Annotated in this window: 105 protein-coding genes, 2 tRNA genes, 1 riboswitch and 1 other annotated feature (2 of these 109 running past the window's edge); of the genes, 60 read left to right on the top strand and 47 right to left on the bottom strand. The window is 40.4% G+C overall.

Annotated elements, in window-relative coordinates; genetic code table 11:
• Both H6G79_RS07235 and H6G79_RS07230 read right to left on the bottom strand, forming a co-directional pair.
• Positions 1 to 548: the 5' portion of an HD domain-containing protein gene (locus tag H6G79_RS07235; RefSeq protein ID WP_190588272.1), read on the bottom strand. 37 nt of this gene lie to the left of the window's left edge; only the first 548 of its 585 coding nucleotides appear in the window; its start codon is at positions 546 to 548; the stop codon falls past the left edge of the window.
• A 104-nt stretch (positions 549 to 652) separates the two neighbouring features.
• Entirely contained in the window at positions 653 to 1858 is a 1206-nt protein-coding gene (locus H6G79_RS07230; RefSeq protein WP_190588273.1) for a choice-of-anchor A family protein, read from the bottom strand.
• A 1196-nt stretch (positions 1859 to 3054) separates the two neighbouring features.
• Here H6G79_RS07230 and H6G79_RS07225 point away from each other — a divergent pair.
• The 6 genes from H6G79_RS07225 to H6G79_RS07200 all read left to right on the top strand — a co-directional run bounded on the left by H6G79_RS07225 (position 3055) and on the right by H6G79_RS07200 (position 9120).
• Positions 3055 to 3255, top strand: a complete 201-nt coding sequence (locus H6G79_RS07225) for a hypothetical protein (RefSeq protein WP_190588274.1) — start codon at positions 3055 to 3057, stop codon at positions 3253 to 3255.
• Positions 3256 to 3729: 474 nt separating this feature from the next.
• On the top strand, positions 3730 to 4449 hold the full coding sequence (locus tag H6G79_RS07220; RefSeq protein ID WP_190588275.1) for a hypothetical protein: 720 nt from the start codon (positions 3730 to 3732) through the stop codon (positions 4447 to 4449).
• 348 nt (positions 4450 to 4797) lie between these two features.
• Positions 4798 to 5178 (top strand): 50S ribosomal protein L7/L12, encoded by a 381-nt coding sequence (gene rplL / locus H6G79_RS07215; RefSeq protein WP_190588276.1) that lies wholly within the window; start codon positions 4798 to 4800, stop codon positions 5176 to 5178.
• Between the two features lie 194 nt (positions 5179 to 5372).
• A complete protein-coding gene (locus H6G79_RS07210) occupies positions 5373 to 6806 on the top strand; it encodes a vWA domain-containing protein (RefSeq protein WP_190588277.1) in 1434 nt (477 codons plus the stop codon).
• A gap of 327 nt (positions 6807 to 7133) precedes the next feature.
• Positions 7134 to 7189: a sequence feature (23S ribosomal RNA rRNA prediction is too short), on the top strand.
• Positions 7190 to 7448: 259 nt separating this feature from the next.
• Positions 7449 to 8279 carry a hypothetical protein gene (locus H6G79_RS07205; RefSeq protein WP_190588278.1) on the top strand — a complete coding sequence of 277 codons (831 nt, stop codon included), beginning with the start codon at positions 7449 to 7451 and terminating at the stop codon, positions 8277 to 8279.
• Positions 8280 to 8481: 202 nt separating this feature from the next.
• Positions 8482 to 9120, top strand: coding sequence for a ThiF family adenylyltransferase (locus H6G79_RS07200; RefSeq protein ID WP_190588279.1), 639 nt, complete (start codon positions 8482 to 8484; stop codon positions 9118 to 9120).
• Positions 9121 to 9352: 232 nt separating this feature from the next.
• Here the strand turns inward: H6G79_RS07200 and H6G79_RS07195 are convergent, their stop codons facing one another.
• Complete coding sequence (locus H6G79_RS07195) at positions 9353 to 11056, bottom strand: iron uptake porin (protein ID WP_190588280.1); 1704 nt, start codon at positions 11054 to 11056, stop codon at positions 9353 to 9355.
• Between the two features lie 322 nt (positions 11057 to 11378).
• Between H6G79_RS07195 and H6G79_RS07190 the strand changes: the two genes are divergently transcribed.
• Together H6G79_RS07190 and H6G79_RS07185 are read left to right on the top strand one after the other, a co-directional pair.
• A complete protein-coding gene (locus H6G79_RS07190) occupies positions 11379 to 12374 on the top strand; it encodes a metal ABC transporter substrate-binding protein (RefSeq protein ID WP_190588281.1) in 996 nt (331 codons plus the stop codon).
• Between the two features lie 41 nt (positions 12375 to 12415).
• The gene (locus tag H6G79_RS07185) at positions 12416 to 13204 is read left to right on the top strand and encodes a metal ABC transporter ATP-binding protein (protein ID WP_190588282.1); all 789 of its coding nucleotides are present in this window, start codon (positions 12416 to 12418) and stop codon (positions 13202 to 13204) included.
• A 179-nt stretch (positions 13205 to 13383) separates the two neighbouring features.
• Here the strand turns inward: H6G79_RS07185 and H6G79_RS07180 are convergent, their stop codons facing one another.
• From H6G79_RS07180 to H6G79_RS07140, 9 genes are all read right to left on the bottom strand, one after another.
• Complete coding sequence (locus tag H6G79_RS07180; protein WP_199331466.1) at positions 13384 to 13647, bottom strand: helix-turn-helix transcriptional regulator; 264 nt, start codon at positions 13645 to 13647, stop codon at positions 13384 to 13386.
• Positions 13648 to 13882: 235 nt separating this feature from the next.
• Positions 13883 to 14638 (bottom strand): cobalt-precorrin-6A reductase, encoded by a 756-nt coding sequence (locus H6G79_RS07175; protein ID WP_190588335.1) that lies wholly within the window; start codon positions 14636 to 14638, stop codon positions 13883 to 13885.
• 23 nt (positions 14639 to 14661) lie between these two features.
• A complete protein-coding gene (locus H6G79_RS07170) occupies positions 14662 to 15081 on the bottom strand; it encodes a DUF1636 domain-containing protein (RefSeq protein WP_190588283.1) in 420 nt (139 codons plus the stop codon).
• Positions 15082 to 15102: 21 nt separating this feature from the next.
• A riboswitch (cobalamin riboswitch) is annotated at positions 15103 to 15262 on the bottom strand.
• 99 nt (positions 15263 to 15361) lie between these two features.
• The gene (locus H6G79_RS07165) at positions 15362 to 15793 is read right to left on the bottom strand and encodes a hypothetical protein (RefSeq protein WP_190588284.1); all 432 of its coding nucleotides are present in this window, start codon (positions 15791 to 15793) and stop codon (positions 15362 to 15364) included.
• Between the two features lie 300 nt (positions 15794 to 16093).
• Positions 16094 to 16870 carry an MBL fold metallo-hydrolase gene (locus tag H6G79_RS07160; RefSeq protein WP_190588285.1) on the bottom strand — a complete coding sequence of 259 codons (777 nt, stop codon included), beginning with the start codon at positions 16868 to 16870 and terminating at the stop codon, positions 16094 to 16096.
• A 176-nt stretch (positions 16871 to 17046) separates the two neighbouring features.
• Complete coding sequence (locus H6G79_RS07155; RefSeq protein WP_190588286.1) at positions 17047 to 20151, bottom strand: plasmid replication protein, CyRepA1 family; 3105 nt, start codon at positions 20149 to 20151, stop codon at positions 17047 to 17049.
• 1536 nt (positions 20152 to 21687) lie between these two features.
• Entirely contained in the window at positions 21688 to 22740 is a 1053-nt protein-coding gene (locus H6G79_RS07150) for a reverse transcriptase family protein (RefSeq protein ID WP_190588287.1), read from the bottom strand.
• A gap of 438 nt (positions 22741 to 23178) precedes the next feature.
• Positions 23179 to 23253: transfer RNA gene (locus H6G79_RS07145), tRNA-Lys, on the bottom strand.
• 2 nt (positions 23254 to 23255) lie between these two features.
• A tRNA-Tyr gene (locus H6G79_RS07140) sits at positions 23256 to 23325 on the bottom strand.
• A 411-nt stretch (positions 23326 to 23736) separates the two neighbouring features.
• Here H6G79_RS07140 and H6G79_RS07135 point away from each other — a divergent pair.
• Positions 23737 to 24681 (top strand): hypothetical protein, encoded by a 945-nt coding sequence (locus H6G79_RS07135; protein ID WP_190588288.1) that lies wholly within the window; start codon positions 23737 to 23739, stop codon positions 24679 to 24681.
• Positions 24682 to 25103: 422 nt separating this feature from the next.
• On the opposite strand, the gene thiO is transcribed toward H6G79_RS07135, so the two are convergent.
• Both thiO and H6G79_RS07125 read right to left on the bottom strand, forming a co-directional pair.
• The gene (thiO, locus tag H6G79_RS07130; RefSeq protein WP_190588289.1) at positions 25104 to 27080 is read right to left on the bottom strand and encodes a glycine oxidase ThiO; all 1977 of its coding nucleotides are present in this window, start codon (positions 27078 to 27080) and stop codon (positions 25104 to 25106) included.
• Between the two features lie 206 nt (positions 27081 to 27286).
• Positions 27287 to 27754 (bottom strand): hypothetical protein, encoded by a 468-nt coding sequence (locus H6G79_RS07125; protein WP_190588290.1) that lies wholly within the window; start codon positions 27752 to 27754, stop codon positions 27287 to 27289.
• Positions 27755 to 28213: 459 nt separating this feature from the next.
• Here H6G79_RS07125 and cimA point away from each other — a divergent pair, with 459 nt between their 5' ends.
• Together cimA and H6G79_RS07115 are read left to right on the top strand one after the other, a co-directional pair.
• Complete coding sequence (cimA, locus tag H6G79_RS07120; RefSeq protein ID WP_190588291.1) at positions 28214 to 29848, top strand: citramalate synthase; 1635 nt, start codon at positions 28214 to 28216, stop codon at positions 29846 to 29848.
• Positions 29849 to 30088: 240 nt separating this feature from the next.
• Positions 30089 to 31213, top strand: a complete 1125-nt coding sequence (locus H6G79_RS07115; protein ID WP_190588292.1) for a site-2 protease family protein — start codon at positions 30089 to 30091, stop codon at positions 31211 to 31213.
• 237 nt (positions 31214 to 31450) lie between these two features.
• On the opposite strand, the gene H6G79_RS07110 is transcribed toward H6G79_RS07115, so the two are convergent.
• Positions 31451 to 32227: a Uma2 family endonuclease gene (locus H6G79_RS07110; protein WP_190588293.1), complete on the bottom strand. Its 777-nt coding sequence runs from the start codon at positions 32225 to 32227 to the stop codon at positions 31451 to 31453.
• Between the two features lie 155 nt (positions 32228 to 32382).
• Between H6G79_RS07110 and H6G79_RS07105 the strand changes: the two genes are divergently transcribed.
• Positions 32383 to 33699 carry a Tudor-knot domain-containing protein gene (locus H6G79_RS07105; RefSeq protein WP_190588294.1) on the top strand — a complete coding sequence of 439 codons (1317 nt, stop codon included), beginning with the start codon at positions 32383 to 32385 and terminating at the stop codon, positions 33697 to 33699.
• An 86-nt stretch (positions 33700 to 33785) separates the two neighbouring features.
• Here H6G79_RS07105 and H6G79_RS07100 read toward each other — a convergent pair whose 3' ends face one another.
• Both H6G79_RS07100 and H6G79_RS07095 read right to left on the bottom strand, forming a co-directional pair.
• A complete protein-coding gene (locus H6G79_RS07100; RefSeq protein ID WP_190588295.1) occupies positions 33786 to 34940 on the bottom strand; it encodes a cupin domain-containing protein in 1155 nt (384 codons plus the stop codon).
• 226 nt (positions 34941 to 35166) lie between these two features.
• Positions 35167 to 35508, bottom strand: a complete 342-nt coding sequence (locus H6G79_RS07095) for a hypothetical protein (RefSeq protein WP_190588296.1) — start codon at positions 35506 to 35508, stop codon at positions 35167 to 35169.
• 522 nt (positions 35509 to 36030) lie between these two features.
• On the opposite strand from H6G79_RS07095, the gene H6G79_RS07090 reads away from it, so the two are divergent.
• The 4 genes from H6G79_RS07090 to H6G79_RS07075 all read left to right on the top strand — a co-directional run bounded on the left by H6G79_RS07090 (position 36031) and on the right by H6G79_RS07075 (position 40414).
• Entirely contained in the window at positions 36031 to 36636 is a 606-nt protein-coding gene (locus H6G79_RS07090) for a VWA domain-containing protein (protein WP_190588297.1), read from the top strand.
• Between the two features lie 94 nt (positions 36637 to 36730).
• The gene (locus H6G79_RS07085) at positions 36731 to 37336 is read left to right on the top strand and encodes a VWA domain-containing protein (protein ID WP_190588298.1); all 606 of its coding nucleotides are present in this window, start codon (positions 36731 to 36733) and stop codon (positions 37334 to 37336) included.
• Between the two features lie 100 nt (positions 37337 to 37436).
• Entirely contained in the window at positions 37437 to 37838 is a 402-nt protein-coding gene (locus tag H6G79_RS07080; RefSeq protein WP_190588299.1) for a salt stress protein, Slr1339 family, read from the top strand.
• Positions 37839 to 38086: 248 nt separating this feature from the next.
• Positions 38087 to 40414 carry a DHH family phosphoesterase gene (locus H6G79_RS07075; protein WP_313933888.1) on the top strand — a complete coding sequence of 776 codons (2328 nt, stop codon included), beginning with the start codon at positions 38087 to 38089 and terminating at the stop codon, positions 40412 to 40414.
• A 117-nt stretch (positions 40415 to 40531) separates the two neighbouring features.
• Here H6G79_RS07075 and psb30 read toward each other — a convergent pair whose 3' ends face one another.
• Positions 40532 to 40666, bottom strand: coding sequence for a photosystem II reaction center protein Ycf12/Psb30 (gene psb30, locus H6G79_RS07070; protein WP_062296431.1), 135 nt, complete (start codon positions 40664 to 40666; stop codon positions 40532 to 40534).
• Between the two features lie 130 nt (positions 40667 to 40796).
• Between psb30 and H6G79_RS07065 the strand changes: the two genes are divergently transcribed.
• The 7 genes from H6G79_RS07065 to H6G79_RS07035 all read left to right on the top strand — a co-directional run bounded on the left by H6G79_RS07065 (position 40797) and on the right by H6G79_RS07035 (position 46971).
• Positions 40797 to 41147, top strand: coding sequence for a YkgJ family cysteine cluster protein (locus H6G79_RS07065; protein ID WP_190590420.1), 351 nt, complete (start codon positions 40797 to 40799; stop codon positions 41145 to 41147).
• Between the two features lie 239 nt (positions 41148 to 41386).
• Entirely contained in the window at positions 41387 to 42364 is a 978-nt protein-coding gene (locus tag H6G79_RS07060; RefSeq protein ID WP_190590421.1) for a cysteine synthase A, read from the top strand.
• A 110-nt stretch (positions 42365 to 42474) separates the two neighbouring features.
• Positions 42475 to 42810 carry a ferredoxin gene (locus tag H6G79_RS07055; protein ID WP_190590422.1) on the top strand — a complete coding sequence of 112 codons (336 nt, stop codon included), beginning with the start codon at positions 42475 to 42477 and terminating at the stop codon, positions 42808 to 42810.
• Positions 42811 to 43277: 467 nt separating this feature from the next.
• Positions 43278 to 44063 carry a DUF5331 domain-containing protein gene (locus tag H6G79_RS07050; protein WP_190590423.1) on the top strand — a complete coding sequence of 262 codons (786 nt, stop codon included), beginning with the start codon at positions 43278 to 43280 and terminating at the stop codon, positions 44061 to 44063.
• Positions 44064 to 44599: 536 nt separating this feature from the next.
• On the top strand, positions 44600 to 44854 hold the full coding sequence (locus tag H6G79_RS07045) for an RRXRR domain-containing protein (protein ID WP_190590424.1): 255 nt from the start codon (positions 44600 to 44602) through the stop codon (positions 44852 to 44854).
• A gap of 125 nt (positions 44855 to 44979) precedes the next feature.
• Entirely contained in the window at positions 44980 to 46101 is a 1122-nt protein-coding gene (locus H6G79_RS07040; RefSeq protein ID WP_190590425.1) for a sulfonate ABC transporter substrate-binding protein, read from the top strand.
• Between the two features lie 48 nt (positions 46102 to 46149).
• Positions 46150 to 46971, top strand: coding sequence for an NADPH-dependent oxidoreductase (locus H6G79_RS07035; protein ID WP_190590426.1), 822 nt, complete (start codon positions 46150 to 46152; stop codon positions 46969 to 46971).
• A 729-nt stretch (positions 46972 to 47700) separates the two neighbouring features.
• Here the strand turns inward: H6G79_RS07035 and H6G79_RS07030 are convergent.
• The 4 genes from H6G79_RS07030 to btpA form a co-directional block, all read right to left on the bottom strand.
• Positions 47701 to 47961 carry a hypothetical protein gene (locus H6G79_RS07030; RefSeq protein ID WP_242048219.1) on the bottom strand — a complete coding sequence of 87 codons (261 nt, stop codon included), beginning with the start codon at positions 47959 to 47961 and terminating at the stop codon, positions 47701 to 47703.
• 636 nt (positions 47962 to 48597) lie between these two features.
• The gene (locus H6G79_RS07025; protein ID WP_190590427.1) at positions 48598 to 50802 is read right to left on the bottom strand and encodes a CHASE2 domain-containing protein; all 2205 of its coding nucleotides are present in this window, start codon (positions 50800 to 50802) and stop codon (positions 48598 to 48600) included.
• 434 nt (positions 50803 to 51236) lie between these two features.
• A complete protein-coding gene (locus H6G79_RS07020) occupies positions 51237 to 52220 on the bottom strand; it encodes a vitamin K epoxide reductase family protein (RefSeq protein WP_190590569.1) in 984 nt (327 codons plus the stop codon).
• Positions 52221 to 52337: 117 nt separating this feature from the next.
• Positions 52338 to 53186: a photosystem I biogenesis protein BtpA gene (btpA, locus tag H6G79_RS07015; RefSeq protein ID WP_190590428.1), complete on the bottom strand. Its 849-nt coding sequence runs from the start codon at positions 53184 to 53186 to the stop codon at positions 52338 to 52340.
• 649 nt (positions 53187 to 53835) lie between these two features.
• Between btpA and rimO the strand changes: the two genes are divergently transcribed.
• The 4 genes from rimO to H6G79_RS06995 all read left to right on the top strand — a co-directional run bounded on the left by rimO (position 53836) and on the right by H6G79_RS06995 (position 58123).
• Positions 53836 to 55161, top strand: coding sequence for a 30S ribosomal protein S12 methylthiotransferase RimO (gene rimO / locus H6G79_RS07010; RefSeq protein ID WP_190590429.1), 1326 nt, complete (start codon positions 53836 to 53838; stop codon positions 55159 to 55161).
• A 54-nt stretch (positions 55162 to 55215) separates the two neighbouring features.
• Positions 55216 to 56742, top strand: a complete 1527-nt coding sequence (locus H6G79_RS07005; RefSeq protein WP_190590430.1) for a DEAD/DEAH box helicase — start codon at positions 55216 to 55218, stop codon at positions 56740 to 56742.
• A 127-nt stretch (positions 56743 to 56869) separates the two neighbouring features.
• The gene (locus H6G79_RS07000; protein WP_190590431.1) at positions 56870 to 57430 is read left to right on the top strand and encodes a Uma2 family endonuclease; all 561 of its coding nucleotides are present in this window, start codon (positions 56870 to 56872) and stop codon (positions 57428 to 57430) included.
• A gap of 81 nt (positions 57431 to 57511) precedes the next feature.
• Complete coding sequence (locus H6G79_RS06995; RefSeq protein WP_190590432.1) at positions 57512 to 58123, top strand: Uma2 family endonuclease; 612 nt, start codon at positions 57512 to 57514, stop codon at positions 58121 to 58123.
• Here H6G79_RS06995 and H6G79_RS06990 read toward each other — a convergent pair.
• The 5 genes from H6G79_RS06990 to H6G79_RS06970 all read right to left on the bottom strand — a co-directional run bounded on the left by H6G79_RS06990 (position 58120) and on the right by H6G79_RS06970 (position 62855).
• Positions 58120 to 59094: an aldo/keto reductase gene (locus H6G79_RS06990; RefSeq protein ID WP_190590433.1), complete on the bottom strand. Its 975-nt coding sequence runs from the start codon at positions 59092 to 59094 to the stop codon at positions 58120 to 58122. The genes H6G79_RS06995 and H6G79_RS06990 overlap by 4 nt on opposite strands.
• A 108-nt stretch (positions 59095 to 59202) precedes the next feature.
• Positions 59203 to 59631: a type II toxin-antitoxin system VapC family toxin gene (locus H6G79_RS06985; protein ID WP_190590434.1), complete on the bottom strand. Its 429-nt coding sequence runs from the start codon at positions 59629 to 59631 to the stop codon at positions 59203 to 59205.
• Positions 59632 to 59667: 36 nt separating this feature from the next.
• The gene (locus H6G79_RS06980; RefSeq protein WP_190590435.1) at positions 59668 to 60009 is read right to left on the bottom strand and encodes a hypothetical protein; all 342 of its coding nucleotides are present in this window, start codon (positions 60007 to 60009) and stop codon (positions 59668 to 59670) included.
• A gap of 123 nt (positions 60010 to 60132) precedes the next feature.
• Positions 60133 to 61938, bottom strand: a complete 1806-nt coding sequence (locus H6G79_RS06975; protein ID WP_190590436.1) for a PmeII family type II restriction endonuclease — start codon at positions 61936 to 61938, stop codon at positions 60133 to 60135.
• Between the two features lie 734 nt (positions 61939 to 62672).
• Entirely contained in the window at positions 62673 to 62855 is a 183-nt protein-coding gene (locus tag H6G79_RS06970) for a hypothetical protein (RefSeq protein WP_190590437.1), read from the bottom strand.
• 188 nt (positions 62856 to 63043) lie between these two features.
• Here H6G79_RS06970 and H6G79_RS06965 point away from each other — a divergent pair, with 188 nt between their 5' ends.
• From H6G79_RS06965 to H6G79_RS06940, 6 genes are all read left to right on the top strand, one after another.
• Entirely contained in the window at positions 63044 to 63316 is a 273-nt protein-coding gene (locus tag H6G79_RS06965; RefSeq protein WP_190590438.1) for a hypothetical protein, read from the top strand.
• Between the two features lie 32 nt (positions 63317 to 63348).
• The gene (locus tag H6G79_RS06960) at positions 63349 to 63681 is read left to right on the top strand and encodes a clan AA aspartic protease (RefSeq protein WP_199333979.1); all 333 of its coding nucleotides are present in this window, start codon (positions 63349 to 63351) and stop codon (positions 63679 to 63681) included.
• Between the two features lie 126 nt (positions 63682 to 63807).
• Positions 63808 to 65244, top strand: coding sequence for a BCD family MFS transporter (locus tag H6G79_RS06955; protein ID WP_190590440.1), 1437 nt, complete (start codon positions 63808 to 63810; stop codon positions 65242 to 65244).
• A gap of 119 nt (positions 65245 to 65363) precedes the next feature.
• Positions 65364 to 66170, top strand: a complete 807-nt coding sequence (locus H6G79_RS06950) for an inositol monophosphatase family protein (protein ID WP_190590441.1) — start codon at positions 65364 to 65366, stop codon at positions 66168 to 66170.
• Positions 66171 to 66437: 267 nt separating this feature from the next.
• Positions 66438 to 67037: a hypothetical protein gene (locus H6G79_RS06945; protein ID WP_190590442.1), complete on the top strand. Its 600-nt coding sequence runs from the start codon at positions 66438 to 66440 to the stop codon at positions 67035 to 67037.
• 147 nt (positions 67038 to 67184) lie between these two features.
• Positions 67185 to 68144 carry an alcohol dehydrogenase catalytic domain-containing protein gene (locus tag H6G79_RS06940; RefSeq protein WP_190590443.1) on the top strand — a complete coding sequence of 320 codons (960 nt, stop codon included), beginning with the start codon at positions 67185 to 67187 and terminating at the stop codon, positions 68142 to 68144.
• Between the two features lie 66 nt (positions 68145 to 68210).
• On the opposite strand, the gene H6G79_RS06935 is transcribed toward H6G79_RS06940, so the two are convergent.
• The 7 genes from H6G79_RS06935 to H6G79_RS06905 form a co-directional block, all read right to left on the bottom strand.
• Positions 68211 to 68498, bottom strand: a complete 288-nt coding sequence (locus H6G79_RS06935; protein WP_190590444.1) for a hypothetical protein — start codon at positions 68496 to 68498, stop codon at positions 68211 to 68213.
• 133 nt (positions 68499 to 68631) lie between these two features.
• Positions 68632 to 69420 carry an SDR family oxidoreductase gene (locus H6G79_RS06930; protein WP_190590445.1) on the bottom strand — a complete coding sequence of 263 codons (789 nt, stop codon included), beginning with the start codon at positions 69418 to 69420 and terminating at the stop codon, positions 68632 to 68634.
• Between the two features lie 82 nt (positions 69421 to 69502).
• Entirely contained in the window at positions 69503 to 70264 is a 762-nt protein-coding gene (locus tag H6G79_RS06925; RefSeq protein WP_190590446.1) for an enoyl-CoA hydratase/isomerase family protein, read from the bottom strand.
• A 98-nt stretch (positions 70265 to 70362) separates the two neighbouring features.
• On the bottom strand, positions 70363 to 70956 hold the full coding sequence (locus tag H6G79_RS06920; RefSeq protein ID WP_242048218.1) for a Crp/Fnr family transcriptional regulator: 594 nt from the start codon (positions 70954 to 70956) through the stop codon (positions 70363 to 70365).
• Between the two features lie 116 nt (positions 70957 to 71072).
• Positions 71073 to 72122, bottom strand: a complete 1050-nt coding sequence (gene chlG / locus H6G79_RS06915) for a chlorophyll synthase ChlG (RefSeq protein WP_190590448.1) — start codon at positions 72120 to 72122, stop codon at positions 71073 to 71075.
• Positions 72123 to 72283: 161 nt separating this feature from the next.
• Complete coding sequence (locus H6G79_RS06910; protein ID WP_190590449.1) at positions 72284 to 73384, bottom strand: ArsA family ATPase; 1101 nt, start codon at positions 73382 to 73384, stop codon at positions 72284 to 72286.
• Positions 73385 to 73471: 87 nt separating this feature from the next.
• The gene (locus H6G79_RS06905) at positions 73472 to 73663 is read right to left on the bottom strand and encodes a DUF2862 domain-containing protein (RefSeq protein WP_190590450.1); all 192 of its coding nucleotides are present in this window, start codon (positions 73661 to 73663) and stop codon (positions 73472 to 73474) included.
• Between the two features lie 116 nt (positions 73664 to 73779).
• On the opposite strand from H6G79_RS06905, the gene H6G79_RS06900 reads away from it, so the two are divergent.
• From H6G79_RS06900 to H6G79_RS06830, 15 genes are all read left to right on the top strand, one after another.
• Complete coding sequence (locus tag H6G79_RS06900) at positions 73780 to 74700, top strand: Uma2 family endonuclease (protein WP_190590451.1); 921 nt, start codon at positions 73780 to 73782, stop codon at positions 74698 to 74700.
• Positions 74645 to 75421, top strand: coding sequence for a Uma2 family endonuclease (locus tag H6G79_RS06895; protein WP_190590452.1), 777 nt, complete (start codon positions 74645 to 74647; stop codon positions 75419 to 75421). Before H6G79_RS06900 ends, H6G79_RS06895 begins: the two co-directional genes overlap by 56 nt.
• Positions 75422 to 75600: 179 nt before the next feature.
• On the top strand, positions 75601 to 76407 hold the full coding sequence (locus H6G79_RS06890) for an ABC transporter permease (protein WP_190590453.1): 807 nt from the start codon (positions 75601 to 75603) through the stop codon (positions 76405 to 76407).
• A 4-nt stretch (positions 76408 to 76411) separates the two neighbouring features.
• Positions 76412 to 77158 (top strand): ABC transporter ATP-binding protein, encoded by a 747-nt coding sequence (locus H6G79_RS06885; RefSeq protein WP_190590454.1) that lies wholly within the window; start codon positions 76412 to 76414, stop codon positions 77156 to 77158.
• A gap of 106 nt (positions 77159 to 77264) precedes the next feature.
• Complete coding sequence (locus H6G79_RS06880; protein WP_190590455.1) at positions 77265 to 80588, top strand: glycosyltransferase; 3324 nt, start codon at positions 77265 to 77267, stop codon at positions 80586 to 80588.
• A gap of 147 nt (positions 80589 to 80735) precedes the next feature.
• The gene (locus H6G79_RS06875; protein ID WP_190590456.1) at positions 80736 to 83294 is read left to right on the top strand and encodes a hypothetical protein; all 2559 of its coding nucleotides are present in this window, start codon (positions 80736 to 80738) and stop codon (positions 83292 to 83294) included.
• Between the two features lie 85 nt (positions 83295 to 83379).
• Positions 83380 to 84687, top strand: coding sequence for a glycosyltransferase (locus H6G79_RS06870; protein ID WP_190590457.1), 1308 nt, complete (start codon positions 83380 to 83382; stop codon positions 84685 to 84687).
• Between the two features lie 5 nt (positions 84688 to 84692).
• A complete protein-coding gene (locus H6G79_RS06865) occupies positions 84693 to 85760 on the top strand; it encodes an NAD-dependent epimerase/dehydratase family protein (protein WP_190590458.1) in 1068 nt (355 codons plus the stop codon).
• Between the two features lie 35 nt (positions 85761 to 85795).
• On the top strand, positions 85796 to 86863 hold the full coding sequence (locus H6G79_RS06860; RefSeq protein WP_190590459.1) for an NAD-dependent epimerase/dehydratase family protein: 1068 nt from the start codon (positions 85796 to 85798) through the stop codon (positions 86861 to 86863).
• A gap of 49 nt (positions 86864 to 86912) precedes the next feature.
• On the top strand, positions 86913 to 87458 hold the full coding sequence (rfbC, locus tag H6G79_RS06855) for a dTDP-4-dehydrorhamnose 3,5-epimerase (protein ID WP_190590460.1): 546 nt from the start codon (positions 86913 to 86915) through the stop codon (positions 87456 to 87458).
• 195 nt (positions 87459 to 87653) lie between these two features.
• Entirely contained in the window at positions 87654 to 88580 is a 927-nt protein-coding gene (locus H6G79_RS06850) for a glycosyltransferase family 2 protein (RefSeq protein ID WP_190590461.1), read from the top strand.
• A 61-nt stretch (positions 88581 to 88641) separates the two neighbouring features.
• Positions 88642 to 89526, top strand: coding sequence for a dTDP-4-dehydrorhamnose reductase (gene rfbD / locus H6G79_RS06845; RefSeq protein ID WP_190590462.1), 885 nt, complete (start codon positions 88642 to 88644; stop codon positions 89524 to 89526).
• 5 nt (positions 89527 to 89531) lie between these two features.
• Complete coding sequence (locus tag H6G79_RS06840) at positions 89532 to 90608, top strand: glucose-1-phosphate thymidylyltransferase (protein ID WP_190590463.1); 1077 nt, start codon at positions 89532 to 89534, stop codon at positions 90606 to 90608.
• Positions 90605 to 91456, top strand: coding sequence for a glycosyltransferase (locus H6G79_RS06835; RefSeq protein WP_190590464.1), 852 nt, complete (start codon positions 90605 to 90607; stop codon positions 91454 to 91456). Before H6G79_RS06840 ends, H6G79_RS06835 begins: the two co-directional genes overlap by 4 nt.
• A gap of 39 nt (positions 91457 to 91495) precedes the next feature.
• Positions 91496 to 92590 carry a glycosyltransferase family 1 protein gene (locus H6G79_RS06830; protein ID WP_190590465.1) on the top strand — a complete coding sequence of 365 codons (1095 nt, stop codon included), beginning with the start codon at positions 91496 to 91498 and terminating at the stop codon, positions 92588 to 92590.
• Positions 92591 to 92624: 34 nt separating this feature from the next.
• Here the strand turns inward: H6G79_RS06830 and H6G79_RS06825 are convergent, their stop codons facing one another.
• Complete coding sequence (locus H6G79_RS06825) at positions 92625 to 92837, bottom strand: helix-turn-helix domain-containing protein (protein ID WP_062293164.1); 213 nt, start codon at positions 92835 to 92837, stop codon at positions 92625 to 92627.
• A gap of 158 nt (positions 92838 to 92995) precedes the next feature.
• On the opposite strand from H6G79_RS06825, the gene H6G79_RS06820 reads away from it, so the two are divergent.
• The gene (locus H6G79_RS06820; protein WP_190590466.1) at positions 92996 to 93481 is read left to right on the top strand and encodes a hypothetical protein; all 486 of its coding nucleotides are present in this window, start codon (positions 92996 to 92998) and stop codon (positions 93479 to 93481) included.
• 255 nt (positions 93482 to 93736) lie between these two features.
• Here the strand turns inward: H6G79_RS06820 and H6G79_RS06815 are convergent, their stop codons facing one another.
• Both H6G79_RS06815 and H6G79_RS06810 read right to left on the bottom strand, forming a co-directional pair.
• Positions 93737 to 94639 carry a S1 RNA-binding domain-containing protein gene (locus tag H6G79_RS06815; protein WP_190590467.1) on the bottom strand — a complete coding sequence of 301 codons (903 nt, stop codon included), beginning with the start codon at positions 94637 to 94639 and terminating at the stop codon, positions 93737 to 93739.
• A 104-nt stretch (positions 94640 to 94743) separates the two neighbouring features.
• Positions 94744 to 95487, bottom strand: a complete 744-nt coding sequence (locus H6G79_RS06810; RefSeq protein WP_190590468.1) for a dienelactone hydrolase family protein — start codon at positions 95485 to 95487, stop codon at positions 94744 to 94746.
• A gap of 48 nt (positions 95488 to 95535) precedes the next feature.
• Here H6G79_RS06810 and H6G79_RS06805 point away from each other — a divergent pair, with 48 nt between their 5' ends.
• Positions 95536 to 95850, top strand: coding sequence for a hypothetical protein (locus H6G79_RS06805; protein WP_313933887.1), 315 nt, complete (start codon positions 95536 to 95538; stop codon positions 95848 to 95850).
• A 6-nt stretch (positions 95851 to 95856) separates the two neighbouring features.
• On the opposite strand, the gene H6G79_RS06800 is transcribed toward H6G79_RS06805, so the two are convergent.
• From H6G79_RS06800 to H6G79_RS06780, 5 genes are all read right to left on the bottom strand, one after another.
• Positions 95857 to 96054, bottom strand: coding sequence for a hypothetical protein (locus H6G79_RS06800; protein ID WP_190590469.1), 198 nt, complete (start codon positions 96052 to 96054; stop codon positions 95857 to 95859).
• A gap of 331 nt (positions 96055 to 96385) precedes the next feature.
• Positions 96386 to 96589, bottom strand: a complete 204-nt coding sequence (locus tag H6G79_RS06795) for a hypothetical protein (protein ID WP_062293148.1) — start codon at positions 96587 to 96589, stop codon at positions 96386 to 96388.
• Between the two features lie 10 nt (positions 96590 to 96599).
• On the bottom strand, positions 96600 to 97163 hold the full coding sequence (gene def / locus H6G79_RS06790; RefSeq protein WP_190590470.1) for a peptide deformylase: 564 nt from the start codon (positions 97161 to 97163) through the stop codon (positions 96600 to 96602).
• 119 nt (positions 97164 to 97282) lie between these two features.
• A complete protein-coding gene (brnA, locus tag H6G79_RS06785; RefSeq protein ID WP_190590471.1) occupies positions 97283 to 97510 on the bottom strand; it encodes a type II toxin-antitoxin system BrnA family antitoxin in 228 nt (75 codons plus the stop codon).
• Positions 97491 to 97760 (bottom strand): BrnT family toxin, encoded by a 270-nt coding sequence (locus tag H6G79_RS06780; protein WP_190590472.1) that lies wholly within the window; start codon positions 97758 to 97760, stop codon positions 97491 to 97493. The genes brnA and H6G79_RS06780 overlap by 20 nt, the downstream gene beginning before the upstream one ends.
• 206 nt (positions 97761 to 97966) lie before the next feature.
• On the opposite strand from H6G79_RS06780, the gene H6G79_RS06775 reads away from it, so the two are divergent.
• The 4 genes from H6G79_RS06775 (at position 97967) to H6G79_RS06760 (ending at position 102400) form a co-directional block, all read left to right on the top strand.
• A complete protein-coding gene (locus H6G79_RS06775) occupies positions 97967 to 99478 on the top strand; it encodes an AAA family ATPase (protein ID WP_190590473.1) in 1512 nt (503 codons plus the stop codon).
• Between the two features lie 178 nt (positions 99479 to 99656).
• Positions 99657 to 100133 (top strand): SH3 domain-containing protein, encoded by a 477-nt coding sequence (locus H6G79_RS06770; protein WP_190590570.1) that lies wholly within the window; start codon positions 99657 to 99659, stop codon positions 100131 to 100133.
• A 504-nt stretch (positions 100134 to 100637) separates the two neighbouring features.
• Positions 100638 to 102149 (top strand): peptidoglycan-binding protein, encoded by a 1512-nt coding sequence (locus H6G79_RS06765; RefSeq protein WP_190590474.1) that lies wholly within the window; start codon positions 100638 to 100640, stop codon positions 102147 to 102149.
• Positions 102150 to 102199: 50 nt separating this feature from the next.
• On the top strand, positions 102200 to 102400 hold the full coding sequence (locus H6G79_RS06760; protein ID WP_190590475.1) for a hypothetical protein: 201 nt from the start codon (positions 102200 to 102202) through the stop codon (positions 102398 to 102400).
• 47 nt (positions 102401 to 102447) lie between these two features.
• Here the strand turns inward: H6G79_RS06760 and H6G79_RS06755 are convergent, their stop codons facing one another.
• The 3 genes from H6G79_RS06755 to H6G79_RS06745 all read right to left on the bottom strand — a co-directional run bounded on the left by H6G79_RS06755 (position 102448) and on the right by H6G79_RS06745 (position 106534).
• Positions 102448 to 104223, bottom strand: coding sequence for a ribonuclease J (locus tag H6G79_RS06755; protein ID WP_190590476.1), 1776 nt, complete (start codon positions 104221 to 104223; stop codon positions 102448 to 102450).
• A 242-nt stretch (positions 104224 to 104465) separates the two neighbouring features.
• Entirely contained in the window at positions 104466 to 105350 is an 885-nt protein-coding gene (dapA, locus tag H6G79_RS06750; RefSeq protein WP_190590477.1) for a 4-hydroxy-tetrahydrodipicolinate synthase, read from the bottom strand.
• Between the two features lie 140 nt (positions 105351 to 105490).
• Positions 105491 to 106534: an aspartate-semialdehyde dehydrogenase gene (locus H6G79_RS06745; protein WP_190590478.1), complete on the bottom strand. Its 1044-nt coding sequence runs from the start codon at positions 106532 to 106534 to the stop codon at positions 105491 to 105493.
• Between the two features lie 782 nt (positions 106535 to 107316).
• Here H6G79_RS06745 and tig point away from each other — a divergent pair.
• The 5 genes from tig (at position 107317) to H6G79_RS06720 (ending at position 112850) form a co-directional block, all read left to right on the top strand.
• The gene (tig, locus tag H6G79_RS06740; protein WP_190590479.1) at positions 107317 to 108741 is read left to right on the top strand and encodes a trigger factor; all 1425 of its coding nucleotides are present in this window, start codon (positions 107317 to 107319) and stop codon (positions 108739 to 108741) included.
• Positions 108742 to 109123: 382 nt separating this feature from the next.
• On the top strand, positions 109124 to 109822 hold the full coding sequence (gene clpP / locus H6G79_RS06735) for an ATP-dependent Clp endopeptidase proteolytic subunit ClpP (protein ID WP_190590480.1): 699 nt from the start codon (positions 109124 to 109126) through the stop codon (positions 109820 to 109822).
• 9 nt (positions 109823 to 109831) lie between these two features.
• Positions 109832 to 111172 carry an ATP-dependent protease ATP-binding subunit ClpX gene (gene clpX / locus H6G79_RS06730; protein WP_190590481.1) on the top strand — a complete coding sequence of 447 codons (1341 nt, stop codon included), beginning with the start codon at positions 109832 to 109834 and terminating at the stop codon, positions 111170 to 111172.
• 128 nt (positions 111173 to 111300) lie between these two features.
• Positions 111301 to 112209, top strand: a complete 909-nt coding sequence (locus H6G79_RS06725) for an alpha/beta fold hydrolase (RefSeq protein WP_190590482.1) — start codon at positions 111301 to 111303, stop codon at positions 112207 to 112209.
• A gap of 17 nt (positions 112210 to 112226) precedes the next feature.
• Positions 112227 to 112850 carry a Uma2 family endonuclease gene (locus H6G79_RS06720; RefSeq protein ID WP_190590483.1) on the top strand — a complete coding sequence of 208 codons (624 nt, stop codon included), beginning with the start codon at positions 112227 to 112229 and terminating at the stop codon, positions 112848 to 112850.
• Between the two features lie 101 nt (positions 112851 to 112951).
• On the opposite strand, the gene H6G79_RS06715 is transcribed toward H6G79_RS06720, so the two are convergent.
• Positions 112952 to 113530: an ATP-binding protein gene (locus H6G79_RS06715; protein ID WP_199333980.1), complete on the bottom strand. Its 579-nt coding sequence runs from the start codon at positions 113528 to 113530 to the stop codon at positions 112952 to 112954.
• Positions 113531 to 113671: 141 nt separating this feature from the next.
• Here H6G79_RS06715 and H6G79_RS06710 point away from each other — a divergent pair, with 141 nt between their 5' ends.
• Positions 113672 to 114520 (top strand): DUF4351 domain-containing protein, encoded by an 849-nt coding sequence (locus tag H6G79_RS06710; RefSeq protein WP_190590484.1) that lies wholly within the window; start codon positions 113672 to 113674, stop codon positions 114518 to 114520.
• 9 nt (positions 114521 to 114529) lie between these two features.
• Here H6G79_RS06710 and H6G79_RS06705 read toward each other — a convergent pair whose 3' ends face one another.
• Positions 114530 to 115343, bottom strand: the 3' portion of a protein-coding gene (locus H6G79_RS06705; RefSeq protein WP_190590485.1) for a GntR family transcriptional regulator. Its footprint extends 170 nt past the window's final position; only the last 814 of its 984 coding nucleotides appear in the window; its start codon lies beyond the right edge, outside the window — the gene reads right to left on this strand; its stop codon occupies positions 114530 to 114532.

The following is a 115343-nucleotide window of genomic DNA, read 5'->3' as shown; positions in this document are numbered from 1 at the left end:
TTGTAGTCTTCAATTTTATTAGCTAATCTTGCAGCCAAAAACGGACTCGCATCTTTCAGAGTTTCATAAATCTGTATAGCCTCTTCTCTATATTTCGTAATTTTTTCTTGACTCCAGTAATGTGGCGGTGCTTGGAGGTTGCTGATTCTATCTGCTAACTTAACCATCCAAATTTCTGGCGTTTGTTGTTTTATCCGCCTTAAACTATCTGCCATTTGCAGATGTTTCGCCAAACTTTTATCTTTGGTTAATGCAAGCACACCTTTGGCAACTGCTTCACCGAACTCGGTTTTTATTTGTTCAAAAGTTATACCAGTATCTTCGATGGTGTCATGTAAAACTGCACATTGAATTGCCAAATCAGCGTTAGCTACTTTTTCTACGTTTAAAGCAGCAATTAATTCCATACTGACAAAACTCAAGTGCATGATATAAGGCAATTCAGAACCGGGAATAGTTTGGTTATGATGTGCGATCGCAGCAAATTTATAAGCTTTAATATAACTCTCTTGTGACCAGTTTTTTGGATTAATTTGATTTTGATTCATGGCAAAAATTATAAATCAAATATTTAATAACTTAGAATCTAAGATCCCCGACTTCTCAAAGAAGTCGGGGATCTTATCGCTCAGACATAATTGCAGGTTATTGACTAAATTTTCTCACCAGTTATAGCTGATTTAGTGGATAATTTATTCCGGCGAGAAAAGCCAAATAAACCAACTACAAAAAGTAAGCCCATAACTGTACTTGGTTCTGGTACGGTAGTTGAAACAGGTGGTTCAGGGTTAGTTGGAGTTTCAGGTGTTTCAGGAGTCGGTTCAGTTGGAGTTTCAGGTGTTTCAGGAGTTGGGTTAGTTGGAGTTTCAGGTGTTTCGGGTGTGGGATTAGTTGGAGTTTCAGGTGTTTCAGGAGTTGGGTTAGTTGGGGTTTCGGGTGTTTCGGGTGTGGGATTAGTTGGGGTTTCGGGTGTGGGGTTAGTTGGAGTTTCAGGCTGTGGTTTGGGTATGTTAGGTAAGTTCCCAGCAAACTTAGTATTGTGAAATTCACCACTACCGGATAACGAAGAAGCTACTAAAGTTCCTTCTACATTCCCGTTATTAAATAGGACATTAGCTTTAGTTGCAAGTACACTACCATAGAACGAGAAACCAGTAGTTTTTACTTGAGTAGCATCAACAAAGTTAAACAAAATATTTTGCTTATTTAGTCCATTAAGGTTAAGTCCAAAGTTACTAATATTGACGCTATTACCTAAAATATTAAAAATTACTGTAGAGTTACTGCCTACTCCAGCAATATTCAAATAAGTGCTGTTAGAAAACTGTGAACCATCAATAGTGAAAATATTTAAATCACTATTGTTACCCTGGAGATGAATTCCACCCCATTTATACTCTGTATTACCTGTAGAACTTAACCCGCCTAAAGATTCAGAAAGATAAGTTAATTCTTGGCGTGCTGTCTCAAAATTAAGCGGTGTACCTGAACTAACACCACAGTTCGGAGAACAGTTGAAATTCACAGAAGTTTTAACACTACCACCGACAACAGCATTACCACCAAAAACTTGACCACCGTTGTAAGTTAAATCTCCACCTACTATCAGTCTAGTATCTGTGCCATTAGAATTAGCTAAACGGTCAGCAATACCAAAATTGGTGAAGGTCGCATTACCGCCAACCGCTACACGACCTTCAGAGTCGGAACTTTGATTCATGTCTCCAAACACGAATACGTTATAGTCTTGCGCGATTCCCAAATTAACAGCCATAGCTGGTTGTATTAAACTCGCTAAGGTAACTGTAGCTAGAGATAAAGGAATCACAGCAAATTTTGTTTTGTGTTTTATCGACATTGTTAGTATGACTAAATAACTGTCTTACTAATGTAGTTTCTATTCAATTAATGTTAGATAAATGCAGCATGAAATTATAGAGAAAATATCATCTCATAAAACCAGTTAAATAACCGTGTTTTCCACAGTATTCAATACAGATGATATTTTTTCATAGTATTTATACGGTGAAATCTGTCCCGGAATGTTCACAAAATCATTTCAATATATAGCCCAAAAAGATGTCCGACTTCTTGAAGAGAATAAGGGGCAGGGTGCTGGGTGTAAGGGGGAATAATCTTCCTTCTGCTGGTCGCCGAGCGAAATCGAGGGAGCATCCCACTTTTTTTAATACGTCATTGCGAGCGCAACGAAGTGGAGTGAAGCAATCGCAAAATCCCTCACTAACAACGAGTCCATGCGATTGCTTCGTCGTGCCTCCTCTCTGCGAGACGCTACGCGAACGCAATGACAGGATTATTATTTTGCTGAGTAATAAAAACTGGGATGCACCCGAAGTCGAGGTGTTACTCTCTACCTTTTTTAACTATCCTCTTGACATTATCTGAAATACATACTACAAATGTAATATAAGGGTGACAGCCCACTCAAAAGGCAAAGATTAATCCTTGCAGAACCTTGATAACTCGATAAACACAGCTATTTTCGGCATTACCCACTTTTGGGGCCGCGATTGGCGTTCGACTGCTCCGAAACCAACAAACGGACGGTTGCAGGATTTGGGTTCAATTCCCGACGGCTCCACTAATTAAATAAGGTAAAAGGAAAAAGTTAAAAGGCAAAAGAAAAGCATAATCTCTATTAATTTTTACAAGCTTGGGTCTGTAGCTCTAACGGTAGAGTTCCCGGATTCCACTTGTGTCCTAACCGAAAAAGCTTACATACTAGCTCAATAGTAGAGCGATCGCTTGGAAACGATAAGTTGCAGGTGCGATTCCTGCGTGTGTTACCACGGCTTTTTCAACTTGCATGAGGAGTGAGTGCAACTCTCACAGGGAGGGTATCGGTTCAATTCCGATCAGATCCACTCAGGACTTACGCACAAAGGTTCTCTATTAAGAATGGGTGTAATGGTTTAAGGGTATAGGGGTGTAAGAGTTGTTTACACCTATACCCTTCTCGAAAACCTTGGTTTTTGTTTTCTTACGTAAGTCCGACCACTAATAACAATTTGTAATTTAAAAGAGGTGATGCCAATGGTTCATATTCGATTTGAAGGACGTTCTGTTGATGTTGCAGAAAAACAACTAGGAATTTTTGCAGGGATGAATGATGTAACAGTCAAAGAACAGGTAGCGCGACATTTAGATGTCAAGAGCGATCGCCTTTCTGCTTACATAGTAGATCGTCGCCCTAGTGGAGACTTGATTGTGCGTCCTGAAGCTGTCTACGGTTGAAGACCCTAATTTTCCGTGTCCTGACACATCAAGCATACATACACATTGATAACGGCTCTAAGGTAGTAAAATTCGAGCGATCGATCTAGCGAAGCATGATTTCTAAGTCTCTCGCAGATTTAGCGTGCGTGTCCACTGCCAATATTTGGTAAGAACGGCCGTAGTTGTAACAAGCTTTTTGAACTCGCACGGAATTATTTAAACTTTATTCCGCACCCTAACTTGTAAAGCCTACACACTATCCAGTAATGGATATACAGGTTCGATTCCTGTCGCTCCCGCTAATGGGAGCGTAGCCAAAATGGTAAAGGCAATTGTTAAAACTGCTTTGCTAACTTGTGCGGAATTCCAATAATTGAAATTGTATTTAACTAAAACATTAATTCAATCATAGAGAGGTGAGTTCCATGATGTCCTATAACTTATGTAGCCACAAAACCCCATCAGTAAAACTATCTTTAAAGAACATAAGTTATGAGCGAACATCGTTTGAGCGAAGTTGTGATTGAACGTCCTCGTCATGGTAAAAGAATTAGTCTAAAAAAGCAGACAGGCTATAAAAAGCAACTGTATAAACTCACTCAAGAAGCAACTGAATATGGGTTATTCAATCCCTACATAATTAAAACCAACTGCAGACATAGAACAAAGCATTCTTCAGATCAGCTTGGCCCTTTGCGTCGGTTTTTGCGCTCTCATGTTGGACAACCGTGGGATGATGTTTATAGCAAACTCTGTCAACGTTTAAAGACTAACACAATGACAGGACAACACGTTATTGGTCACTTGTGGGATGTCGTTGAACGCCACGTAGAAATCATTGATGGTGTCTTGTATGGGAAGTCTTATCGGTGGTATGGAATTAAATTAGATGGGATTGACCGCAATTGCTTCTATGTTCATCCAGAAACTGGGATTCTTTGTGTAGCAAGGCGAGTAGCTCGTAGATGGAATTACCCAAGCAATAATGATGTTATTAGCATTGATGATTATCATCAATACCAAAAAATAAAAGATATATGGTATCTCGTTACTTTTGAAGATTCTCCCCCTGACCCAAAAGATGATACAGAGGATATTTTTAAAGGTGTACTGAATAGGTATTATTTAGCCGGTGGCGTTTACGCTGTGAAAAAACAACAGTGTAATAAAAAACAACTCCGATGGATTTTAAAACAACTTTCTCAAACTTAAAATTTTTCACTTCGTGTCCTAACCGTAAAAGCCTACATACTAGCCGAATTGGAATAGGCACTTGACTTAAAAGCAAGAGTTTACGGGTTAAACCCCCGTGTATGAATCAACAGCTTTTTCGACTTACATGAAGTGATTTCATGTCCGGTAAATTACTTGTGATAAGTCATTGCGAGTGTAACGAAGTGGAACGCCGCAATCGCAAGGACTCTGCGATTACTTCACTTCGCTATCGCTACGTACCCTACGGGAAGGCTTACGCCTACGTAATGACAAGCATTTAGTCGGACTTGATATGATTTTATTCATCACAAATTATGAGTTAAATGCAACTCATTGGAGGTTGCTATGTCTGTGAAAACTTTAGAAATTTTAGAACAACTCAAGTCTCTCACTGCCAACGAAACTACTCAATTAGTCAAGCAGATTGAAGCAACCTTCAATGTTGATAGTTCCACACCGAAATTAGTTCGGATTGGTAAACGAGATGAAGATGAAATTCAACCGCAAATTCAGACCGAATTTGATGTTTTATTGGTATCGGTTCCGGCGGAAAAAAAGATTACCTTACTCAAGATCATCCGTACGCTAACTGGAATGGGACTCAAAGAAGCCAAAGACTTTGTAGATTCCCTTCCTCAAGTGATGCAGTCGGGATTGGATCAAGAAGCGGCTGAAACTTTCAAACAGCAGCTAGAGGAAACTGGTGCTGTTGTTTCTCTCAAATAACATAATATCGGCAGTTGTTGCCGCGCCCCGATCGCAGAAGCTTACATAACTCTGAATCAGTTACAAAAATGCTTCTAAAACTTGCGCGGTGACAATATCACCCCGCGTGCAACATCTGCCTCCTGCAATTTTGTGATTTTAGATTGCAATCCAAAATCTAAAATCCAAAATCTAAAATTTTTTGAGGAGGTATTATGAATACTACAGAACGCGATTTGCGTTTAGAAATGCTCAACAGTTTGCTGACAACGCCTCACCGCAAACTTGAGCAAGTTGCAGAAATTCATAAGTTAATTGTTGAACTCGACCCCATATTTTACGGACATTTGGCAGTTTGGTATCAACGTTATGGTGATGTCCGCGACCACAAGGAAGTGTTTGTGGCTCATTTGCTAACTAGCAATTTGACTGAACACAGAGATGCTGGATTTATCATGCTGCAAGAGTTTCCACCTTATCAGGTGGCTCGTGTAGTCGATTTTATGAAGCAGCAGCAAAATAAAATGCCACGTTCGGCACGGACTGCGGTGCGACGTTACCTCAAAACCAGAGAAAGCAATCCGGTTTTATTCGATCGCGCGGCGCTGCGAGGACGTAAAGCAATGAAGCGTTTGTATGCGTCTCTGCACATCAAACCAAACGAACGCGCAAATGCGATTTTATTCCGCGACACTCCACCAGAAGGTTCTTTAGCAAATGTGTTGAAGCAACTGGCTAAGGCAAACAGTACCGCAGAACAAGCAAGGTTGATTGTGGAATTTAAGATTCCCTATACTATTGCGATCGGTGCAATCAAACAACTTACACCAGTTGTCTTGGTAGCCTTAATCAACAGCATGACTCCCCAAGAAGTGATCAATAACCTCAAGTCACTTCAGGCGCGGGGTGCAATGGATCATCCAGAAGTTAAAAAGCTGATTGATTTTAAGCTGGAAGAAGCATCTAAAAGTGGTCGTGTGGCTGCATTCAAAGCCCAGATTGCCGCAGACAACGCAGACTTAGATGCAGATACCGTTGCGCGACTAGAAAAAGTCACTAACGAGCAGGTGAAACGACGCGGGACAATTGCGCGTCCAACCGCTTTGTTGATTGACAAATCTGGTTCAATGGATAATGCGATCGCTCTTGGTAAGCAACTTGCGGCGCTGATCTCTGGTATCACCCAAGCAGAATTGTTTGTCTACGCCTTCGATACCATTCCCTACCCTATCACCGCTAAAGGCAAAGAGTTAACAGATTGGGAGCGTGCCTTCCAGCACATCAATGCAGGTGGTGGTACGAGTATCGGTTGTGCATTGGAAGCAATGCGGAAGAAAAAGCAGGTAGTTGACCAGATTATTCTGGTGACAGATGAAGGTGAAAATGCTACACCTTACTTCAGTGAAGCCTATAAGACTTACTGTCGTGAGTTTGCAGTGATGCCTAATGTTGTAATTGTTCGTCTTGGTACTTATTACAACTGGGTAGAAACTCAACTCAAGCAGCAGCAAGCACCTGTAGAAACTTTCACCTTCGCGGGTGACTACTACAGCTTACCTAATCTTGTTCCACTGCTAACACGTCCCTCTCGCCTAGACTTGCTAATGGAAATTCTAGATATGCCATTGCCTGTGCGTGAGGATAAGTAGAATCGAAAATGGGTGCGTTATGTTTATACGTGACGCACCTAATAACCTCAAGCAATTTTTTTTAACGTAGACGCGCAAGCGGCTTCCCGAAGGGTACCGCAAAGAGCGCATAGACGCGATAGCGGCTTCCCGCAGGGTAGGGCGCAAAGAGAAAGAAGAGATTACTAACTTAACCGTATTGATTTAAATGCAATCTATAGTACTTTTTGTAGGATGATGTAATATGAATCCTGCGTGACCCGACTCTTGGAGCCTACATACTAGTACGAGAGGAAAAGTAACACTGTCAAATGCAGTGGGCGTTTGTGAACGGGGAGTGCGAAGAACCTGGGAAGTTGGCTTGAAAGTAGCCATCTTTTAAAGAGTGTGTAATAACTCACCAGTGGAGTCCCTCTAGTAACTGAGAAAACGCAATGCTCCACAAACTTGCACGCGGGATTATATGAGAATCTGGTTTGATTTCCGAATGTACTCGTGTAAACAGGGAGTAGGGAATGGGGAGTAGGGAGTAGGAAAGAAATCTTGTCTGAATGTACTTATTTTCCCACATCAAATATTAGTCCTATATTCCAATTTTAAAATTGTTCTTTAGCAACTAGATCCCCGACTTCTTTTGAGAAGTCGGGGATCTGAAACCTACTTATGACTAACATTCGTAAGCTAATTAACCAAATTGCTAATGCAGAAGCCGAGTTATTTACTAGTGAATTTCTCGCGCCTTGTGTAAAAGGTGGACGAGTTCGCACAAAGGTGGCGGGGATGGTTTACACCTTCACACCAAAGCCGAGTAAATTTGAAGGTTGGGGTATTTTTCAGCCTGTGGATACAAAGACAGCAAAGGTTATTGAAGAAGCCGACTTACCCCAAATTGGAGAATATCTGCAACATTTTCCTCAAATCAGGCTGCGGTTAGCATATCAATTACAGGGAAAAACTTGGTTAGCATATCCGGTGAATGAAGTAGATGTGCGTCAACGATCGCAAGTAGTAAAACCGATCGCAGTACATTTAGTAACTGAGGCTGGAGTATTTGAGCAAATTATCGCTCGTTGGAATGGACAATCGTGCTGGTTTGAGGATATCGATCGCCGTACAGATCCGATAATTGTGGAAACTCTGCAATCTGCTGTGAAGCGACTGATTCCTGTGGAGGAATTGCAGTTTAAAGATTTGACTCCAGAAATTCGCATTGTATATGAATTAGCAACGAAGCGGATTGAGGGTTTTGATCAAACCAAACAAGATGAAAAGCGATTGAAAAAAGCTTTGCAGATGGGTGGTGGTGATTTAAACCAATTTCACGATCGCGGTGATTACTGGACAGTCGATTGGACAACTGCGGATGGTGTGCGTCACAGTAGTGCGATCGCTAAAACTGATTTGACGGTGATTAGTTCTGGTATTTGTCTGAGTGGACGCGATCGCGATTTTGATTTGCAATCCTTAGTTGCTGTAATGGAACAACAATCATAAGTAAAAAGTAAAAAGTAAAAAGTAAAAAGAGAATAATTTTAGTGATTAATATTTATAGCGGTAGTCAGATATTTTAGGACAGTTTGAAAGCTTGAATGCAAGGTATAGTAAGACTTTTACTCCTGCCTTCTGCCTTCTGCTATATTTTTACTTCTTACTTTTGCCTTTTTATTTTTCACTTTTAACTTGGAGCAAAGCAATAATGAGCATATTTTTTCACGAACAGCTTTATCGCAGCAATGCTGTTATGGCAAAGTTGAAAAATTATCCTGTAACAATTTGCGGTGCAGGTGCATTAGGCGCTAACATTGCAGAAAACTTGGCGCGGTCTGGTTTTGATAAACTGACGGTGATTGATCGCGATCGCATTGAAGAACGCAACCTTTCGACTCAGCCTTACTACCGTGCTGATGTCGGTGCATTCAAAGCGAAAATTTTGGCTAATAATTTATACCGCGCAATTGGAACTAAAGTTGATGCCAAAACTAAAGAATTGACATCAGAAAACACATCTCAATTACTCAAAGATAGTCAGCTAATTGTTGATGTTTTTGACAATAGTGTGTCACGTCAAGCTGTGAAAGATTATGCTGATCAATTGCAGATTCCTTGTATTCATGCTGGTTTAGCTGCTGATTATGCAGAAATCATTTGGAATGACGTTTATCGCGTCCCTTCTGATGTGAATGATGATGTCTGTGACTATCCACTGGCGCGAAACTTGGTAATGTTAACTGTGGCTGTAACTTGTGAGGCGATCGTTTCATTGATTGCTACAGAAAAGCAGCATAATTTCACAATCACCCTCAAAGATTTGCATGTGCAGTCTTTATGTTTGTGAACTCATAAAAAAAGGGAAAGTGATAACTTTCCCTGAGCTATGAAGTATCTACTAAACTCCCAGATTTAGTAGTAATAGCTTGTAGCTGACTTATTAGCCTTCTATTATTATTAAGTCTTCCATCATCAAATAAATCAGACTAAAGTCACCATTGATTGCATGACTTTAGTCACATTAAATAATCAAGAAGAAGCAAAATTAATATTTGCGTCTTTTGCTAAAGTTTGACGATTTAGAAAGTGAAAGTGGTTCGGATTGTGCCAATCACAATATCATCGTTGTCATTATTATGGTCTGGTGCAGTTAACCAGATGACTCCAGGCGTAATGCTGATATTATCGCTGAGTTTGTATTGATAGAAGCCTTCAATATGCAGTGAAGTATCAGGATCTGTACCAACAGCGTTTCTCAACCCAGTACTAGCACCTGTGACTTTTGGTTCCATCCCTACAATAATGCCACCAACACTGCCTTCTTTACCCAAATCTGGGAAGGCGAGGGTAACAGCATAGTTCCAAATGTCTAGTTCACCGCGAGGAATAGTACTACCATTTACATCAACTGCGGCTAAGGTACGGGTGTTGGTATAGCCAACCCAACCACCAATCACAAATTTGGGACTAAGTTGGAAGGATGCTTGAAAACCGTAGGAATTACTGGAAATTGGCAAATCTCCACCAGCAAATTGACTCAAAGAAGTTGGCAAAGAAGGATTATCTGCCAAAGCAGTACGCAAGTTAGCGCGGTTACTACCTGCACCTAAGTCTGCATTATAGGAATTAACGTAGGTAAAGCCGAGAGTCAAACCTTTAGTCGGTTGGACTGTTAACTGTCCGATCGCACCATACGCGCCGTTAAATAAACCATTTCCAGAGGTAGGATCATCAGGGCTACCAGCTAAATAACCTAAACTTAATTCTATTTGGTCATTAAATTGGTGTCTCAGACCAATTCCCGCACCATCAACGGGATAATATATCGGGTTGCGTGTACCAAATACAGACAATGCCCCAAAGTCACCATCACCGTCAAAAAATGGATTGACTGTGTTAGTAAAGTCATCAGCCGCACCAGCGTTAGCTTCTAGAATGACAGTGGTTTTGTCGCCTAGAGGGAAGCTATACAACAGTGCGTCTATTTCCACACTATTATTGTTTCCCGAACTGAAGGTGTCATTGTTTGTAAAGCGTAAATCCCCTTCTGGTGTCAAGGTGGAAGCCGACAAAGCATTTAAGTTAGTGGCTTGTAGGCGGGTTCTTAATAAGTCTTTACCAGTAAAGCTGGTGTTGAAATCCAACCGGATTCGATCGCCAAAAGAAGTTCCTCTATCCAGGTTCTCACCGTTGGCGCGATCGCCTGCAAAAAAGCTGGTTGGTGCAAAAATCGCAGTCCCACTGAGTTTGGTTGTGGTGGAAAACTGATTTGCTTCTAACTCAGAGGTGCGTGCTTCTAAAGCATCTACGCGACCCCTTAATGTCGCTAATTCTGCGGCAAATTCTTCTTGGAGTTTCTGTAATTTGGCTAAATCTTCTTTGGTGACTAAATCAGCCGTGGCGGTAGCTAGTAGTTCGTTAACTCTATCCAAACAAGCATTTAAACCTGCCGCAAACTCATAGCGTGTAAGTGCGCGATTACCACGATAAGTACTATTTGGATAACCTGCAATACAACCATAACGCTCTACCAATGATTGCAATGCTTGAAATGCCCAATCTGTAGGTTGTACATCCGACAATTGCGACACAGATGTAACTTGTGCCATTGTCTGTTCTTGATGGGAATTCTCAAGTGGCTTTTCAGAACTCGTAACAACTAATGGCTGATTTTTATCTTCTGATGTAGTTGATATTTCTTCGGCAAAAGTAGCATTATTGATTGATATAACGCTGCTGCTAACTGCTGAAATCAGCAGTAAATAAGACAATGGTTTCTGCATTTTCCCTCACACTTCTTTACCGTCTGTAGCACTTATAACTGTGCTATTTTCATCACACTTTTAAAAAGTATTCTCAAAATATTATCAGTACTGAGTAACTCTTTTAATAAATAAAGTCAATAAATATTTAATCTTTGACAGGATGTCACCAGTCGAGGTAGTAATAACCACGATTTACAAAAATCTGCTGTGTTGGCAGACACAAAAATATCCTGGGATAGATTGCATGAGAATGATAATTATTATAATATAGATTTCAAAATAAGTATCATTGTCAGTAGTGATAACCAGTAAACAAATCTCCTGTTGTGGGAGAAAGCCAATGACTAAGACTCGTAAAAGACAAGCTAGAGGTATTTTGCCGTTAATTTCCTTACTCACATTGCTAGTGAGTATTAGCGGCTGTAACCAAGCAAATACCAATCAAACCAATAGTGTTGAGAGTTCACCACAAGCACAAGCAACTTCTCAAACATCATCTAAAACCAAGGTTGTCACAACATTTTTACCGATTTACTTGTTGACTAAGGCGGTGGCTGGTGATGCGGCTGATGTGCAAATTTTAGTGCCTCCTGGTACAGAGGTGCATGAGTATCAAGCAACACCAGATAACGTGAAAGCGATCGCCACAGCTAATATATTAGTTAAAAATGGTTTGGGCTTAGAAGAATTTCTGGAAAATACAGTTAAAAATGCTCAAAATCCTCAATTAGTTGAAATTGATGCGAGTAAAGGTATTAAAGCTTTAAATGAAATTTCTCCGGTAGAAACTACCACATCAGGAGAAAAAGACCATGACCACGACCATGCAGAGGGAAATCCTCATGTTTGGTTAGATCCGGTTTTAGCAAAGCAGCAGGTAATGAATATTCGAGATGGATTAATTGCTGCTGATGCTAAAAATAAAGATGTTTATACAGCTAATGCGGCGGCTTATATTCAGGAATTAGACAAGTTAAATAATGAATTTCAGCAAGCTTTACAAAAAAAGCCTAACTGTACTTTTATCACTTTTCATGATGCTTATCCATATTTAGCGCAACGCTATAACCTCAAACAAGTTGCTGTAGTGGAAATTCCTGAAGATCAATTATCACCTACCGATGTCCAAAAAGTAGTGAATACAGTCAAAAAATACAAAGTTAAAGCTTTGTTTAGCGAACCAGGTGTAGATAATAAATTGCTGAAAAGTCTGTCGCAAGATTTAAAATTACAGTTACAAACTCTAAATTCTTTAGAAACAGGTGAAAAAGACCCGCAATACTATTTCAAAGCAATGAGATTAAATTTGCAAACTTTAGAATCAGCATGTCAGTAAGCTAAATATCTTATTTTATAGTTATTTTCAAAATTTAATTTATGAACTTACCTCTTTTAAAAGTAGATGGCTTAACTGTATATCAAGGCAGTTATTTAGCGATTCGAGATGTTTCTTTTGAATTATTCCCAGGAACAGATACGGCGATAGTTGGGCCAAATGGTGCGGGTAAAAGCACTTTGGTAAAAGCCATTTTAGACTTAATACCACGAAATGCTGGCAGTGTAGAAATTTTTGGTTCTCCTATTACTAAACTAGGAAATTTGCGTCACTGGTTGGGATACATGCCACAAAATTTCATTTTTGATCGCAGTTTTCCTATTTCTGTGAGTGAATTAATTGCTTTGGGATGGCAGAAAGAAAGTCAACAGCCAAAAGCCAAAACACAACATACTTTATTTTCTCGATTATGGAAACAAAACCGCGACAAAACAGCAGCAGTGACAGCAGCTTTACGACGCACTGGAGTTTATCATCTGCGGAATCAACCCATCGGAACTCTTAGCGGTGGTCAGCTAAAGCGAGTATTACTAGCTTATTGTTTAGTTATGCCGCGAAAACTGTTGGTGTTAGATGAAGCTTTTGCTGGGGTTGATATGCAAGGTGCAGCCGATTTTTATGTTTTACTCAATGAGTTGAAACAAGAAGAAGGCTGGACGATTTTACAAGTTTCCCATGACATTGATATGGTAAGTCGTCATTGCGATCGCGTGCTTTGTCTCAATCAAACCGTCGTTTGTACTGGTCAACCAGAATTTGCTTTATCACCTGAAAATTTGTTAGCAACTTATGGCCCTGGTTTTACCCGTTATCACCATAATCATAATTAAATAGAAGGCAGGAGGCTGTGGTTCGGCTACTTCGGCTGCGCTCAGTACAAGTCCGCTCACCAACCGGATGCAGAAGGCAGGAGGTTTTAGAGAGACATTATTACCTCCGCAACTCTTGGTTTTTAAGCCTCTAATATTTATTTATGGGTATTCATTCTGTCTTCTGACTTCTGCCTTCTTCATTCAGGTTCATCAAGGTGTTCAGCTACTACCTGATAAAGATGGAGAATATGATTATCGTGGAGACGATAAAATACATTGCGGCCTTGTTTGCGATAGTTAACTAACCGCATGACACGTAAATTTCTGAGTTGATGTGAAACAGCAGATTCACTCATATCTAATAATGTGGCTAAATCGCTCACACATAATTCTTTTTGCGCCAAAAAAGAAAGAATTCTTAACCGATTAGGATCACCTAAAAAGCTAAAAAATTCGGCCATACGTTGGGCTTTTTCAATATGGAGAAATTCTGCGGTAGTTGCGGGTGCAATATCACTATCTATAGTTGATATAGGAGTATTTTGAATCATTTGTTTACTTAAAAAGTATATATAGTAGATGATATGTTATGGGATTTATTAGATCCCCGACTTCTTCAAGAAGTCGGGGATCTCGCAGTCCAACAACAAAATATTGATGATATTGACTAGAATTTTTAGCCTTAACTGAAATATTTTACCCTATACTCTGACTTTCTAATTTACCTAATAACCAAGTCACTGCACCATCAACATCTGCAACTTTTTCTCCCATTGGAACTGAGGGACGCTTGACCATAACAACTTGTACGCCTAGTTCTCGCGCGGCAATAATTTTAGCGTAAGTTGCATCACCACCACTATTTTTACTCACAATGGTATCAATGTTGTGCTGAACTATAATTTTCCGTTCATTTTCTAGGATAAAAGGGCCGCGATCGCACAATATTATTCCTGGTGGTACTAAAGTATCTTTTCCAGGCGGGTCAATCATCCGCATCAGAAACCATATATCTTGAAGATGGGCAAAGGTGCTAAGTTCTTGTCTGCCTACTGTTAAGAATACTCGTTTGGCTTGGTTTGGCAAAATATCGGCGGCGGCTGCATTACTTTCTACTTCAATCCAGCGATCGCCTGTTGTTTTCTCCCACGCGGGACGGATTAACATTAATCTGTGTATCCCGACTTCATTGGCTGCCGCCGCCGCATTGTCAGATATTTGATTGGCAAAGGGATGGGTAGCATCAATTAACACATCAACTTTCATTTGACGCAGATATTCTACCAGTCCATCCACGCCACCAAAACCACCAATTCGCACATTTCCAGAGGGACGTGAGGGTTCACGGGTGCGACCGGCTAAAGATGCGATCGCTTCAATCCCGTCAATAGTTGCAACTCTCGCACCCAGTTCCGCCGCTTCTGTGGTTCCACCCAAAATTAAAACACGTATATACTCAGTACTCAGCACTTTACTTACAACGGTGGAATTTTCGCTAATATACCTCGTTTCAATGGTTCTGGTCGTTCTGACCAAGGCAATACACCGTTAGTTTTAGCGTAGTATTGACTAGCACATTCCAAAACAGCCGCCGCACTGCTATCAACATCTAAATCACCAAACAGATAAGTTAACTTACCTTTAGCGGCAAAAGCAACAACACAAGAACGGTTACAAGCACTCATACATTCAACCGCTTGAATCGGAAATTCCTCGCGCAAATCCCAATCTTGCGCCAATTGCTGAATTTGGTGCAGGAGTTTTTGACCACCACTTTCACCTACACGCTTACCATCTTGCCAAACACTGGCACAGGTCTGGCAAACAAATAAAGTATGAGTATGGGCAGAAATCGTCTCAGAATCACTTGTAATAGTAGTATGGGCAGCAGTCATCCGTACCTCGCAGATGTGATGGACTTAATTTTATAATTCGGCGGGCATTCTGACTGGGAAAGTGGCTTGTAAAGCTTCTAACTTTCCTTCACAGTTGCGGGACAGTGCCGGATTTTCACCGAACTTTCCCCCTTTCCTTTGGTGGCTGACCCCCACCAAAACCGAATATTCTAACTATCATAAACTGAGTTGAAAGTGCTTAGTAAAAATACTAGCCTTTAACTCCTAGTCTCTCTTTCTTCAAAGCTTGTGGAATTTACTTTATCTTGGCTATGCAAATTTAATTAGCAAAAGTTTTTTCTAGGTACGCTAATTGTACATTAACCTCGCTGAGATAGCTGGGATTGTATAAAAACTGATTGGGGATTTTTTTGGCTTTAACGGCAGCTTTTACCACATCTTCTGCCTTAACATTACCGCTCTGGTGTTGAAATATCAAAGTCTTACCACCGGGAATACCCTGTGATACTAAATTACCTTGATAAGCAAGGTAAACTAGATTCAGTGGTTGCATAACATGAGAATTAGCAACATTACTGGGCGACATATAAGAGTTAACAGATGTGGTGATTACTCGCCCATGTGTTGTAGTATTAGCAACATTACCATTGTGTGAGATTTTTTCACCATTCGCTTGAGCAGATGAAATTCCAACAGACAAAATTAAAGAAGCGATGGTAAGAAAAGAAGTTGTGATCGTTGAGATTTTCATAAGCTTATACCTCGGTTCTGTGTAATAGTTGGGATAAAAATTAACTAGTATTAATATTTGTTCTATAACTTAAGACTTGTTTTGCTGAATTCACCTGAATGGTTGAATTATGGCTTGGTTAAGGGAGTGGATACTTGTAAAGAGTAACTACAGTCACAGTAGTCTGATTCCAGAAAAGACGGATAAAAATTTAGCAAGTTTACAGATTAGATAAGCGTCTTTCTGTGAAATGTTTTTAGACTGGTTGGAGAAAATTAGCGATCGCTCTATTTATATTTTACGCGATCGCTTACACTAAAGCTAACAAGTTAAGACGCGATTTTGTAAGTTTAATTCCAAGCGATCGCCGGGTTTAGGTTCTAACACCTGGGTGGTAAGATTGTTGTTCTGGAAAGAAGTCCGCAAATCTTCAGCAGTCCCCACAGCCTTTAAAAAATTCACCATCAACCCTTCATAGGTTGTATCTGCCTTTGCTGCTGTAGGTAGGATAAATTGTGGTTGCAGCCATTTAGCTACTTCCAAAGCACTATTTGTTCCACGAATAATTGCGCCGACTAACGGTAATGTCAAATCAACCGTTGGCGTAATTAGCACATCCACTGGTGCAAATTGTTTTAACTGTGGCGAGTGATAGCCATGCGGCTCATAGTAAAGTGTGAAATCAGTAGCTAATTCTTTTAACAAATAACTGTTTTCGATCAAAGTCGGGCCAATAGGGGAACCAGGTAAAGCCCGAATTTCTAGTTGATCATTAAAAGTAAAAGTTTCACCATGCCCCAGACAAGTGACACAAGTGTAACCCAAATCTTGAACCACTTTGGTTGCATTCGGCGAAGCCACAACCGGAATTTTATGGTCAAGTTGCTTTAATGTCGGCACATGTGCATGGTCTGGCAAACCTTGAGACAACAATATTAAATCAATCTGCTCTGAAATTAAGCGTTCTTGTGTGAGAGAACCTTTAAACAGCCAATCTAAGCCAAAACTTAATTCACCAACCAGCCAAGGGTCAACTAGTATCCGTTGACCACTCATTTCAATTAACCAACTATTGTTGTCTAACCAAGTTAAGTACATAACCAAACCGAAGTAACACCTGCTTTTATTATTACGGATGGTTTTGGTTATTGCATATCAGTCCTTAGTCAAAGCTAAAGACTGATGAAACTCCTCAGTATGCTTGACTCCTTAGAGGTTATTGATCAAGTAAAAATAAAATTCCTGTAGTAATTATCAATTCAAAAGAATGTAATTCATCTGGTGGATAAACCAGCTAATACAGACTGCTGCTTAACAGGCTCAAACTTCCAATTAGAAAAATCCTTGATTTCCAATTGTACACCTTTAAAATTAGCTAACATCAACTCATCTCGTTTGTACCAAGCGGTAAATATTTTATCTCTGCCATCATAAAAAGTTACTGGGTCTATTTGATAACCTTCATTAACAGTTTTTAACTTTAATCCCAATAGCTTGAGTAACTTGCTGAGTATTTTGATTTGAGAAGTAACGGCTTCTTCCCTAACTAAGTTAATGCTTAAAACCCGTTTGATATGTTGACTGTGCTGATAAACAACATCTTGCAACCAAAGTAAATCAGGGTCATTTTCAATAAAAGTTCTAGCTGGGTCGATAAACTCTAGCATTCCTAAAGCTTTCATCGCTTCAACTTTGACAGTGTAAGTCTTGATATCTGGCAAGAAAACTTTACCTTCACCTAACAGTAATTGCTGTTGCCATTCATGTTGGTCTCTAACATGAAAATAATCACTTTCGTGGGTTAAATAATAGTGAATTAATAATTGGGAGTAATAACCTTGGTCATCTTTTAATTTGAGTTCTGGTGTAACCTCGACACCATACTTTTGTTTGAGCGCATATTTATGTATTTGATGACGCTCTAAATCTGTGAGAGAATTTTTAGATGATAACTGTTGATATTCTACATAATTTATATCTGGAGCGTCGGCAATAATTTTGGCAGTAGCTAATTGATTTTTGAGCTTGATGTCTTTCATTTGCCGTTTAATATCTTTCGCCTTTTGCCGCTTATCTGTCCAATCTCTTTGGACTTTGACAATTTCTAAAATTAATCGCTTGCGTGTTGCTAAATCACTAGAGTCAGTTGCTAAAAAGGCTAACCGTAAATCTCGGATAATATTATTGTGAACTGCATTACTCCGCAGCCAAATTTGATGTCCGTCAGTGCTTAATCCATCTTGCATAGACTGACGATAAAGACGGATAGAAGCATTAACTCTTGCAGATAATTTTGCCCAAGTTCGTAAATGAATTGGGTCATATACTAAAGGCAAATCTACATCTATTTTATGCAGTGGACTCAGTAAAGCTAAATTTTCTTGTTGATTGGCTTGATACCAATCAGATAATAAACGATAGTTGGTACTACCGCTACCAATTAAACCAATTCCTCGTTTAGCACACCAAACAATCCGAGGGACATTATCTCTAACTCTGGCTAAAGCTTGTCTGGCTTCGGCATCGGGAATTACACCTTGGAATATGCCATAAACTCTATCAAAATGTTGCACATCAATACTAATACCAGTTCCTAGACTGGGAGTCACAAAAATCGTGTCGTATTCACCAATCTTTTGATTAATATTACCAACAAATTCAACTGCTGGATGGTCAGGTGTATTTGTAGTTCGACTACTAATTACTAAGCTTTTAGGAAATTGATAGCGTAATTTTTCCAACCGTTCTTTGAGATAATTTTCAATAGTTTCGCAGCTATAGCGTCCAGAACGACTATCGGTAGTGACGTAGCATTTACGTCCTGCAAGTAAATCCAATTCTAGTTGATGAATTAAAGGTGTGGGGTTGGGTGAATCATAAAAGGTGATATCCCAACCGCGTGCAGGTTGCCATTGGTTGACAAGTAACCAAGGTGTGATTTTAATGCCTGATAAACCTTGCAAATATTCTAAAGATACATCTGATAAATCAGCATCTTGGGCAATGACTAAACCGCCAGTTTGTAAAACTGTGGCGATTAACTTTTGGAAATTTTTTAAGATTTTGACACGTTTATTCTTACAAGTATCACTATTTAATAAATGCCATAATAATTGCTCAACTTCATCTAAGATAACTATGCCACCTTGCCATTGATCGACATTTATTTTCCAAATGGAGTCAATACATAAACCCAAAGAAGCGGTAGTTGGACTGTCAAAGTATGAGAATAAATTATTATTATTGTTTAAACCCCATTGAATCCCAATTTTGTCACATAAAAATTTTCCGAGTTGGATTCTGTGGGTAATTAATAAGATGGGCTGGTTTTTGGTTTTAGATTGTTGGACAATATTTTGTAAAGCTGTAGTTTTACCTGTGCCTTTGGCGGATTTCACGCCGACTAAACCTGAGTTGGGAAAGGCTATTTCACCTAAATAGGGACGGTTGATGGTGAGTGCAGCCGGAATAGTTAATTCTGTATGTGGTTTGGTGTGGGCGAGGTAGATTTCTAAATCAACACTTTGGCGATAAACTTTATCGAAGGCGCTACTATTTTTAGCAACGATGAGTTCATCAACACCTTTTTCTGGCCCTGGTAATTCGATAACTTTAACTAAGCAATTTTTTTCTTGGAATAAGCAGCCAAGTTGAGCGATCGCATTATTCACTGCTGCTATAGTCTTAGGTTGAGTTTCAAAATCAAAACATATATATATGTGGCGTTTTGCAGTCGCAAACAACGCTAAATCAGGAATGAGTTGACGACGGGTGACTTTACCAAATCCATCTTTGACGACTCGATAACCGCTAGTAATTCCCGGAACTGCGATCGCAGCATAGCCTTGTGATAACAGTGCAGCCGCCTTTTTTGCACCTTCGCAGATAATCACGGGGATGTTCTGTTCCATCACCCATTCCCAAAAACCCACCGCTTCGCCGTTAACATCAACGCTGATATTCTCAGGTAAGTCGAGATTATAACGCTGTGCAGTTTCTTGCCAAATTTCCTGCGTCACCCGCAGACAAAATACCCTGGTGGGTGTGCTAGGGGGGTGTTCGTATTTGATTGGTTTGCCATTATCCTTGATGCGGGGTTGATTTGGCTTAAAGCATCCCCACTCCATTGGTTGCCAATTATTTAGCGGATCAAGTCCCCCACACCACCAACCGCCAGCCGTGATATGACTGTAACGCTGCAACCAGCCGCTTTTTAGCATACCTGTGTTTGTGCGCGGGAGTAGTTCGGAGATTAACAGATATTCGTAGGCGATCGCACCTTGGAGAGACTTAAAATTGAGTTGCGCTAGGTGTAAATCTATACTACTGCCCTTGACTAATTCTTCAAGGTGTTTGGGTTCTAGATAGTGTAGATACATGATGAGAAGCGCGAAAAGAAACAATAGGATTTAAACCTTATCATGCCTACCCCGATTTTTTTGATCGGCAACTACCAAGTTTTTTTGATGATTTTTTATACCTCGTTGTTAGAAATACAAGGGTTAATCGGTAGGTAATCTATTTTTCTTGGCGGGATCGCTCTACTAATAAGCTTGTATTGTAATAATTTGTCTGCATTAAATTTTATTTATCAGTGTTAATCCGCAAGTTTCAGGTAACGGCTTGCATATGTATAGGAAGATGCTTGCTGTGTCAAGGTGTAGAAAACCACACCAACTAGTACAAATAAAACTGAAGTCTGAAATGAAGAAACCCTGATGGTGGGCTGTTCGGCAATTGATCATAGGTGCTTTATTTCTGCTGACCTGTACTAATCATCAACAGGACTTACGCACCACAATTATCTGTGGGGATTGGGTGTGGGGGTGAAATGGTATGGAGTGAAAGGGTTTTGAATACTTATACCCTCATACCCCTGCACCCTTTACGAAAACCTTATTTTTTCGTTTTTTTGCGTAAGTCCGAATCAAATAAATTAGATTTTTTTAACTGTTCAATATTGTCTTGAGTATGATTTTGACAACTCATTTTAAAACTCTGCAAATGTAGGTGTTTACAGTTTAGTTGCGGGCAAATGTATCTCTAAAACTGGATTAAGATTGTCACTACTTTTTTGAAACTACCCAAAGATCATCTCAAGCAAGACAGCAACGCTCAAATATGCCGTTCAGTTTGTCAGTTCCAGAAAACTAGATGTGACTAACGAAGGGACATACTCAAAATTAAGGAGAAAACAATTGCACTGGCTTCTTTACTGTCACTAACGAAGACTACGAATAATCAACGTTAGCAGAACCCCAACATCGCAGAGTTTACCAAACAAAGCAGATTTTTCTGTCTTTGTTTTTTCCCGATTTTCGGAATAGAAATAGCCTTGTCCCTAACAAGGTGCCGTGAGGCGGAGTGTGATGGAAGAAAGTACAGAATTTATCTGTTATCAATCGGCGATACACCGATCGCTCACAAAGGAGTAAACTTTCTGTTGACTAGTTACATATCGCGCGGCGGTATACGTTCAATCCAATGGTTGGCGTACCAGTTGGGCATACAGAACCCACACTAGAGCTTGGCACAATGTATTCCTAATCACTCATTAATGTAACTCAAGATAATGTGGCAGTCTGGTTTGGATGAATAAAAGAGACAAGGGAGATAAGGGGGACAAGGGGGAGATTTTTGTCAATTATTGAGGATTAGGTCGAAGCACTCAATTAAACCTAACTTGAAATTACCGGGTGTGGATACTGAGCGCAGTCGAAGTATCCACACTGCGCTACAGCTTTCTTCTCTTCAGCTGATTGAGCATTGAGCATTTCGACTTCGCTCAATGCTCAATTATTGTTTCCACCTACTTATACCAATTCACGAAATTACTGATACAAATCACTTCCTCTACACCTTTGTTTCCGGTCGCCGAGCGGAGTCGAGGCGCTGCTTGCCTATCTGTATCATGTTTAGAGTGAAATGGTATTATTCTGTCCATATTTTTCTTGAATACGCTGAATTTGTTTTTGAAACTCTACGCCTTTTTCGGGGTTAACCATTGCGACAAAGTTGGCAAATCCGGTGATAGAGGCGATGAGGTTGGATGAGTTACCCCAATGCTTACCTTCTAAGCCTTCATTTTCTATTTGATGTAAAGTTGCACGGAAACTTTTTAACTTTTTCCGAGGGACATTAATTTTTTGATTAACGATAATACCTGTAACTTCTTGCTGTTGAGAGTTTCGTAAAATGCGGGTTTTGTCGGGATTGATGGCAAATCCTTCGTCAGAGATAATTGACTGAATTTGCTTGATGATATTTTTGGTATGTTTAAGATTTTCACCTGATGCAGAAAATGTTAAATCATCAACATAGCGAGTGTATCTAAACCCAAATTTTTCTGCGATCGCACACAAACGCTGATCTAAATTACGACAAATAATATTGGTAATTGCAGGGCTGGCTGGAGAACCTTGGGGAAGATGACGTTGCTTAAGTTCCACAAAGTCTGTTTTATTATCTAAGTTGCGTTCTTCCACTACAGGCGCGGTACATAATAAACCAAAAATTGTAGCTACAGATGAAGTATAACCGAACGATTGAAATAGTCCTTTAACACGCTGATATGTAATAGCTGAGAAAAAATCTTGCAAGTCGATATTAATAATTATTTCTGCACCAACATGGGGATTAGCATTAGTAATAATGGAGCGATCGCCGCAAAAACCATGTGCAGCGTCATGAATGGCAATTTTTTGTAAGATATTCTGCAAAATCCAGTATTGAGAGCGTTTTAAATCAGGCAATGGTGCGGAAATAATGCGATCGCCTGCAAGTTTTTTGGCAGTTTTAAAGTAAATATAATGTGAAATCTGAGAAGTTTTAGAAGTAAAGGTAAGAAACCGCAGTTTATCAATACTAATTTCCATAGCCGATGCAATCTGCTCGGCATTATCATAGACACCTAAATTATATTTTTTTAACTGTTCAATATTGTTTTGAGTATGCTTTTGAAAACTCATTTTAAAACTCTGCAAATGTAGGTTTTTACAGTTTAGTTGCGGGCAAATGTATCTCCAAAACTGGATTAAGATTGTTACTACTTTCTTGAAACTACCCAAAGATAATCTCAAAAAAGACAGCAACTCTCAAATATATCGTTCAGTTTGCCCATTCCAGAAAACTGGAGGTAAACGAAGGACATACTCAAGTTAAGGCGAAAACATTTGCACAGGCTCCTTAACTGTGACTACCAACATCACTAGGTAATATTAGTAGTCAACATACAATGCAGAGTTTTTACTCAAATTCAATTAGCTATCGTGACAGGATAGTGTCTTTTAACCCGGACAGGGTTTTGGTGGCAGAAAGTGGATTTGAACCACTGATCTTTGGGGACAGGCCCCAACGAGCTAACCAACTGCTCTATTCCGCAAATTTGTCTTTTAACCTAGACAAGGTGGGAGAAAGTACAGGAATTGAACCTGCAACACATCGATTAAGAGTCGATTGCTCTACCAGTGAGCTAACTTTCGGGTGTTTGATGTAGGAATCGAACCTACGACTAGCCGAGTACCTCGGATGCTCTACCACTGAGCTAATCAATCAATGGAGTAACAAGCCATTGCTCTACGGTATACGCTCAATCCAGAGGTTGGCGCACCAGTCGGGTATACAGAACCCGAACCATAGTTGAGCAGATGTATTATTACCTTGTAACTCAATGTAGCACAAAAAATTATCTTACGTAAATTGCCATTTAATTTATTTTTTATGTTTGGGCGATCGCAGCATCAATAAAACTGTAGTTAGAATAGAAAAAACAAGCTAACTGACTAATAACAGGCAATTGTACTCATCTCTATCAAATTAATTAGCTCCAGACATTATTTTTAATTGAATTTAGGCATATTTAACGGATATTTACAGCTAATGATAGAGTACGTCTGTATTTTCAATCATTAGGATACAAGTAGTTGAAAATATTCATCTACTAACAATATCTTCATTAAAATACTATGTCTGTTAATTGCTTGAAACCCAGAAATAAAAATCATGATACTGATACAGATAATTCTAATCAAGCATCAACAAAAGTAGAAATAGCTCTAGCATTAGATCAAATCAAAAGTTGTGTTTGGATGATAGGTATTCCATCATGGTTATTTGCCATCACAGACAGAAGTTTTGCGATGTTGTCAGATGGAAATTTATCACCAATAGAGATATTGCAACTATTGATGACTTGCCTCTTTTTTGTGAGTTGGATTTATTTAAAACCAGAGGAAAGTTTAACCAGCAATGATGTAGAGCCGAATGAATATGCAGAATATCTCAGTCGCAGCCAAGCCCTGAAGCTTAGGTTGAAGAAGCGACACATGATTAGCCAAGATTATATTTTACCTTTTCCTTACTATTGCCAAATCTATCACCTACTGAACTTAAAACACTTAGAAACCGTTCATAAATTCAGCCTGAATAGTTTAAAGGTTTTGAGTATCAGTCAATTCCAAACAACTCATATCGGGGGAGTGCTGAAATTTAATACCATGTTGCAACCAAATATGAATCTGTTAAGATTTTGGCGGCAACCAATAGTAGAAGTAGATTTAATTTTACATACTCCCTATACTATTGAACTGAGCATTCCTGCATATAACGATAAAAGAATCGTTGTCCTCTTTCACGCTTTCCCTATAAATGAAAAAGAACATCAATTATTTATCGATATTTATAGTGATTTAGATTGGCCGAAGCCGATATTGCAATTTGTTTTACACTGCGCCACTTGTTTGACACTTTTTGAAGATTTACCATATTTACAGGCTTTAGCGGACACAAATATCGAGCGTTTGTTTAATATAAATTCTGCTTCTAAGCATGAAACAATGTTATTGTTTAAACGATTCATAGAACTGTATGGTACTCGACAAAAGAGCATTCAGTTACCAGAATCGACATAAGTTTACTGAACAAACAGATCCCCGACTTCTTATACCATTTTGGATTTTAGATTTTGGATTTTGGATTGGGAAATTGCTTACTGGTGAGCTTTTCAGTAACCCATTTGTCGCAATCATTTTTCAAATTGGTATTAGAGGATGTTTGGAAAGTCTAAATTATTACTCACCGGGCGATTGGAAATCGCGGCTACACAGACGAAACCCACGTAGGTGGGTTTGAAAACCTTGATTTTGTGTTAGTCCACGTAGGCGGTCACTGAGCTTGCGATGCCCTGAGCTTGTCGTTCGCGTAGCGTCTCCGGCAGGAGAAGGGTCGAAGTGTGGACTTTGCTTGTGTAGTAGCGAATTCTATTCGCCCAATACTTTTCAAACATCCTCTTAGAAGATACAGTCTGTGTCGTCTAAAAAGTCGGGGATCTGAATTAATTAATAGTTCCCGTCACAGGTGAACTAGCACTAGCATAAGATTTGATGGGCATTCGACCGGCGAGGTATGCTAAACGACCAGCGACGGTTGCTAAATTCATTGCGTAAGCCATTGCTGGGGCATTTTGGGCTAGAGCGATCGCACTATTAATTAATAAGGCATCTGCGCCTAATTCCATTGCTTGAGAAGCTTCGGAAGGTGAACCAATACCTGCATCTACCACAACCGGCACTTTAGCGTTTTCAATAATGATTTGGATATTGGCGGTGGTTTTTAATCCTTGTCCCGAACCGATGGGTGATGCTAAAGGCATGACTGTTGCACAGCCAACATCTTCTAAGCGTTTGGCTAACATTGGGTCAGCATTGATATACGGCAATACCGCAAACCCTTCTTTTACAAGTTGTTCAGCCGCTTGCAGTGTCCCAATCGGGTCAGGAAGTAAATATTTGGCATCGGGTATAACTTCTAATTTCACAAAATTATTATCTTCCTGCCCTAGCAATTTTGCCATTTCTCGACCCAAACGGGCAACACGAATTGCTTCTTCGGCAGTTTGACAACCAGCCGTATTTGGTAACATCCAAATTTTTGACCAATCCAGTGCTTCTGCTAACCCTTCATGTCCTGGGGTTTTGGTTTGAACTCGCCGGACTGCGACGGTGACAATTTCACAACCACTAGCAACAATACTTTGCTGCATTTCTGCAATGGAGCGATATTTACCGGTTCCTGTCATCAAGCGAGATTGGAAGGTTTTACCTGCAATTACAAGGGGGGAGTCGGGAAGCGGTGAGTTGACTTCGACTGCATTCAGTAATTTGGAATTTGGGAGGGGGGAGGGGCGATCGCCGTTGGTAAAATTGGCAGAGTGAGTGAGCATAGGAGCGGTAGATGGCTGGGTATGAAACCGAGAATAATGGAAATGTGACAATAAAGAATCTGATTTTTGTTCACAGATTAAATCAGCAATTAAGGCTGCTGTCACAGGCGCTAGTAAAATGCCGTTACGATAATGACCTGTAGCCAAAGTCAAGTTTGCACAGTGGCTAGTACCGAGAATTGGTAATTCATCTGGGGTAGCCGGACGAAAACCCCACCAAAATTCTTGAATGGAATAATCTTGTAATTGGGGATAGAGGCGAATCGCTTGCTGAAGTAAAGATTGGATACCTGCGGGGGTGTTATTCGGGGCAAAACCCACATCTTCGCTAGTCGCACCCAAAATAATCGAGCGATCGCGCCGGGGTACGATGTAAATATTTTCGCCAAATAACACCCGTCGCAAAGGCAATTCCGGCACAAAGTCGGGTAAGCGGATACTCAACATTTGCCCTTTGCGGGGAGTTACAGGCAAAGGTAACAATTCACTAGACCAAGCACCAGCCGCTAAAACATAGTGACCGGCACGAATTACGCCTTGGTTGGTTTGTACGCCGATGACTTGTCCTTGCTGTTGGATTAATCCTGCAACTGTGATGTTATCTTTGATTTCAATGCCGAGGGATTGAGCCGCAGTTCTGAGTGCTTGGGCTAATGCTCGATTATCAACTTGAGCATCTTCAGGATACCACCAGCCACCGATGACATCATTACTCAACCCTGGCTGATATTGATGAATGGCGGTTTGATCTAACCAATAAGCAGGTGAATCACCAGCCGCAGCAGACTTTGGTGGTTGATAAACAGGCGCAAGAATGCCACAAGCCCAGTAACCAGGATTAATCCCTGTTAAATCTTCAAGTTTACTTGTCCATTCTGGGTATAAGGCACGCGATCGCCTGCACAACTTCCCCATCATCTCATCTTGGATAATTTCTGCATCTGGTGCTAACATGCCAGCAGCAGCATAAGTAGCAGCAGCCTGGAAATCACGACAAAGCACGGTGACATTTGTCCCGCGCAATTTAAGTTCGACGGCGATCGCCAAGCCAATAACACCGCCACCAATAATTAAAACATCGCTAGTCATTAGTCATTAGTCATTGGTTATTAGCCATTGATCATTAGTACACAACTACATAACTTATAACTAATAACTTGTAACCAATGACTAGTTTTGAGTGCTGAGTTTTGAGTGCTGAGTGCTGAAAGGGAGTAGACAAGGTAGAGGGGGTAGACAAGGTAGAAAGATTTCTTCCTCGTCTCCCTTGTCTCCCTTGTCTCCCTTGTCTCTTCCTACCACAAAGCCCGAATTGGCTCTCTAGTAGACTCATTCTCACTGGTGGTTGTATCAGTTGACTGACTTTCGGTTGATTGTACTTCTCTCGTAGTTGGTTCTGATGTATTGTCAGGAGTTGAAAATGATTCGCTGGGAGTTGTATTTTGAGCAACGCTGGTGCGGCGCTCAGTTGTGTTGGTGTTTAAATTTTCTTGTCTAACGCTTCTGCTGCCTCTAGCTTCTGTGGGAACATTATCTTCTTGAGGAGTGCTGGCTCTGTCTTCGCTTAAGCCACGGCTACCTCTGCTGGGGGCAGTGCTATTAACATTAATATTAGCTGGGAGAACGCGCGAGGTTTTGCCGCCGGGAGCATTATTACTGGCAGTTTGTTGCCCTCCACCCATTGGAAAGTTAATGCCTAGCAATGTACCTAATAAAATTGCCAAGCCTCCACCCATGAGAATAAGCGGTGTCCATCTACCCATATTGTTTTTCTCCTTGTGTAACCTAACCTTTTGATTTCCTTTCTTATTCGATATCCCTGATCCAATAATCCGTAAAATCCTCTGTCTGAGCGGCTAAATGCAGGTCTATTGTAGGAGAATGGGAAAGAAGCGATCGCTGCTTTTGTGACGCTAATTCACAGTCAATACATCACTTGATCGATCACACTCATACCATCACTACTAACTAACTGACTGTTTTTTGTTTCTGCACCGCCATTTTAGAGGTCAACACGATTTTGTTGCAAAACTTTTCGTAACTTAAAACCCAAATTCTTCATACAAGCCTTAATTTAACTGCATCCAGTATGGAATACAGCGCCAGACCAACGTATTGTTCGTACCCTGTGTTAGTACTTTGGGCATATTTAAATTAACGAACCGGCTTTTTGTAGTATATTGGCACATTTCCTCTACAGTTGTCTCGCATGATCTTGTCTTATGACCACAAATCCCTCTCCTCAAATTTGGCTTTATGACACAACATTACGGGATGGCACTCAATGCGAAGGGCTATCAGTGTCTATTGAAGACAAGCTACGCATTGCTAAAAGATTAGACCAACTGGGTATTCCCTTCATTGAAGGTGGTTGGCCTGGCGCTAACCCCAAGGATGTTCAGTTTTTCTGGCAACTCCAAGAAGATCCGCTCAAACAAGCAGAAATTGTGGCATTTTGTTCTACACGTCGCCCCAATACTGTGGCTGCGGCTGAACCAATGTTGCAAGCAATTTTAACTGCGGGTTCTCGGTGGGTGACAATTTTTGGCAAATCTTGGGATTTACACGTTACCGAAGGTCTCAAGACAACTTTAGAAGAAAATTTGGCCATGATCCGCGACACTATCGAGTATTTTCGCTCACATGGGCGGCGCGTGATTTACGATGCCGAACATTGGTTTGATGGTTACAAACATAATCGAGATTATGCTTTACAAACATTAGAGGCCGCGATCGCATCTGGCGCAGAATGGTTAGTTTTATGTGATACCAATGGCGGAACTTTGCCTCATGAAGTCAGCGAAAGTGTGACAACTGTTAAAAGTCATTTGTTATCTGTCACTTGTCAAAAAACAATGACAACTCCCCAAATCGGCATCCACACGCATAACGATTGTGATCTAGCCGTAGCTAATGCCCTAGCTGCCGTCATGGCGGGGGCAACAATGGTACAAGGAACAATAAATGGATATGGTGAACGCTGTGGCAATGCCAACCTTTGTTCTTTAATTCCCAACTTACAGCTAAAAATGGGTTATAGCTGTATCACAGAACACCAGCTTACTCAAGTCACAGAAGCCAGCCGTTTTGTCAGTGAAGTAGTCAATCTTGCGCCTGATGAACACGCGGCATTTGTCGGACGTTCGGCTTTTGCCCATAAAGGCGGTGTCCATGTTTCCGCAGTGCAACGTAACCCCCTGACTTACGAACACATCCAGCCAGAAACCGTCGGGAACCGTCGGCGGATAGTCATTTCGGAACAAGCAGGACTGAGTAATGTCTTAGCCAAAGCCCGCACCTTTGGCATTGAATTAGATAAGCAAACACCAGAAGCAAAACAAATTCTTCAACGCCTCAAACAATTAGAAAGTCAAGGTTATCAATTTGAAGCCGCCGAAGCGAGTTTTGCCCTGTTAATGTATGAAGCGTTAGGGGCGCGGCAAGAATTTTTTGAGGTCAAAGGCTTTCAAGTACACTGTGACTTGGTAGAAGGGAAAGAAACCAGCAGTGCTTTAGCTACCGTCAAAGTCGCTGTTAACGGTCAGAATATCTTAGAAGCTGCTGAAGGTAACGGCCCCGTTGCAGCATTAGATAGTGCCTTACGCAAAGCTTTAGTCAATTTTTATCCCCAACTCGCCAGCTTTGAATTGACAGATTACAAAGTGCGGATTCTCGACGGACACGCCGGCACAGCTGCCAAAACCAGAGCCTTAGTAGAATCAGGTAATGGTCATCAACGCTGGACAACTATCGGCGTTTCGACAAATATCTTGGCGGCTTCTTATCAAGCAGTGGTTGAGGGTTTGGAATATGGTTTGTTATTACATTCCCAAGCCGAAGCCGCAGTGAAGGCTTAGAGATTAGGGCAGTCCCGATGAAAAAATTTCACAGTCATAGATGAAAGATATCCTTACCCTACACTCCCATACCCTTACACCCTCTTTCAATTCAGGAGGCAGAATCCAAAATTGGTAAACCGCACCTTTCAGGACGGTAAGCACAACTCTTGGTTGATTTTAATATTTGTTACGTTTCGTTACACTAAAGACATCGAGAGGAAAAATTAAATCTCTCGGCAGCTTTCAAAGGTGAACGACATGAATGGCACAATTCGCGTTGGTAATCTCTTCGGGATTCCGTTTTACATCCATCCGTCATGGTTTTTGGTTTTTGGCTTAGTAACCTGGAGCTATAGTAGTGGACTTTCAGCCCAATTTCCCCAACTGTCTGGGGGGTTAGCGTTGCTACTAGGATTGATGACGGCGCTGTTATTGTTTGCTTCTGTCGTCGCCCATGAATTAGGACATAGTTTTGTCGCTTTGCGCCAAGGAATTGATGTTAAATCCATCACATTGTTTATCTTTGGTGGTTTGGCGAACTTAGAAAAAGAATCGAAAACGCCAGCCGGAGCTTTTTGGATTGCGATCGCTGGGCCGTTAGTCAGTTTATTATTGTGTGGCATCGTCACAGTAATTGGTGTGACAACGCCTGTATCGGGGCCACTAGCAGCAGTTCTTGGTGTTTTAGCTTCCGTTAACTTGGCTTTAGCACTGTTTAACTTGATTCCTGGCTTACCTTTGGATGGTGGTAATGTCCTCAAAGCTCTGGTGTGGAAAATTACAGGTAATCCCTACAAAGGTGTGACCTTCGCCAGCCGAGTTGGACAGGTGTTTGGTTGGGTGGCGATCGCTTCTGGTATACTGCCACTGGTATTTTTTGGCAGTGTAGCTAACTTCTGGAATTTATTAATCGGCTTCTTCCTGTTACAAAATGCTGGAAATGCAGCCCAATTTGCTAGAGTCCAAGCAAAACTTGATGGTTTAACAGCCGCAGATGCTGTCAACAGCAATAGCCCAATCATTTCTGCAAACCTCAGCCTGAGAGAATTTGCTGATGAACAAATTCTGCACAAACAAGACTGGAAACGCTTCTTAGTGACAGATGATGCAGAACAATTAGTTGGTGCGGTTACACTCGATGACTTGCGAAAAATTCCGACAACTCTGTGGACAGAAACTCAAGTTAAAGAAATCATGCGCCCAGTTGCTGCATCCACCACAGTAAAATCAGATCAACCCCTCTTAGAAGTCATCCAGCTACTAGAACAACAAAAACTCTCGGCTTTAGCTGTCATTCGAGAAAATGGCGTACTCGTGGGGATTTTAGAAAAAGCAGCAATTATTCAACTTTTGCAAGGACAAGCTTTAACTAACCCCGCATAAATGTTTCATCACTAAAGACTCCTTCTCACACCTCCTTCAGTTCATCTGAGGGAGTTTTTTTGTGGGAGGTGTGGGAGGTGTGGGAGGTGTGGGAAGTGTGGGAGGTGTGGGAAGTGTGGGAGGTGTGGGAGGTGTGGGAAGTGTGGGAAGTGTGGGAGGATGGTGAAGAAATCTTTCCCCCCACACTCCCCCTGCACCCCTGCGGTCTGGATGATAAATCTTTTACTAGACACGATATCACTCGGCATCTATGCCCAATTCTCGTAGTTTTGCTAGTAAAGCTGCTTGACGCTGACGTTCAATTTCCAATTGTGCGATCGCATCATCGGCACGTTGGCGTTCTTGTTCCGCACGTTGGCGTTCTTGTTCGGCTTGTTCGGAACTCCACAGCAACAAATTACCTGCTTCATCCCACCATCGCAACCAATAAATATTCATCCCTAAGCGAGTTCCGCGCCAAATTCCTAAAAACAAGTCCAATTCAGGAATCCAAAATTGTCCTGATTCTGTTGCTTGCTGCACAACGTATCGCCCATTTTCCAGACGCAGAACTTCTAAGCTGACTTCGTAAGGATTAAAAATTACATAAACGGGAACTTGTAATATTTGTTCGTAAAAATAGAGTTTCCCATAGGGAAAGGTGGGACGAATTGAATATTCGCCGTTATCGGTATCTGATAAAAATTCCATCACCACAGCCACATTTTCACCTTCGATGTTGGGTGTGTAGCTGCGCCGAATCACACCTGTACCCACTGGTGAAACACGGGGTATATATAGCCAATCAGGTGCTTTAACAACGGTTTTTTGATTAATACTAGCAACGATGCCAAAGTTAGATGCAACTAGCATTTCTGGTTGAATGCGATTGGCTGTAGCTAATGCTTCTGTTAAAGCTGCTGCTAAAAAAGGCTGTTGAATATTTTCCACTGGATCATCGGGCAGAATAAAATCATCTGGGAGTTTTTCCCAAGTGACAACAGGGTTTTGGCGCTGAGGTGCGGCTAGAACCATGATAGATAAAATGTCGCTTGTGGATTTAGAAGCTTATGCAAATATTTTACAGTGCTTTTTTGATAGCTTACCCCTACACCCAGTCCCAAGAAAGTTACTTTTATCTCTAGTTAGGGAACTCTAGCAATTAAGGTTTTGTTTCACAAGGACTTCTCATGGATAAATCCATTGTTCAGTTAGTTGATGAGTTACCCAGCGACAATATTACTGTCAAAGTTCTCAAAGCCCTGGATTATGTAGCGCCGGGACAGTGGGATAATTTGGTGGGATTTGATAATACTGTGCGTGCGATTACTGGCGAAACTGATGCGAATGTGATTCAAAGAATCCGCGATCGCGCCGATCGCATATACTTAGATCCACAAAACGGTTATCAAGCTGCTGTCAAACTGTATCAAATCATCGACAAAGCCGATGCAGCAATGGGAACTGCGGCTTTAGCTAACAAAGTGGGCGAAAAAATTAGTTTTCTCTCTTTTTTGAATAACATTACCCCTAAAGCCGATGTCACCCAAACAATTGACTTAGTTCTCAAGATTGCTGTCGAAATTATCGCCTTCTGTAAAATCAACGGGATTCCCCAACCGAACCCCCAAGAATTTGCTAATACCTTAGCGAATAATTATCAAAATGCTTCCCTGATGCGGATGGCTGCATTGGTATGTATCGATGGTATTTTACCTTTAGGCCCCGACTTTCTGATTAAAATTCAGGAAATTATTGGTGGTGCTAATGCTAGTGATGCGATCGCTCAAAACCCTGTATTCCAAGCTGTTAATAGTTCTTTACCTGGAAATAGCCCGGCTGATAAAGTTGGTTTTCTTTCCCAAGCCTTTAACTCAGTCCAAGGCTGGATGAATGGCCTTGTCGCCAAGACTGGAATCACACCACAATCAGTTGCTAGTGGTTTGAGTAGTTTTGTGCAGATTGCTGACGATAATTTAGACTTTGTAGCCGCAGTCTTAGATCAAACTACAAATTATTTTGAGCATACGGGTATTCAATCTGTTGCCCGCACCATCATTTTACAAGCTCACCCTCTAGTCAAAGCCGAAATCGCCGAAGAAGCCAAAAAACCACAAAAACAAGATACCGCATCTGCAACCAAATCTAAATCAGATACCAGCCAGTATGCAGTAAATAGCACCGTAGAAGTCTGGGACGAAGAAGACGAAGAATGGTATAAAGCCACAATTCAGAAAATTAAAGACGACCAATTCTTTATCAATTACATTGGCTATGGTTCATCTTCTGATGAGTGGGTTGGTGAACAAGATGTTCGGATTCGTGACATTGAATCATCTGATGATAATGGATTTGCTGTAGGTCAAAAAGTCAAATGCTGGGATGATGAAAACGAAGAATGGTATACTGCCACAATTGAAGAAATTCGCGGTCAGCAATACTTTGTGCATTATGTTGGTTATGACTCATCTTATGATGAGTGGCTTAATTTAGAAGAAATTTGCTAATACAGCAGGAGGTAGCGGTTCGGCTACACTCACCAAGCGGTAAATTTAGAGACGTTACATGTAACGTCTCTAAATGGTTTTGGGTTTTACTTAACTAACAAAATTCCTTCAGTTACAAGACGTGTAATTAGGGGAATAATGTCACCTTCTAAATCCAAATCTGGCGACCAGTCAGCAATATCAAATAAGCTAAATTCATCACAATTAAATAAATTTTCTACTAAGTTTTCTGGTATGGCTTTAAGGTCAATTTGTTTAGAACCAACGCGCACTTGATATTGTCCATCATCAATTTGTTTAATCCGAATCCTGTGTAGTGGCGACCAAATAAACTGAGTTGTAAATAAATTCGGAAAAATATTATTTCCCATTTGAGCGGGTAAACTAACTAATAGCTGCGGTTGATGTTGATAATTTAACGATTCTATATATCTTTGGAAAATATCAGGTTGCTGTAAAGTCGCAATTAAATGCTGACGCAATGCACTTAACTGTTGTTCTATCACATTTGTATTGCTATTAGCGATCGCGGGTAAACTTTGCCGCCAACTGACATTTTCACATAAATCTTTGATCAGCCAATCAAGCCAATCAAGTCCTGTTTGACATTCAATCCCAACAGTCAGATGAAGAGATGGCTGTTCGCAAGCCACAGCATAGTGCCAATGTCCTTTAGGGATGTACAATAAATCTCCAGCATGCAACACACATTCTAAATAAGGCGGCTGTTGTGGTTGCTGCTGTTTTGATGATGGCATATCTGCGGTAGGATATAAAACTGTTGGTTCATAAACAAACCATTGTTTTTCACCCTCAATTTGCAAAATAAAGACATCATGAGTGTCGTAGTGACAATCAAACCCTTGCTGTTTGGCTGGCGAACAATATAAATTAACGTGGGTTTCATAGCCAATTTCATGGCGCAGATTTGCTGCGAGTTCAGCGACAGCCGGTATTCGATGATGTACACCATTGATAATTAGTGTAGCGCCTTGACGCAGGCGATCGCTCCACTCTTGCCGATTCCGTGTCTCTGGGAGAGATTTACCATTCATCGAAAAGCGTAAATCTGGTTCTTTGAGTTTGTGATAATTCAATAATTCATTTAAATCTTGCCACGAAAAAAATTTTTGCCATCTTTGAGAATTGTCACTTGAAATATGAATTGCTTTTTTTGTCCAGAACTCCGTAAAAAATTTATCTACTGGAAAGTCTGCTAGTAGTTCTTGTAAATTTTTCATATCAGATGAATATTGTCAAAAGCTGCTTTCGATTCATCAATTTATTTATTAATAAAAAAGGGGCATCGTATAGCATCCCTATTTGATATGTAAACAAAAGAAAAAATAGAGATATTGGTAAACTCTTTAGGATGGCTATATCAATTAATGCCCCTTGTAAGACTGTCAAACTCAGAACTTTAATTCTCAAACACTCTCATGATGATGAGCTTTTTAGCTCCAAATTCTAATCATCATCATCATCATCTCCACTATCACTGTTGCTATTGCTATTGCTATTGCTATTGCTGTTGCTATTGCTATTGCTATTGCTATTGCTGTTGCTGTTGCTATTGCTATTACTGTTACTACTGCGGTTACGGTTGCGTCTGCGCTCACTATTATCCGCTAAGATTAGTTCAGCAGATTCGCTACCTGCTAGGTCAACTACACCAAATTCAATGGAAGATGTAGGTTTTAACTCAGATAGTGATGCAAGACTAGCAGCCTGAACCGATTGACTTCCTACAGGTAAAAACAAGCCGAAACTAGCACCAACAAGTAAACCAAGAATAATTTTAGGATTCATGTGCAACTCTACTATTAAGTACAAGATAGACTAGTACAAAAAGGCTGAAGTCTGAAATAAAAAAATTTATTTCCACAGACCTGTACTAGTAGTCAGAAAGCAAGCTGAAATTCCTTGTTTCTTCCTTAATGTCTATACTTGAACTTATGGATGAAAAAAACATGAATAATTGGTGAGAAGATTCTCATCAACTCTGTGATATAGATATTTCATTTCAATAGCACAAGATGAGATAATTTATCCGCATTTAGCCCAGGTGCGAGATGTAATTTACTATCCCAGAGATAGATGATTTTAGTCATTGCAAACTTCTACTAAACAATACTGAATTTCATCTGTACTTGCTCAAATGAGAATACACCGGAGTAACCTGGAATTATGGCAATCAACGAATACTGAGTTTTCAAAATCACATTATTTATAATATTTAGTAATTCTGTTAATTTATACCTAAAAGGCTTGCCGAGTCACAAGACTCGTAGACTAGACTAGTAGCACAACAGAACAATTTACAAGGAAAATATGATGAGCGATCGCGACTATACATTAATCCTAGACAAAAGCGGTAGTATGTCTACACCTGATCAGGCAGGCGGTAGAAGTAGATGGGAGATAGCCCAAGAGTCTACTTTAGCTTTAGCACGCAAATGCGAACAATTTGACCCAGACGGGATCACTGTATATGTATTTTCTGGCAGATTCAAGCGTTACGACGATGTGACCTCAGCCAAAGTTACACAGATTTTTCAAGAAAACGACCCTGCTGGTACTACCAACTTAGCGGCTGTACTCCTAGATGCAACCAATAATTATTTTCAACGTAAAGCAGCAGGTAAAACTAAACCCAACGGTGAAACAATATTAGTAATTACTGATGGTGAACCTGACGATCGCAAAGCTGTCTTTGAAGTAATTATCCAAGCCTCTCGTCAATTGGAGCGAGATGAAGAATTAGCCATTTCTCTGATTCAAGTAGGTTCAGATGCCCAAGCTACAAAGTTTCTTAAAGCTTTAGATGATCAATTGCAAGGTGTCGGTGCAAAATTCGATATCTGCGACACCATCACTTTAGATGATTTAGAAGAAATGAGTCTTGCTGATGTCTTGATGAATGCAATTACCGATTGAGTTGTTAATAGTCAATGATTAGTAAATTTCTGATTTTTGCCAGATGACCAATGACTAATAACAAATGACTAATAACTAATTGGAGAACTTAATTATGCTAGACAGCCGCGACTATACTCTAATTATTGACAAAAGTGGCAGCATGGCAACACCAGACCAAAAAGGTGGAAGAAGTCGCTGGGTTGCAGCGCAAGAATCTACTTTGGCTTTAGCTAGTAAGTGTGAACAATTTGACCCTGATGGGATTACTTTGTATGTGTTTTCAGGAAGATTTAAGCGTTATGAAAATGTAACTGCGAGTAAAGTTACCCAAATCTTCCAAGAAAATGATCCATCAGGAACAACCGATTTAGCCGCAGTATTAAAACACGCCACTGATGATTATTTTCAACGCAAAGCGGCTGGTAAAACAAAGCCGAATGGCGACACAATTTTAGTAGTAACTGATGGTGAACCCGATGATCGCAAAGCAGTAATGCGAGTCATAATCGAAGCTTCGCGGCGGATGGATAAAGATGAAGAACTTGCAATTTCCTTTATTCAAGTTGGCACAGATCCCCAAGCAACTCGGTTTCTGAAAGTATTAGATGATGAACTGCAAGGTGCTGGGGCAAAATTCGATATTTGTGACACCATTACAATGGAAGATATGGAAGATTTAAGTTTGTCTGAAGTGTTGCTCAACGCTATTAACGATTAGGCTCACAATTCAGCATTATGATTATTTTATCCGCGTGCATTCTTGTGCATCTGCGGTTAACTTTCATTTTAGCGATCGCTCACACATAAAAGTAACAAAGATGGACTCTATTGATAAACTATTAGCTCAAATCAAAGCGGAATATGATCCCGCCAAACCTGCGCCTACACCGCAACAGCCAAAACCCGACATAGTTCCACCATTCATTTCTACACCGCCATCTAAGTCACAGTCGATTATCGATAATATTTTGGCGGATGTAAAAGCCGATATCGAAGCGCAAGCCGCAGCTGAAGAATTGCAAAGACAGCAGGAACTAGAACAAGAACGCATCCGCCAAGAACAAATCAAAGCTCAACAACTAGAACTTTTACAAAAACAAGCCAAAGAATGGTTAGATAAATTAGATCCTTTCTCTCCCGAAGGATTATGGTTTGAAAAATTTGCTGAAGCCTACCCCTCAAAATTAGCCGCAGCAGTTGAATATTTACAGACTAATTAAATTCAATAAACCGAGAAAGGCTATATACAGCATATTTTAGTTGACATTAGGGAATTAATTCGGAAGTTAAAGAAAAGCCGTCCTAGAAGGACTGGGCTTTAGACCCAGTTTTTTGGTAACGTCCTAAAGTACTTCACGAACATTGAAACTGCTGTATGTAGTCTTGTAGAAAAAGATTTTGCGGACGTACTTAATATATCAATAATCGCTAATATAGATTTTGCGATTAGATTATATTTGCTTTGATTGTGCTGAACCGACCTTTACCTGAACGTTCACAAATTCGCAGGCGCTTACCGAATCAGCGTTGGCAAATTTACCCACAAAAAACAGATTTAGCTGAAAAACTGGCAGTTTCCATCCATCTTTCTCCCATTATCAGCCAGTTATTAATTAATCGTGGCATTGAAACACCAGCGCAAGCACAAGCATTTTTAGAACCAGAATCAATAGTTTTACCTCCACCGTTAGAAGAGTTTCCTGATTTGGCGATGAGTGTGGAGTTACTGCACGAGGCGATCGCATCTCAAAGTAAAATCGCTATCTGTGGCGACTATGATGCAGATGGTATGACTAGCACTGCATTATTATTGCGGAGTCTCCGAGCTTTGGGCGCACGGGTAGATTATGCTATCCCTAGTCGGATGCACGAAGGTTACGGTATTAACAAACGCATCGTCGAAGAATTTCACAGCGAAGGTGTCAAGCTCATTCTCACTGTAGATAATGGTATCTCTGCTTATGAACCCATCGCTAGAGCCAGAGAACTCGGCGTAAAAGTCATTGTCACCGACCACCACGACATCCCGCAACAATTACCCCCAGCCGATGCTATCCTCAACCCCAAACTCATCGCCGAATCTTCACCTTATCGTGGTGTGGCTGGTGTAGGTGTAGCCTATATTCTGGCAGTATGTCTCGCACAACAGCTAGGCGAAACTAGAGGCTTAATTCAGCCAATGCTAGAATTATTTACCCTGGGAACCATTGCAGATTTAGCGCCTTTAACTGGTGTCAATCGTCGTTGGGTAAAACGTGGTTTGAAGCATCTGCCTAAATCTAAGTTACCAGGTGTGCAAGCGTTAATTCAAATAGCCGGCGTGCAAGCGAAGCATGACGGAAAAGGTAGACAAGGTGGACAAGGGGGACAAGGGGGACAAGGTGGACAAGGTGGACAAGGGGGAAATATAGCTACCTTGTCTACCCCCTCTCCCCTGTCTACCCCCTCTCCCTTGTCTCCCCCCTCTCCCTTGTCTACCCCCTCTCCCTTGTCTACCCCCTCTCCCTTGTCTCCCCCCTCTCCCCTGTCTCCCCCCTCTCCCTTGTCTACCCCCTCTCCCTTGTCTCCCCCCTCTCCTCCCCCCAAATCCCTCAAACCAGAAGATATCGGCTTTCGTCTCGGCCCCCGGATTAATGCAGTTGGTAGAATTGGTGATCCGCAGACGGTGATTGATTTGCTGACTACCGATGATATGGGAGTTGCACTGACAAGAGCAATGCAGTGTGAGCAAACGAACACCAGCCGTCAGCAAATGTGCGAGGAAATTGAACAAGAAGCGATCGCCTATGTCGAATCAGAATTTATCGCCTCTTTACCACAAGACCGAGTATTACTGGTTATCCAACCTGAATGGCATCATGGGGTGATTGGGATTGTCGCCTCTCGCTTGGTAGAACGTTATGGTGTGCCTGTATTTATTGGGACTTATGAAGATGAAACACATATCCGTGGTTCGGCGCGGGGTATACCTGAATTTCATGTGTTTGAAGCCTTGGAATATTGTCGGGACTTGTTAGGTAAATTTGGCGGTCACAAAGCGGCGGGTGGATTTTCTTTACCAGCAGAAAATTTAGAATTGGTGCGATCGCGTTTAATTGATTTTGCTAACCAGTGTCTAGAACCGCAACACCTCAAGCCACTGCTCAAAATAGATGCTCAAGCTAACTTTAACCAAATCAATCACCAATTGTTCCAGCAATTAAATGCGTTGCATCCTTGCGGTATCGATAACCCCGACCCAGTTTTTTGGACTGCAAATGTCCAAGTTATTGAACAGCAAACCATAGGCAAAGGTCATATTAAAGTGACATTAGCCCAAACTATTAATGACAAGCAATATACAATTAAGGCGATCGCTTGGCGTTGGCGTGATTATTATCCTTTACCGCAACGAGTGGATATTGCTTACAAGTTGCGCGAAAACACTTTTAACGGCAATACTACCATCGAGTTAGAATTAGTCGGCGTGAGATTAACAAAAGCCTCATCTCAAATCTTTTACACTGCCTCACCTAACCCACTCAAAGCCACTTTTGAGTACAATCAACGGCAGTATACTTGTGGCATTTATCAAAATAATTCCTTCCCAGAACTCAGAATCAAAAATTCTGAAGGCAAAATCCTAGTTATGCAGCCAGAACGCACAATCGGCTTGTTGGGAACCAGTCGTGAAGCAGCAATAGAGGTTGATGTGTCTCAACCGCAGTATGATTCCATTATTCAAGCAGCGTTACAAGCATTATCATACATACAGCAGAATTCAGGAGTCAGAATTCAGAATCCAGAATTACGATAGTGTTTATCCGTGGCTTTTAGAATTAAATAGTATATTTTATTACTTTTATATACTGTAAATGCTGAGTCATGAATACTGATGTTTCACTCAGCACTCAGCACTCAGCACTTTACACTCTTACAGGTTGCCGTTGCGAAAAGCCAATACAAAAATTACAGCAGGGCCAGCAATGACAATTAATGCAACAGAAAGCAGTTGGAAAATAACTTCCCAGTTGATGCTGGTGAAAGTGCTAATAATACCGTCTAACATTTTTTCTCTTTCCTCCCAATTGTCTTAAAAAGTTCGATAATCAATCAGTTGCAAAACCCGCAATTGATCATATCCGGGAACGGTGTGTGATTTTTAATTTACTTAACAAAATTATAGGAAAAAACACAAAATGGCAAACTGGCAATGTGTCAAGCAATGTGGAGCCTGCTGCAATCTCGACCCTAGCGATCGTCCCGACCTAGACGAATATCTCGCGCCGGAAGAGTTGGAACTGTACCTGAGTATGGTAGGCGAAGATGGTTGGTGTATTAATTTCGACCATACCACGAGAGAATGCCAGATTTATCCCAATCGCCCACGTTTTTGCCGTGTAGAAGTCGAATCATTTCAAGATATGTATGGCATTGAACCAGAAGAACTGAATGATTTTGCCATAGATTGCTGTCGCCAACAGATTGAAGGGGTATATGGCGATCGCTCTTTAGAAATGCTGCGCTTCGACAAAGCCGTGGGGATTTAAACTTATGTGAAGTTGATTCTAATCTACAACATCTTTTTTAGCTCTTAAAACTCGATATTGTTGGGTTTCGCTATGGCTCCACCCAACCTAACATCTTTTTCAGCAAGCCCTATTTCGTGGGTGAGTATCAAACATTAAAATTTGGTAGTTGATTTAGCAGAAAATCTATACACAAACCGTAAATCTGACAGCCGCAATAAGCCAAAATTCTTATAGGCGAGAATTCGAGAAGATTGAACATGGACATCAAAAACGGCTTCATTGGTACTGTAGGTAATACACCCCTGATTCGGTTAAACAGTTTTAGTGAAGAAACAGGATGCGAAATTCTGGCTAAAGCCGAGTTTCTCAACCCTGGTGGTTCAGTCAAAGACCGAGCCGCACTGTATATTATTGAAGATGCAGAAGAAAAAGGTTTACTTAAACCCGGTGGTACTGTAGTGGAAGGAACCGCAGGTAACACTGGTATTGGACTGGCGCATATTTGCAATGCTAAAGGCTACAAATGCCTAATCATTATTCCTAATACTCAGTCCCAAGAAAAAATCGATGCACTCACAGCGTTAGGTGCGGAAGTTCGACCAGTCCCTGCCGTTCCTTATAAAGACCCGAATAACTATGTCAAGCTATCTGGTAGAGTTGCCGCAGAATTAGATAACGCCATTTGGGCAAATCAGTTTGATAATTTAGCGAATCGCCGCGCCCACTACGAAACCACAGGCCCAGAAATTTGGACACAGACAGATGGTAAAATAGACGGATGGGTGGCTGCAACTGGTACAGGTGGAACCTTTGCTGGTGTGGCATTGTACCTGAAAGAACAAAATCCGGCGATTAAATGTGTTGTTGCCGATCCTCTGGGTAGTGGACTTTATAGCTATATCAAAACTGGCGAAATCCATTTAGAAGGTAATTCTATTACTGAAGGCATTGGTAACAGTCGAATCACAGCCAATATGGAAGGCGCACCTGCTGATGATGCCATTCAAATCGATGACACAGAAGCTTTGCGTGTCGTTTACCAATTGCTACGAAAAGATGGCCTCTTGATGGGTGGTTCGACAGGTATTAATGTGGCGGCGGCTGTTGCTTTGGCAAAACAATTAGGCCCTGGACACACCATTGTCACCATTCTTTGTGATAGTGGTTCCCGCTATCAGTCACGCATATTTAACCGTGATTGGCTGGCTTCTAAAGGACTATCAGTAAATTATTAACAGGAAATAGTTCGACAAGCTCAGTGATTACCTGCGCGGACTAGTCAATAGTCAATGGACATCTCCAGTTGACTGATGACTATTGACTATTGACAAATGACTATTGACAAATGACAAACATCACTCAACCATCAAATTCAGGGGCTAGTAGTCAAGCATCTACTCACAGGTGTGTGCGGGTGTGCCAAAATCGCACCTGTAAAAAGCAAGGCGCGGCTAAGGTTTTAGAGGCTTTGGCAAATTTACCAGTCCCCGCAGATGTGACTGTAACAGCTAGTAGTTGTTTAGGACAATGCGGTAACGGGCCGATGGTGTTGGTTCTACCGGATATGGTTTGGTATAGCGGTGTGCAAGCCGATGAAGTACCTCTATTCGTAGAACAACATCTACGCTGTGGTGAAAGAGTCAAACAGATGCTTTATTATCGGTTTCATCCTCAAGGATAAATAAATATCTTGCGCCAAGCGACTGAAGTCGCGGCTACACAAACAAAACCCGCACTTCGACAAGCTCAGTGACCACCTGCGCGGGTTCTAAATCCTTAATTTTGTCTTAGTTTACGTGGTGTGCAACTTTCTCTCAAACCTAACCCCCAACCCCTTCCCTCGTAGGGAAGGGGGGGCAAGATTCAAAGCCTCTCCCCGAAGCGGAGAGAGGTTTGGAGAGGGGTTTCAAGAATAAGTCGCACATTGCTAGTTTGTATAGCCGTGAATTCCATTAGTCGGGTCTAGATGCAAGAGATGAATAAATCTACAGCAAATTTTAAGTGAGTGAAGTACACAATTGTGTCCTCAAAGCTAGGTAAAAAGTCTATTATCATTCTGACTTCTGACTTCTGACTTCTGACTTCTGAATTCTGCTGTAATTACAAACAACTAGGTCTGCTCTATTGTTGACTCAAGTGAGGCATCCGATGAATATTCAGCAGCTACGTCAATCATTAAAAATGAAGTGGCTGGGTTACTATCAACAAAATCGTCCCTGGCTAGTAAAAATGCGAGTTTGGGGAAATTATCATGGACTAAGAAGACCATCATCTGGCTTTATTTTGGCGACTTTATCTGTTCTAGAACCAGAGTTTGAGCAGATGCTGAGTTTTATGATGGATCTGAATAATAATCCTGATGATATAGTGACAGCTTTGGGGCTGAATTTTAATCCTGATGAGGAGTTGCGTTTAACAAACTTAGATGAAGCTGCGCCGATAAAAGAGTTTGCTGAAAATAAATCGCTTGAGGAACAACCGGTGCGATCGCTCGCTACAGCTAACGATATCATTCCTCAATCTCCAGCTACCATCCAACATCCCGAAAACATCACTTCTGACTCGCCACAGGCGCACCAACCCTTACCAGCCTTTGCAGTTGCGACTAAGGTGAGCCTCAAATCTTCCCATAAATCACGCCAAAATAAACCAATCTCAGCTTTAGCCTTGGCTACAACAGTTCCCAGCAACGGTAAAACTGTCGCCTTAGCAGTGGAACTTCCTAATTATGGCAAACTAATGCCCAGAAGCATTGTAGTTTCTCGCCAAACAGCAGTAAAAAGTCATACGAAAACCGCACCATCTTTGATTGAGACTACTGAAGTGTCTACTAATGGCAAATCACCACAAAATTTAAAAACTCAGCCTTTGACTCATACTCATGCCCGTAGTCTAGCTTCTTGGGTAGATGAATTTTGTCAAGGTAGAGGGTGAAAAGCAATTAGGGACTTCCAACTTAAAAAATATACTATCACTGTGTAGGCAGAGCGGCAGGGAGCAGGGGAAGAGGGGACAGGGGAGACAAGGGAGGAGATGAAGTTTGACTCAGTAAGTTGGTGCAATAGGAATTGGGAACAAAGATTGTCTGTGAAGAATGGGTATAAGGGTGTCAGGGTTTTGAACACCTATACCCCTACGGAGAAGTCAAAAGTCAGAGAATTTTTGACTTTTGACTTGATTTTGCCCCTACACCCATTCTTTGCAAAAGGCTCTAGCAATCAGCTTGCTTTTTTAATTTGTCTGTGTTAGGTTTTGTTTGTACTCTAAACAACGGTAAATCGCTCGATAAACCGATGTTTAAGGACACGATATCACAGCTAAATGGGCGGTAATTATAGGAGAGTACTGGAGTTAACCTCTAGGCTCTCATCTTTCTTATGAACAGCAAAGGTTGCGATCGCTATTTCGTCAGCAGTGAAATTAGCAAGTGCGATCGCTTAGTAACTTGAACGAACAATATTTTTTGATTTATGACTAAAGTTTTAATTCTTGATGCTAATCAGCAACCCCTATCTCCAGTACGCATCAGTCATGCCAGAGCATTATTGTCTCAAGGAAGAGCAACTGTCTTTCAAAGATATCCCTTCACAATTATTTTGAAAGAGTCTTTTTCGCAAATCCAGCTAGAGCAACTTGGTTTTAAACTCCAACTCAGTACTGTTGTTACCAAACACAAAAAAGCGGGAATGGATACAAGTGCCTTTGGCAAGCGCAGTTATCGTTAACAGAAAACAGGGGAGATATGCAAGTTATCACTCCTGGTTATGATGTCAACTTCCCCTGAATTAATAGTATACAACTGTAACTCTATAGATTTATAGTATTTTATAAACTCTGGAGAAATATTCTCATGACTAGCTTGATATTTCGCTACTTAATTGATCGGTGGCGATCGCTAATTCAATTTCTCAATCTATCCTTACAAAAATCTCCCAGATTGCGCTTTCATACTACACCTTTGCCCATAGCTGGAGCTTTCATTACAGGTCTTTGTTTGAGTTTGTTGTTTGCAGCTTGCTCATCACCATCTAATGTGAGTACTCCTAATGCTAGTGCCAATCCAGTTAGCAATTCAGCACCTCAAGAAGCTAAGGTAATCAGATTTGGTTATCAAAAATCCCTGATTTTGCTGAAGACTAAAGGAGTGTTAGAAAAGCGATTTGCGCCAGAAGGAAAATCTGTAGAATGGATTGAATTTCCTGCCGGGCCACAACTACTAGAAGCGATGAATGTTGGTAGTATTGACTTTGGTCATGTCGGCGAATCTCCACCAATCTTTGCTCAAGCCGCAGGTGCCGCATTGACCTATGTGGCTGGTATTGCACCTAGTCCAGCAGGTTCAGCAATTCTTGTCCCAGAAAATTCTCCCATTAAGCAACTGAGTGACCTAAAAGGTAAAAAAATCGCCTTTCAAAAAGGTTCTAGCGCCCATTTATTACTAGTTCAAGCTCTAGAAAAAGGGGGAGTAAAATATAGTGAAATTGAGCCAAAATATTTACCACCCGCAGATGCACGAGCAGCTTTTGTCAAAGGTAGTATTGACGCTTGGGTAATTTGGGACCCGTTTTATGCAGCAGCCCAAAAAGCCACGAATGCTCGTGTACTTGTTGACGGCACAGGCATTAATAAACAAGGGGGATATTATATCGGTAGCCGTAAGTTTGTCACCGAAAATCCTCAAAGTGTGAAGGCCATTTTAGAAGAAATTCAAAAACTAGAAGAATGGTCAGCACAAAATCGAGATGAAGTTGCCCAAACTCTTGCACCTGTATTGGGTATTGACTTAGAAACAATGAAAAAGGCAACTAGTAGACGTAGTTTTGGTGTAGTGCCAATTGATGACAATCTCATCAATCTACAACAAGGAGTTGCTGATACCTATTATCAACTCAAGTTAATTCCTAAAGAGGTGAAGGTTAGAGATGCACTTTTAACCAAAGAACAATATGCGGCATTTTCACCCAAGACGTAACACCGTTTCAGTCATGAAAAGTTGCAATTACATCACCTATCTTTACCTATGAGCAATCCTACAGAACTTTTACAATCGCGCTATGGTGAACTTCCTTTTAATTCCCAAATTGATTGGAATGAATCACTGACAACCTTACTATCTCATCGTTCCATCCGTTCTTATCTCAGTGATCCTCTACCACCAGGAACACTAGAAATTTTAGTCACAGCCGCGCAGTCTGCATCGACATCTTCTAATCTGCAAACCTGGAGTTTAGTGGCCGTTGAAGATTCCCAACGTAAAGAAGAACTATCAAAACTAGCGGGTAATCAAGCACATATTCGACAAGCACCGCTATTTTTGGTTTGGTTAGCAGACTTGGCGCGACTGAGTTATGTTGCCGATAGTCGCGGTATCAGCCGTGAAGCTTTAGACTATTTAGAAATGTTTGTTATGGCAACTGTGGATGCTACCTTAGCTGCTCAAAACGCCACGATCGCAGCTGAATCTTTAGGCTTGGGAACAGTATACATCGGTGGGATTCGCAACCGCCCAGAAGAAGTAGCACGCATCCTCAACTTACCTTCATCTGTATATGCGGTATTTGGTTTATGTGTGGGTTATCCCAACCCCGAAGTAAATGCAGCCATCAAACCACGTCTACCACAGTCAGCAGTGCTGCATCGAGAAACATATAAATTAGCTGAACAAGATGAAGCGATCGCCCACTACAACGACATCATCAAACAGTTTTATACTGAACAACAGATGAACATTGCTGGGGATTGGTCACAACATTCTTCAGAGCGCATTGCCACAGTAGAATCTTTAAGAGGACGCGATCGACTGCGTGAAGCCTTAAATAATCTTGGTTTTCAGTTGCGATAAAGAAAAATTCAGCAGTCAATGAATAATATTAGGAACAGGCAGAGGTGAATAGGACTTACGCAAAAAAACGAAAAAATAAGGTTTTATAAAAGGGTGTAAGGGTGTAAGTATCCAAAACCCTCACACCCAATCCCCACAGAAAATTTTGATGCGTAAGTCCTGGTGAAGATAAACCCCTACATTTATATAAATGTAGGGGTTTTAAAATGCGCGATCGCTTACTAAAGTGAAACCTTACCCTAATTTAAATTCAAATAATTTATGACTTATACCAATTCACGAAATTATTGATACAAATCACTTCCTCTGTACTTCTGCTTCTGTTCGCCGAGCGACTTGTACCGAGCGTTCGCGCAGCGTCTCCGTCAGGAGAAGTCGAGGTGCTACTTGTATATCTCTATCATTTTGAAAGTGAGATGGCACTATACCAATTTAAGAAAAGAATGCGACAGATAGAAATCAGGAAAGTCTTACTGGAGGTAGATTTTTTAATTGCGTTAGCGAGCATCATTGCGAATTGGTATTAAGCAGTGAGATGAAAAATCAAGGGTTGGGTAAAGAGTGAAGAAGTGTAGGCATGAAAAACCTCTCTCCCCAGAATGATGATCATTTTAATAACTGTTTATTCTCTTCTCTAGAAGTTTCTTAACAATATGAGTCGAAGCATACCCTAGGACTATGTTTGTGGCTATAACTCTTGAAAATACTTACTCAGCAATCTGCAATGCGTTAGCGTGTACCGCTACCATGCTGGCTATCAGGAAGTCCATAATTTGGCGGCACATAAACATCTGTTAACTCTTGAAAATTACCATTAGAGCTTGTAAAACTGCTATTTTCGGTATTAGTCAAAGCATTAGCTACTAAATTGTGAAAATTTACTCTAGCATCAGCAATTTTCGGAATCGCTAAACAGGCGCTTACACACAATATCAAAATACTTGTGATTTTTAAGTTTGTCGCCATCAAGTTTCTATCTATTTTTTGCATTCTGATTTCACCCAGTACTTTTTTTACCTACATCCGATGCGGAATTAGTTTCGCGGAAAAATTAAACTTTAGTAAAATTTTTTATTTCTCAGAAAAATCTTTGAGTAAAAAACTTGGGACAGAAAATCTGCTCAACACTTAAGAAATATACCTAAAGGTTGCTAACAGACATCAGCCAAAAGTTAGAACTCGTAGCGATGATGTTGTTCGAGGTTCGTTAATTACCTCTAGAGTCAGGCGCGGAAACATAAAATCTTAATATATTCTTTATATTTCTGCGGCAAACCCCCATCTTGACTCGTAGCAAATAATACTAAAAAACTCAGTATTTCCGAGGTAAATTGGGTACATCTCCGCAAAAACCAGGAGTTGAGAGTACAAAAATGGCTCATTTCGTGATTTCTTTATCAAAATTTAATTTATGAAAGTAAGTATAATTCAAAATTAGTTTAAGTAGTGTTACTCATATATAAATTTTTAGACTAAATAAATCACAATACAATAAATCTTTACATGCTCAGTGTAGTACAATTTTACTATAAAAATCCAGACATAAAACATTCAGCCATTGGTTACAATGGCTGAGACTATTGTCTATTGTAAAAATTACTGATTTTTTTAATTTTTGCTGACCGTTCAAGTCAACTCATATCGGTTTTTACCTAAGTGTTTAGCCCGGTACATAGCTGAATCGGCTTGTTTAATCAGGGTTTCTGCATCTTGGCTATTTGTCGGATAAACACTGATGCCAATACTGGCAGAAACTTTAGTGGTGTATCCTGATAGCACAATTGGTTCGGTTAGGCTGGCGAGAATTTTTTCTGCAACTCTAGCCGCCACTGAAACTTCAGGAATTGCGCGGAGAATGACTGTAAATTCATCACCACCCAGCCGGGAGACAGTATCACTACCGCGCAAACAATTACTGAGTCTTTGGGAAACAATCACCAACAAGCGATCGCCCATATCATGCCCCAAAGTATCGTTAATATGTTTAAAGCCATCCAAGTCAATAAACAGCAGTCCCAGCAACAAGTTGTTGTTTTGCGACCATTGTAAAGATTCTTGAAGTTGTTCAAGAAAGAATTTGCGATTCGATAAGCCTGTCAGGGGATCGTGATAAGCCAGATACCGTAAATGGTCTTCTTTGAGTTTTAATTCTGTATTAGAGCGAAATAACTCAGCCGCAGTGCGTCGTAGTTCTTCTTCCATTAGCTTGCGCTGGGTAATATCTCGAATCACTCCCACTAAGAAAAAATTACCAGCCGCATCTTTGTGGAGCGATCGCTTCGTAGCAATTAGATGGGTTTGACCCGCAGCATTAGTAAATTCTTCTTCATTTTCGCGCGGTTTTTGGGTGAGAAATACTAAATCATCTTGTTCTCGAAAAACATCAGCTTCATGGCGTGGGAAAAATTCATAATATGACTTTTCCAGCAACAGACTATCAGGATAACCAATGAATTGGCAGTAAGCATCATTTAAGACAATCCACTGATGTTTTTCATTTTTGACAAAAATGGGGTCAGGAATAGAATTAATGACTTGATGCAAAAACTCCTTAGAGCGTTTCAATTCTTCCTGCATATATGCAATATGAATAATCATCCAAATTGAGGCGCTACTCAAGCCAAGAGTTGCCGGGATTAATGGTAGCCACCAACCCAGTAAAAAAGCTAGATAACTACTTAAAAAAAGTATAAATAAAGATACTAAAATACTGGGAATACTTTTACTAAAAGTCTTAATCTGCCAAATGATTAACGAACCCAAATAAGACCAAGTAAAAATCCATAAACACTCCCATAATTTCGCCCAAACTCTTAATAATGGTCTTCCTGTCAAAGCAGAGGAGATTAACTCACTCACAAAGTAAGCTTGCAGTTCAATCCCTGCTACTGGCTTGGTTGTACCTAACATTTGGCTAGAGTAGGGAATAAATGCAAAGTCTTGCAAACTGGGAGCAGTGGAACCAATCAACACAATGCGATCGCGTATCCAACTAACTGGCACTTTGCCATCTAAAACATCACTCATGGAGATTTGACGGAAATTACAAAATTCACCAGCAACTTTTTTACATGATGGTTTAGGAAAATTAGATAAAATTTGATAGCCGCGATCGTCCGCCCTCACATAACCACCATCATTGGATTGAAAACGGGTAAGTATAGCCTTGCCTAATCGGACATAATCACTCTTTTTAGCGGCTTTTTTTGGGGTAATTTTTTGGTCTTGTAAATAGAGTAATGCTAACTTTAAGGCAAAACTTTCATAGTGTTGATCATTCATGTGAAGATACAACAAATTTCGCCTGACTTTGCCATCATAGTCGTACAGTAAATTATTAAAACCAACTTGGTTTGGGTTCAGTTTTAGAGGCGGCAGAACACGCATATTGCGGTTCTGGTTTAATAGTTGAATACCGATTAAATTTGGCATTGAACTATAAAGATTAACTAGTTCTTGGTGTCCTGGATTGACTGCTAAATCTCGATATATATCTAAGCCAATCACACGAGGTTGATGCACTTGTACTTTCTGCAATAAATCAGCAATCACGCCATCAGGAATCGGCCAAGAACCCACTCGCCGCAAAGAATCTTCATCAATTGCTACAATCGTGATCCGTTCTTCTGGTTCTTCGGTTGGACGTAAGCGAAAAAATTGATCCAACCCGGCTAACTCTAAGGATTGAAACACTCCGACAAAGCGTAACAATATAATGCAGGTCGCCACAATACCAGCAACAACTAATTCTTTATATTTTCGCTCAAGTGACTGTTGCAGGTTCCAACTCAAAAATAACCTGACAAAATGCTTGTCTAGCTGCTTATTCATTCCCAATTACCTAGTAGGGAGAAATACTTTCAATTACTACAGATATCAAAAACTAGCCGACACTCAGTAAATATCCCGAAGATGCTCCAGTGTTGATTGGAGAAAATTTTATCAGTATTGTTATCTTCCACCAAATAATTTGCAATAGTGTTAGCAAAGAATAACTCATCATGATTAATGATTAAGCAAAGGTTAACCAGTATTGCTGTATCAAAGAAGAACAGGTGCAGTATAAATATTGATTGCTAATAAAAAGTATATTTTCGTTATCGAAAAGGTAAATGAAGGATTTTAATAATTTGTTGTCACTTATACTAACGCTGAAAAAGAAAATTGCAAAAAAATAAGTCAACTGGGAATATGAATTGTGATATTCAGCCAGTTGACGAGCAAAAGTGAGAATTAATTTAGAAAAACAATTGCGCTGACGTTGATTACTTAAAATATTTAAAATTTGTTGGGCCGGTATAACCAGTAATCTTGGCTAGTTCTGTGAGGTTTTGCACGCCACTATAAGTTTGACCATTAATAATCCAAGTCGGGAAGGCTTGGATGTTTGCAGCGCGACACAATTCTGGTTTACCTTTAGGACTGTCGCCTGCACACTCAACCTTCACTTTCTCGTTAATAATTTGGTAAGCTTCTTTACCAAAAATTAGCTTTTGTTCGTGGCAATGAGGACACCAGTAGGCAACATATTCTTTCGCACCGGCTTTGGCTAAATGTTGTGCTAGGGCGATTTCGGCTTCTCCAGAGTTGGTGGTAATTTCCCAACCGTATTCCGGGTTAGGCGTTTGTGCTGGTGTCGGGATAAAGGAAATTCTTTGTTGTCCGGTGGAACCAGGCGTTTGTGATGTATTCACACCTGCATACACACCCAAAGTCCCAATCAGTGTCACCATTGCCACAATCAAAGCCGTAAATAAAATTTGTCCGATATCTTCCCAGGTACGTCCCAGAATTGTGAGAGTTAACAAACTGAGGGAGAAGAATGCCGAGGCTAAACAGTAAGGACACAAGGCTTTGATTTGAAAAGCCAGCACATACATTAAATAGCCACTGAACACAGACATGGCAATTGCTCCCACCAACAACAGCAACCAAGTCCAATTTTCGATTTGTTTACGCTGGTTGCTGTTCTCAGAGTTGACAACTAAGGGCGCTAAAGCAAATATCACCATACTGATATATGCTAAACATCCAAATAATGCCAATGGCTGACCGAAAACCGTACCCCAAGGGCTGGAAAGTACGTCATTACAACCTCTCGTGCCAGCTTGTGCTATGCAGGCGGCGCTGCCTCCTGTTAACTTTTCAATGGTGAGATAGCCAGTGACTAAAGTACCACATCCGGCGATCGCGGCAATTATTGGGCGCGACCATTTATGAATCCAAGGAGTAGAACGGCGGCGAATCATAACTGCGAAGTCTGAAGTATGAAGTATGAAGTCTGTAGACACCTTTTGGGTGGCTTCCCGGAGGGTAGTGTGAAGTCTGAAGTATACAAATCCTTCCTACTCCCCACTCCCTACTTACTAAGAATGTAACTTTATTTGTTGGGTTGATTTGCTGGGGCTTTTAGAGTTCCAAGTGCGATGGGCTGCTTCAACAAATTGACTGACGCGAATCGGATCAATTGGTTGCTCAATGCGACCATGACGTTTTAAGGAACTAGAAACTATCACCCCATCTGCTGCCTGCAACAGTGTAGCAACATTTTCCCAGTCGGCTCCACTACCGATAAATACTGGTGTGCCTTTGGCTGCACCGCTCGCTAGTTCTAAATCTTCCTCGGTGGGAGGACTACCTGTCGCCCAGCCAGATAAAATTACTGCGTCTGCTAAACCGCGTTCAATTGTGTCTTGAACCGCAACTGTTAAATTAGGTGAACTTAAAGGCCGGGCGTGCTTGACTAAAACATCTGCCAAAATTTTGACATCAGAGCCTAATTCTCGCCGATAGCGCAATAATTGGTGGGCTTCACCTTCAATTAATCCTTGGTCAGTGGCCATGACTCCAGTTAACACATTCACTCGGATAAATTGCGCCCGCACACAACTGGCGATCGCGATCGCACTTTTGGCATCATTCCGCAATACATTTAAACCTATCGGCAAGGTTACTAAATTTTGTATCCTCTGCACTACCACCGTCATCGCACTCACAACGGCTGGGTCTACTTGGTTTTTGGTAAATGGCGCGTCGAAAAAGTTCTCGACAATAATGCCATCTACGCCGCCACTGGCAAGAGCAGTTGCTTCTTGTTCAGCACGGTCAATTACGGCTTTTAGGCTCCCTCCCCAACGGGGTGAGGTGGGTAATGGCAGTAGGTGAACTACGCCAATAATTGGTGTACGAGTTTTAAAGGTCTGATATAAGTCCACGTCTTCAAAAGATTATTCAGAGATCAGGGATTAGGGATTGGATTTTAGGATTAAAATTCACCTAGCTCCTATTTTCTCGTCTTACGTCCCTACTTCCTTGATTAGCATTCATGTTTTCTCTGGCACTGGTTTTACTACCTCCATCTGGGGATGGAATTTGGCATAAAACGTTCCATAAGATATGTTAAGATAAAACCTGGCTACAAGAGGAGTTTGCCACTCATAAGACGCAAGGCACCTTCCCGTGGCTTGGGCATCTTGCCTGAGCGTTAGGGTAGCATTACTGCTTGATTAGGCGTAGTCGCCAGCGCGATTTCCCTGAGGGTAGCGACTTCTCACAACCAGCCTTTTGGGCGGCTTCCCGACGGGTAAATTAGCAACGCATACGCTACGGTAGTGTAAAATACTAACAGGCGATTTGTTAAAAAATATTACAAGTGTCAAAAATAATCAAAGACACTCCAATTTACCCTGGGAAACAAATAGTAGACATATCATAACATGGCCTCAATTTGTATAGGTCATAGCAAAGACAGTTACTGGTAGTGGAAAAATCCACCTAAGTGTTGTCAGCTTCAAGGCGTGCATCACAAAGAGCGAAGTCACTGCGCTTTGTGTGACTAAAAGAAAAAATCTTAGATATGAAAGTATGGGTGAAAAGCCAACAATAGCAATATCTCATTTGGGCTGCGAAAAAAATCGAATAGATACAGAACACATGCTAGGGCTGCTGGTAGAAGCAGGTTATGGCGTAGATACAAACGAAGAGTTAGCAGATTACGTTATCGTTAATACTTGTAGTTTTATTGAAGCAGCAAGAGAAGAATCTGTCAGAACTTTAGTAGAATTGGCAGAGGCTAATAAAAAAATCGTGATCACAGGCTGCATGGCGCAGCATTTCCAAGAGCAATTATTGGAAGAGTTGCCCGAAGCCGTAGCCGTGGTTGGTACAGGTGATTATCACAAGATCGTCAATGTGATCGAGCGAGCTGAACAAGGAGAGCGCGTTAAACAAATTAGCGCCGAACCAACTTACATCGCCGATGAAACCACACCGCGTTACCGCACGACAACAGAGGGTGTTGCCTACCTGAGAGTGGCTGAAGGATGCGATTATCGGTGTGCGTTTTGTATTATTCCGTATCTGCGAGGTAATCAGCGATCGCGTACCATTGAATCAATTGTGGCCGAAGCCGAGCAGTTAGCCAGCCAAGGCGTAAAAGAAATCATTTTGATTTCTCAAATTACTACTAACTACGGATTGGATATTTACGGTAAGCCCAAACTCGCCGAATTACTCCGAGCCTTGGGGAAAGTGGACATACCTTGGATTAGGATGCACTATGCCTATCCCACAGGATTGACCCCAGATGTGATTGCGGCAATCCAAGAAACACCCAACGTCTTACCTTACTTGGATTTGCCATTGCAACACTCTCATCCAGAGATTCTGCGCTCCATGAACCGTCCTTGGCAAGGGCGAGTCAACAATGAAATTATTGAGCGCATTAAAACTGCACTACCAGAAGCTGTATTACGGACAACCTTGATTGTTGGTTTTCCCGGTGAAACCGAAGAGCATTTTGAGCATCTACTCAACTTTGTGCAGCAGCATGAATTTGACCATGTTGGTGTTTTTACCTTTTCACCAGAAGCAGGAACCCCCGCCTACAGTCTGCCCAATCAGTTACCCCAGGAAATTATGGACGAGCGGCGGCAGAAAATCATGGAAATTCAGCAGCCCATTTCTTGGCGGAGAAATCAACAGGAAGTCGGCAAAATCGTTGATGTCCTGATTGAGCAAGAAAATCCTGAAAGTGGGGAATTAATTGGTCGTTCTAGCAGAAGTTCGCCCGAAGTTGATGGTTTGGTGTATGTCACAGGCGCAGCAAAATTAGGAACCATTGTGCCTGTTGCAATTCGCAGTGCTGATACTTATGACCTCTACGGTCAAGTTGCCCTCAGTTACACATAGATTTCGATTTCCCAATCTAAACAAAAAGTCAAAAAGCAAAATCTAGGAGAGTTGATGAATCTTTCGTTTATTGAACTAGGAATTTCCCAAGAACGCGCTGAACAATTAGAAAAAATTGGTTTTACCGCACCGACTAACATTCAAATCCAAGCTATTCCCCAACTGTTGTCAGGTCGGGATGTAGTAGGACAGTCTCAAACTGGTACAGGCAAAACAGCAGCCTTTTCTCTACCAATTTTAGAACGGCTGGATGTTAGCCAAAGAGCCGTGCAAGCTGTAGTTTTAACCCCAACCCGTGAATTAGCAATTCAAGTCCATGATGCTGTTAGCCAATTTATTGGTAACAGTGGCTTACGGGCTTTAGCAATTTACGGTGGTCAATCAATTGACCGTCAAATTATGCAGCTCAAACGCGGCGTTCACATTGTTGTCGGCACTCCCGGCCGGGTGATTGACTTGCTAGAGCGCGGTAGCTTGAAATTAGATCAAGTCAAGTGGTTTGTGTTAGATGAAGCCGATGAAATGTTGAGCATGGGCTTTATCGATGATGTGGAGAGAATTTTGTCCCAAGCACCCCAAGAACGGCAAACAGCATTGTTTTCGGCCACAATGCCTCCGTCAATTCGGATGTTGGTGAACAAGTTTTTGCGATCGCCTGTTACCGTTACTGTTGAGCAACCAAAAGCTGCACCCAACAAAATTAACCAAGTAGCTTACTTAATTCCCCGCCACTGGACAAAAGCCAAAGCATTACAGCCAATTCTGGAAATGGAAGATCCAGAAACAGCTTTAATCTTTGTGCGTACCCGCAGAACTGCGGCAGAACTCACCAACCAACTGCAAGCTGCTGGTCACAGCGTGGATGAATATCACGGTGATTTGTCCCAACAAGCCAGAGAACGTTTATTAACCCGCTTCCGTAATCGTCAAGTGCGCTGGGTAGTCGCCACTGACATTGCTGCACGCGGTTTAGATGTTGACCAACTATCCCACGTCATTAACTACGACTTACCCGATAGCGTAGAAACCTACGTGCATCGCATTGGTCGGACTGGTCGTGCTGGTAAAGAAGGTACAGCCATTACCTTGGTTCAGCCTTTTGAGCGTCGCAAACAGCAAATATTTGAGCGTCATAACCGTCAAAGCTGGCAATTACTGTCTATTCCCACCAGGGCGCAAATTGAAGCACGGCACATCAACAAATTGCAAGAACAAGTCAGAGAAGCCCTAAGCGGCGAAAGACTAGCTTCCTTCTTACCGATTGTCAGCGAATTGATTGAACAGTATGATGCTCATGCGATCGCTGCTGCGGCACTGCAACTTGCTTATGATGAAACCCGTCCCGCTTGGTTAAGCTCTGAGGTGGAAGTTCCCGAAGAAGTTCCCGTCGCTAAACCCAAAATCATGAAGCGTCGTGAATTTTCTGGTGACAGAAACCGTTCTTGGAACAAATCAGATGCTAACAACGGTGACGAAGGACGCTCCACACCCAAGCCCAAACTACGCTCAGGTCGTCGTGAAGCCCCCGTTTCTGCCAATCAAAAGCTAGGTTCTTCTGGCGCGAGAGAATCTGCTTCTTAGGTAGTGAGTGCTGAGTGCTGAGTGCTAAGTGTTTTGATGTGTACTCAGGACTCATAACTTACAACAGTCGCTCACCGTTTCTATCAGCTTGTAGGAACATAGATAAAGATGAACTTTCTATAGTTTTATGTTCACAATTGCAGATTTAGAGCAGCTACAAGCTGAACATCCAGAATGGCAGATGGAACTGGTAGATGGAAGCATCCTAGTTATGGGGCCATCAGATTATATTTCAGAAGAAATAGGGGCTGAGTTAATTCGCTTACTCGGCAATTGGGTACGTCCACGTAAGCTAGGAAGAGTTACTGGTTCTAGTGCTGGTTTTATTCTGCCTAGCTTGGAAACTAATCATGAAAAACGCAATCTCCGCGCTCCAGATGTATCCTTTGTGCGTGCTGACAGACTCAAAACTAGCAAGCGCGATTTTGTAGAATTAGTACCTGACTTGATGGTAGAAATTAAATCCAAGTCAGACCGTGTGAAAACATTAGAAGAAAAGATTCAATTATTTTTAGAATTTGGTTGTACTGTTGGGATTTTGATTGATCCAGATGAGTTGATATTAAAAGTTTATCGGCTGAATCAAGCACCAGTAATTTTACAAAATAACAATAAATTGACACTACCAGATTTACTTCCTGGTTGGGAGTTAACGATATCAGAATTGTGGCCGCCTGTATTTGAATAAGAGGCTAGAGGCTAGGGACTAGGGACTAGAATTTAGAGAGTTAAACAGCAGATAAACTTGCCTTGTGTTGATAAAGTACTTATGACTCAAGCTCTACGCAAAACAGTAACGTTTGCAGAATTCGTCAGTTGGAAACCTGATGGAGAACTCTATGAATTGCACGATGGAGTAGTTGTTAAAATGGCACAACCATTAGGAGGTCATGAAGAGGTTACAGGCTTTTTATCTATACAGTTAGCTGTTCAGTGTTATCAATCACGCCTACCTTATTTGATACCTAAGACAGCATTAGTTAAGCCAATTGATAGCGAGTCTGCCTATTCACCAGATATTTTAATATTAAACCAAGCTAATTTGATGAACGAGCCTTTATGGCAGCAAGAATCAACTGTAAGCCAAGCAGCTTCTATTCCATTAGTTATTGAGGTCGTAAGTAGTAATTGGCGCGATGATTACTACAAAAAATATGGTGAATATGAGGGAATTGGCATTCGTGAATATTGGATTGTAGATTATTTAGGATTAGCTGCTAAAAAGTTTGTTGGCGACCCGAAACAACCGACTATTTCTATTTACTCGTTGGTTGATGATGAGTACCAAGTGATTCAATTTAAAGGTGATGATTGCATCGAGTCGCCAACATTCCCAGAGTTAAATTTAACTGCAAAACAAATTTTTCAAGCAGGTAGTTAATTCAGCCAAGGACGAGTAATTTTTTCTAATTCTGCGATTTCATCGTTATTTAATGTCCAACCTAAAGCGCCAGCATTTTGTTTGACTTGTTCGGCTGTTTTTACACCAGCGATGGGAATCACATTACCTTGGGCAATTAACCAGTTTAGTGCAACTTGCGCCGGGGTGCGATGACCTACGGTCGGTCGTAGACCATCGCGTTTTTCGCCAATCTCACGTAATAAAGATATCACTGGTGCAATTTTTTCCAAGCCTTCTTTACCAAATTTTGGGTCTATCTTTCTAGCACCGCTTAATTTTTCGAGATTTTCCGGCGTGTATTTACCTGTGAGTAATCCTTGGGCTAGAGGACTGTAAGCTAAAATTGTCACACCAAGCTCACGGGCAGTTGCAATAATACCACTACTTTCTACTTGGCGCGTAAGTAAAGAATAACGTACTTGGTTGACAGCTAAAGGAACGCCCCTAGCTGCTAATATTTGATGAGCTTCTCGCATTTGGGAGGCTGAGTAATTACTGACACCGACTGCGGCAATTCTGCCTCGCTGCACTTCATCGGCTAAGGTATTCATCAGTGTTTCTTGGCTCAAAAAGAAAGCAAACGGCCAATGCACTTGATACAATTCAATTGTTTCGCGTTGCAGACGTTTGAGGCTTTCTGTTAAGGCATCACTTACAGATTGTCCGGTAAATCGCCAAGGCAGAGGGCCGAATTTTGTGGCAACTTGCACAGGTTGGGTCGTCTGTTTGATAAATTGCCCTAAAAATTTTTCTGACAGTCCCATTCCGTAAACTTCGGCGGTGTCAAAAAAAGTAACACCCGCTTCTAAAGCTGCTGTAAAAGCTGCTTGTAATTGTTCGGGGCCGTAGTCACTGCCATAATTCCAAAACAGTTTATCGCCCCAAGCCCAAGTTCCTATACATAAGGGTGGAACAGTCGGGCCATTTTTGCCTAATGTGATGATTTCCACGATCGCAATATCTATACATTTACATTTCTTTACTTTTTTAGTGTAGCGTTAAGGACAAAAAGGCGAATAGGGCATTAGATATAGTTAATTAGGCAAAATTTTTCTGTTTTACTGAGTCCAATCCTCTAATACCAAGTCGGGAATTTGAGAAAAATCCTTATGGTTACGACTCACCATCACTGCATTTGTCGAAAGAGCGATCGCAGCTATTCGTAAATCTTTTTGTAGTCTTTTCTTATTTAATTGTTGGTTTTCTCTGAGTAACTTTTCATAGTAACTGTAGGCAGAATTGTCAAAGTTAAGTATTCTCACTCCTTTGAAATACTCTTGAGTAGTCCAAAGTTTTGTATAAAGGTTTACTAAATTTTTAGATTCAGTCCGGTCATTAATTTTGACTACCCAACCGTTAAAAATTTCTTGGACTGTGACAATTGTGATAGCCAAATTAGGATAAACTTGAGCAACTTTAGATATGACAGCTTGGTTTCCTTGAAGTAACAGCGAAACATGGTCTGTATCGAGTATATAAAGACTCATCCTACATTTCTTTAGTTAAATTGCACCCTCAGCTATTTAATCTTCATCTACTGCGTTACGTTCTGCTCTAAGACTATCGGCAATTTCAGTAAAATCTGTATCATCTTTAAATACACCTGCAAATTTCATCCAGGAATTTTCTACTTCGCTTTGATTTAACGAAATTTCTACTGGAATAATTTCTGTCTTTTCCAGACGAGTTGACAAAAGTTTTTTTAATTCTTGTACAGCTTGTTCTTGAGTCGGTGCTTCAATCCGAGTGTTGGGAAATTCCAAGACGGAAGCTATGAAATTTCCTGCATCACTACGTTCTAGTAAAATATGTAAATTTAAATTTCCTGATTGAGATAAATATGCGGAAGATAAATTGATAACCATATATTTGCATAGAGGAATATTGAAAAATAACTTATTCTTCTACAAAGACTAGTTTAACTCAATCTGTGTTTCTTGAGATGATAGTTAGTGCGATCGTTCTTTACTATTCAGCTTATAACCGTTCTACTCTTCAAAATCCAGCGCATCGGCTAAATCTAGAGGTTCTTCTAAATCTGAATCTCTTCCTTCTAGTTCCAATGTCAACTGTTGAGATATGGGTTCTAATTTAACATCTCCTTTTTTAGAGACATAATCCACCAGCTTCATCCAATCAATACGACCGTTACTCGTAAAATACTGCATAAATTCAAAAGTCATCTCATTGACTTTTGCATCCAAAGTAGACTTAAAAAGTTCATCCTTTTTCTTTGCCTCTTCTCCGATAGGCACAATCATCTCTTGATAAAGGTTGGGATTTTCTGAGATAAATTCCCAAAACTCTTGCCCCGCATATTTAAAATATGTTTTATCAGCATCTACATCTTTCTTCAAAGGATTACTATCTTTGCCATACATACAACCATTAACCGCAATTATATTGCTTGTAACACCTTGTTTGATTAAAAACTGTCTAGCTTTTTTAAAATTATCTTTCATCTTACTAATTTGGTCAGAATTACCCCAATTAGTACCAGATTTAATCCCTACAATATAATAATTTTCATCCCTGCTAAACTCTAAATCAATACTGTTGAGCTTTGATTTAAAACCACCGTACAAAGTTTCAGATATATGTATTGCAAAGCCTTCTAATAAATTGCCAAAGATGGTTTCTTCTTGTGAAGAAAGGAAGGCAGTAATTATACTATCAACAAAATCTTGGGCGCGTTCAATATTTTTCGCCTTGAATAAATAAGGGTTTTTTCGTTTCAGAACATCTTTGAGCTTTAATTTGCTCAACTTCTCAAATCTTTTGTCATAGAAAGGTGTAAGAACGTATCGAATCAAATAATCATGATAAATTTCAGAGTTTGCGCCAGCCACATTTAATTCCTCATGCTTTTGATTACTGTTATTTAAAATTTGATTATGAGAAACTGCCGTTTTAATATTCAGTTCTGCTAATTCACAATATTCTCTTTTAATTTCAATCCCTACATAATTTCTGCCTAGTTCTTTAGCAGCTACGCAAGATGTTCCTGAACCTGCAAAGGGGTCGAGTACTACATCATCTACATCAGTGAATAGCTTGATAAACCATGAGGGGAGAGTTTTAGGAAAAGCTGCACTATGATTTTTATTGCCACATTCAGTTGCTAAATGTAAAACATTTGTTGGATAGGCCATTTTCCGCTCTACCCAATTAGAAATATTTTTACCAAATCCACTGTCAACTTTAGAATTATCACGTCTTTTATCTGTCTCGCTCAAATTCTTGAGACGTGACTTTGCCCAATCTCCCATAGGAACCATGACAGATTCCTGATACATTTTAAATTTCTTTTGCTTGTTAAAGTGTAAACAACGCTCCCAGGAATCTCGAAAACGATTAGACCATTTGCCAGGATAACTATTTTTTTTATGCCATATATATTCTTCAGTCCATAACCATCCTTGCTGCTGCATTCCTAAAATTAAATTCAACACGTATGAATGTCTTTGACCATCAACAACTTTCTCTTTAATATTAAGAATGAATGAACCTTCTGGTTTGAGAACTCTTTTTAGTTCTAAAGCTCTTGCTAGAAACCAATTTGTATATTCATCGGGTGAAATTCCTCCATAGGTTTTTTTCCGACTATCAGCATAGGGAGGTGAAGTAATAATTAAATCAACGCTTGCAGAAGGAAGTTTTTGGAGTACTTCTAAACAATCACCAAGAATCAGCTTGTTTTTCCAGGCTTGTGGGTTATTCTGATCAATGAAATCCAACTCTTGAATAAGAGTTTCCTCAGATCCCAAGGTAATATTTAGTGCTGCTTCTGCCATTACCGAACCTATTAAAATGAAATCTTGCTTGACCAAAATATACTAAAGATAAGTATGCAGCACTCTATACTACCTCAAAAGATGTATAAAGCTATGTCAGTTTTTTGATGAACTCAGCTATTCTGGGTGATTAATTGCGTGTTGTACCAAGTTAGCTGTACATAAAGCTCCACTGCACGGCTATATTGCTATTTTAAGCCGTCCGATTACCACATCAAGCCCAGGCGATCGCTTGATTGCAACTACCGCAGTTTACCACCAGTTGACTTTAGCTACAGCCGATACCCAACAATTTAAGTTTGATTGTTATAGACGGAGTGCGATCGCAATATCTATACGTTTATATTTCTTCACTTTCTTAGTGTAGCGTTACAAAAAAACGTGCGAACATAACATTGGATCTAGCCATTTTGTGGAAACTCCTCTGTTTTACTTTGTTCAATCCTCCAATAGTAAAGCAGGAATTTGAGAAATATCCTTGTGGTTACGAGTTACCATTACGCCATTTCTTGAAAGAGCGATCATTAGTTATTACTCAATCAGGACTTACGCATAAGCTAAGGAAAATCGAACCACAGAGACGCAGAGTTCACGGAGGAATGAGAGTTGGGGGTTTTTTGCGTAAGTCCTATCAATGTAAACAAGCTTCCGGTCTAAATGGTAAGAGGTACGCCATGAGAAGGATCGCAACTCTTGAACTAAAAGTACGAGATGCGATCATGTAGTTATTTAGTTCACTTATCTCCGGCTTTTAATCCTAAGTAAGCGCCTAAAGCCATTTGTGTTAGGTCGAAAAGAAATGGACGCACAGTTGGGTCTATAAAAGCAAGTATGAGCGTCCCCGTGACCATAACTAGAACGGCAATTCCCAGGACGTTATCTCTGGTAAGTTTAAGTTGAAATTTTTGTTTTATCATTTTACCGTAGGTCTTTATGTGGGGAGATGGTTTTCCTGTACTCAGAGCCTACACAAAGTGATGAGTAAAACAAAGCAAAGTGTAAACCCTGATAGCGGTACCTTAGCAGCTTGAATTTTCCGCTAGGGTTACTGGTATTGCCATACAATAAAGTGAAGAATCTAGCCGCTTAAACAGGGGATTTATTTATGTCCCACCCAACACTTAGTAACCAAGAAGTCGCTCGACGTGGAAAGGAACTCTACGAAAAAAGTATCCGTGCCACAGTTGAGACACAAGAAAACATTGGCAAAATTATCTCGATTAATGTTGAAACGGGAGATTACGAAATCGGTGATGATTTAGTCGAAACGAGTCTGCGATTAAAATCCAAGCAACCCAATGCAGCACTTTGGGGAGAAAGAATTGGTTATGATGCCGTTTATGCAGTTGGTGGTACATTGCTCAGGACGGCACAGTGATACACGGAAATGTAGTTGGACTTCAGGCAAGAATGAGTTTGATTATTCTTCCCCCAGAAGGTTCAGGTGTAGAAATCGAATGCGTTATTGATACAGGGTTTGAAGGGTTCTTAACTTTGCCGCCTTCTGTAATTGCTACTCTTGGTTTGCCTTACCTCATAAATATCAACGCCAACCTAGCTAACAATTCCAGTGTGGAAACTGATGTTTATTTGGCAACAATTATATGGAATGGTGTAGAGCGTAATATTGCAGCACTAGCAATGGGTCGTCGTCCGCTCATTGGAACTGCTTTGCTGGAAGATTATCATCTTGGCATAGATTTTTGTGAAGGCGGTACGGTTCTGGTGGATGAAATTCTATAACTTGAAAGCATCTCTACCGGCACAACGAAAAATTCATCACCCGAAATAGCTGGGTTTTTGGAATATCGAACAGTTTATCTTTAATTAAAGAGAGACTATTTTGATAAACCATCCAGAAAACTAACTATGGCAAGCGGTGAAGTGTTTGATAGTGAAACAAAATACCCAGTTGCGCCAAGGGTCAATTTACCGACTATGTTTCGGCTTGGCTTGTTTCAAATGGGGTTGAGTATGATGTCTATCTTGACTCTGGGAGTACTCAACAGGGTGATGATTCAAGAAATAGCGATTCCGGCGACGTTGGTGGCGTTGGTGCTGGCTTTACCTGCGTTTGTGTCGCCTTCGCGGATTTGGTTTGGTCAGATATCGGATGCGAAGCCGTTGTGGGGTTATCACCGGACAGCTTATGTATGGGTGGGGGCGGCGATATTTGCGATCGCGGCTTTTTTAGCGGTACAAGTAATGTGGCAGTTAAATAATGCTGCGAGTATTTCTGGTGACGGCTGGACTTGGACAACTGACACTATCGGCTGGACTGCGCTGCTATCTTTAATTTTTGCAATTTACGGTTTGGCAATTTGCGCTAGTGGTACGGCTTTCGCGGCTTTATTGGTAGATGTGTCGGAAGAAGATAACCGTTCTAAAGTCGTGGGTGTGGTTTGGTCAATGCTGATGGTGGGAATCATCGTCGGCGCAATTATTAGTTCTAGCTTGCTCAGGCAATTAACCCCAGAAGCAACCCCAGAAACACTACAGGCATCAATCAACCGATTATTTACAATTGTGCCAGCAATTGTCTTTGGATTGGCGATCGCAGCCACATTCGGTGTTGAAAAAAAATATTCCCAATATTCCAGCCGTTCCACATTAGTCAACCGCGAAGACAGCATTACCCTAAATGCAGCGTGGAAAATCTTAACCGCAAGTCCCCAAACAGGTTTATTTTTCACCTTTTTGGTGGTGATGACACTGTGTTTGTTTATGCAAGACCCAATTTTAGAACCTTATGCGGGTCAGGTGTTTAAAATGCCTTTGGCGGAAAGCACCAAATTGAATATTTATTATGGTATGGGTTTGCTAGTTGCTTACGCTGTGGCTGGATTTTTGATTGTGCCACGTTTGGGTAAACGCCGCAGCGCCAGGTTAGGTTGTATGTTGGTGGCTTTATGTGCCGCATTATTGGGAATTTCGGGATTTACCGCCAATGTAGCTTTCTTAAAATTTGGGTTGGTGTTGTTTGGTTTAGCGACTGGTTTCTTAACTACAGCAGCAATTAGCTTGATGCTGGATTTAACCGCCGCCGAAGCCGCCGGGACGTTTATTGGTGCATGGGGACTGGCGCAGTCGATTTCTAGGGGTCTTGCCGTGGTGATTGGCGGTACACTTTTGGATATTGGTCGCAGAACTTTGCCCAGTTTGGAATTAGCTTATGGGCTGGTATTTGCCTTAGAAGCAGTGGGAATGGTACTTTCAATTGGATTCCTCAACCGCGTCAACATTACAGAATTTCAAACCAGTACCAAGCAAGCGATCGCATCTGTCTTAGAAAGCGATCTAGACTAATTTTAAAGTCTGAAGTGTGAAGTATGTAGACGCTTTTAGCGGCTTGCCGCAGGCTAGTCTGAAATGATCATTCCCACTTCCTACTCCCCACTCCCAACTCCCCACTCCCCACCATTGCAATGAATGATTTTTGGTTAACGGTGCTTGATTTTGCCCAGACTACAACTACCAGGGTGGGCAAACAACTGATGCAAGATTTTGGACAGGTGCAGGCTTTACAAAAAGCGGATGGTAGTTTGGTAACACGCGCCGATAAATGGGCAGATCAAGAAATTCGGGATGCGATCGCCGCTAATTTTTCTGGTTATGGTATTCTCAGCGAAGAATCTGACAAGACCTTTCCGGGGACAGAATGGTGTTGGGTAATTGATCCTTTAGATGGGACAACGAATTTTACCCGTGGTATTCCAATTTGGTCGATTTCTTTGGCTTTGCTGTATCAAGGTACGCCTGTTTTTGGGTATATCCACGTACCGCCATTAGGGCAAACTTTTCACGGTTTTTGGCAAGGTACATCTGGGTTAGCAACACCCACTGGCGCATTTCTCAACAATCATCCCATACATACCAGTGCGGATGCTCCCAGCAGTCATCACTTTTTTAACCTTTGTTCCCGCAGTACAGCCGTTATTCAACCAAAATTTCCCTGCAAAATTCGGATGTTGGGTGTGGCGAGTTATAACTTTCTCACCGTTGCGACTGGCGCAGTGTTGGGTGGAATTGAAGCGACACCAAAAGTTTGGGACTTAGCCGGCGCTTGGGTAATTGTGCAAGCGGCTGGTGGGAGTTGGAATTCTCTTAAATCAGAGCCATTTCCATTGATTACAGGAGAAGATTATAGCGATCGCTCTTATCCTACCCTAGTTCTCAGCCGTTCAGAATTGGCGATCGTTTTTGAACCATTTCTCAAAGAGTTGAAAATTTAAGATTCATCAAAACACTGATAGAACAAGCCTAGACCCACTTTTTGGGTTTAGGCTTTTTTGCTTGAACAGGACTTACACACAAATGAATGGGTATAGGGTGTAAGGATTTTGAATAATTACACCCCTACACCCTCACACCCTTATACCCATTCTTAACAAACAACTTTTTTGGGTAATTCCTATTTAATAATCCTGATTGGGTTGAAGACCTATTGAAACTTATAAGTTACATAATCTAACCCTGACTCAGTAATTAACCATAGGTGTATGTTATCCAATCTAGAGCTAATCCGTGAGTTCGTAGACCAAAGCATCCAAAAAAAAGACATTTTATTATCTAACCCAGCTTTAACAGCACAAACCGTCTATAAAACTAATCAACTCACAGCAAAGTCTCAAGGTGTAATTGCTACAGCCAATTTAAACCATCCAGCTTCGGAGTTTTTAGTTCAGCCAAATTCATCTTACTGGGAATCAATAAATCAGACATTATTAGATTATAGTTATCTGATTAAAGGCGAGATAGACAATCGCGGTTTTTATCATTATCAATATTGCGAAGTTCCCAAGGGCTATCAGATGCACTGTACTCAATCTGTATTGTTATGGCGTGCTTGGTGGAAATATCGTAAGCGAGTTTTAAGAAGTACTATTCCTTTAGATTTGCTTATTCAAAATCGTGATTCTTGGTATCCTATCCGAGATTTAATTATTAGTGATGGGTTACTTTATATCAAAACTTTAGGTAGCGAAATCGCCATTCATTCGGAAGATTTGATAATTTGGTTAAGTAAATTTGAAATTAATTTTTCTCAGGAAAAGACTGAATTTGCTCAGATTGATAAAAATTTGGCAATGCAGAGTTAAACACAAAGTAATTAGAACAGTCTCAACACCTCCCTTGTCCCCCTTGTCCCCCTTGTCCCCCTTGTCCTCCTTGTCCCTCTCATCCCCTTCCCCAATAAGACTGCTATACTAATCACCGGTGAGTACAGTATCTACCAGTAAAGTAGTATGAAAGGACTCTGGCTTGAAAACCAACAACTGCAACTACGCACAGATATTCCAGTTCCAGAACCGCAATTAGGGGAAGCGTTGGTACGTGTTTTGCGGGCGGGAATTTGTAATACTGACCTGGAATTGCAGCGTGGTTACTATCCATATACTGGGATTTTGGGACATGAATTTGTTGGTGTTGTGGAACAAGGCCCAGAGAACTTAATTAATCAACGGGTAGTAGGCGAAATTAACGCCGCCTGTGGTCATTGTCGCTTCTGTCTTCGAGGACAGCCGACGCACTGCGAAAATCGTACAGTACTGGGTATTGTGAACCGTCACGGGGCTTTTGCAGATTATCTGTGTTTACCTGTAAAAAACTTACATCTTGTACCGGATAATGTACCTACAGATGTTGCAACTTTTACTGAGCCTCTAGCAGCCGCTTTGGAAATTCAACAGCAAGTGGTTGTTTGTCCCGATGACCGCGTGTTAGTGGTAGGCGATGGTAAACTTGGTCAACTGGTAGCGCAAACACTGGCGTTAACTAACTGTGATTTGTTGGTGGTGGGTCGTCATCTTGAAAAACTGGCGAACTTAGCCGCGAGAGGAATTAAAACGGGTTTAGTTGATGCAGTTAAAGATAAAGCTTTTGATATTTCTGTAGATTGTACAGGTAATCCCGAAGGATTTGCGATCGCTCGTCGTGCTTTACGTCCCCGTGGTACCCTAGTCATGAAAAGTACCTACGCAGGCAACCTCAGTTTAGATGCGTCGTCTTTGGTGGTAGACGAAATCACCCTCATCGGTTCCCGTTGCGGCCCATTCCCGGCGGCACTAGAATTATTAGCAGCAGAAAAAGTTGACGTAAAACCTTTAATTCACGCCCATTATCCCCTGACAGAAGGTCTTACAGCTTTTGCAGCAGCACAACGTCGGGGCGTGTTAAAAGTGTTGTTGGAAATTAGTAAAGTATGAAGTGTGAAGTATGAAGTATGAAATTGAGAACACCCTCATACCCATAAACCCCTACACCCCCACACCCTAATATAAATAAGGATTTGTCTTTGCTTGATAGTCCATACAGTTGATTGCATCTTCTGTATTGGCGACAGAAGGGTGTACAGTACACTTGAGGCGATAGTCATCGGTAAAAAACTGGCACCCAGGACAGGGAATTTGGTGCATTTGTTTGGCTGTGGCGACACTATCTCGTGCTGTACTCCACAAACTCCACGCCACGAGAATCATTAAACCCCATGCTACAACAAAACAAATAGGTACTAAAAATTTTTGCATCCCGTGAATGAGAAATATAATCGCTTCCAACACGGCTATTCCTGAATAAAAATCAACGCTTAAAAGTTATGTTACCGCAGTGCTTAGGGTCGAGTGCTAAGTCATAAGTAATATTTAGCCTTATTTCAAGTACTGTGAGTTAGCACATTTTAGAATAAATTTTGACTCAAAAACCAAACGCCAGAAATCCGCCATCAACAGCAATACATTGTCCTGTAATGTAAGATGCGGCGGGCATACAGAGAAAAGCCGTAATACTTGCGACTTCTTCGGGTTGACCTACACGCTTCATTGGGGTACGAGAAAGGACTGCATTTAAAGTTTCAGGATTTTCCAGTAGAGGTTCCGTGAGAGGAGTTTGAATAAACCAGGGTGCGATCGCATTAACACGAATGTGATCACTTGCCCATTCTACAGCCAGCGATCGCGTTAACTGCACAAGTGCGGCTTTAGTCATGCCATAAGGTGCGCCAGTGCGAACACAAATCAGTCCAGCCACAGAACTGATGTTGACAATACTGCTGTTTTCACTTGTTTTTAGTAAGGGATAAAACAGTCGAGAAAGTTCAAATATAGAAGTGAGATTAATTTGAAATATCGTCGCAAATTCTTCTGGTGTGTAATCAATTGCTGATTTGCGAATATTTGTGCCGACGTTATTCACCAAAATATCAAGTGTTCCAAAGGTCTTACTAACGTACTCCTGCATTATTTGACGACCTTCAGAAGTTGCCACATCGGCTGCAACTCCATAAACTTTTCCCAGAGAATGCCAATTATTCATCTGTTGCTCAATTGTTTCAGCATTGCGAGCCACAATTATTACTTCTGCACCTAAAGCCAAAAACTCTTGAGCAATTGCTAAACCAATTCCTTTTGTGGCTCCGGTAATTAAAGCTTTACGTCCAGCTAATGTCCAGCGTTCACGAACTGACTGGTGAATCAAGTTTTCCACTGTAGTATTCCTTGTTGCCTTTAGATGTTTCTAGACAGATGAATTATGACTATTTAATCCATCTGTCAAGTATTGAAATTATTTATGTATTGCGAAGATCGGTTGCGGTGATGCCTTCTAGTGCCAAACCATAACCAATGCCTTCATTAACCAAGCGTTTCAGCCTTTGAGTCAAAGCCACACGGGTGTATCTTAGATTTAATGTGGGCTGTTTGGCGAGTTTTCTGGCAATTTCCCACGCCCGTTCCATCAGCTTGTCTTGGGGTAATATTTCATTGACAACATTAAGTTCATAAGCTTGTTTTGCTGTCAGTGTTTCTTGAGTCAGTAAAAAGTAGCGTCCGCGAGAAAGACCGAGTGCCAAAGGCCAGAGGATATGCACACCGTCACCGGGTACAATACCTGCATTTAAATGTGGCATATCTTGAAATACAGCGTTTTCAGATGCCAGAATAATGTCAGTTGTGAGAATATACTCACTGTGGAGTAATGCTGCACCATTAACGGCGGAGATCACTGGGACTTCGATATCCAAGAGGTTTTGTAGTACTTTTTTACCTTCCCAATAAGTTTTATCCCACTCACGAGGATTAGTGACATCTCCTAAACTGGCAAAATCGATTTCAGCCATCCAAGCATCGCCAGTACCTGTGAGGATGACAACACGATTATCTCTATCTCGGCTGATGTCATAAAAGGCATCGGGAAATTCTCGGTGAGTTTTGCCAGTGAAAATTAGCGAACCGCCGTTGGTGTGCATTCTTACTTCGAGAATGCCATTTTCATCTCGGTAGAAATGCAAGTTCTCGTACTTAGTGAAATACTCAGGTTGATTCAAAGTCATAATCTGTTTGGTGTTGGCATAGCTGTAAATATCCGCAGTTCAATCTATGCTTTTGACACCAGGAATTATTTGATTGAAATCAAGTCTGAGATAATTCTTTATTGTGTGTAATTTTTAGAGTTAGTTGGAAGCAATTTTTGATGTAAGGTAATTTGCCGTTTTTTGCGGGTAATTACACCGTCTTTTTGAAGTTGACTCAAGACGCGAGAAAATGCTTCCTGACTCAACCCCATATCTTCAGCAATTTCCTTCAAAGGTTTTTCTAAATTGACTGTGTTTCCATGTGGATGGATGGCAATTTCTAAATAATGAAGTACTCGCTCCCGCGCCGAGCGAATACTCCGTAGTTCTAGCAAAACTTTTACTTGATGAAATCTTCGTGCCAACTGTGCTACGAGGACTTCTGATAAATCTGGATATTGGCGCAAAGTTGCCAGAAAAGCTGGCTTAGGAAAAGTCGCAATCCGAGATGGAGCATCTGCGATCGCAGTACAATCATAAAATTCACTGAACAAGGCCGCTTCCGCAAAACTCTCTCCAGTTCTCACCTCATAATGCTTGATAGATTGACCCGCACTAGTATAGTGCATCAGTCGAATCTGCCCAGATATGACAACAAAAATGGCTGTAGTCAAATCACCTTGATGAAAAAGAATCTGTCCAGCAGTTAAATTTTCATAGGTGATAGCCATTTTTATTCTGATACTGTCTGGAAGTTGGTCAATGTTCAAAAAATTGATCATTTCCTTGACAAACAGATAAAAACGTGTATTACAACCATTGAGATGACCTCGGATTCCGCACTTTTCTAAACTCCAGCGTGACCTAATGCTAAACCAACCACCAGCATTCCCAGCACGAGGAATGGTTGGGCGCTGGCTTGGTATTTCACGTCATTCTTTAAGGGGTCACGCAAAAAGTACATATCCTGGAAAGTGATTTGGGGAATGATTAACAACACCAAGATGGCGGCGTATAAATTCTCATGGATACTGACGAGATAAGCAGCCATAAAGCCTTGGAATAAGTCAATCATCAAAACACAAATCCAGGCGGCGGTGGTGACACCAAACATAACTGGTAGTGATTTTAATCCTAATTGGCGATCGCCTTCGACACTCTTGAAGTCGTTGACAATAGCAATGCCCAACCCAGCCAAGCTGTAAATTAAGGTGAGAACCAAAACTTGCCAATTCAGTTCACCAAACAAAGCATGACCAGCCCACCAAGGTAAAGCAATGTAACTTGCACCTAAAGCATAGTTACCCAGCCAACCATTTTGCTTCAGTTTCAGAGGAGGGGCAGAGTAAATATAAGAAATAAATGAGCCGAAAATTGCCAGTGCTGCAACGGTTGGAAATTCATGACCCGCCCAGATATCCAGCACGTATGCCAAACCAATCCCCGATACTAACAATAGTAAAATCTGGGTTACTACCTGGGGTACAGAAATTGCGCCGGAAGGGATGGGACGGTAAGGTTCATTAATGGCATCAATTTCGCGGTCATAAAAATCATTCATGGTTTGGGTGTAACCAGCCAGCAGCGGCCCCGACAGTAACATACAAGCTGCGGCTTTCAAGACATTTTCTAGAGTCCAGGTATAGTTACCAGAGGAAGCTGCACCGCAAACCACACCCCAAATTAAAGGAATCCAGGTAATTGGCTTCATCAATTGCAGGCGAATTTTCCAAATGGAAGTTTCTCCTGGCGCTGCGCCTTTCATTCCTAGTAGCTGACGAGTTTTGGCAGTGCGTTCGTTTGTGGCTACTGTTCCTGCTTCACTAGAACTATCTATTACTGAGTCTACCGCCTCAGCCGGATTGGAATTGGGGGGTACGGGAGTTGATTCAGTCATAAGATTATGTATGGGAAAGTATGAAGTATGAAGGATGAAATTTGATAGCGATAACATCAACAGATAATCAAAATCAGATAGAAAAAGGCTTTTAAGCCCATAACCTGTCACCTGTCACCTGTCACCTGTAACCTGCTATCCACTTCATCCTTCATCCTGGTTTAAAAAGAAATAATCAAATAATTATTTTGGAATTTTGCGCCAGTTACAGGTCTACCAGTCAAGGCTGGTGGTAAGAAGATGTTCCGCCGTTGGTCGCCGGCTTCTACTGTGACTTCTGGCCCTACCTGGGTAAGTTTTACCTGTTTTTTATCAAATCCAGGCAAAAATAAGCGTACCTGACGGTTATGGACATCGATTTCGATGGGCTTGGGTACTTGGCTGGCTTGTGCTGCAAAGTTGGGTAAGGCATCTACTAGGGGTTGCCAGTTACCTTGGGTCACATCCGGCACAACATTTACAGATAGCGGTGCAAAATCCGCCGTTAAATCTGCTGTTGTCTGGTCAGCAATTTGGATAACTCCACCTACCGTCAGACCAACTTGTTGTGCGCTTCCCCACAAATAACGAGCAACTGCCACTTCTATGGGGTCATTGGTTGTTACCAAAAAGGCTGCAACTCTTTTGGGGTCAGCCAAAGCCGCTTTACCCTTGTCTAAGAAATCGTTGACTTGGTTGGTGGGTTGAGCAAAGTTATCTGCTGTCCAATTGACGTTGAAAAAACTGGTAATTAGTGGTTGTATTAATGGCGATTCAGAAATTGTCTTGCCTAAATCGGAATTGACAAACAACTGTCGAAATCGCCGCACATACCAACTGAGAGATTCTGGCAAACCCAACAGCCGCAAAGTAAAAGAATCACCAGTGCCATCGTAAATAATTGCATCATATTTGCCACTGGCATCATATTCACGGATAGCATTTAAGGCGAGGGCGCTGTCCATTCCTGGCAATGCCACCAGTTCTTGACCGTAAACCTCTTTAAAAATGGGTGTACGGAGGTATTGTGCCTCTAGTTTTTTAAGTTCTTCCCAATTGCGTTCTAAAAGTACAGATGCAGACAACTGTACTGCTTGCAAATTAGGAGCAATTTCTTGAGGGTCAGCCGAGAGTGTAGTTTCTAAGAGGATAGGTAAAACTGGTTCTGCCAGTCCTGCTAGAAGTACACGTTTACCTTGACTTGCCAATAGTTTAGCTGCGGCGATCGCTACTTTGCTACGTGCGATGCCGCCTTTGCCCAAAAATGTCAATATTAGGGACATTTCGTGATTTCCAATTACCGCCTGTTGTTTCCACTCCAACTTAGCATTAGGCAAATACTCTTAGCTTCCGCATTGAGTTTGTCCTAGCTACACAGGTTTGATTTCGTCTTCAAAAAACCAAGTGGCGCTATTATCTTCAAACTTCACTACTATACCAACGCCGCTACCATCAGTCATTTTGTAGCCTTCGATAACGCCGACTTTACCAAGTTTTTGAGCAATTGAGCTAGATACGCGATCGCGTAGACGATACACCTTAACCTTTTGTCCGATTTCCATGCTGCCTGATTACAATGCAATAAACCAAGTCTCAGTTTAGCGGAATCTGGGACTTATCTGTCACTTCGTTCCACTCCAAATTAAAATTAAATCAACACGCAATCAGGTATAAAACCATGTTTGTCACAGCGCAACAGCTAGAACAACAAATGCCCGATGCAACTCGGTTGTTGAGTGATGAGCCGGAAATGGAAACTTCGTTGCATTATGCACAGCTATTACTGTTAGTTACTTGTTTAGAATGGCTGTGGCGTGACCAAAATGACTATTTTATTGGTGCAAACCTGACAATATACTTTAGTCGTCAGCAATTACGAAATCGAGATTTTCGTGGCCCAGACTTTTTTTTAGTGAAGGATACAGAAAAGCGCCCCCGCAATTCTTGGGTAGTTTGGGAAGAAGACGGTCGTTATCCTGATTTGATTATTGAATTACTCTCGGAAAGCACAGCTAACATTGATCGGAATTTAAAGAAAAGTCTCTATGAAAACCGATTTCACACACCTGAGTATTTTTGGTTTTCACCCGAAAGTCTAGAATTTGCTGGTTTTGAGTTGATTGGCAATAAATATCAACAAATCGCGCCTGATGGGCGTGGCTGGTGTTGGAGTGAGGTACTTGGTCTGTATTTAGGTGTAGAAAATGCTAAACTCCGTTACTTTACTCCTGAAGGGGACTTAGTGCCAACACCAGAAGAGGCGGCGCTAAACCTGCAACAGCAAGCAATTGCAGCATATCAACAAGCAGTCGAGGCACAGCAACAAGCAGTCGAGGCACAGCAACAAGCAGTCGAGGCACAGCAACAAGCAGTCGAGGCACAGCAACAAGCAGTTGAGGCACAGCAACAAGCAGTCGAGGTACAGCAGCAGTTATCTGATACTGAATTAAGATTGCAACAAGAACAGGAGCGATCGCAACGCTTGGCAGAATATTTGCGTTCTCTGGGTGTTGACCCAGACACTATGACTGGAGGTAGCAGCAATGTATCAAACCGACCCGCCCCGTCCGCCACAAGGAACCATGCCAACAATGTATGATTTACCCAGTGAATTAATTGGGGAATCAGGGTTGCCAGACGAATTTCATTGTATGCAAGCAGATTTACTAACTGAAACTTGTCAACCTGCTAACTATTCATCAGCAGAAATTTTACTGGCGAGTGACTTAAACCTTTACTATGACCCCCGCCATCCATTGTGGTACAAACGTCCTGATTGGTACATGGTTTTAGGAGTACCGACAGCAGAACAACAGCAAGAATTACGTTTAAGTTACGTTATATGGCAAGAGGGTGTTGCACCATATTTAGTAGTTGAATTACTTTCCCCAGGTACAGAACAAGAAGATTTGGGACAAACACTGCGGGAAGCCAACAAACCCCCGACTAAATGGGAAGTTTATGAGCGAATGTTGCGCGTTCCTTATTATGTTGTCTATGACCGCTACGAAAACAATTTGCGGGTTTTTCAGCTTAATGGTGCTGGTTATAAGTCAATGGCTTTAACAGATAATCAATTTTGGTTGAAAGAGTTAGATTTAGGCTTGGGTCTTTGGCAAGGTACTTATCAACAGACAACGGGTTTATGGTTACGCTGGTATAACACCGCAGGTTGGATACCCACGCTAAAAGAACAAGCCCAACAAGAACGCCAACGGGCTGAACAAGAACGCCAAAGAGCCGAACAAGAACGTCAACGGGCTGATAAACTGGCAGAGTATTTAAGAGCGCAAGGAATTGACCCAGATAATTTAAGTTAAGCTGGTGATTCTCGCTTCCAGGCTGAGAATATGGCATTTTTATCTAAAAATATGGTTGCTGATGACGATGAGGGATTAATTGTCTTTCAAAAAGAATGATACAGTCAATTGCAGTTTTGCCCCTCTTATAGTATAAAGTTCGCTAATAACTCTCCCGTAGTGTGTGGTGGTCTGGGAAAATGACAACTGTGTTGAAAGATGATGCAAAGTGGTTACAGGCAAAACGCTACTGGGAATTACTCCATGTATTGGTTAAGCGAAATCTGAAAGTTCGTTATCGAGGCTCTTTTTTAGGAGTGTATTGGTCGCTATTAAACCCACTCATTATGACAGGGTTATATACTGCCATTTTTGGTGCTGCTTTTGCCTCTTATTACAACAACTCAATACTCAACTATGTTTTAGCTGCGTTTACGGGGCTGATTGTAGTTAACTTTTTTTCAGCATCGACATCCCAGGCTTTAAGTAGTGTAGTTGCAAATGGCGCTTTGCTGAATAAAATTCGTTTACCCGTCAGCATCTTTCCAGTGTCCATGATTGCTGCTAATATATTGCAATTTACAATGGGGGCTTTGCCTTTACTAGCATTAATCACTTTAATTTATTCCAAGAATTTGGTGAATGTCCTCGCACTACTGTTTCCATTTCTGTCGCTTGTGTTAGTCTGTACGGGAATTGGCTTTTTAGTCAGTGCGCTGTATGTCTTTTTCAGAGACTTACCCTATTTTTATGAATTAGTTACATTCGTTTTTTGGATGAGTAGTCCTGTTTTTTATCCAGCAGCTATTGTTCCCAAACAAGTTAAGCCATTTTTAGCATTGAATCCCTTTTCACCAATCATTGAAAGTTTACGGCAAATTACCCTATCAGGCAACTTTCCCGATTTAAATTTAATTTGGGGTGCTTTACTTAGTGGCATAATTATTTTGACACTAGGATGGGCGTGTTTCCAAATGTTACGCAATCAATTTATGGATTTGTTATAAGTAGATGGAAGTAATTCGTCTAGATCAAGTTTCGCTTTGGCGACGGACACAAGAAGAGTTTTCTTACGACCTCAAGAAAACTCTGTTATCTGTTTTGGAAGGCAAATACCGTCAGCCAGCCAAAAAACTGGTACTAGACAAAATCGATTTGGTTGTTGACCAAGGAGAAAAAATAGGAATTATCGGAGCGAATGGCTCTGGTAAGTCAACAATGCTAAAAATAATTTGTGGAATTTTGCAACCCACATTTGGTACTGTTAGAGTGCGTGGAAAAATTGCACCCTTAATTGAATTAGGCGCAGGATTTGACCCAGATATTTCTGTAATGGATAATATTAGTCTTTATGGTGTACTGCTGGGTTTTTCTAGAGCCGAAATGAAAGAGCGAACTGGTTCAATTTTAGAATTTGCAGAATTGCACGACTATGCTTTAGCTCCGGTGAAAAGTTTATCATCGGGTATGGTTGCAAGACTGGGATTTGCCATTGCCACAGATGTACAACCAGATATATTGATTCTTGACGAGGTTTTGTCTGTAGGTGACGAAAGTTTTAGAAATAAAAGTCAACAGAGAATTAATAACTTCTGGGATGGTAATGCCACTATTTTGGTAGTATCCCATGATTTAAGTTTTATTAAAAATTCCTGTCAACGAGCTATCTGGTTGAATAAAGGACAAGTTAAATTTTTGGGTAGTGCTGACGAAACAGTAGAGTGTTATTTGCAATCAGTAAAAATAGCAAGTGAGTAGATTTAATAGGGTTTCAGCTATAGCTATAATCTTAGACTGTAGCTTGATTAACGAAAAGATGCTGTTTCAGCCACAAAATTAAATTACATATATGTAGTTAAAATTTATGATAAATAAATCACACTTTAACAGTAGTCTAAATATTCAAAACTGGGGAACCTTTGATGTTTCTAATTATGGAGATTTATTATTTCCCCTCATACTAGACTCTGAACTAAAAAAGCGTATTTCTGGGATAGACATTACACTTTATTCACCCAAAGGAGGGCAATTTGAACCTGAATTAAATAGAACAGTAAAACGGATTATTAGGATAGAAGAAGAAGGTTTTTTTAATCAAATATTAAACTATAGAGGAATTATTTTAGGGGGAGGCGATATCATACGGTTTGATGATGCTGCTATGGTACCTATTTATGAAATTTCTCAAGAACTAGCAGAACAAGAACGATCATATCGTGTCTTTATAGAAGATTTAGCAAAGCTATCTCAATTTATTCCTGTAATTTGGAATGCAGTGGGGATACCTTTTGAATTTGACGAGAAGCAATCTTCATTAGTAAGAAGAAGTATTGACAAAATAACTTACATAAGCGTAAGAGATGATTTGTGTAAACAGAAATTAATTGAGGCTGGAATCAATAAGGAAATTCATGTGGTTCCAGATACTGCTTTTTTGATTTCTCGTTATTATCCTAAAAGTATCCTTGAAGATACACATAAAAGACTTATTCAAACTAAGCAATTTCCAGGTTTTGGTAAGGTTCTGTGTCTTCAAGTTAGCTATGCTAGTATACAGAATATTGAAGAACTAATAACAGCAATTAACAGTATAATTTTAACAAAACCCGAATTAGAAATTGTATTTCTACCTATTGGCTTATGCCATAACGATCAATTAATTTTGCGAAAATTACAGGAAGGTATTACAAAAAGAACATTTTTATTAGAGGGTAATATAGATATAAAAATGATAGCATCTGTTATTGCTCATTCCGATTATTTTGCAGGTACTAGTTTGCATGGTAATATAACTGCATATTCTTATGGAATTCCTAACTTATTACTGAACTTTTCTAATTTAGAAAAACTCAAGGGTGTGGCGATGATTATGTGTATTGAAAATATTATCATCACTACACCTAAAATATTAAAAAGTTCATTACTTAATTTGATTCAACAGCAAAAACAAGACAATAGTAATTTATCAAGAATTTTCACAAAAATCGACAAACATTTTGATAGAGTTGCAGAAATTTTACAAACTTCGCCAAAACTTATTTTAGACATCAGTGAAGCAATTCAATATGTAGATGATGCTAGTAAAGCCGCACGGTTTTATATTACAAATGCAACAATAAAAAGCCAAAATAAACAGATAGAAGAATTAAAACACGAGATACAAGAAATCAACAGACGATTAGAGCGATCGCATTCTCAACTGCAACATACACATTACGAGTTAGAGCGATCGCAAATCGTGATTGCAGCAATGGAAAGTAGTAAATTTTGGCAGATGCGAACAGTGTGGTTTAATTTTAGACGTGCTATTGGTTTCGTAAATCCCAATGTTTCTTTCCGTCAAAGTTTATTCTCAAGGGTAAAATATCTGTTGACTATTTTTCGAGTCAAGGGATTGAGTTACTTATTTTATAAAATATTCAAAAAAATATTCTTCAATTTCAACTATACACTAAACCCTGTTTTAGCATTGCCAGGTGTTCCTCATGCTAATGATATTGACTATCAGAGGTGGTTGAACATAAACTACCCTACTCAAGATGCTTTAAAAAAGATGCCTTCACAGGTAGATTTATTAACTTACAAGCCTCTCATTAGCATTGTTATGCCTGTTTTTAATACACCTGCAAATTTTTTGCGGGAAGCTATTGATTCCGTCTTAAATCAGGCTTATCCATATTGGGAGTTGTGTATTGCTGATGATGCTTCCACAGATAATCAAATCAGACAAATTCTTGAAGATTACTCATCAAAAGACTCTCGGATAAAAGTTGTCTTTAGAAATGAAAACGGTCATATTTCGCGTTGTTCTAACTCAGCTTTAGAGCTTGCTAGTGGTGAATTCATCAGTTTACTTGATCATGATGATATTCTAACTCCTGATGCCCTATATGAAGTTGCTCTGTTGCTCAATCAGCATCCAGACGCAGATATGATTTATTCTGATGAAGATAAAATGGCTGAAAATGGGAACCTTCAAGATCCATTCTTTAAACCAGATTGGTGTCCTGACTCATTTTTATCTCGAATGTATACCTGTCATCTAGCCACTTACCGACGAGAATTAGTAGAAAAAATTGGTGGTTTTAGAATAGGTTATGAAGGCAGCCAAGATTATGATTTGGTTTTGAGGTTAACAGAAAAAACAACGCGAATTTTTCACATACCCAAAATACTATACCACTGGAGAATTCATCCCCAATCTGCTGCAAGCAAAGCTGATCAAAAGCCTTATGCTGTCATAGCAGCAGAAAAAGCACTAGCAGATGCGCTTGTTAGACGAGGTGAAGATGGACGAGTTACAGAAGCTAAAAGCCTTGCAGAACATCACATAATCCGATACACAATTAAAGACTATAAACTTGTCAGTATTATTATCCCTACAAGAGATTTGGGTAATACTTTAGACAAGTGTCTAACATCTATTTTTGAAAAAACAACTTACCCAAATTACGAAATTATCCTTATCGACAATGGTAGCCAGGAAGAAAATACGTTTAGAATTTTTTCTAAATGGCAACAAAAAGAACCCAACAGGTTCCAATGCCATCGTCTAGATATTCCTTTTAACTACCCCAAAATCAATAACTATGCTGTAAATCAAACCAAGGGAGATTACTTACTGTTTTTGAACAATGACATTGAAGTAATTACTCCTGACTGGATAGATGCAATGGTTGAACAAGCTCAAAGACCGTCTATAGGAGCTGTTGGAGCCTTACTTTTATATCCTGATGATACCATTCAACATGCTGGCGTAGTTATAGGTATTGGTGGAGTGGCCGGGCATAGTCATAAAAATTATCCCAGTGATTCACCAGGATACTTTGATCAAATCGCAACTGTAAATAATTATTCGGCTTTGACAGCAGCTTGTTTAATGTGCCGACGAGAAGTTTTTGAAGCAGTAGAAGGTTTTGAAGAAAAACTTGCAGTTGCGTTTAATGACGTTGACCTATGTTTAAAAATTGTTGAAAAAGGTTACAGAAACATCTATTTGCCACACGTTATGTTATATCACTATGAATCTAAAAGCCGAGGTTACGAAGATACACCCGAAAAGCAAGCAAGGTTTCTCAAAGAAACAGAGTATATGCAAAACAAGTGGAAAAAGTTTATTGACTACGATCCCTGTTATAGTATTAACTTGACATCTAAACACGAAGATTACAGCCTTAAACTAGAATAAGTAACATAATGAATTTAGATTTTATTGCTAATATAAGCTTTTTAAATAGCTTATATTTTTTACTTAAAGAAGTAGCTAAAAACTTCTATGAATCTTAACTAATTTTTCAATATATATGACTGAAATTTGAGTAGAAAATTAAATTATATGAAATCAGAGAAACTTCTTAGAATAGCATCTATTATTATATGTATATATATATTCCTTGCCTTTCTTAACTTACCTTCAGGAATAAGAATAGGGCTTGACCCGTCTTGGCAATATGCAATTAGTCGTGCTGCTTTAAATAAACTTTATTTTGGAAAAGATATTATATTTACCTATGGGCCATTGGGTTATTTAATTCATGGTGCTGTACTTGAAAAAAACTTTTATCCGATATTAATATTTCGTATAGCTGTTGAATTAATAACCTTTTGTGTCAGTATTGCAACAATTAAAATTCAAAAAAGCAACCTCGACAAATGCTTACTGTCTACTAGTATATTTTTAGCTTACTTATTTGGTTTATCCATTGATTACAAGATAATCTTTGCATTCATAATGGTTTTGTCCTGGAACAATATTATTAACAAAAATAATATTAGAATATGTGCTTTGGGGCTTGGCTCATTATCAGGATTATGTTTACTTACCAAGTTTAACATTGGAGTTTGTACATTAGGAATAACGATTTTGATACTTTTATCCGAGGTCTGGAAAAGTTTCAAAGTTCAATCATATCTATCACAAAGTTTATTTGCTGTTCTAGATGCTATCATAGCAGCATTAACTGTTTCTTTATTATTATTGAACCCAAATTTAGTAGGCAATTTTAGATTGCTTACTGTATGCGTATTTTCTGCCACATTTTTAGGAATTCTATCTTGGTTATTTCAAACAAAAGTAATTTATAAAATAAATCAATCTAATTTATCAGAAAAAGTAATTTATAAAAAAATTGACTTTAAAAATACTTTTTATTTAACATATACATTGGGTATTTTTATAACCAGTATTTATATATCTCCTCAGTTACTAGATTATTTCAGGGGTTCGTTTGAAATTTCTTCTGGCTATTCTAGTGCCATGAGTATAGTTGGCTCGGCTTGGGAGGTAGGATTTGCGATTTTAGGGATTTTAATAATACTTATACTACTAATTCAAATTATACGTCAAAGTCAAGAATACTTAGGTCTGAGTTTGGCTTTAGCTTTTACTTTATGGATGAGTTTTAAACATGGCTATGTGCGCCAAGATGGACATGTTTACATTTTTATACAATCCTTCCTCATAATAGCTGCTATAAGTATCACCAAATTAAGCAATAAGTTTAAAACTTTTAGAAAAATCACATTAATTTATTCAGGAATAATTATTTCTATATATTGTTTTGCAACATCTCCTTTTGGCAATTCTAATGCAAATATCGGCGTAAAAATAGTTAACGATTTTAAACCAATTAATGTTATTAACAAAGTATTAGCTTTAACAAAAACAGAAAATCTACGTCATAACATCAATACAAATAGTAGTTTAGAACTAGCAAAGGTTAAATTCTCTGAAGAGTTATTACAAGTAATCAATAATCAAACAGTAGATATTATACCTTGGGAAATTTCACTCGTTGAATCAAATAATCTTAAATGGAAATCAAGACCTATATTTCAGTCTTACTCTGCCTATACTAAATTCCTTGACACAGCTAACTTTAATAGTATATCAAGTCAGACACCTAGCTACATCATATATGGTTTTAATACTATTGATAACAGACATCCTTTTTTTGATGAGCCATCTACCTTCTCTTACATAGCTTGCAATTATAAATTATCATCTAAATTTAATGAATTGATCAGTTTAAATACATCGGAAGTATCTAATTTGCTATTGCTTGAAAAACGGGATAAAAATATATGCTTATCATCTGTAGAGAGTCAAGAATTAACAATAAAATGGAATGAATCTACGAATATTTCAGACTCATCTCATTTAGTGCGAGCATCTGTAAAATTCAACTACTCATTTTTAGGAAAAATATACAAAATGATATTTAGATCGCCTCCTGTAAAAATTGATATTCTTTTCAAAAATGCTAGTAGCCATTCTTTCAGAATAATTCCAGAAAATTCTGAAAATGGTATAATCATTAGTCACTTACCGTTAAATGATATTCAAGCTCTTTCATTCTTTAAGGGGAAATGGAACCAGCGAGTGAGATCCTTTAAGTTTTCGGCTGTTAATCCTTTTTTGTATAAACAAGATATTCAAATAAAAATGGATACTTATCAAGTAGATCCATCTATTCAAATTAAAGATAAATCTCTTGATATAACTAACCTGAAAGGAATCAAGTTTCTACAAGAACCCACTGAAGAATATATCGGTTCATTGGACTCTCCCGAAGTTAGCTTTAAAAGAGGAGAAGAAATATATTTATATGGATGGATAGTATCTAAGAGCAATCCTCAACAGGCAGTTTCAATTCTTATAACATATAGCGATGCAAATATTCCTCTAGCAATGACTAAAACAAGTTGGGATAGATACGATGTTGGAGAATTTTATAAAAATCCAAACTATAATCAATCAGGTTGGTCAATATCTTTAGACTCAGATAATATCCCTAAAGATAATCATGTTGTTAAAATTTGGATTTACGATCCCGTGAATAAAGTTGCTAGACGATTTCAAAACCAACAAGACTTAAAACTAAATTATCTTTAATAAATGGCAATTATATTTTGAATTAATATTTTAGTATTTAAGATCTGATTATTTCAGGCTTGTATTTAAGGGGTGAAATCTATTTATGTTCAAAAAATTTTTTTCCTTAAAGATTTTAAAGTTCCTGCTAGGTGGTGGTTTAGCTGCGGCACTAAATTTAGCGTTAATTTTTTTACTAATTGAAAAGTTCAACTTTAATACTCCTTTATTACGAAATATTGCTAATGTATTTTCAATAGAAATTTCTCTGGTATTTAGTTTCTTCATATATAGAATTTGGGTTTGGACTGGCGGAATCTGGAATTTTAAAGAAGTATTTTTACGACAACTTCCTCTTTATCATGTTTCTGCTGGTGTAGCGGTGATTGCTCGAATTTTTCTGATATTCCCGCTTTTGGATTGGTTCGGTGTTAACTACGCTATCAATACTTTAATAGGTGTGCTTTTAAGTGCCTCTATTAATTATTTAATTAGTGATAGGTTTGTTTTTAAAAATCCATCTAAAAATAATAACCATCAATCACAAATAATAAACTCATCAGATACATATTATCCCGAATCCTTAGCTCCCGCTTTATCAGGAAATTCAAAAGTCAGGAAGGCTGAACCCCAAAAGTTATCAAAACCTATCAATACTTTATCACTAGTAATTCCAGCTTATAACGAAGAAGATTGTATAGTTCAAACTGTTAATACTATTAGTCAATTCCTGGAACAGGAAAATATAGATTATGAAATTTTAGTTGTGAACGATAACAGTAAGGATAAGACTGAAGAATTATTGCAGCAAATGAATTCTGAAAATATTAGACTGCGATATATAAATAATTATTATCCTAATGGTTTTGGTTTTGCAGTGCGCTGTGGGTTGGAAAATTTTACAGGTGATGCTGTAGCAGTAGTTATGGCAGATAGTTCAGATGCACCAGAAGATATAGTATCTTACTACCATAAACTCCAAGAAGGTTACGATTGTGTTTTTGGTTCTCGCTTTATTAAGGGCGGTAAAGTAATTGACTATCCTAGCCATAAATTATTTATAAATCGTTTAGCAAATTTGTTTGTTCAAATATTATTTGGTCTTAACTTCAATGATACAACTAATGCCTTTAAAATTTATCGCAAAGAGGTGATAGAAGGAATTTCACCATTAATATCTCACCATTTTAACTTAACAGTAGAACTACCTCTTAAGGCAATTGTTAGGGGGTATTCTTATACAACTATTCCTATAACTTGGCGCAACAGAACTACTGGAGTTTCTAAGCTAAAACTCAAAGAAATGGGCAGTCGATATTTGTTTATAGTTCTGTATATTTGGTTAGAAAAGCATTTATCTCGTGGTGATTATCATCTTAATCATAAAAAAACTGTTGTTAAATCAAAGGCTTAAAATAAATGTCAGACAGGATTTTAATTTTAGGAGGAGCAGGTTTTGTTGGTAGTTCTTTGGCAATTAGTTTAAAAAAGCAAAATCCTCAGTGGAAAGTTATATGTTTTGATAATTTACGCAGACGGGGTTCAGAATTAAACCTTCCTCGATTCAAACAATTGGGTATTGAGTTTATTCATGGGGATATTCGTTCGGCTAGCGATTTAGAACCCACAAATTTTCAGGTCGGTACTATTATTGACTGTTCTGCTGAACCTTCCGTACTAGCAGGATTTTCCTCTCCGCAATATGTCTTACAAACGAATTTAGTAGGAACTATCAATGTTTTAGAACTAGCTAGACAAATTCAAGCTAGGTTATTATTTTTATCCACTAGCCGTATTTATCCTATTGAAAAACTGAAGTCACTTAATTTAATAGAATTGGCAACCCGCTTCAACATTGCATCGCAACAAACAATACCTGGAGTGTCTGAATTTGGGATTGCAGAAGAATTCACACTCCAAGGCCACCGCTCTTTATATGGTACAACTAAACTTGCTTCGGAAATGTTGATTGAAGAGTATAGACAGGCTTATGGTATTCAGGCAATAGTTAACCGTTGTGGCGTAATTACAGGACCTTGGCAAATGGGTAAAGTTGATCAAGGTGTTTTTGTGTTGTGGCTGGCTGCACACTATTTTGAAAAATCTTTAAGTTATATAGGCTATGGCGGTACAGGTAAACAAGTTAGAGATTTATTACATATTGATGATTTATTAACCTTGATTGATTACCAATTAGAAAATTTCTCGGACTTAGACGGAGATGTTTTAAATGTTGGTGGAGGTGTAGAAAACAGCTTGTCTTTGTTAGAGACTACTAAACTATGCGAAGCAATTACTGGTAAATCTATTTTGATCAAATCAGAAGCAACAGCTAGACAAGGTGACATACCTATATATATTACAGATGCTTCTAAAATAATGGCTAAGACTGGATGGAGAGCAATTAGGAATCCAGAACAAACTCTGCAAGATATTTATAGTTGGATTCTTGAGAATGAAACAATTCTCAAACCCATTTTATCTTAAGATGTTTATTATAATTTGACTTGAATCAATATACTATGCCTACGGTTGTAATTACTGGTTCCTCTGGTCTGATTGGTTCGGAATCTGTTCACTTTTTTGCCCAACATGGTTTTCATGTTGTAGGTATTGATAATAATATGCGGGCAGTATTTTTTGGTGAATCTGCTTCTACAGACTGGAATCGTCGCATCTTGGAAGATAAATATGGTAATAACTATCGTCACTATGATATTGATATTCGAGATCGCTCCGCAGTAGAAAACCTGTTTCAAGAACATTCTTCTGATATTGCTCTGATTATCCATACAGCAGCACAACCATCGCATGACTGGGCTGCTAAAGATCCACATACAGATTTTACAGTCAATGCTAATGGTACTTTGGTACTACTAGAAGCTACTCGGCAATATTGCCCAGAAGCAACTTTTATATTTACTTCAACCAACAAAGTTTATGGCGATACTCCTAATTATTTGCCATTACAAGAATTAGAAAATCGCTGGGAAATTGCAGCAGATCATCAGTATTTGGAAGGAATTGATGAATCAATGTCAATTGATAATTCTAAACATTCCTTATTTGGTGTTTCTAAAGTTGCAGCAGATGTATTAGTTCAAGAATATGGCAAATACTTTGGGATGAAGACTGCTAGCTTTAGAGGCGGTTGTCTAACTGGCCCTAATCATTCTGGCGCTCAGTTACATGGGTTTCTAGCGTACTTAATGAAATGTACTATTTCTAATGAAACTTACACAATATTTGGCTACAAAGGTAAACAGGTCAGAGATAATATTCACAGTTATGATTTAGTAAACGCTTTTTACCACTTTTATCAAAATCCTCAGTGTGGAGAGGTATACAATATCGGTGGTTCTCGGCATAGTAATTGCTCTATGTTAGAAGCAATCTCAATTTGTGAGAATATCGTAGGCAAAAAGTTGCAATATACTTATACAGAACAGAATCGCTCTGGTGATCACATTTGGTATATTTCAGATGTGAGAAAATTTCGCCTTCACTATCCAAACTGGGAATACAAGTATAACCTTGAACAGATATTAGAAGAAATTTATTATGCTCAGGTATCTCGAAAAGCCAGTTAATTTTAAGTGATAAAATAATCACATCAAAACATCCTCTTACCCAAAATCCGTGAAGGACACCGATACAACAATACCTGAGATATTACTAATAGAACCGCAAGTATTCTCCGACTCACGCGGCTTTTTTTTTGAATCGTATAACCAGCAAAAATTTACTGATAAACTTGATCATCCTTTTAACTTTGTGCAGGATAACCATTCTTTTTCTAAAAAAAATGTGTTACGCGGACTTCATTACCAAATAATCCAACCACAAGGTAAATTAGTGCGGGCTATTGTTGGTAGTATTTTTGATGTAGCTGTAGATGTTCGCAAAAGTTCACCTACCTTTGGACAATGGGTAGGATATGAACTCAGCGCCGAAAATAAACGCCAATTGTGGATACCACCAGGCTTTGCTCATGGTTTTTTGGTACTTTCGGAAGTGGCGGAGGTGCTTTACAAAACTACAGATTACTATGCACCCCAAGGCGATCGCACTATTCTATGGAATGATCCAGATTTAGCTATAGACTGGCCTATCCAAGAACCACCAATATTATCAGCTAAAGATAGCAACGGTCAGGCATTTAAAAGTGCAGAAATCTATGAATGATTCAATCTGACTGCTGGGTGCCAACTATAAAGGAGGTCAATAACTACACAAATCTCGCTCCAAAAGACAAAATCATGACTCTTGCATAGCCTGATATAGACCTACTTGACTCAACGCACTGTTGCAAAAGCTATTTTTGAGGTCATCCATGAAAATAGCTTGAGGATAAAACATGAATAAGTATAGGCAAAGTAAATGATGGAGCAATACAAAATAGCAGCTTACATAACAGCTTATGAAGATTCAACAGCAGTAAAAAATTGTATTAATGCAATTTTTAATCAATCTATAGCTGTTGATAAGCTACTAATAGTAGATAACTCCATACAACAACCTTTACTTCATCTTGCAAATCAAGAAAATATTATCGTCAAGTTTCATCCCGAAAATATAGGAATTGGTGCAGGACTAACTTTGGCAATTAAATGGGCAATTGAGGAAGAATATGATTTTTTATGGGCTTTTGATCAGGATAGTGTAGCCCATGAAGATTGTTTAATTAGACTTATAAGTGTTTACAAAACTCTTACTAAGTCTGATTATTTAATTGGGATACTTGCGCCAGCCGCATTTGATCAGAGAAGTAATAAAAGCGTTGATGGAGCAATATTTGATCAATATCACTTTCTTGCTTATAAACCTTTAAGTGAGGAGAAATATTATGAATGCGATTCACCTATTACTTCTGGTTCATTAATCGTTTTGAATGCAGCCAAAACAATCAGTTATCCTCGTGCAGATTTATTCATTGATGGTGTTGACCTTGATTATGGCTTGCGACTAAAACAACAAGGTTTCCATAATCTGATTGTCCCTCAAGCCATCATGTATCACAATTTTGGTAATCCTATTAAAATAAATTTTCTCCAAAAAGAGCGTTACATACAAAAATACTCAGCTTTACGGCACTATTATATCTGTCGTAACCATACTTACTTAGAAACTCGTTATGCTCAAGGCTATTATCGTTTAATAAGTGTCCTATGGCGGATAAAATATATGCTGAGTACTATGTTTTGGATTATGTTTTATGATTTAGAGCATAAATATCTCAAACTCTGGGCTTGTCTATTGGGAACTTATCATGGTTTAAAAGGTCAGCTTGGGAAAACTTGGTCATGATTTAATATGGTTGAGATTTTGCAGGATAGCAACGGTCAGGCATTTAAAAGTGCAGAAGTCTATGAATGATTCAATCTTACTGCTGGGTAGTAACGGTCAAGTCGGTCAAGAACTACAAAAAATCTTGACCCTGCAACACAAAATCATCGCCTCTGCACGCCCTGAAATAGACCTGACTCAACCTGATAGCCTACGCCAAATCATCAGAGATATCCAACCAAAAATTATTATTAACGCTGCGGCTTACACTGCTGTAGATAAAGCCGAAACTGAACCGGAACTAGCTACAGCCGTAAATGCAACAGCAGCCGAAATCATCGCCCAAGAAACTAAAAAACTGGGTTCGTTTTTAATTCATATTTCTACTGATTACGTTTTTGATGGTCAACAAAGTCAGCCATACAAAGAAACTGATGCAACTAACCCATTAAATACTTACGGGAAAACTAAACTTGCAGGAGAAATAGCCATTACTCAAACAACTCTCCATCACATTATTCTCCGCACAGCTTGGGTTTATGGCAGTTTTGGTAAAAGTAACTTTGTCAAAACAATGCTGCGGCTGGGTAAAGAACGACCAGAAATCAAGGTAGTCACAGACCAAATTGGTAGTCCTACCTGGGCGCGAGATATCGCTGGGGTTATCGCCCAAATCATCCCCCAGTTAACACCAGAAATTGCTGGCACTTACCACTACACCAACAGTGGCGTAATTAGCTGGTACGATTTTGCTGTGGCGATTTTAGAAGAAGCCCAACAATTAGGCTTTCCTCTCACAGTACAGAACATTGTCCCCATTGCCACCGCCGAATACCCCACCTTAGCTCGTCGCCCTGCTTATGCTGTGCTGGCTTGTGGGAAAATATCACAAGTTCTAGGAACTCACCCACCTTATTGGCGACACAGCCTGAGACTCATGCTCAAAGAATGGCTCTCTAAATCTTGATCATTATGAAAGCACTAATTCTCTCTGGCGGTAAAGGTACACGTCTACGCCCACTCACCTATACAGGCGCAAAACAACTTGTTCCAGTTGCCAATAAGCCAATTCTATGGTACGGAATTGAAGAAATGGTGGCGGCTGGGATTACTGATATTGGAATTATCATCAGCCCAGAAACCGGGAAAGAAGTACAAAACAAAACCGGAGATGGGGAACTGTTTGGAGCGAAGATTACCTACATTTTACAAGACCAGCCAGCCGGGTTAGCTCATGCTGTAGCGATCGCTCGTCCTTTTTTAGCAGATTCACCCTTTATTATGTATCTGGGCGATAACCTGATTCAGCAAGGGGACTTAAGTGATTTTCTCGAAAAATTTACTCAACAACAACCAGATGCGTTAATTCTTTTACGTGAAGTTGTTAATCCTAGTGCTTTTGGTGTAGCTAAGGTTGATGACACAGGCAAAGTCTTACAATTAATTGAAAAGCCGAAAATTCCCCCATCAAATTTAGCCCTAGTAGGTGTTTATTTCTTTTCCCCCATTATTCATCAGGCCATTTCTTTGATTCAGCCTTCCCAACGAGGCGAGTTAGAAATTACTGATGCTATTCAATGTTTAATCAATCAGCAAAAACAAGTTTTAGCCTGCAATTTAGATGGTTGGTGGCTAGACACGGGGAAAAAAGATGATTTATTAGAAGCGAACCGTTTAATTCTAGATACTTATTTAACGACATCTAATTTAGGTGAAGTGGATGAGAAAAGCCAAATTATTGGGCGAGTACAAATAGGCGCTAATTCACAAATTATCAATTCTACAATTCGCGGCCCAGTGATTATTGGTAGCAATTGTTATTTAGAAAATTGCTTTATTGGCCCTTATAGTAGCATTGCTAATAAGACCACCCTCATCGACACTGATTTAGAACATAGTGTAATTTTAGAAGGTGCGAAAATTGCTGGAATTGACCAGAGGATTATTGATAGCGTTATTGGTCAACGTGCAGAATTAACTATTGCTCCCCGCCGTCCTAAAGCTTTACGCTTTTTGATTGGTGATGATTGTCACATTGAACTGACATGATTTACTTTTTAACAGTTAACTATTACTCGACTAATTTGTTAACTAAATTAATTAATTCCTTACCCTCCAGTAATCAGATTAATTATAAATTCATCATTGTCAATAATTCTCCAGATGATTCTGAGATTAGTAACCTAAAACATGAATTTGTACAGATTATTCATGCTGAAACTAATATCGGTTTTGGTCAGGCTTGTAACTTAGGCATAAAATATATTTACCAAGAAAACAAGCAAGCAATTATTTGGATAATTAACCCTGATGCTTATTTACCAGAAAATTCTTTAGCACAAGCCAAAATATTTTTTGATTCTCATTCTGAATTATCAATTATTGGCTCTATTATTTATACACCTATTGGTGAAGTCTGGTTTGGTGGTGGTAACTTCACTCCTACTACGGGTGCTATTCTCAGCCAAGACTTGTTAACCAATACAGATAAAGATTATATTACTTGCGATTGGGTTTCTGGCTGTAGTTTAATTATTAATTTAGGCAATTTCTCAGAAATACCTTTATTTGATCCAGAATACTTTCTTTATTATGAAGACTTTGATTTTTGTAGACGCTATGCCCAACAAGGGTATTTGATAGCAGTCACAAAAAAAATTAGTGTCATTCATCAGCCTTCTTCCATTACTAATCGCAATATTTTCCTGAAAATTAAATACAGCACATACAGCTATTTATTAACATTAGAGAAATATACAAATACAGCAGTACGAATCGTTAGATTAACTCGACTGATTTTGTATGCTTTCCTTTTATTACCTATTAAACCACAAATGGCACTAGGAAAAATTAATGGTGTGTTAATCTATTTAAGGCGATATCTGCCTCAAAGCTAGTGTTATTGTTAAAAGTGGGTCTTGTACAGCAATGCTTAAATGAATAAGAAAGAAAGTTACTTATCCAATCAAATAATTATTAACTTATCGATACTTTTAGCTAAACCAACAGGCATCAGTAACTATGCCCAAAATCTTTTTCCTTATTTAAAATTCCTAAATCCAACCTTATTAACTGCCTACAATTATCCTGAGTTTAGTTGTTATTCTGTACCCAATAATCTTACTCCTGCTGATGGGACAATGGGGCATTTTCGCCGTTTAGTATGGACGCAATTACAGTTACCGAAGATTTATCAAAAGTTGGCATCGCAACTGTTATTTTCGCCTTTACCAGAAGCACCTCTATATAGTAACTGTCGTTTTGTCGTGATGTCTCACGATTTAATCCCGTTGCGTTTTCCTAAACGCTTTTCGCCACTAACACCATATCATCGTTATTATGTTCCGCAAGTTTTGAAGCAAGCACAGCATATTGTATGTAATTCTCAAGCTACGGCTGATGATATTGTTAGTTTTTACAAAATTCCAGCTAGTAAAATTACGCCTATTTCCTTAGCGCACGATCGCACTCATTTTCGCCATCTCAATCTACCAACTCGCAATTACTTTCTCTACATTGGTAGGCAAGACCCTTATAAAAATTTACAACGCCTGATTAGTGCTTTTGCCGCACTCCCAAATCATCAAGATTATGAATTATGGTTAGCAGGGCCAAATGATCCACGTTACACCCCAATTGTGCAATTGCAAGTTGAGGAATTAGGTATCACTCATCAAGTCAAGTTTCTCAATTATGTAGATTATCAAGAATTACCAATCATTATTAACGGTGCGATCGCACTTGTGTTTCCTAGTCTGTGGGAAGGCTTTGGTTTCCCGGTTCTCGAAGCAATGGCTTGCGGTACACCAGTCATCACCTCGAACCTTTCTTCTTTACCTGAAGTGGCTGGAGATGCAGCAATTTTAGTTAATCCCTACAAAATTACAGAAATTACTGAGGCGATGCAATCGATTGCGACAAGTTCAGAATTGCGATCGCATCTTTCAACTCAAGGTATCGCCAGAGCAAATTTATTTAGTTGGGAAAAAACTGGTAATGCAACGGCTGAAGTTTTAGCACGTTATTTGTGAAAATTAGGGGGTGGGGGGTAATAATACTTTGAGCTTATTCTTGAACAACTTCCACCAGTTCCTCAATCATCACATCAAAAGTCCTGGCTAACTTTTGAATGGCGGTAAAATCTACAGTTGCTAATCCTGGCGATCGCGCGTAAGTCCTGAGAGTGCTGTACACTACACCAGAACGGTCTGAGACTTCTTTCAGTGTCCAGCCTTTCTCCGCAGCAAACTCTCGAATCTTGAGGCGAATCATTCCCATAAGTTACTTGACAACTGACTGATATAAATCTTTTAATAATTATACTCTATAAAAAGACCGCCTTCCGGCCTGGAAAACTGAAAGGCGATCGCATTGTTTACAAAAAGCATACCGTAAACACCGATAGGGTTCATTCTACCGAAGTTACAGATATTTTCATGGTATCATCACTTAAGTCCAGGACACTTGTCATCCGTGCATCAAAAATTGTTCATAAATCTTTATGTATTAATTCACTAGCAAGATTTGTGACTGAAGAAGCAATTTGTCTGATGTTTCGCATTGGCTTTGGTGATATACATACAATCGAATGCTGGAGGTATGTAGTTTACATCCATGCAAAGGGTGTGAGTAGGTTTGTGAGTTATGCTGATTTTCCGCCGATTTTGGGCGTAGAACCACCGACACCTGTTGAGTTTGTTAAATGGCGTAGGCGGTGGCGTAAACAACATGACTATGCCTACAGAAAGCACGCGCCTGAATGGTGGACAGAATTTTTTATCAATGAGTTTTGGCAAGCTCTTTCTGAACAGAACTTACAAAGTTGGGGTGAGTTAATCGCTTTAATTAAATTTGCCTTTACAGAAGAAACTTTGCAGGAACTCAGAAAGAGTTATCGCTTAGAAAAATCATTATTAAGCTGATTTATATTTCAAGTAAACATATTTGGTTGAAATAGTCATTAGTTATTTGTATTGCCAAATGACAAATAACTAATGACTATTTCAGACTTGTTGAAGCTGCTCTTGTTAAGGTACAGGAAAGAATAATTAACCGCAGATAAACGCGGATGCACGCAGCGAAAAGTTTGCGCGTCCGGGTTTCCCGGCGCAAAACTTTTCAAGACAGATGGAAACAGATAAATTTGTACCTTAGTAGACTAGGAAACGCGAAAACAGCTATTCAGCAGTTTTATTTGCTGCACGATGAGCGCGTGCTTCGGCTGAAGCCATAACTTCATCAAGATTTTCGAGAATTTCGCCAGGGAAATTTTCTAAAATTCTTGTAGAAATTGCAACTCTACCTTTGCCTTCATCCAAGTCAATAATCACAGCTTTAATTGTTTGACCGACTTGAAAAACTTTTTCGAGAGATTCAATAAATTTTTGGCTGACTTGCTTAATATGTAGCAAGGCACTCGTCCCATTTAAATCAACAAACACTCCGAATGGTTTAATGCCAGTTATCTTACCTTCAACTAGCTGACCAATTTCTAACAAACTGAAATTACTCGAACGAGTGGCTAAACGTTGAGAAAGAATAAGTTTTTTATTGTTGCGGTCTACTTCCAAAAAGCCAGCCGTTAAAGTTTTACCTTTCAGTGCTTCTAAGTTATCACGTTCGGTTAAATGCGATCGCGGAATAAACCCGCGCAAAGATTGAAAATCAACGGTGACACCACCTTTATTTACACCTGTTACCCGAACTTCTACCGTCTGGGAATTTTCTTGCATTTGTACGACTTTTTCCCAGATATGTTGAATTTCTAACTGTCGGCGAGAAAGAGTTACTTGACCTTCGGCATCTTGTTCTCGGATAATCAAAAACTCTAATTCTTCATGTAAAGGCAGTACCTCCGATAAATCGGTAACAGCTCTCAAAGAAGCCTCATCGCGGGGAATATAAGCCGACGACTTGCCACCAATATCAACATAAGCACCATCGGGGTCAAGCTGGAACACTTTACCGTGAACCACCTGGCCTTTTTGAAACTGGTAGTCGTGTTTTTCTAGTGCTTGAGCAAAATCGTCCATTGTAAACGACGAATTGGCTTTTTGAGAAAGTTTCGATTCGGAATTCATGACTAATGAAAATTAATTGTTATTTAGCTATGACCACTGAATTTTGAGGTGGGTCATTTGTCCTTGGTGATTACCAATGAACAATGACCAAGGACAAATGACGTTCAGTTCAATTGACTAAACAATTGTTGTACCTCAATCCAAGCATCAGCAGCAGCTGTTGGATTATAACTGGCACGACGATCGCAAAAAAATCCGTGGTCAGCTCCATCGTAGCGGAAGACACGATGAGGAATTTTGTATTTTTCTAACTCTGCTTCAATTTCTTCGGTTTGTTCTCTGGGAATGCTGGGATCTTCCATCCCAAAAAAGGCGTAGAGTGTGCCGGGAATTTCTGGAGTCCGCGTTAAAGTAGCCGCGCCACCTCCCGGTGTGCTATTAGTAATCCTCGCGCCGTAAAAAGATGCCGTAGCTTTGATATCCGGGAGAGTAGCCGCTAGGTAAGCTACATGACCGCCAAAACAAAAACCAATAGAACCAATGGCGTTTTGTTTGACTTGCGGCAAAGTTTTGAGATAATCAATGGCTGATTGAATATCGCTGAGTAATTGTGATGCTGTGGCTTGCTCCCAAGCGTATTTTCTGCCAACTTCAATATCTTGTGGAGTGTAACCCGTTTCAAAACCGGGAGCGAACCGATCAAACAATGCCGGTGCGATCGCAACATACCCTAACTTGGCAATTCGCTCGGTCACATCTCGAATATGACTATTAACACCAAAAATTTCTTGTAAAACTACAATTCCAGGGTAAGTACCGGGTTCTTGAGGTTGCGCCAAGTAAGCCGAAATTTGCAGATTATTTGGTGAAAGCTTCACCCAGGAAGTGCTAATTGCTAGTTCTGACATAGTTATTTCTCCGAATGCTCTACAGTTATTGGATTTAACTATGCCAGTATGTTTAAGCTATTCCTAGCAATTAATCAACTGCTCGGTAAATATCAACCAATAATCCCAAATCCTCAAGGTTTATTGTGGAGTCAGCAACTTGAGCTATACTTGGGAGTCCATCAAGAAACATTAAGGTTTTATACTCCTGAAGAGCAACTAGTTCCGACACCCGAAGAAGTTGCACAACAGGAGTTAGAACGTGCAGAACAACAAGCTCATTTCGCCGAACAAGCCAGAGAACTTGCTGAACAATCAAAACAACGTAGCGATCGCCTAGCCGCAAAACTGCGAGAATTAAATATCGATCCAGACGCTATTTAGCAGCTACTAATCTTCCGGTAGCACCCATTTTGGCGGTTCTGTCATCTTTTTACGCAGACGCTCTTCCGCCATAGCCAGCATTTCGTCTAAAGAAGTCTCTTTGATGAATTGTGAGGCTGCTTCTCTAAACTCGATATTGGGGCATTTATCCCCTAAAATACAACCATTGACGCAGGCTTGGGCGCAGTTAATTTTAGGTTCCACAGTCGATTCCTCTCGAAATTAGGGCGTTTTCCTACCCACAAGATAAATTTTACCTGTTGACTTTAAAAGTATTGAGTGCTGAGTTACCAAAATTGAGAATAGGAGCTAGAGGTTAGAGGCTAGTACAACAAGGCAAAAGTCAAAAGTCAAAAGGAAAAAGAAAGAATAGTGATACCACAAGCCTTTTAGCAATTTCTTATGGTCTTTTTATTTACGCCGCACTGTACTAGGGGCTAGAGGTTAAGGCTGACAGGTTTAGGTAGAAAAATAAAAGGTAAAAGGGTGAACTTTGATTTTGGTCATCCTTTTACCTTTTTTATATACCTGATGCTTATTTTATGTTAGCCCTTGCGTCCCTCACTGCGGCAATAAAAAATAATCCTGTTAGTGGAATACTTAATCCTAAGATAATTGCAGTGGTTTCAAAGCCTAAATCTGGCTGTCCATAACTGAGTTCAAACACCGAACCAACGGCGGCGATCGCTGTTATGCAAGACGCACCGAGAAATAAACCGCTTTTTGGAGTTAAATACACTACTAGTCCCCTATGCTACTGGTTTCACGGCTTGATACGAGAAGCCATTTTTAGATAACTCCTGTGCCAAAGTCAAGGAATTTTCTACACGGTCAACAAATACCACACCGTTGAGGTGATCCATCTCGTGTTGAATGCAGCGTCCTAGTAAGTCCCCAGCTTTTAATGTCTTGGGACGGCCATATTCATCTTTGTAAGCAATTTCCACCACTTCAGGACGCTTTACGTCCATATAAATATTCGGAATACTCAAACAGCCTTCTTGAGCAACGCAGATGTCTTTGCTGACTTGTTTTATTACGGGATTAATTAATACCAGTGGCGGATTTGCGGGGTTATCTGGTTCGCAGTCAATTACGATCAGTTGTTTATTAATGCCTACCTGGGGTGCAGCCAAACCAATGCCATCACTGCTGTACATAGTTTGCAACATTTCGCGTACCAGTTGACGCAGTTCGTCATCAATTTTGGTAATACGTTTGGCTGGTTGACGCAACGCGCGATCGCCCAGATAGTGCAGCTTCAGTGGCGGATTTTTTAACTTTTTTTTCTCAACAGCAATTTCAGAGGGCATGATTATTTCAATGGCTCAATTGTGCAAATTCCAACTAACTTAATTCTATCAATCTGAGTTAGACCTCATGGTGATGCAGCAGAATTCAGAATTATCTGGAGTTGATGGGCGATCACATTTTAGCGAGATAGCTGTGCAAGTCTTTCTGCAAGCCATACCTTAATAATTGATTGACGAGTAACACCCAATCGTTTCGCTTCATAATCTAATGCTTCAATCATCCAGGTTGGAAAATCAACGTTGACTCTTTTCTGTTCATGACCAGGACGCTTGGCTTGGGAAAGGTCTAAAAATTCGGTGATGTCTTCATCCTGATCAAATTTGGCATCAAATTCTGTTGCTTTCATAAATTGCTACCTCTTCTTGTCGTGATCGTCGGACTGAAATAATCCGTACTCTGTTCTCTCGATAGGTAATGATGGCTGACCAGCACTTTTGAGCGATTTTACCGATGACCAGAAATCTTGGTTCGTCTTCTATCCGCGCCGGAATTTCAACTCGATCAGGATCAGCCCAGAGTTCTTGTGCCTCTAGAAAGTTAATTCCGTGCTTTGCTAGGTTTGATTGGCTTTTAGAGTCGTCAAATTCAAATTCCACACCACTCAAAAGGTATAATTTTCATACCTTTATTATACTAATAAAGAGGCAAATTCCCACTTATTCCCAAAAAGCGATCGCACTGGGAATTACTGAGCGTATTTTCGCGTTGAAAAACTAGACAACGACTAGACAGCATTTATAGCTGATTGGTGAAAGAAAGTTGTACATTGCCATCAAGAGCAACTCACAACTAACAGCTAGATATGAACTTCCGTGACGAGTTTAAATTGCTGCTACGCGCCCGTTATCCGTTAATTTACATTCCCACCTACGAAGAAGAACGGGTCGAAGCAGCCATTCGGGAAGAAGCCGCCAATCAAGGTAATCGCCCTGTTTATACTTGGGATTTTGTTGATGGCTATCAAGGAAACCCCAATGATGCCGGTTTTGGGCGACGCAATCCCCTACAAGCTTTGGAATTTTTAGAGAAATTACCAGCTTCAGCACCGGCAGTCATAATTTTACGAGACTACCATCGTTTTTTAGATGATGTGGCGATCGCCCGTAAACTCCGCAATTTTGCCCGACTTTTAAAATCGCAACCAAAAAATATTGTTTTATTGTCGCCGCGCATCGCCATTCCCGACGATTTAACCGAAATTTTAACGGTTGTGGAATTTCCTTTACCCGCCGCGCCGGAAATTAAAACCGAGATAGAACGCTTACTGCAATCTACGGGTAACTCGCTTTCTGGGAAGCTTTTAGATGATTTGGTGCGCTCTTGTCAAGGGCTATCTATGGAACGGATTCGGCGGGTTTTAGCCAGAGCGATCGCTACTCACGGCGAATTACAACCAGAAGATGTAGACTTGGTTTTACAAGAAAAGCGCCAAACCATCCGCCAAACCCAAATTCTTGATTTTTACCCCGCTACCGAGCAAATTTCTGATATTGGCGGATTGGATAACCTCAAAGATTGGCTATTACGGCGTGGTGGTTCATTTACCGAACGGGCGCGTCAGTATGGCTTACCCCATCCCCGTGGTTTACTATTGGTGGGGATTCAAGGAACAGGAAAATCTTTAACAGCCAAAGCGATCGCTCATCACTGGCACTTACCTTTGTTACGCTTAGACGTAGGGCGGTTATTTGGCGGTTTAGTCGGGGAATCAGAGTTACGCACACGCCAAATGATTCAGGTAGCCGAAGCCCTCGCCCCCTGTATTTTGTGGATTGATGAAATAGATAAAGCTTTTTCGGGACTGGGGAGCAAAGGTGACGCAGGCACGACTAGCCGCGTATTTGGCACTTTTATCACCTGGTTAGCCGAGAAAACCTCACCTGTATTTGTGGTGGCTACTGCCAACGACATTCAAGCCTTACCGCCAGAAATGTTGCGAAAAGGGCGATTTGATGAAATTTTCTTTGTTGGTTTACCGTCTCAAGAAGAAAGAAAAGCAATTTTTAACGTTCATTTATCCAGATTGCGCCCCCATAACTTGAAAAGCTATGACATTGATAGGTTAGCTTATGAAACACCTGATTTTTCTGGGGCGGAAATTGAGCAAACTCTGATTGAAGCTATGCACATTGGATTTAGCCAAAACCGTGATTTTAATACCGACGATGTTTTAGAAGCCGCCAGCCAAATCATCCCCTTGGCGCGAACGGCTGTAGAACAAATTCAAAAACTCCAAGAATGGGCGGCGGCTGGGAGAGCGCGTCTCGCCTCAAAACACAGCCCCCTCAGCGATGCCTTTGGCAAGCTACGTTAGAAAGTATGAAGTGTGAAGTCTGAAGTCTGAAATTTTTGAGTCTAAAACTTATGCTATTCAGAGAAGTTACGCACAGCACGGCTACATAACTTCACACTTCATACTTCAGACTTCATACTTGACTATTGACCATTCACCGTTGACCATTGACTATTGACTATTGACTATTAATGTAACTATGCTTTCTGGTCTACTTAAGTTAATACTAGGTTTTATCCTAGCGATCGCTGTTTTATTAGGTACGGGTATGACGGTGGCGCTGTATTTCATCAATCAAACCGCCATACCGCCCAATAAACCGATTTTTGCCAATGATAATCCTTCTTTGAAAAACCAAGCTACCAAAGAACCTAAAAACGATTCTGTCATCACACCTGAACCGGAATCTACTCCAACTCCAACCTCCACACCAACACCCACAAAATCTCCTGAAAAATTACCACCTGGCGCTTATCAAGGACGTGTTACTTGGTCTGAAGGTTTGAGTTTACGTGCCGAACCTAATCAGTCAGCCGAAAAAGTTGGGGGAGTGACTTTCAATCAAAAAATCATTGTTTTAGAAGAAAACCCTGATAAAACTTGGGTGAAGATTCGCACAGAAGGTAGTGACCAAGAAGGTTGGGTAAAAATTGGCAACATTGAACGTACCAACTAAAGTTAGAAATCATCCCCATCTGAACTCACTAATTCTTACTACCTATTTCCTACTCTCTAATCTTTATACTTTTTTAGTAAAAGCCACAGTTATTACTTATAGAAAGTGGTATATTTTTATATATACTGATCACTGTAATTAACATTCAAAAAACTTTATAGATTCTAGTCAATCCAATTAATTTTTAACATCAAAATTTTCCACTTTTGCCGAAAAGCAGTTTGCTCCTTGTGATGTAAACAAATAGCCAAACCCATAACCTTAAAACAAAAGTCCAACAATTTTGGATTTTAGATTTGCGATAGCGTAGCGTTAGCGACGCAGGAGCGTCTTTTAGATTAAATCCAAAATTTAAAATCCAAAATCCAAAATTCTGCGGGGTGGGGCTTGTACCCTAAAGAATCCAAAATCCAAAATCCAAAATCTAAAATTCGGAGGGTCAAGCGAAATACTTTTTTCTTGTACTCAGGGAATTGTCATCAGCCGAAAACTTGGGAAAACATCATGGAAGCCATTGGTTATCTTCATGTCGCCTCAGCCTACGAAGCCTCAGAAAACATAGAGATTGTACCGATAAAGTTAGAATTTAAATTTTGGCAGTGGCCTAAACTGTCTAGCCCTGTGGCAATGCGGCTTTTATCTGTAGCACTGACTATCGGAATTTTAAACCTAGCTGACCAAACTTTCGCCCTTCAGCAAGTAGGTAGTCGTGGCACAGCAGTTACAAATATTCAGCAGTGCTTAAAAAATTTAGGTTATTTTAAAGGTTCTGTAACTGGCAGATTTGCAAACTTAACTCAACAAGCAGTGAGTAGCTTTCAAAAAGCGCGAGGGCTGGCTGTTGATGGAATTGTGGGTGCGAGGACTCAGCAGGCTTTACAACAATCATGCCAAAGTGGGACTCCCAGTGACAGTAGTAATGGACAATTGCGCTTTGGTAGTAGAGGTACAGCCGTTGCTCAATTACAACAAAACCTCCGCAATTTAGGCTATTTTAACGGCCCTAAAACTGGCTATTTTGGCTCACAAACTCAACAAGCACTCATCCGGTTTCAACAAGCTTCCCGAATTCCGGCTAACGGAGTTTTTGATAGTAGAACAGCCCAAGCACTACAAAGTAATTTAAGTGTTGGTGGAGAATATCCGACTCTGGCGGAAGGTAGCCAAGGCCCAGCAGTCACCAAACTACAAAAACGGTTGCGAGACTTGGGCTACTTTAAGATGAATCCCACCGGGAATTTTAGAAGCGTCACCAAAAATGCTGTCATTGCCTTTCAACGCAAAGCAGGTTTACCCGCCACTGGGGTTGCAAATACCCAAACTTGGGATGCGCTGTCTAATCCTCCAGTTTCTAGCAAACCCAATACTTCCAGTCAGCAAGTAAGGGATGTACAACAATTACTAAGAGATTTAGGCTACTATTATGGCGATTCGACTGGGACTGTCGGCACGTTAACCAGAAATGCGGTTGTAGAGTTCCAACGCGATAATAAACTCACAGCCGATGGCATTATTGATGCCCAACTTGTAAAAGCGGTGCGCCAAGTCTGGACAGGGAGATATTCTAATCAACCAACTAGGGTAGTTCTCTCAATGGGTGCAAAAGGAGAGAATGTCAAAGCAGTCCAAGGGCGTTTGTCAGAATTAGGATATTTTAACCGCTCATTAGATGGGGTGTTTGGCGAATATACCAAAGCGGCTGTAGTGGAATTTCAAAAGGAATATCGCTTAAATCCTACAGGTAAAGTAGATGCACAAACTTGGAAAGCATTAGGTTTTGATAATTCTGTGGCGCTAAATCGTCCGGTGAGTAGTCGTTATTATGTAGCAGCAGTGCCAATGCAAAATGGCGATACCCTCGACAAAGTGCGTCGCTTTGTTCCCAATGCTTTTCCAGATGTGTCCATGTCAGGAAATTATGTGAATGCTGGGGCATTTAGCGATCGCTCTGTTGCCGAAAATCTCACAAAAATGTTACGCTCCAAAGGCTTAAACGCCAAAGTGCAATTTCTTTAAGACTTCGCTAGTCTAGAATCTAGTCGGTCAGATCCAATACCAGCAAAAGAATGCCAGACTCAGCATTTGTGATCTTTATTATCTTCGGGGTTGTCTGGATATTTATGGGCGCAGTTGCGGTCATTGCGCTTTTCAAGTCGGAAGGACAAAAACTGCGTTTTGATAAATGGGGACTGCTCGTAACTATCCCGATTATCGTCCCAATTGTGATTGTTTTGTTATATCAAGTAATCAGACAATTAATATCTTAGAGACGTTTTAATGCAACGTCTCTAAAATATTATTTACTCAGCACTCTTTAAGATGCCACTTGTGCCGCCGTCCGCGTCCGTCTTCTTCTACCATCGGTAACTTTCATTGTTGCTTCTGGTTCGTCGGGAATTTGCATTAACAAAGTCACAGTTGGTTGACATTGCAATTCTCGCCGAATTGAACGTGCTAATTCTCTTTCTAACGTTCCTTGCAATCCACCCCAGTCTACATCTGCTTGCTCGCTGCCCAAAGCCGCAAATTCTGACCAGCGCACGCCGAGGATTTCTTCAATGCGTTGCTGTACCCATTTTTGGATCAGCGATCGCTCTACACTGGTAACAACACCCCGCAGATGAATTTCTGGCTTGGCCATCAGTTTACCAGTCCAATCAATCGCTGCGGCAATTGTCACAATTCCTTCTTCTGCCATCCGTTGCCGTTCTTGCAGCACCTTGGCACTCACCATACCAGAACTAGAAGTATCTACCAGTTCAATCCCAGATTTCACTTGAGTTCCAACACGGATGGAATTTTCCGTTAGTTCTATAACATCTCCATTCTGGATAATCACCATGTTTTCGGCGGGGATACCCATACTTTGGGCAGTTTCGGAGTGTTTCACTAACATCCGATGTTCGCCGTGAACCGGGACAAAGAACTTGGGACGAGTTAAGGCAATCATCAGTTTTTGGTCTTCTTGACAGCCGTGACCAGAAACGTGAATTCCCTTATCTCTGCCATAGACAACCTTCGCACCTTGCAACATCAACTTATCAATGGTGTTGACAACTGCGATCGTATTGCCGGGAATGGGGTTAGCCGAGAAGACTACAGTATCCCCTTCGCGGATTTTGATGTGGGGATGTTCTTTATTGGCAATGCGGGTCATGGCTGCCATTGTCTCACCTTGAGAACCTGTGGTGAGAATCAACACGTTTTCATCTGGCAGATTGCGAACCATGTGTAGTGGTTGCAGTAAGTTATCTTCACATTTGACATAACCCAAGTTACGGGCATGGGCTATCAAATTCAACATTGAACGCCCCACCACCGTGACTACGCGGTTATGTTTCTGCGCCAGTTGCAAAATCATGTTGATGCGATGCACAGAAGAGGCGAAGGTGGTAACAAACAATCGCCCAGTGGCTTGACTGAATACCCGATCCAAGTTGGGATAAACAGAACGTTCCGAAGGTGTAAAGCCTGGTACTTCTGAGTTGGTGGAATCACTCAACAAGCACAGCACGCCTTTTTCGCCATGTTCTGCCAAGCGTTGCAAGTCAAATTTTTCGCCATCAACTGGGGTATGGTCAAATTTAAAATCCCCTGTGTGAATTACGACACCCAGGGGAGTATGAACAGCAACCGTGAAACTATCCGCGATGGAATGGGTGTTGCGGATGTACTCAACAAAGAAATGTTTACCAATTCGCACGACATCACGGGGCATCACTGAACGCAACTCTGTGCGATCGCGTACACCTGCTTCTTCTAGTTTGCCCTCTAGCATAGCCATTGCCAGTCTTGGCCCATGAATCACCGGGATTTCAAACTGCTTCAAGTGAAAAGCAATGCCACCAATATGGTCTTCATGACCGTGGGTGACGATCATCCCTTTGATTTTGTCACGGTTTTCTCTGAGATATGTCGTATCAGGCAGGACAATATTTACACCGTGCATTGCTTCCGTGGGGAAAGCTAAACCTGCATCTAATAAAACAATTTCATCTTCGTATTCAAAAATACAGGTATTTTTGCCAATTTCATGTAAACCGCCCAAAGGAATAATTTTTAGGGCGGAGTCAGCTTCGTTTTTAGCCATTTTCTCCTTAGTTAGATTGTGGTTTAGTGTTAATAAATTGAAGGTTAGCAAGCTTGTATTAAAGACAACACTGGCTCTCTCTAGGAAAGCAGTCAAATTTCGTTTAGATTTTCAACTTTTGGTGCAATAAAATCGAAATTGTCAATATCTGAGCAGTAATAGCACTGTTTGGAAAAGTGCTTCCTGAAAATCTGCCCATTATTCATATATAGATTTGCGGCAAATTGCCAATCATCTACTGCCTAAATTAAATTCAGTTTCTGAAGCACCGCCTCCAGTTTTTGGCTTATTTCCGAGTCAGCATCACATAGTGGCGGACGAGTTGAACCAACCTCCCAACCTTGAAGTTTGAGTGCTTGTTTAATGGGAATGGGGTTTGTAGTGATAAATAAAGCTTTAAATAACGGGAAGAGTTGGAGATGAATGTCTCTAGCTTCTGCAATTTTTCCCGCACTAAAAGCTTGAATCATCTGCTGTAGTTGGTTTCCTACCAGATGAGAAGCCACACTGACTACTCCTGTTGCCCCCAGTGCTAACAAGGGCAAGGTAAGGGAATCATCTCCAGCGTAAATCTGAAATTCTTGTGATGTCAAGCGACGGATTTCACTTGCCTGGTCTAAATTACCACTGGCTTCTTTTATTCCAACAATATTATCAATTTCTGCTAATTTGGCAACGGTTTCGGCACTGAGATTTTGACCGGTACGACCAGGAACGTTATATAACAACACGGGGGTTTCAGGGCAAGCTTGGGCAATTGCCTGAAAATGTTGATATAGACCAGCTTGGGGCGGTTTATTGTAATAAGGTACAACTTGTAATGTACCGTGTACTCCTATTTTAGCCGCCTTTTGGGTTGCTGCGATCGCTTCTTTGGTGGAATTGGAACCACATCCTGCTATAACTTTGGCTTTGCCGGACACAGCCTGCAATATTTCCAAAAATAGCTGGTATTCCTCCTCCCAAGTTAGGGTTGGGGATTCTCCTGTTGTACCGCATACCACCAACGTATCTGTCCCGTTGTTAGCTAGATGCGCTGCTAGTTCTGCCGCTACACCATAGTTCACACTACCGTCTGGTTTAAACGGTGTGATCATAGCGGTTAAAACTCTACCAAAATCTCCCACCCTCGTTTTTCTCCTGATTACCTGCTTGGTTTTTGTTATGTTGGTGGTTTTCTATAATGTAATAGCTTATTCGCCAATTACTTTCAAGAGTGATGCACTCATTTGTTTTCTGCCATTAATGTTGAACTGATGACACAAAACTACTGAGAAGCATAAGCTGCTGCTGAGGTGAGCAGATTTTTTTCCACTAATAATTCTGCAATCTGCACGGCGTTTAAAGCTGCACCTTTGCGGATTTGATCACCACAAAGCCACAGTTCTAAGCCACAGGGATGAGATATATCCTGACGAATTCTCCCCACTAACACTTCATCCCGGCCAGTTGCTTCTATGGGCATGGGGAAATGATTTGCCCGCCAATCTTCTACTAGTTTTACCCCTGGCGCATTACTTAAGATTTCTCTGGCGGTATCTGGGCTAAATGGAGTTTCAAATTCTAGGTTAATGGCTTCGGAATGGGCGCGAAGTACGGGAACCCGTACACAAGTGGCACTAATCCTAATTTCTTGGGTGCCAAAAATCTTCCGCGTTTCATTCACCATTTTCATTTCTTCTTCACAGTACCCAAAATCATTGATCGGGGTATTGTGAGGAAATAAGTTAAATGCTAAAGGATAAGGCAGAACTTCTGCAACTGGTTCTTGTCCTTGGAGAATGGCAGCAGCTTGCGTCTTCACTTCTGCCATTGCTTTGGCACCAGCACCACTGGCTGATTGATAGGTGGCGGCAATAATCCGTTTGATCGGTTGGATTTGATGTAAGGGCCAAATTGCCACTGTCATCAAAATTGTTGTGCAGTTGGGATTGGCGATAATACCTTGATGGGTGGCTGCGGCTTGGGGATTCACTTCCGGCACAACTAAAGGCACTTGGGGGTTCATCCGAAAAGCACTGGAGTTATCAATGACGACTGCGCCTTTTGCAACGGCCACGGGAGCCCATTTTTTCGATGTGGAACCACCAGCACTGGCTAACACTAAATCTACATTTTCCAGAGCGCGATCGCTAACTGGTTCTACTATTAAATCTTCTCCTTTAAATTTAAGCGATCGCCCCGCGCTGCGTTCAGATGCTAGTAATTTTAATTCCGCCAATGGAAAATTTCGGCTTTCTAATAATTCCAGCAACTCTGTACCAACAGCACCAGTCGCACCCAAAATAGCTACACGATATGTTTTAGACAAATGAACTTCCTCCCTTCATTTAAGAGGTGACGAATAATGTTTTGAAATTGAGATTTATGGCAATAGCAATAGCAGATTTTGAATAATTCTTTGGTTCTATTTCAGGTTTTTAATCACAGTAGGTTAATTTTTGGGTTACATATCTTAATAAATAAATGAGAAATTTACAATTTTTTATAATTACCCAGTGAATTTCCTACCAACTCAAAAAGTATATATCATTTTACAACAAATTACGGCTCAGAAAAAAACCTCTAGTAAATCAGGCTCAACCATAACTATTCTTGAGCAGGACTTACGCACCAAGATTGTCTATGAAGATTGGGTGTAATGGTTTTAGCTCATAGCCCAGCATAAAAGCAGGACTAGTACAGGTCGACGGCAATAGACAGATCACACTCCGACCATACTCAGTGACCATAAAAAATTGCTAAAAGGCTTGTGGTATCACTATTCTTTTTTGCCTTTTCCCTTCTTGCACTAGTCGCTTTACTCAGCACTCTCAAGCCAAGAGGCAGATTATCAATGTACTATGATCCAAGTGGCATTCAGCCAAGCAAGTTTAAACCGGGACTTGTTGGGTAAACAGACCCCACAAGTTTACAGTGAGAGGGTGTATAGATAAATTTATTGTGGTAAAGTGTCAAGTCCTTTGCCATTGGCAGTAAACTGGATATCTACTGAAGGCACTTGCCATTCCTACCTAGAGATATCAAAGCGCATAAGCGTTAAATTGTGGCTTATGTGTTCTTGGAGTTAAAAATACTAAATAGAGACGCAGCATGAAAGTTACCCAGGAGAAACTTCCCGCCAGCCAAATCGGGCTAGAGATAGAGATTACACCAGAAATCACTCAAAAAACCTACGAACAAGTTATTAAAAACTTATCCAGTACTGTTAATATTCCTGGGTTTCGTAAAGGTAAAGTGCCTAGACCGATATTGCTTCAGCGCCTGGGGGTAAGTCGCATTAAAGCCACCGCCTTAGAAGAACTGATTCAAGATGGCATCGAACAAGCGGTTAAACAAGAAGATATTCAAGCAATTGGTCAGCCGCAATTGCGCTCTTCCTTTGAAGACTTGATCAACAATTATGAACCGGGAAAACCCCTGACATTCGTGGTGGCTGTGGATGTAGAACCGGAAGTCACCCTGAACCAGTACACCGGGTTACAAGCCCAAGCAGAAGAAATCAAATATGACCCCACCCAGGTAGATAATGTCCTGGAAAAAGAACGCCAACAAATGGCAACACTCATTCCAGTCGAAGGTAGAGCCGCCCAAATTGGTGATGTGGCTGTTGTCGATTTTCAAGGGGTGATAGCTAAAGCTGAAGGCGATGATCCTGATGCGGAACCAACACCAATTCCTGGCGGTGATGCGACTGATTTCCAAGTCGAGTTACAGGAAGATAAATTTATTCCTGGTTTTGTCACAGGTATAGTCGGGATGAACCCTGGGGAAACCAAGGAAATCTCCGCCCAGTTTCCAGATCCTTATGTCAACGAAGAATTAGCAGGCAAACCAGCAATTTTTACAGTCACCCTCAAGGAACTGAAAGAAAAAGAACTGCCAGAATTAGACGATGATTTTGCTCAAGAAGTCAGCGATTTTGAAACCTTAGAAGAACTGCGGAAATCTTTAGAAGATCGGTATCAAAAAGAAGCTGAAGATAAAACTAAAACCAACAAGCAAGAAGCACTACTGGCAGAACTACTGAAGCACGTAGAAATTGACTTGCCAGGAACCTTGATTGAGCAAGAAGTTGATGCAATGCTGACTCAAACTGCTATGCGCTTGGCGCAACAGGGTTTGGATGTGAGAAAGCTGTTTACTCAAGATATTATTCCGCAATTGCGGGAGAGGTCTCGCCCAGAGGCAATTGAACGCATCAAACGTTCTTTAGCCCTACGAGAAATCGGCAAACGCGAATCTTTGGTAGTTACCCCAGAAGAACTCCAAGCCAGAGTGACAGAACTTTTAGAGCAGTATGCTGATGAAGATATTGACGAAGAAAAACTCAACTCAATGGTGGAAAATGAACTGCTGAGTGACAAAATTCTCAATTGGCTCTTAGACAACTCATCAGTTGAATTAGTCCCAGAAGGCACTTTAAGCGCCCAAGCAGAACCAGCAGATGAAGCAACTGCACCTGAGACTGAGGAAAGCAACAGCGAAGCTACGGCAGAATCAGCAGTAGAAGGTTAGGGGTGTAAGGGTGCAGGGGTGCAGGGTGCAGGGAGAAAATGACTCAGCACTCAGCACTCAGCACTTCCCTTCGGCTATCTCTACTTTTGGGCGATCGCAGTTCTGTTTTGGGTAGATTAGGCTAGGGTAGTAAGTATCTGGTTCGAGTGTGAAAAATTATTACTCAGCACTCAGTCGTCAACATTTAAGGGAGGCTTAAGATTGCTGGAATTTTAGACAAAATTCTTTAACCTGTAACGACCTGAGCTTGATACTGTGTTACACGAGAAAAATCTGGATGAGGCATAATGGTTAACACATAGCTCAAATCAAAATCTCATCCGTGAAAAAAGCAGCGATCGCTGCCTTAAGCTAAGTCCTATTAATTCTCAGATATTCTCCTATGCTTTTATCGCAGTCGGGAAATTACCCCATCATCAGTTCCAGCCACCTGGCTATTAACTCCCATTTGAATGGCCCTAACAGCATTGTGCCAACTGTGGTAGAGCAGTCAGGGATGGGAGAAAGAGCATTTGATATCTACTCCCGCCTGTTACGAGAGCGGATTATTTTTTTAGGAACAGCCATCGATGATACCGTTGCTAATTCCATCGTGGCGCAGTTGCTGTTCCTAGATTCCGAAGACCCAGAAAAAGACATTCAACTGTACATAAATTCTCCTGGCGGTTCCGTCTACGCAGGAATGGCAATTTATGATACAATCCAACAAATCCGCCCTAATGTGGTTACGATCTGTTTTGGATTAGCTGCAAGTATGGGGGCATTTTTGTTAGCTGCTGGAACCGCAGGTAAGCGTATGTCTTTACCTGACTCTCGAATTATGATCCATCAACCCCTAGGTGGCGCTCAAGGTCAAGCCATTGATATAGAAATTCAAGCCAGAGAAATTCTTTATATCAAGGCACAGTTGAATCAGTTATTGGCTCATCATACTGGTCAACCTCTAGAGAGAATCGAAGCAGATACAGACCGCGACTTTTTCATGTCGGCAGAAGAAGCTAAAAATTACGGTTTGATTGATCAGGTAATCTCCCGACAAAATCTTCCCACAGCTGGGGAAAACGTCACCATTCTGAAATAAGAGGCTGGTATGTCTAAGTACGACTCCCATTTAAAATGTTCGTTTTGTGGCAAGTCTCAAGAGCAGGTGCGTAAGTTGATCGCAGGGCCGGGAGTTTACATCTGCGACGAGTGCGTTGACTTGTGTAATGAAATACTAGATGAGGAGTTACTGGACACCAATGGTGTAGCGCCACAACCAGCACCCAAGTCTGAAGTACCTCAAAAACGTCGGAACCGTTCTGCTAATCTCTCGTTTAATCAGATACCAAAACCCAGAGAGATTAAAAAGTATCTCGATGAGCATGTCATTGGCCAAGAGGAAGCTAAAAAAGTTTTATCAGTCGCAGTTTACAACCACTACAAGCGGCTGGCAATCTTGCAGTCTAAAGGCAGTGGTAAAAACGGAGCAGATGACGCAGTAGAGCTACAGAAGTCTAACATTTTGTTAATTGGCCCGACTGGTTGCGGCAAAACCCTGTTAGCACAAACTCTAGCCAAGATTTTAGATGTACCTTTTGCCGTGGCGGATGCTACCACTTTAACAGAAGCGGGCTACGTCGGTGAAGATGTGGAAAATATCTTGCTGCGCCTGTTGCAAGTAGCAGACTTGGATGTAGAAGAAGCCCAACGCGGAATTATCTACATTGATGAAATTGACAAAATTGCCCGCAAGAGTGAAAATCCCTCAATTACACGAGATGTTTCTGGCGAAGGCGTACAGCAAGCATTACTGAAAATGCTAGAAGGTACGATCGCCAATGTACCACCACAAGGAGGACGTAAACATCCGTATCAAGACTGCATCCAAATTGATACCAGTAATATTCTATTTGTCTGTGGTGGCGCTTTCGTTGGCTTAGAAAAAGTGGTAGAGCAAAGAGCCGGTAAAAAGTCAATCGGTTTTGTACAGCCAGGAGAAGGCCAATCAAAAGAAAAACGCGCCGCCGATGTGTTGCACAACCTGGAACCAGATGATTTGGTAAAATTTGGCATGATTCCCGAATTTATCGGACGGATACCAATGGTAGCAGTAGTAGACCCATTGGATGAAGAAGCTCTGATGGCAATTCTCACCCAACCGCGCAGTGCTTTGGTGAAACAATACCAAAAACTGCTGAAGATGGATAACGTCCAATTAGATTTTAAACAAGATGCCTTGCGAGCGATCGCTCAAGAAGCCTACCGCCGCAAAACGGGTGCAAGAGCATTGCGGGGTATTGTAGAAGAACTCATGCTAGATGTAATGTACGAGTTACCATCCCGTAAAGACGTGACTCGCTGCACAGTAACGCGAGAAATGGTCGAAAAACGCTCTACCGCCGAACTAATAGTACATCCATCTTCACTACCAAAACCAGAATCAGCGTAAATTAGTGCTAAGTGTTGGGTTTTAAGTGCTGAGTATTGATTAAAGTTAGGAAAGAGGAGTTTTGAGTGAGGAATTAATTACAAACTCAAAACTCCTAACTTTTATCTCCTAAATGCTAACTCTCAAACATGCCTTATATTGCTGTTCGTGGCGTTGAACATTACTACGAGTGGGTGAAACAATCATCTGCTGCTGTGAACAAACCTGTGATGGTATTCGTTCACGGTTGGGCTGGTTCAGCTAGGTATTGGAAAAGCACTGCGGAAGCTTTATCAGACCAATTTGATTGTTTACTCTATGATATGCGCGGGTTTGGGCGTTCTGGTGGGAAACCAACTCTAGTCCCAGCTAGTGAGTCTGTTGCTAATTCTGTGTCTAGTCAAGAAACATCAGCCGCAATTCAAGAGTTAACTTATGAATTGGAAGAATACGCTGATGATTTAGCGGTACTTTTAGATAAGTTACATCTTGGGCGTGTTTACATCAATGCTCATTCAATGGGTGCGTCCGTTGCAACATTATTTTTTAACCGCTATCCCCACAAGGTAGAGCGAGGAATTTTAACTTGTAGTGGGATTTTTGAATATGATGAAAAAGCTTTTACAGCCTTTCATAAATTTGGCGGTTATGTAGTTAAATTCCGTCCCAAATGGTTAGGTAAAATTCCATTTGTTGACCGGATGTTTATGGCGAGATTTTTACATCGTTCCATACCAAAAGCTGAACGTCAGGCTTTTCTACAAGATTTTTTAGATGCAGATTATGATGCTGCTTTAGGCACAATTTTTACTTCTGTTAGTAAAGCACAATCGGAATTGATGCCGCAAGAATTTGCTCAATTAACAGTGCCAACACTGCTAATTGCGGGTGAATATGACCAGATTATTCCCGCCGCAATGGGAAAACAAGCCGCAGCCATGAATGACCAAGTTGAGTTTGTGTTGATTCCTGATACAGCACATTTCCCAATGTTGGAAGATGCGCCGACTTACTTACAACGGGTGCGAGAGTTTTTGCAAGTTCCTTCTATTGTATAAATGTAGAGGTTGTAACTATGGCTCAAGCCTTACCTAGAGTAGTAACATTTGCGGAATTTGCTGCGTGGCGACCCGAAGGGGGACGTTACGAATTGCATGATGGAGTGATTGTGGAAATGGCACAACCGGTTGGAGGTCATGAAGGAGTTGTGGGTTTTTTAGTTGAAGAGGTTGTGCCAGAATACAAACGGCTAAAATTACCGTACTTCTTACCAAAAACCGCGCTAGTCAAACCACCTGACAACGAATCAGGTTACTCCCCTGATATTTTGTTATTAAATCGGAAAAATCTGGTTCACGAACCACTGTGGAAAAAAGAATCAACCGTGATGGACGGTGCATCCATACCCTTGATTATTGAGATTGTCAGTACTAACTGGCGTGACGATTATCATAAAAAGTTTGCAGACTATGAAATTATCGGTGTATCTGAGTACTGGATTGTAGATTATGCCGCGTTAGGGGGACGAGAATTTATCGGTAATCCTAAAGAACCTACGATTTTTATCTGCGAACTGGTCGATGGAGAATACGTAAAAAGAATGTTCCGTGGTAATGATGTGATTGTTTCGCCTTCTTTCCCCAACCTTAACTTTACTGCACAACAGGTTTTTGATGCGGCTCTGACAGAGGAAGAGTAATTTTAAATTTGCGGGAAAATTAAAGAGCGATCGCTTGGTGATTGGAGATGGTAAACTATGGGCGATCGCTTGAATTATACTTAACTTCAGTTTAATGTTATTTAATTGAGTCTATCTAATGTATTTGTCTCTTGCTCCTTATTATTTAAAGCAGCTTTCACCTTCTCGGTAATTTTGAACTCCTCTTCTGGAGATAGTTTTTCTGAGTCAGACTTATCGTTAATTCTTGCAGTTTTAATACGTTCGATGGAATCAAGTAAGTCGCTCAGTTCGAGAATCTTCTTGCCTTTTCGAGCAGCTCTCATAGCTGCATCAATGACTGCATTTTTAATATCTCTACCACAAACATCTTCAACTTCCGCAAGTCGTTCAGAAGTCACATCTGTAGCTAATGGTAGTTGTGTAGGTAAATGTCTTTTCCAAATCTCTTGACGACAAGACTTATCTGGTAAAGGAAAATTGATATTGCGTACTCTAGTTTCAAATGCCTTGTCGTAGTTTTCGACGAGATTCGTGGAAAAAATCACAACCCCGCGAAATTTCTCCAAACAGATAAGTAATTGACTACGCATCGAATTGATAGCTTGCTCTGAACCTTGGGTAACATTAGTTAGCCTTTTGGAAAGCAAGGAATCAGCTTCATCAATGAATAGTAAAGCATTATCTCGTTCTGCTGCCAAAAATATCGCTAGTTTTAGTTTTAAACGCAGAGGCTTGCTAAGGTCAACGCATAGGCGCTTCGCCTTCCCGAAGGGTAGGTACGCAGAGTCTTTAGTCCAGATATTAATCGTATACAGAATAATTGCTAATATTTACCCTCAATGTCCTACGATAACTTATGTAAACTACTATCAGAAAAATATCCAGACAGCTTCGCTACTTGGGTAATGGGTGGAGAACAAACTTCCGCAGAAGTATTAAAAACAGAATTGAGTATAGAGCCAATTCGAGCAGACTATGTAACATTTATGCGGTTACAAGGACGAATTCTCCATTTGGAATTTCAAACAAAAATAGAATCGGAACCACCATTACCTCTGCGAATGCTGGATTATTGGGTGAGACTATATCGTTTGTATCGATTACCAATTACACAAGTAGTAGTGTTGCTTTTACCACCAGCAGCAGGAACGATAATTGAAACATGCTTTGAGTTAGAGTCTACACGCCATGAGTATCAGGTAATTAAGATGTGGGAGCAAGACCCAACAGAATTACTTAAGGATATAGCTTTGTTACCTTTAGCACCACTAGCAGCTACAACAAAACCGGAAGCTTTATTACAAAAAGTTGCTCAAAGAGTTACTCAACTTGAGCCAGAACAGCGACGAGAGGTATCTGGCTATGTTCAAATCTTAGCTGGGTTAAAATTTGAGAAGAATTTGATTCAGCAAATGTTTCGGGAGGGTATGATGCGCGAATCTGTGATTTATCAAGAGATCCTTCAGGAAGGCCTTCAAGAAGGTCGTCAGGAAGGACTTCAGGAAGGTAGACTGGAAGAGGCGCGATCGCTCATCCTGCGACTATTAACTCGTCAAATCGGGGATTTACCACAAACAATGCGATCGCAACTCGATGAACTCTCTGTCAATGAGTTAGAAGCTTTGGGTGAAGCTTTGCTTGATTTTAAACAGTTGACAGATTTAGAGTTCTGGTTATTGAATCGCTAGGGTTGCTGATTAACTCAAACCTAACTCGCGTTTTAGTAAGTTAATTGAATCCAACCCAATATAATTTTCTACCTTCATTAATTTTGGTGGTCGAATAATATCTTCAGCCGCCGCTTGTACCGCTAATTGTACTGCCCGGAAACTAGCGACATCACTAATAATAACTTCCGCCCGCTTGACAATTGCCTGAAGTTTATAAGCATCTTTTGGTTGTGAAGTCATCACTAGTAGTTCATCACCACGTAAACCGTGCAGAATAACTTCAGCCGCACGGGCAATGCCTGTACTCAGGCTAACTATGCCTATACAATGATCTTTCGCTAAGTTTTTGACTAGATTCAGTTCTTTACTGTAGTCATAGATATCGAGAGGGATGACTCTGACAGCTTTTGGCGCAGCAATTTGTTCAACCTCACCAATAAAATAGCGACTGGTAACGACTGTAGCCGAGTTAGTTTTATCCAACACAGCTGCTAATTCTTCCATTCTGATTAACTGGATGGGTATTTTCAGAGATTGCTCTAATTCATATACCATCAATTCCCCAGCGCCGATATCTTGAGAAGGGACAGCAACCAGTACTTGGGCGCTACAACGCAAACGCCAATCCATTTCTGCCAAAAATAGCTCGCGGGCTTGACTGAGAGAACAGCCTTGGGCAAGGAGTTGATCAAGAGCTTGCTGTACGACTTTGTATGCTTCGGGGTGTTGTTGGAGAATGGGTGATTGTAATCTACTACCGCCCTCGTGTCCTTGAGCGCGGACATAAATTCCTGAACCTGCCAGACTTTCTACTAAGCCTTCGTCTTCTAGCTGTCGATAA

Source organism: Anabaena sp. FACHB-83, assembly GCF_014697485.1.
Classification (GTDB): domain Bacteria; phylum Cyanobacteriota; class Cyanobacteriia; order Cyanobacteriales; family Nostocaceae; genus Nostoc_B.
Note: the sequence above shows the minus strand (reverse complement) of the source record. Positions and strands in the feature narration are given on the sequence as shown.

Excerpts from the sequence above, each read along its gene's own strand:
- H6G79_RS07230 (WP_190588273.1), bottom strand. The coding sequence starts at position 1,858 with ATGTCGATAAAACACAAAACAAAATTTGCTGTGATTCCTTTATCTCTA.
- H6G79_RS07225 (WP_190588274.1), top strand. The coding sequence starts at position 3,055 with ATGGTTCATATTCGATTTGAAGGACGTTCTGTTGATGTTGCAGAAAAA.
- H6G79_RS07220 (WP_190588275.1), top strand. The coding sequence starts at position 3,730 with ATGAGCGAACATCGTTTGAGCGAAGTTGTGATTGAACGTCCTCGTCAT.
- rplL (WP_190588276.1), top strand. The coding sequence starts at position 4,798 with ATGTCTGTGAAAACTTTAGAAATTTTAGAACAACTCAAGTCTCTCACT.
- H6G79_RS07210 (WP_190588277.1), top strand. The coding sequence starts at position 5,373 with ATGAATACTACAGAACGCGATTTGCGTTTAGAAATGCTCAACAGTTTG.
- H6G79_RS07205 (WP_190588278.1), top strand. The coding sequence starts at position 7,449 with ATGACTAACATTCGTAAGCTAATTAACCAAATTGCTAATGCAGAAGCC.
- H6G79_RS07200 (WP_190588279.1), top strand. The coding sequence starts at position 8,482 with ATGAGCATATTTTTTCACGAACAGCTTTATCGCAGCAATGCTGTTATG.
- H6G79_RS07195 (WP_190588280.1), bottom strand. The coding sequence starts at position 11,056 with ATGCAGAAACCATTGTCTTATTTACTGCTGATTTCAGCAGTTAGCAGC.
- H6G79_RS07190 (WP_190588281.1), top strand. The coding sequence starts at position 11,379 with ATGACTAAGACTCGTAAAAGACAAGCTAGAGGTATTTTGCCGTTAATT.
- H6G79_RS07185 (WP_190588282.1), top strand. The coding sequence starts at position 12,416 with ATGAACTTACCTCTTTTAAAAGTAGATGGCTTAACTGTATATCAAGGC.
- H6G79_RS07180 (WP_199331466.1), bottom strand. The coding sequence starts at position 13,647 with ATGGCCGAATTTTTTAGCTTTTTAGGTGATCCTAATCGGTTAAGAATT.
- H6G79_RS07170 (WP_190588283.1), bottom strand. The coding sequence starts at position 15,081 with ATGACTGCTGCCCATACTACTATTACAAGTGATTCTGAGACGATTTCT.
- H6G79_RS07165 (WP_190588284.1), bottom strand. The coding sequence starts at position 15,793 with ATGAAAATCTCAACGATCACAACTTCTTTTCTTACCATCGCTTCTTTA.
- H6G79_RS07160 (WP_190588285.1), bottom strand. The coding sequence starts at position 16,870 with ATGTACTTAACTTGGTTAGACAACAATAGTTGGTTAATTGAAATGAGT.
- H6G79_RS07155 (WP_190588286.1), bottom strand. The coding sequence starts at position 20,151 with ATGTATCTACACTATCTAGAACCCAAACACCTTGAAGAATTAGTCAAG.
- H6G79_RS07150 (WP_190588287.1), bottom strand. The coding sequence starts at position 22,740 with ATGAGTTTTCAAAAGCATACTCAAAACAATATTGAACAGTTAAAAAAA.
- H6G79_RS07135 (WP_190588288.1), top strand. The coding sequence starts at position 23,737 with ATGTCTGTTAATTGCTTGAAACCCAGAAATAAAAATCATGATACTGAT.
- thiO (WP_190588289.1), bottom strand. The coding sequence starts at position 27,080 with ATGACTAGCGATGTTTTAATTATTGGTGGCGGTGTTATTGGCTTGGCG.
- H6G79_RS07125 (WP_190588290.1), bottom strand. The coding sequence starts at position 27,754 with ATGGGTAGATGGACACCGCTTATTCTCATGGGTGGAGGCTTGGCAATT.
- cimA (WP_190588291.1), top strand. The coding sequence starts at position 28,214 with ATGACCACAAATCCCTCTCCTCAAATTTGGCTTTATGACACAACATTA.
- H6G79_RS07115 (WP_190588292.1), top strand. The coding sequence starts at position 30,089 with ATGAATGGCACAATTCGCGTTGGTAATCTCTTCGGGATTCCGTTTTAC.
- H6G79_RS07110 (WP_190588293.1), bottom strand. The coding sequence starts at position 32,227 with ATGGTTCTAGCCGCACCTCAGCGCCAAAACCCTGTTGTCACTTGGGAA.
- H6G79_RS07105 (WP_190588294.1), top strand. The coding sequence starts at position 32,383 with ATGGATAAATCCATTGTTCAGTTAGTTGATGAGTTACCCAGCGACAAT.
- H6G79_RS07100 (WP_190588295.1), bottom strand. The coding sequence starts at position 34,940 with ATGAAAAATTTACAAGAACTACTAGCAGACTTTCCAGTAGATAAATTT.
- H6G79_RS07095 (WP_190588296.1), bottom strand. The coding sequence starts at position 35,508 with ATGAATCCTAAAATTATTCTTGGTTTACTTGTTGGTGCTAGTTTCGGC.
- H6G79_RS07090 (WP_190588297.1), top strand. The coding sequence starts at position 36,031 with ATGATGAGCGATCGCGACTATACATTAATCCTAGACAAAAGCGGTAGT.
- H6G79_RS07085 (WP_190588298.1), top strand. The coding sequence starts at position 36,731 with ATGCTAGACAGCCGCGACTATACTCTAATTATTGACAAAAGTGGCAGC.
- H6G79_RS07080 (WP_190588299.1), top strand. The coding sequence starts at position 37,437 with ATGGACTCTATTGATAAACTATTAGCTCAAATCAAAGCGGAATATGAT.
- psb30 (WP_062296431.1), bottom strand. The coding sequence starts at position 40,666 with ATGTTAGACGGTATTATTAGCACTTTCACCAGCATCAACTGGGAAGTT.
- H6G79_RS07065 (WP_190590420.1), top strand. The coding sequence starts at position 40,797 with ATGGCAAACTGGCAATGTGTCAAGCAATGTGGAGCCTGCTGCAATCTC.
- H6G79_RS07060 (WP_190590421.1), top strand. The coding sequence starts at position 41,387 with ATGGACATCAAAAACGGCTTCATTGGTACTGTAGGTAATACACCCCTG.
- H6G79_RS07055 (WP_190590422.1), top strand. The coding sequence starts at position 42,475 with ATGACAAACATCACTCAACCATCAAATTCAGGGGCTAGTAGTCAAGCA.
- H6G79_RS07050 (WP_190590423.1), top strand. The coding sequence starts at position 43,278 with ATGAATATTCAGCAGCTACGTCAATCATTAAAAATGAAGTGGCTGGGT.
- H6G79_RS07045 (WP_190590424.1), top strand. The coding sequence starts at position 44,600 with ATGACTAAAGTTTTAATTCTTGATGCTAATCAGCAACCCCTATCTCCA.
- H6G79_RS07040 (WP_190590425.1), top strand. The coding sequence starts at position 44,980 with ATGACTAGCTTGATATTTCGCTACTTAATTGATCGGTGGCGATCGCTA.
- H6G79_RS07035 (WP_190590426.1), top strand. The coding sequence starts at position 46,150 with ATGAGCAATCCTACAGAACTTTTACAATCGCGCTATGGTGAACTTCCT.
- H6G79_RS07030 (WP_242048219.1), bottom strand. The coding sequence starts at position 47,961 with ATGCAAAAAATAGATAGAAACTTGATGGCGACAAACTTAAAAATCACA.
- H6G79_RS07025 (WP_190590427.1), bottom strand. The coding sequence starts at position 50,802 with ATGAATAAGCAGCTAGACAAGCATTTTGTCAGGTTATTTTTGAGTTGG.
- H6G79_RS07020 (WP_190590569.1), bottom strand. The coding sequence starts at position 52,220 with ATGATTCGCCGCCGTTCTACTCCTTGGATTCATAAATGGTCGCGCCCA.
- rimO (WP_190590429.1), top strand. The coding sequence starts at position 53,836 with ATGGGTGAAAAGCCAACAATAGCAATATCTCATTTGGGCTGCGAAAAA.
- H6G79_RS07005 (WP_190590430.1), top strand. The coding sequence starts at position 55,216 with ATGAATCTTTCGTTTATTGAACTAGGAATTTCCCAAGAACGCGCTGAA.
- H6G79_RS07000 (WP_190590431.1), top strand. The coding sequence starts at position 56,870 with ATGTTCACAATTGCAGATTTAGAGCAGCTACAAGCTGAACATCCAGAA.
- H6G79_RS06995 (WP_190590432.1), top strand. The coding sequence starts at position 57,512 with ATGACTCAAGCTCTACGCAAAACAGTAACGTTTGCAGAATTCGTCAGT.
- H6G79_RS06985 (WP_190590434.1), bottom strand. The coding sequence starts at position 59,631 with ATGAGTCTTTATATACTCGATACAGACCATGTTTCGCTGTTACTTCAA.
- H6G79_RS06980 (WP_190590435.1), bottom strand. The coding sequence starts at position 60,009 with ATGGTTATCAATTTATCTTCCGCATATTTATCTCAATCAGGAAATTTA.
- H6G79_RS06975 (WP_190590436.1), bottom strand. The coding sequence starts at position 61,938 with ATGGCAGAAGCAGCACTAAATATTACCTTGGGATCTGAGGAAACTCTT.
- H6G79_RS06970 (WP_190590437.1), bottom strand. The coding sequence starts at position 62,855 with ATGATAAAACAAAAATTTCAACTTAAACTTACCAGAGATAACGTCCTG.
- H6G79_RS06965 (WP_190590438.1), top strand. The coding sequence starts at position 63,044 with ATGTCCCACCCAACACTTAGTAACCAAGAAGTCGCTCGACGTGGAAAG.
- H6G79_RS06960 (WP_199333979.1), top strand. The coding sequence starts at position 63,349 with ATGAGTTTGATTATTCTTCCCCCAGAAGGTTCAGGTGTAGAAATCGAA.
- H6G79_RS06955 (WP_190590440.1), top strand. The coding sequence starts at position 63,808 with ATGGCAAGCGGTGAAGTGTTTGATAGTGAAACAAAATACCCAGTTGCG.
- H6G79_RS06950 (WP_190590441.1), top strand. The coding sequence starts at position 65,364 with ATGAATGATTTTTGGTTAACGGTGCTTGATTTTGCCCAGACTACAACT.
- H6G79_RS06945 (WP_190590442.1), top strand. The coding sequence starts at position 66,438 with ATGTTATCCAATCTAGAGCTAATCCGTGAGTTCGTAGACCAAAGCATC.
- H6G79_RS06940 (WP_190590443.1), top strand. The coding sequence starts at position 67,185 with ATGAAAGGACTCTGGCTTGAAAACCAACAACTGCAACTACGCACAGAT.
- H6G79_RS06925 (WP_190590446.1), bottom strand. The coding sequence starts at position 70,264 with ATGACTTTGAATCAACCTGAGTATTTCACTAAGTACGAGAACTTGCAT.
- H6G79_RS06920 (WP_242048218.1), bottom strand. The coding sequence starts at position 70,956 with ATGGCTATCACCTATGAAAATTTAACTGCTGGACAGATTCTTTTTCAT.
- chlG (WP_190590448.1), bottom strand. The coding sequence starts at position 72,122 with ATGACTGAATCAACTCCCGTACCCCCCAATTCCAATCCGGCTGAGGCG.
- H6G79_RS06910 (WP_190590449.1), bottom strand. The coding sequence starts at position 73,384 with ATGTCCCTAATATTGACATTTTTGGGCAAAGGCGGCATCGCACGTAGC.
- H6G79_RS06905 (WP_190590450.1), bottom strand. The coding sequence starts at position 73,663 with ATGGAAATCGGACAAAAGGTTAAGGTGTATCGTCTACGCGATCGCGTA.
- H6G79_RS06900 (WP_190590451.1), top strand. The coding sequence starts at position 73,780 with ATGTTTGTCACAGCGCAACAGCTAGAACAACAAATGCCCGATGCAACT.
- H6G79_RS06895 (WP_190590452.1), top strand. The coding sequence starts at position 74,645 with ATGTATCAAACCGACCCGCCCCGTCCGCCACAAGGAACCATGCCAACA.
- H6G79_RS06890 (WP_190590453.1), top strand. The coding sequence starts at position 75,601 with ATGACAACTGTGTTGAAAGATGATGCAAAGTGGTTACAGGCAAAACGC.
- H6G79_RS06885 (WP_190590454.1), top strand. The coding sequence starts at position 76,412 with ATGGAAGTAATTCGTCTAGATCAAGTTTCGCTTTGGCGACGGACACAA.
- H6G79_RS06880 (WP_190590455.1), top strand. The coding sequence starts at position 77,265 with ATGATAAATAAATCACACTTTAACAGTAGTCTAAATATTCAAAACTGG.
- H6G79_RS06875 (WP_190590456.1), top strand. The coding sequence starts at position 80,736 with ATGAAATCAGAGAAACTTCTTAGAATAGCATCTATTATTATATGTATA.
- H6G79_RS06870 (WP_190590457.1), top strand. The coding sequence starts at position 83,380 with ATGTTCAAAAAATTTTTTTCCTTAAAGATTTTAAAGTTCCTGCTAGGT.
- H6G79_RS06865 (WP_190590458.1), top strand. The coding sequence starts at position 84,693 with ATGTCAGACAGGATTTTAATTTTAGGAGGAGCAGGTTTTGTTGGTAGT.
- H6G79_RS06860 (WP_190590459.1), top strand. The coding sequence starts at position 85,796 with ATGCCTACGGTTGTAATTACTGGTTCCTCTGGTCTGATTGGTTCGGAA.
- H6G79_RS06850 (WP_190590461.1), top strand. The coding sequence starts at position 87,654 with ATGATGGAGCAATACAAAATAGCAGCTTACATAACAGCTTATGAAGAT.
- rfbD (WP_190590462.1), top strand. The coding sequence starts at position 88,642 with ATGAATGATTCAATCTTACTGCTGGGTAGTAACGGTCAAGTCGGTCAA.
- H6G79_RS06840 (WP_190590463.1), top strand. The coding sequence starts at position 89,532 with ATGAAAGCACTAATTCTCTCTGGCGGTAAAGGTACACGTCTACGCCCA.
- H6G79_RS06835 (WP_190590464.1), top strand. The coding sequence starts at position 90,605 with ATGATTTACTTTTTAACAGTTAACTATTACTCGACTAATTTGTTAACT.
- H6G79_RS06830 (WP_190590465.1), top strand. The coding sequence starts at position 91,496 with ATGAATAAGAAAGAAAGTTACTTATCCAATCAAATAATTATTAACTTA.
- H6G79_RS06825 (WP_062293164.1), bottom strand. The coding sequence starts at position 92,837 with ATGGGAATGATTCGCCTCAAGATTCGAGAGTTTGCTGCGGAGAAAGGC.
- H6G79_RS06820 (WP_190590466.1), top strand. The coding sequence starts at position 92,996 with ATGGTATCATCACTTAAGTCCAGGACACTTGTCATCCGTGCATCAAAA.
- H6G79_RS06815 (WP_190590467.1), bottom strand. The coding sequence starts at position 94,639 with ATGAATTCCGAATCGAAACTTTCTCAAAAAGCCAATTCGTCGTTTACA.
- H6G79_RS06810 (WP_190590468.1), bottom strand. The coding sequence starts at position 95,487 with ATGTCAGAACTAGCAATTAGCACTTCCTGGGTGAAGCTTTCACCAAAT.
- H6G79_RS06805 (WP_313933887.1), top strand. The coding sequence starts at position 95,536 with ATGTTTAAGCTATTCCTAGCAATTAATCAACTGCTCGGTAAATATCAA.
- def (WP_190590470.1), bottom strand. The coding sequence starts at position 97,163 with ATGCCCTCTGAAATTGCTGTTGAGAAAAAAAAGTTAAAAAATCCGCCA.
- brnA (WP_190590471.1), bottom strand. The coding sequence starts at position 97,510 with ATGAAAGCAACAGAATTTGATGCCAAATTTGATCAGGATGAAGACATC.
- H6G79_RS06775 (WP_190590473.1), top strand. The coding sequence starts at position 97,967 with ATGAACTTCCGTGACGAGTTTAAATTGCTGCTACGCGCCCGTTATCCG.
- H6G79_RS06770 (WP_190590570.1), top strand. The coding sequence starts at position 99,657 with ATGCTTTCTGGTCTACTTAAGTTAATACTAGGTTTTATCCTAGCGATC.
- H6G79_RS06765 (WP_190590474.1), top strand. The coding sequence starts at position 100,638 with ATGGAAGCCATTGGTTATCTTCATGTCGCCTCAGCCTACGAAGCCTCA.
- H6G79_RS06760 (WP_190590475.1), top strand. The coding sequence starts at position 102,200 with ATGCCAGACTCAGCATTTGTGATCTTTATTATCTTCGGGGTTGTCTGG.
- H6G79_RS06755 (WP_190590476.1), bottom strand. The coding sequence starts at position 104,223 with ATGGCTAAAAACGAAGCTGACTCCGCCCTAAAAATTATTCCTTTGGGC.
- tig (WP_190590479.1), top strand. The coding sequence starts at position 107,317 with ATGAAAGTTACCCAGGAGAAACTTCCCGCCAGCCAAATCGGGCTAGAG.
- clpP (WP_190590480.1), top strand. The coding sequence starts at position 109,124 with ATGCTTTTATCGCAGTCGGGAAATTACCCCATCATCAGTTCCAGCCAC.
- clpX (WP_190590481.1), top strand. The coding sequence starts at position 109,832 with ATGTCTAAGTACGACTCCCATTTAAAATGTTCGTTTTGTGGCAAGTCT.
- H6G79_RS06725 (WP_190590482.1), top strand. The coding sequence starts at position 111,301 with ATGCCTTATATTGCTGTTCGTGGCGTTGAACATTACTACGAGTGGGTG.
- H6G79_RS06720 (WP_190590483.1), top strand. The coding sequence starts at position 112,227 with ATGGCTCAAGCCTTACCTAGAGTAGTAACATTTGCGGAATTTGCTGCG.
- H6G79_RS06710 (WP_190590484.1), top strand. The coding sequence starts at position 113,672 with ATGTCCTACGATAACTTATGTAAACTACTATCAGAAAAATATCCAGAC.